Here is a 115,343-nt window from a genome sequence, read left to right as displayed (position 1 = left end):
ATAAATTATTGGGCTAAGTTGAACAGACAAAATCTACCAACTTCCATAAGATCGTAAAGATGCGATCGAGAGCGATCATTTGTACAATTATAATCGTTAAAGAGATGTTTATAGCATGACAGCTACTATAATTATACCAAACAGTGACGACCAAAACTCAGACCCAGAACTACCGCAAAAATTAGAAAATGTAGCAGAAATTCCGCCACAATCTGAGCCTAAAAAAGTCATATCTCTCGAAAAGTTTTTAGTCAAGCCTCCTGATAGAATGGAATGGGTTGACGGCAACTTAGTTGAGAAAACAGGAATGACATTCAAGCACGGTCTCGCTCAAGCTAAATTATCTACATCCTGGAGAAATTACAAACATTCCAGCGGACAGGGAGGAGAAGTTCTTACAGAAGTCCTTTGCCGCACTAGCAAACAGGGTCGCCGTCCCGATGTTGCTTACATTACTCCTGAACTGCTGCCACAATCAGGCAATTTTACAGCCTTTTCCCAAAGTTTTCCTTTGATAGCGGAAGTTGCTTCCCCGGAAGATAGCGGCGAAGAGTTATTTGCCAAAGCTCAAGAATATTTGGAATCGGGATGTTTAGAAGTTTGGTTGCTGTTTCCTGAAGCTAGATTAATATTTGTCAATGCAGGGCAACGCTGGCGGTTGTTTAATGCGGATGAAGTTGTTAACACTCAAAGTGTGCTTGCAGGTTTTAGCGTAGCTGTGAGTGAATTGTTGGCTTGAGGAATTTGTTCAAACAAAATTATCAAAGATTCCGCAGTATTGATATAGTAGTACGCGGTGCAAAAAACGGTAAACCATGACAGCCAGAAATCTCATCAATAAATTTGAGTACAAACCCCTATACAAACCAAATCAATTAATTTGCGGAACGGGGCAAACAGCCATTGTCAGCGGCTGGACAGTAAAAAGTGCGATCGGCAAACATTTACAAGCTCAAGAATATGCTGCGATCGGACAGCTATACTCTCCTACTCGCGGTATAAATTTCTTAATTAGAAACTTGCTATGCAATCCCCACGTCCGCTTTTTAGTAATTCTCAACGCTACGAAAGAAGACCGCAATTCGGGTGCGGCAGCGTGTTTGATCGACTTTTTTCGCAACGGTTTTGAAGCCGGCAAAAGCGATACTGGTAGAGATTGCTGGTTAATTAAATCTTCAATATTTGGCTACATTGATATTGAAATAGAACCAGAAGCGTTAGAACTATTGCGTCATTCTATCGAATGGAAAGAAGCCAATAATATAGCAGAAACAGTGACTATTGTCAAGTCTTTTGCTCAAAAAGAATCTGTTGAACCTTGGGGAGAATCCGTAACTTTTCCCTTAGTCGAAATCGTCCCGACTGTACTCCCGGGTGAGAAATACGGACACAGAATCGAAGGCAAAACTATCGCCGAAACTTGGGTAAAAATCATCCACCGAATTAAGACCACCGGCACGCTGCGGCCGACTGGTTACGACGGACAGTGGCAAGAATTAATCGACTTAATGGCAGTGATTACAGATGAACCTGCGGAGTTCTATTTCCCAGAACCGAATTACTTACCAATCGACCGTGATTTCCTCGAACAGTACAAACCGCAAATGCTGGAAGATGCCCCGTATAACGAAGGCATTAAATATACCTACGCACAGCGGATGCGGTCGTGGTTTGGACGCGATCAAATTGAAGAAGTTATTGCAAAACTAATTAAGGAAATTGACGCGGCAAGTGCTGTAATTAGTTTGTGGGATGCGGGCGGAAATATTAACAGAAGACCTGACGGTTCCTCCGACCACCAGCACAGCGGCAGTCCTTGTTTAAATCACATTTGGGTGCGAGTTGTAGACGAAGAAATATCCCTAACTGCAACTCTCCGCAGTAACGATATGTTTGCGGCGTGGCCGGCTAATGCAATGGGTTTGCGGGCTTTGCAGCAGCACATTCGCGATGAAATTGCGAGGCGTTCCGATTATAATTTGACGATGGGCCCGTTGGTAACGCTGAGTCAATCGGCTCACTTGTATGACGATACCTTTGAAAATGCCGATCGACTAATTCAAACCCAATATGCTAAAATCTGCGAAGAGCGAGACTTTTTCGATGCAGCGGGCAATTTTTTAGTTGAAGTAGCCGACAATCAGATAGTAGTCACGCAAACCACCCCGGGCAGCGGCGAAGTTGTCACCTGTTATTCTGGAAAAAACCCTCTCAAGTTAGTGCGAGAAATTTGTGCTGCTTCCCCGGCTATCAAAGGCGAGCATATTGGTTATTTGGGAATAGAATTGCAGAAGGCGGCCGAGTGTCTGAAAACGAGCAAGCAATACATCCAGGATAGACGATGAATTTAGAAGAAGAAAGACCGACTTGGGACGAATACTTCTTAATGTTAGCAAAATTGGCCGCTACTCGATCGACTTGTCTGGCTTTTCCTGTAGGCGCGGTGATAGCTAAAAACAGGCAAGTTTTAGCAACTGGTTACAACGGTTCGCCGTCAGGTTCGGCACACTGTACTACTCAAGGCTTCTGCTATCCTGGTTTGAGTAGTTGCGACGCCAGCAAAACTTTGCCCTCAAGGGCCGTTCACGCGGAAGCAAATGCGATCGCCAAAGCTGCTAAACACGGTATATCTACTGCTGGGGCTAGTATTTACGTCACTTTAGAACCCTGCATCTATTGTTTGAAATTAGTCATTGCCGCTGGAATTAGAGAAGTGTTTTACGAAACGACTTTTAACAGTGGAGAAAAAGCAGCTTTGAGAGATACTTTTATCAGTGAAGGTATTGTTGAGTTAAAACAAATTCAGCTATCTGAAGATACAGCCAAAAAGGCGGCTTTGTTTTTGTTGAATCCTACATCTGTGACCAAAAATTAGTGTAAGATCGATCCTCCCCGCAGTTGTCGCAGCCACAGGAAACAACTGTGCTGTGTTCCTATAAATGATATTTATTTGCTGGCAATTTGTAGGGATACGGCAGTGCCGTATCCTGAATCCCGCGCGATACAAAGGATATTTATTGTACGTCTTGCAAAGACACAGCACTGCCGTGTCTTTACAACAAATAGAGATGGCAATTAACCAAAAAACCCTGACAAATTGTGAATACCGTGTAGTTCCCTCAATCAAACTCATTCACAGCTTGCAAATAGTCGATCGCCGCATCTATCCTCGAAGAATACTTAAAAGCAAACTGATCGAACCAATATCCCTCATCGGAATTTTTATCCAACTTTTTCAGCCAAACCTGAGCTTGCCTAACTTTCTGTCTGTGCGTTTGTACGTCCAACTGTGGCGCCCCGACTTTTTCTGCTTGCTGTGGTGCCAGTGAAGCTACTTCCTGAGCTTTATTTTGTGCTTCGTGCTCAGCCTTAAGCGGTTCAACTGAAGCCACTTCCTGAGCTTTATTTTGCGCTTCGTACTCAGCCTTAATTTGAGCTAAATCCTTATCCAAAGGACTAGCATACAAATTTATATCTGATGTTTTAAATGTTGGATTTGACGGCGCTTGTGCTTGCACCGACGCCTGACTTTTCAACTCAGCAATTTTTTGAGATGCTTGATACTCTGCCTTAAGTTCACCTAACAGGCGCTCGATCGATTCCATAACTTAAACCCCCTAAAAAATGCTGCTGGGCTAACTGGCCCCAATATAATCACGGAAACTTCGCCCGCCTCCTCAATCAGTTATTGCATTCAGCAATACCTCTGTCAGGGTCATTCCTTCAATATCCTCCATCGTGACAGTATCAACGATATCGAATTTAGCCCCGGCGCTTTGCAGTTCGTCATCCAATATCTTGAGAAACTTAGTAGCTTCCGGCGCATTCCCTACTTGAATGAAAGAAATCGCCAACTCTTCATCTCGATCGAGCTTCCGCGAAGCCTCTATAATCGTTTTCATCACTTCTTTGCGATCGTCCGGTTCTCCGTCCGTCACCACTAATATTGTTTCCCCATTTTGCTTGGTCTTACCGGATGCTTTGCGCTGAAAATAACTGTTCAGAGCGTCTTGCAGAACAGCAGCTAAATTCGTAGTTCCCGAAGGTTCGTTTTCTTGGAAAATTTGCACGACTTTAGCCGATGTTACGTTGTCATAGCGCTTGAAGCGACCGGAAAACAAATAAACTGTTATGCCATCCGGATCGAGTTCTTCGCATTTATTCGCTAATGCGATCGTCGATTCTTGCATGAGCGCCCACCGACTTTTACCGCCCATCTGGTCTTTCGTGTACATACTGCCGCTTTTGTCAATGATGAGTGTATAATCGCGGTTCTGAAGCATAAGATTTTTCCTGTTAATTAAGTCTTTTTCCAAAAATATCAAAACCAGCGAGCAGAAACTGTTGAGCGTTATTTGCTCGCTGCGTTTTTTTAGTTGATTTGCGATCGCAAAGACCCGAATTTAAGCTGCAACTAAAGCATCTTTAAGCGGCTTCCAGCTAAAAGCTCGATCGCCCCCCATCTCAACTGCTATTTTAACTCGCGGTTCTAACGTCGGCAAAACAGTCAAATACTCAATCTCCTGACTCGACAAAATTTGCCCTTCAATAATCCACAGCACCAGTCCTTTTGCTTTCGGCGGCAAATTATCTAATTGAGTTTTCAACATCGGCGGCACGTAGTATGTATAACCCACAGCCGATTCATTGCCAGTAGTTTTCTTGCCCAAATGCGGCGGCCGCACGCCGTGAACCCCCGTCAAATACATCGCCAAATCACCCAAACCCCGCGCCGTAACTGTGTACGCACCGTAGCCCGCAGCCCTCAGCCTGCGGAGGTAGCGCCCCTCAAATCCTCCCTCTAAAGGAACGTACAGGGCCAGCGACCCCGACTTTTCCAAATCCCGAATCAGATCAGATCCCGTCGTAATCAGTCCCATAAATTTGTGTTTCCTGCTGTATCAAAATTTGGTCGATCGCTGCTTGCGAGCTGGAAATATTATAAATCCTAAAGTTGAGGCGAAAAATTCTCATCGCGGCCTTGACAAACGGCAAACACTTCATGTACTATTGTGAATTGTCGTCGCCGTAAAGGATACTGAGTATATTAATGCTCAAGTCCTGGCGCAAACAAGCAAGACCGAAAAAAAACTCGGAGATTTAGCAGGTAAAAAACCGCAGGTCTAAACTCTTGCAAGACTTCCACAAGCTCGCTCCCAAATTTAAAACTCCAATTTTAAACACCGAGGAAGGCTGTTGGTTGATAACAGTTAATTGCAGGAACACTGAAATAAATGTTTCTGCACAAGAGCAAGCGGATTGACGTAAACATCGCAATCCGAAACCTCTTGCGTACATAAAAGGAAAAAAATCCGTGTCTGTAGGCATTCTTGGCACTAAACTAGGCATGACTCAAGTGTTTGACGACCAAGGGAGAGCAATCCCTGTCACCGTCATACAAGCAGGGCCTTGTACAGTAACGCAAATTAAAACGAAACAAACTGACGGCTACAGTGCCGTTCAAGTTGGATACAACGAAGTCAAACCAAAGGCTCTCAACAAGCCAGAATTGGGACACCTTGCCAAGTCTGGGGCAAATCCATTGCGCCACTTGCAGGAATACCGCTTGCCAGATACCAGTTCATTTGAATTAGGTCAACAACTAAAAGCAGATACCTTTACACCGGGACAAATAGTAGATGTCATCGGTACAAGCATCGGTAAAGGTTTTGCAGGATTCCAAAAGCGCCACAACTTTAAACGAGGCCCGATGTCTCACGGTTCCAAGAACCACCGCGAGCCTGGATCGATCGGACCTGGAACTACTCCCGGTCGCGTTTATCCTGGGAAAAGAATGGCAGGACGTATGGGCAACGTTCAAGTCACCGTCCGCAAACTAACAATTATCCGGGTGGATGCAGAGCAGAATTTGCTGCTAATTAAGGGAGCAGTTCCCGGCAAAGCTGGCGCCTTAGTCAATGTTGTGCCTGAGAAAAAAGTAGGACGTTAGTCAGTAGTAAGTAGTCAGTAGTCAGCAGTCAGTAGATAGTGGTTGGCCGTTAGTAGCAAGCAATAACTAAGAACTAAAAGCTGAAAACTAAGACCTGAAAACTAAGACCTGAGAACAGACAACAGACGACAGACAACAGACAACAGACAACTAACAACAGACAACTAACAACAGACAAAGGACAAAAGATATGGTTAACTGTGTAGTCCGAAATTGGCAAGGCGAAGAAGTTGGGGAAACAACTTTAGAACTGCGCGTAGCCAAAGAAGAAAATGCGTCTCACATCGTTCACAGAGCATTGACGCGGCAACTGAATAACGCTCGTCAAGGAAATGCTTGCACCAAAACTCGATCGGAAGTCAGAGGCGGCGGTCGCAAACCCTGGCGTCAAAAAGGCACAGGTCGAGCCAGAGCAGGTTCGATCCGTTCTCCGCTGTGGCGGGGCGGCGGTGTCATCTTCGGGCCAAAACCGAGAGACTTTGAAGTCAAAATGAACAAAAAGGAACGCCGTCTCGCTTTGCGGACAGCATTCCAAAGTCGCACCGAAGACATCATTGTGGTTGAAGAATTTGCAGAGCAATTTCCGAGACCCAAAAGCAAAGAATTGCTGAGTGCGATCTCCCGCTGGGGCATCGAACCCGATACAAAAGTTCTGTTAATCTTGCCAGAACCGCAACCAAACGTCTACTTATCAGGACGCAACATCGAATTAGTAAACGTCATCTTGGCAACTTCCCTGAATGTTTACGACGTTCTCGCGGCTGACAAAATTATCGTCACATCTACAGCCATAGCTAAAATTCAGGAGATTTACGGTGAGTAAAATCGACCCCCGCGACTACGCAGATTTGATCCAGCGTCCGATTCTCACCGAGAAAGCTACCCGAATGATGGAATTAAATCAATTCACATTCGACGTAGCCCCCAAAGCGACCAAGCCTCAAATCAAAGCTGCAATCGAAGAACTATTTAAGGTCAAAGTCATCGGCGTCAACACCCAAAACCCGCCGCGTAAAAAGCGTAGAGTTGGCAAATTCGTCGGCTTTAAACCTTGTTACAAGCGAGCAACCGTAACTCTGACCGACGGAGACTCGATCCGCAAACTCCTATTCCCAGAAGTCTAGACGATTTTGGATTTTAGATTTTAGATTTTAGATTTTAAATTCCGGTTAACTGGTGGGAATTCTCGAACCAGAAAACTCGTAAGTTAACCAAAGATCGCCAATCTTCAACCTAAAATCTAAAATCGATAAACGTCAAATCCAAAATCCAAAATCCAAAATCTAAAATAGATCGATTATGGGCATCCGTTCTTACCGACCTTATACCTCCAGCACCCGAGAACAAACCGTCTCGGACTTTGCTGAAATTACCAAATCAGAGCCAGAAAAGTCTCTAACCAGCAATAAACACACCAAACAAGGCCGCAACAACCGAGGCGTCATCACCTGTCGCCACCGGGGAGGCGGTCACAAACGGCTTTATAGAGACATCGACTTCCGCCGCGACAAACATAGCATTCCCGCTACCGTCAAGGCGATCGAATATGACCCCAATCGCAACGCCCGCATCGCCCTCCTGTTCTACAAAGACGGCGAAAAACGGTACATCCTGCACCCGCTTAACTTAAACGTCGGTACAGTAATTGTCTCAGGCCCAGACGCGCCGATCGAGATCGGTAACGCCCTCCCCCTGAAGAACATTCCCCTCGGTACCAGCATCCACAACGTCGAGCTAGTACCTGGAAAAGGCGGACAAATCGTTCGCTCCGCCGGCTCCAGCGCTCAGCTAATGGCAAAAGAAGGTAGCTACGTTACCCTCAAACTGCCATCCGGCGAACAGCGCAAAGTCCGCGCCGACTGCTACGCCACCATCGGTCAAGTCGGCAACACAGACGCCAGAAACATCAGCCTCGGCAAAGCAGGTCGCACCCGCTGGAAAGGTCGCAGACCCACCGTTCGCGGTAGCGTCATGAACCCGGTAGACCACCCGCACGGCGGTGGCGAAGGCAGAGCTCCCATCGGACGTCCGGGGCCTGTCACTCCTTGGGGTAAACCAGCATTGGGTGCAAAAACTCGACGCAAAAACAAGCGCAGCGACGCTTTAATCGTCCGCCGCCGCCGCAAAGCTTCCAAGCGCGGCAAGGGCGGCAGACAAAGTTAAGGAAGAAGGAAGAAGGAAGAAGGAAGAAGGAAGAAGGAACAACAAAAAAGTTTTCCGCGCTCTTTTATTCCTGCGACTTTCTTCCCAATTCAATTCCAACTGCTAATTACTAATTACCAAAATCATGTCTCGATCGCTAAAAAAAGGGCCTTTTGTCGCAGATGCTCTGATGACAAAAATCGAAAAACTCAACGCCGCAGGCCAAAAACAAGTAATTAAAACTTGGTCGCGCTCTTCCACAATCCTGCCTCAAATGGTAGGTCACACGATCGCCGTTCACAACGGCAGACAGCACGTACCAGTCTACCTCACAGACCAAATGGTAGGCCACAAACTCGGAGAATTTTCCCCCACTCGCACCTTTAGAGGTCACGCGAAAAGTGGTGATAAAAAGGCAAAAAGATAGCCGAATTAGGTGACAGGTAATAGGTAATCGGACAAACTTTTTCCCAATTACCAATTACCTTTTTCCCAATTACCAATTACCAATTACCCAAATCGAAATGGTTATAGATACCACATCCGAAATTAAGGCGATCGCCCGTTACATCCGGACATCCCCCTTCAAAGTGCGCCGAGTCCTCGACCAAATTCGCGGCAAAAGCTACCAAGAAGCGCTGATTCTACTCGAATTCATGCCCTACCGCGCCTGCGAACCAATTGTCAAAGTTTTGCGATCGGCAGTAGCCAACGCCGAACACAACGCAGGATTGGATAAATCCAAGCTGGTAGTTTCTCAAGCTTACGCAGACCAAGGCCCAGTCCTCAAACGCTTTAGACCCCGCGCTCAAGGTCGCGCCTACCAAATCCGCAAGCCAACTTGTCACATTACCGTAGTAGTAGCTCCGCTCCTAGAAAACTAAACCAGGGAAAAACGTAATAGGTAATAAACAGCTTAAAGTTGAAAAAAATGGGTAATCACCAATTACCAATTACCAATTACCAATTACCAATTACCAATTAACTCATCAACTATTATGGGCCAAAAAATACATCCAATTGGTTTTCGCCTCGGCATTACCCAAGAGCACCGCTCTCGCTGGTTTGCCGATCCCAAAAACTATCCAGAACTCTTGCAAGAAGACTATAAAATTCGCAAGTACGTTAGTAAAACCCTCAGCAATGCTGGCATTTCATCGGTCAAAATTGAGCGGAAAGCCGATCAAATCGACCTAGAAGTGTTCACCGCCAGACCGGGCGTTGTGGTAGGCCGCGGCGGAGCAGGCATCGAAACCTTGCGCGTCGGTTTGCAGCAGCAACTCGGTAGCAACCGCCAAATCCGCATCAACGTCGTCGAAGTCCAGCGAGTAGACGCCGATGCCACACTGATCGCGGAATACATCGCTCAGCAACTAGAACGGCGCGTATCCTTCCGCCGAGTCGTCCGCCAAGCAATCACCCGCGCCCAAAAAGTCGGCATCCAAGGCATCAAAATTCAAGTCAGCGGACGCCTCAACGGTGCAGAAATTGCCCGTACCGAATGGACGCGGGAAGGAAGAGTCCCCTTGCACACGCTGCGGGCCGACATCGACTACTCCTACTGCACCGCTCAAACCATCTACGGTATTCTCGGCATTAAAGTTTGGGTTTTCAAAGGTGAAATTATTCCCGGACAGGAACAGGAGGCTGCACCAAATGCAGCAGTGCCCCGTACCAAACAAAAGCGCCGCCGCCAGAACTTTGAAGATCGATCGAACGAAGGCTAGCTAATTGTTAACTGTTAGTTGTCACTTGTTAAGTGTGAGTTGTTCCAAACCAATTAGCAATTAGCAATTAGCAATTAGCAATCACCAATTACCAATTACCCAACTCCCTTTCGCCATGTTAAGCCCTAAAAGAACAAAATTCCGCAAACAACAGCGCGGGCGAATGAGCGGTCAATCCACCCGCGGCAACACAGTTAGCTTTGGTGACTTCGCGCTCCAAGCCGTCGAACCCGCCTGGATAACTTCCCGCCAAATAGAAGCCGGACGCCGCGCCATGACCCGTTATATCCGCCGGGGTGGCAAAATTTGGATTCGCATTTTTCCCGACAAACCAGTCACCCAGCGCGCAGCAGAAACCCGGATGGGTTCTGGTAAAGGCTCGCCAGAGTTTTGGGTTGCCGTGGTCAAACCGGGCCGGGTAATGTTTGAAATTGGCGGCGTAAATGAAGAAACTGCCCGCGAAGCAATGCGTTTGGCATCTTTCAAATTACCAATTAAAACCAAGTTCATCACTCGCGAAGAAGGCCAGTCATAGCGAAGAGCGAAGGTAGAATTAGGTCTGTATTAATCAGCATTTTAAACGGCTACAGCAATTTAAAATCTGGCATTCATAACTTTTCTTTCCTTCGACCTTTAGCCAAGCGAGACAATTCTGTCTTCTGTCATACCGATCGCTAACGAGAAAGCACACAATTATGTCTTTGCCCAAGATTAAAGAAGCTAGAGAATTAAGCGATGCAGCACTAGCAGAGCAAATTTTAGCCGTCAAGCGCCAACTAATGGAATTGCGGCTGCAGCAAGCTACCGGCCGCATGGAAAAGCCTCACCTTTTCAAGCACGCCAAACACCGAGTCGCTCAATTGATGACAGTTGAACGCGAGCGCCAAATCGCTGCTGATGCAGAAGCTGCTGAAAAATTAGCCGCATCTAAAGAGACCGCAAATTCCGCTCCAAGCGCAGAAGTCAGCCAAGAGTGAGCAGCAGCCTAGCCTCGGCTCGCACATTAGCTAAAAAAACTCAATTGCACAACAACAATAGGTAGGTATGGCAATTAAAGAACGAGTTGGCGTAGTAGTCAGCGACAAGATGGATAAAACCGTCGTGGTAGCAATCGAAAACCGCTCCTCCCACACCAAATACGGCAAAATCGTAGTCCGCACCAAGCGGTATAAAGCTCACGACGAAGAAAATCAGTGCAAATCGGGCGATCGCGTCCGCATCACTGAAACTCGCCCGCTGAGCAAAACCAAACGCTGGACGGTTGCTGAGATTTTTGGGACAAAAAACGGCTAACAGTTAATTGTGACATCGCGATCTCCCGATCGAAAAATAACAATCAACTAACAGTCAAAAGTCAACAGTCAACAGTTAACACTCAATAGTTAACACTCAACAACCACCATGATTCAACCCCAGACATACCTCAATGTCGCCGACAATAGCGGAGCCCGCAAACTGATGTGCATCCGCGTATTGGGAGGCGGCAACCGCCGCTACGGCGGAGTCGGCGATGTCATCATTGCCGTCGTCAAAGACGCCATCCCCAATATGGCCGTCAAAAAATCAGATGTCGTTCGGGCTGTCATTGTCAGAACCCGCAAAGGCCTGCGCCGCGACAGCGGCATGAGCATTCGTTTTGACGATAACGCCGCCGTTATTATCAACGTAGACGGCAACCCCAAAGGCACTCGCGTCTTCGGCCCCGTCGCCCGCGAACTGCGCGACAAAAACTTTACTAAAATCGTTTCCTTAGCCCCGGAGGTACTTTAAAATGTACGGAAAAAAGGGTAAACCAACTAGCGAACCGCAGCGCTACAGAATGCACGTCAAAGCAGGCGACACCGTGCAAATAATTACTGGCAAAGAGAAAGGAAAAGTCGGAGAAATCTTAAAGACATATCCTAAAGTCAGCAAAGTAATTGTTAAAGGTGTAAATATCAGAACCAAGCACGTCAAGCCCCAGCAAGAGGGAGAATCAGGGAAAATAGTCACGTTTGAGGCTCCCATTCACAGCTCAAATGTCATGCACTATTCCGAAAAAGAGAAAATAGCCAGCCGCGTTTGCTATACATTTAGCGAAGATGGTCGGAAACTGCGACAGCTCAAAAAAACCGGAGAAATCATCGATCAATAGTCATTGGTGAGCCCGTCATCAGTCATGAGTCCGTCTTCTGATAACTGACTGCTCAACTAATAACTAACAGCGGTGGGACTGACAAGCGCAAAATTCCCTGACCAAGCCCAGGGACAGTTAACGAAACACAAAAACTATGCCGGACAAACTCAAGGTTCTTTATCAAGGAAAAATCGTTCCCACACTGATGGATCAGTTTAAATATACTAATATCCATCAGGTTCCCAAACTCGTGAAAGTCACAGTGAACCGCGGTTTGGGAGAAGCATCTCAAAACGCTAAGGCACTGGAGTCGTCGATCAACGAAATTGGCATCATCACCGGGCAAAAACCAGTGGTGACGCGGGCGAAAAAAGCGATCGCAGGCTTCAAAATCCGCAAAGGAGTACCCGTCGGCGTTATGGTGACGCTGCGCGCCGATCGGATGTACGATTTTCTCGATCGGCTGATCAACCTCGCACTCCCCCGAATCCGCGACTTCCGCGGCATCAGCCCCAAAAGCTTCGACGGGCGCGGCAACTACAGCTTGGGTCTGAGAGAACAGCTCATTTTTCCAGAAATAGAATATGACCGCATCGATCAAATTCGAGGCATGGACATTTCAATTATCACCACAGCAAACACCGACGAAGAAGGACGCGCCTTGCTTAAAGAAATGGGAATGCCGTTCCGGGACAACTAAGCACTAGAGTAAGAAGCAAAAGATGGCAGCTAACGATACCATAGCAGATATGTTGACGCGCATTCGCAATTCTTGCATGGCGCGCCACCAAACAACGCAAATTCCAGCTACAAAAATGACCCGCAGCATCGCCCAAGTCCTCAAAAGTGAAGGCTTCATCGGCGAATTTGAAGAAGCAGAAGAAGGGGTCAAGCGACATTTAGTGCTTTCTCTAAAGTACAAAGGTAAAACTCGCAAGCCCATTATCACGGCACTGAAGCGAGTCAGCAAACCAGGACTGCGCGTTTACTCGAACCGTAAAGAATTGCCCAGAGTATTAGGCGGAATTGGCATTGCCATTATTTCCACCTCCAGCGGCATTATGACCGATCGAGAAGCCCGACGCCAAGGTTTGGGCGGTGAAGTGCTTTGTTATGTTTGGTAGTCATTAGTCATTAGTCATTAGTCACTGGTCGTTGGCAACAGACTCAAAAATCAATCACTAAGGACTAATAACTAAACACTAATAATCAAGGACTAATAACTAAAAACAAAGGACAAAAAACTATGTCGCGAATTGGCAAGCGTCCGATTAGCATTCCTAATAAAGTCACCATCACCCTAGACGGTCAAAAAGTAGCCGTCAAAGGCCCTAAAGGTGAACTTTCCCGAGTAATTCCAGCCGAAATCCTCATGGGAATTGAAGGCGAGACTTTACTCGTTACCCGCCGAGACGAATCTCGCGTCGCCAGACAACTGCACGGCTTGTGCCGCACCCTAGTCGCAAACATGGTCGAAGGTGTATCCCAAGGTTTTCAGCGGCGTCTCGAAATTATCGGCACAGGTTATCGGGCACAGGTTCAAGGACGGAACCTGATTTTAAACGTCGGTTACAGCAAACCCGTTGAAATGCCCCCTCCAGAAGGCATCACAATGGCAGTTGAAGGCAACACCAACGTCATTGTCTCCGGCATTGACAAAGAACTCGTAGGCAATACAGCAGCCCGCATCCGCGCAGTGCGTCCGCCCGAAGTCTACAAAGGCAAAGGCATTCGCTACAGTGGCGAAGTCGTCCGGCGCAAAGCTGGTAAAACAGGCAAAACAGGTAAGAAGTAACAATGAAGCTTACTCGCAAAGAATCAGTCCAGCGCAGACACCGCCGTGTTCGGCGCAAGGTGTTCGGCACCGCCGAACGTCCCAGACTAGCGGTATTTCGTTCAGAGCAGCACATCTACGCTCAAGTAATCGACGACACCGCCCAGCACACTTTGGCCGCCGCGTCAACCCTCGATCCCGAATTGAAGTCAAGTCTCAGTTCTGGTGCCAACTGCTCCGCGAGCGTGCAAGTCGGTCAGTTGATTGCCAAACGCTGTTCCAGCGCTGGCATAGTCAAAGTCGTATTCGATCGGGGGGGCAACCTCTATCACGGTCGTGTCAAAGCCCTCGCAGAAGCAGCTCGCGAAGCGGGGTTAGACTTCTAGAGGGGGTAATGGGTAGCGGGTAATGAGTAATTAAAAAGTAAAAAGTCAAAAGTTGAAAGTGAAAAGGCAAAATCCAGATTTCTTCTATTTTTACTTTTTACTCAAACAATTACCACTTGCCGATCGCCTTTGACCAATTACTAATTCCCACAGGACAAAACTATGGCAGAACAAAAAGAACAGCGCACCAAGAAAAAAAGCAGCAGCAACAAAACGCGCGAAAAAGAATCCGAATGGCAAGAGCGGGTCGTTCAGATCCGGCGCGTTACTAAAGTAGTCAAAGGCGGTAAAAAACTCAGCTTCCGCGCCATAGTCATTATCGGCAACGAACGCGGTCAAGTTGGAGTAGGAGTCGGCAAAGCTAGCGACGTAATCGGTGCCGTTAAAAAAGGCGTCGCTGACGGCAAAAAGCACCTAATTGAAGTCCCCCTCACCAAATCTAACTCCATCCCTCACCCCATCAACGGTGACGGTGGCGGAGCTAAAGTCATGATGCGGCCGGCAGCTCCGGGAACCGGGGTAATTGCAGGGGGAGCAGTGCGAACAGTTCTCGAACTAGCAGGAGTCCGCAACATCTTAGCCAAACAGCTAGGTTCCGGAAATCCCTTAAACAACGCCCGAGCCGCAGTCAATGCCCTCTCCACCCTCCGCACCTTGTCCGAAGTTGCTCAAGAACGCGGAATTCCAGTAGAAAACCTCTACGGTTAGGGCACGCGAGAATGGGAAACTGTAAGTTTTGAGTGTTAAGTGCTTGCGTGGAAAATAAAAAAATCCGCAACTCAAAACTCACGCACTCAAAACTACTGCGTACCCCCTCTCGAAATACCAATTACCAACTACCAATTACTAAAACTATGAGATTGCAAGACGCCCGACCCAAAGCAGGCTCCCAAAAGCGCCCCCGACGCTTGGGCAGAGGTATTTCTGCCGGTCAAGGCGCGAGCTCCGGCAAAGGGATGCGCGGTCAAAAATCTAGAGCCGGTAGCGGCACTAGACCGGGTTTTGAAGGAGGTCAAAATCCTCTCTACCGCCGTCTCCCCAAGTTAAAAAGCTTCCCTCTAGTGAACCGGAAAGAGTACACTACCATTAATGTAAGTAAATTAGCATCGCTGCCAGCAAACACAGAAGTTACTCTCACCTCTTTGATCCAAGCAAAAATTGTCACCACAGACGACGGGCCGCTGAAAATCTTAGGAGATGGCGAACTGAATGTACCTTTGCAAGTGCGCGCCTCGGCTTTTACCGCAGGTGCTCGCACCAAAATTGAAGCGGCAGGCGGAAGTTGCGAATTAGTTGCGTGAAGATTTGAGGTTTGAGAGTATGTCCAAATCTCAAATCCTCAAGCTTGCTATCAGAAAATGATTTAGTCGAAAATCCCAAATCTAAAATCCAAAATCGTAACTATGGACGTTAGTAGAGAGAAAGCGCCAACTGCACAAGAGACGTTCATGCAGATGGCTCAAGCTGCTGGTTTGCGAGGCCGCATCCTCGTAACTATTGGCTTGCTGATTTTAGTACGCCTGGGTGTCCACTTGCCAGTCCCCGGTATCGATCGAGTCGCCTTTGCCCAAAACGTCGAAAATAGCCCTTTAATTGGCTTTCTGGATTTGTTCTCAGGAGGCGGGTTGTCAGCTTTGGGGATTTTCGCGCTGGGGATTTTGCCCTACATTAATGCTTCAATTATTGTGCAACTTCTAACTGCGGCTCTGCCAAGTTTAGAAGACTTGCAGAAAAATGAAGGGGAAGCAGGGCGGCGCAAGATTTCTCAAATTACTCGCTACGTTTCTTTGGGCTGGGCAATTCTGCAAAGCGTTGGCATTGCGATTTGGGTCAGCCCTTTTGCTCAAGCTCCCGCGCCTTTATTCATAGCACAAACTGCTTTGGCCCTGACGGCAGGGTCGATGTTTGTTATGTGGGTGTCGGAATTGGTGACGGAGCGCGGCATCGGAAACGGAGCGTCGCTGCTGATATTTATCAACATTGTGTCGGTTTTGCCGCGCTCTTTGGGACAAACTTTTGAATTGGCTCAAAGTGGGGACACGCAAGTAGTCGGCCGCGTAGTCGTTCTGCTGCTGGTGTTTTTGGTGACGATTGTCGGGATTGTGTTTGTTCAGGAAGGTACTCGCCGCATTCCGATTATTTCTGCCCGCCGCCAAGTCGGCCGCAAAGTTTATCGGGAGAGTCGCAGCTATCTACCGCTACGGTTGAATCAAGGCGGGGTGATGCCGATTATTTTTGCATCTTCGGTGCTGATCGTACCTTCTTTCCTCGCTCAATCTCTCAATAACCCGTTTTTGGTTCAAGTGGCTAATGTTTTGAGTCCGAACGGGCCGACGCCTTGGGCTTACGCGCTATTCTATCTGACTTTGATTCTGTTCTTTAGCTATTTCTACGCTTCGTTGATTGTCAACCCCGTAGATATGTCTCAGAACTTGAAGAAAATGGGTGCCAGCATTCCTGGGATTCGTCCGGGTCAGAAAACCAGCGATTATGTGGAGAAGGTTTTGAACCGTTTGACTTTCTTGGGAGCAATTTTTCTCGGTCTGGTGGCAATTGTACCAACTGCAGTAGAAAGCGCGATCGGAGTGCAAACTTTTAGAGGTTTTGGCGCAACTTCCCTACTGATTCTAGTAGGTGTCGCGATCGAAACTGCTAAGCAAATTCAAACTTACGTCATCTCCCAGCGATATGAAGGAATGGTGAAGTAATCGCAATGCAATTTATTTTCATGGGACCTCCAGGGGCGGGAAAGGGAACTCAGGCTCAGATATTAGCCGCTCTCTGGAAAATACCCCACATTTCTACAGGTGATATCCTGCGCGCCTGCGTAGTTGCCAAAACTGACTTGGGTCAAAAGGCACAATCCTACATGGATCGGGGAGAGTTGGTTCCTGACGAGTTATTGATGGATATCGTGAAAGAACGCATGAATCAGCCAGATGCCAGTGCTGGCTGGATTCTCGACGGCTTTCCCCGCACAGTCCCCCAGGCAGCTTTTTTTGACAAACTGCTCTCCGATGTTGGCGGTGGGGCAAGTTCGTCTGGAAAGGGCTGCCAGATCAAAGCTGTCAATTTGGACGTACCTGACAATGTTTTGGTGGCTCGCCTGCTGTCGCGGGGGCGTGAGGATGACAACGAACAGACGATTCGCCGCCGTTTGCAAGTTTACCGCGAGCAAACTGAACCTTTGATTGAGTTTTACAGAAACCGCGAACAGTTAGTTGCGGTTGATGGCGATCGCCAGATGCAGGAAGTTACCGCAGAACTTCAAAAGGCTCTCTCAGGAGACTCTTGAGCCTTCTCAATCGAGCCTGTCACCCCCAACAACTTTTGCTAAGATGTGTTAACTAGGAGCTTTTTGTGCTATTTGGTTTTCTGAGGGTTGCTAGTTCCCAGATTGAGGTCAATCAATTCTAATTGCCCTAACTTTATTTGAGTCTCATTAAAGTTAGCAGTTGGTTGAGTCTTTAGGTCGATCGAGTCTCCCTTTCCCCGGTGCTAGTTTGACACCTACCAATCAATAGGTTGTCAAGGCGAACCCGGACACTCCTAGTTAATCAAATGTAGAGTTGAGGTAAATACCAAATTGTCTAAGCAAGATTTAATTGAAATGGAAGGGACAGTGACGGAATCCCTGCCCAATGCGATGTTTCGCGTTGACCTAGATAATGGGTTTAACGTCTTAGCTCACATTTCCGGCAAGATCCGCCGCAACTACATCAAAATTCTGCCTGGCGATCGCGTCAAAGTCGAATTGACTCCCTACGACTTGACCAAAGGCAGGATTACTTATCGCCTTCGGAAAAAATAGGCTTAGATAAAACTTTCTAAAAACTAATTCTAAGTTTAATTTAGAGAGAATTTGGTAAAAAGCTTCAAATTTATGCTATAATGCTACGTTTGTAGTGTTGCCGAGAAGGACCTCAACAACCCACCGGTGTACCGGGTTAAGTCATTGTTACACCGTAAAAGTATCGCGGGCCTACACTCTGGCGCAGGCGAACTTTACCCAGCAATGGGAGTGGGTGCAAGCGGGCTCCTTCATGAAACAACCCGCACTTTATACAATTTAATCGAGGAGAGGCCTACACCTTGCCCAGCCTCTCCTCCCACCGCTCTACGGGCAGTCCCAGCGTGCCTGCTCTCCGGTAGAGCGGGGTTCTCCAGGCAGGAAGAAAGATGAAAGTTCGAGCATCTGTCAAAAAAATTTGTGAGAAATGTCGCGTCATCCGCCGTCGCGGTCGAGTGATGGTGATATGCACTAACCCGAAACACAAACAGCGCCAAGGTTAGAAAAAAGGAAGATTGGGCAATGCACGCAGGTGCATCCTAATTGAACATTGTAGCCAAACAGGAAAACTAGGGAGACAAAAAGTGTGGCACGGATTGCCGGGGTAGACCTTCCACGCGATAAGCGCGTCGAAATAGGTCTGACATACATTTACGGAATAGGCTTGTCGAGAGCCCAACAAATTATCGCTGCAACAGGCGTAAATCCTGACACTCGCGTCAAGGATTTAACAGAGGCCGACGTGACAGCTCTGCGGACTCATGTAGAAACTACCTACCAAATCGAAGGAGACCTCCGGCGCTGGGAGTCAATGAACATCAAGCGCCTGATGGACATCGGAACTTATCGCGGTCGGCGTCACCGTTTGGGTCTGCCGGTGCGGGGCCAGCGAACCCGTACCAACGCCAGAACCCGTCGCGGCGTCCGCCGAACAGTTGCGGGCAAGAAAAAGGCACCTTCCAAGAAGTAACATCTTTTTGGGAAAAATACGCTGGGGGCTGCTGGCTCCTAGCGCTTCGGGACATTAGTTGAGAGAAACGTTAAAGAGACTAATATGGCGCGACAACAAACAGGCAAGAAATCTGGTGCAAAAAAGCAGAAACGGAATGTACCCAATGGGGTAGGCTACATCCAGTCTACCTTTAACAACACAATTGTGACTATTACCGACCTCAACGGGGAAGTAATATCCTGGGCATCAGCGGGTTCCAGCGGTTTTAAAGGAGCTAAGAAGGGCACTCCCTTTGCAGCTCAAACAGCAGCAGAAAGTGCTGCCCGCAGAGCCAACGACCAAGGAATGCGCCAAATAGAAGTAATGGTGAGCGGGCCAGGAGCAGGTCGAGAAACTGCAATTCGGGCGCTGCAAGGGGCGGGACTGGAAATCACCCTGATTAGAGATGTTACCCCAATTCCTCACAACGGCTGTCGCCCTCCCAAGCGGCGTAGAGTCTAAAACGATTTGAGATTTTAGATTTTAGATTTTGGATAATGGCTAACTGCTTAAAGTCAAAAACTAATGGTTCTAACTGTTGCCCCGTCCATCCAAAATCCGAAATCCGTTCAGGGGTATGCTCTGCAATCTAAAATCCAAAATCAAAAATCCAAAGTGGAAAAGGGAGGTCACTCCGTGGCGCAGTTTCAAATTGAATGTATAGAGTCTAACACTGACAAAGACCGCAGTCAGTACGGAAAATTTGTCCTGGAACCGCTCGATCGCGGTCAGGGAACAACTGTTGGGAATGCGCTCAGGCGAGTTCTGCTGTCAAATTTGGAAGGAACGGCAGTAACTTCAGTCCGAATCGCGGGCGTCAATCACGAATTTGCCACGATCGAAGGGGTACGTGAGGATGTTCTAGAAATTCTCCTGAACATGAAAGAGGTCGTCCTCAAAACTCATTCTCAGCAGCCGCAAATCGGCAGGTTGCGGATTGAGGGGCCTGTCACCGTTACGGCCGATCGATTCGATTTACCCTCAGAAGTGGAATTGATCGATAAATCTCAATACATTGCAACTCTCTCCCCGGGCTCAGTTCTGGAAATGGAATTCAGAATTGAAAAAGGCATCGGATACCGAGCAGTAGACCGCAGTCGCGATGATGGCTCGGCTTTGGATTTCCTCCAAATAGACGCCATCTTTATGCCGATTCGCAGAGTCAACTACAGCGTTGAAGATGCTAGGGTAGGCGGCACGGTCGAGAAAGACCGGCTGATTATGGAAATCTGGACTGATGGCAGCGTGACTCCTCAAGAAGCTTTGAGTCAATCTGCCCACATCCTGGTAGATTTATTTGCACCTCTCAAAGACATCACCCAAGATTCTCTCAAACCAGAGTATCCAGGTGAGGCCGATCCTACTAGCCAAATTCCGATCGAAGAATTGCAGTTGTCTGTCCGGGCTTACAACTGTCTCAAGCGGGCTCAGATCAACTCAGTCGCAGACTTATTGGATTATACCCAAGAAGACTTGCTCGAGATCAAAAATTTCGGGCAGAAGTCTGCTGAAGAAGTGATTGAAGCTTTACAAAAACGCTTGGGCATTACCTTGCCACAGGAAAAATCAGCTAAAAGTTAATCAACGGGTAACGGGTAAAAAAGTTCTGAATTTTAAGTAGGTGAGTTTTTAAGTTAAAGAAATCACCGCTCAAAACTCGCGGACTATCCCGGCACCCAATTACCAATTACCAATTACCAACTGCTATGCGTCACCGCTGTCGCGTTCCCCAACTCAGCAAACCGGCTGACCAGCGCCGCGCCCTACTGCGCTCGCTGACCACCGAACTAATCCGCCACGGTAAAATCACGACCACTCTAGCCCGCGCCAAAGCCCTGCGCTCAGAGGCGGACCGGATGATTACCCTGGCAAAAGATGGCTCCTTGGCCTCTCGCCGCCAAGCTATGGGCTATATCTACGATAAACAGTTAGTACACGCCTTGTTTGAGGCGGCACAAGAACGGTACGGCTCGCGCAACGGGGGCTACACCCGCGTAGTACGAACTGTCCCCCGTCAAGGAGACAATTCCGAAATGGCGATCGTTGAACTGGTTTAATTCAATTTTGGGTTGGAGATTTGTGATTTATGACTGACAATCGAAAATCCCCAATCGAAAATCCCCAATCGATACAGCGCGTTGCTCTGGTGATCCAATACCTCGGCACTAACTTTCACGGTTGGCAGCGACAGCCGAACCAGCGTACAGTACAAGAAGAAATTGAAACAGCAATATCGACTGTTCTGGAAAGCCCGGTAACGCTGCACGCTGCTGGTAGAACCGATGCGGGAGTTCACGCCGCTGCTCAAGTAGCGCATTTTGATGCCCGCGGCCCAATTCCGGCTCACCGCTGGGCAAGCGTTCTCAACTCTCGACTGGCAAAAGATATTTTAATTCGAGCTTCGGCAAAGGTGGAACCTACCTGGCACGCTCGGTTCTCAGCCAGTTGGCGGCGCTATCGCTACACCCTTTATACAGATCCGACTCCTAATTTGTTTGTGCGTCCTTTTGCTTGGCACTGCTACCACGCCCCTGTGGATGAATCTTTGATTCAGACAGCATTGACACCGCTCATCGGGCGGCATCACCTGGCTGCTTTCCACCGAGCGGGATCTGCCCGCCCCCATTCCTGGGTGGACGTGCAAGCGGCAGAGTGTCACCGTTCTGGGCCTCTTATCTATATTGAGGTTCAGGCGAGCGGGTTTCTATACGGGATGATGCGGCTGCTGGTGGGGTTGCTGGTGCAGGTGGGTCGCGGGGAAAGACCGATCGACAATTTTACAGATATCTGGGTCAACGAACGCCGAGAACTGGTAAAATATGCCGCCCCCCCTCAAGGTTTGTGCCTGCTGCGAGTTGGCTATCAAGACTTTCCCTTTTCTCCAAATGTCTGGTACGACACTCAGCCAAAATTAGTCATTAGTCAGCAGTCATTAGTCATTAGGTAACTACTAATAAAAAACTAAGGACAACTAACAATAAAAAACTGACAACTGACCACCGACAACTAACAACAGTTAACAGTTAACAGACAACTAACAACAAACAATGAACAAAACTTACGTCCCTACTCAAGACTCCCTAGAGCACAAGTGGTACGTGGTCGATGCAGCCGACCAGCGGCTGGGCCGTCTGGCAACAGAAGTTGCCATGTACCTCCGGGGAAAACACAAACCGACTTACACTCCTTCTATGGATACCGGCGATTTCGTAATTGTCATCAATGCCGAAAAAATCGCTGTGACTGGCAAAAAACGAACCCAGAAAATCTACCGCCGCCACTCTGGAAGACCGGGCGGCATGAAAACAGAAACTTTTGCCAAATTGCAAGCACGTTTGCCCGAAAGAATTGTCGAAGAAGCTATTCGGGGAATGCTGCCTCACACTTCTCTAGGCAGACAATTGTTTACTAAGCTGAAGGTGTACGCTGGCCCAAACCACCCGCACCAAGCTCAAAAACCAGAAGAGTTAATTGTTCACACGATTCCGGGAGGAAATGACTAATGCAAGCAACAGATACCGGCCGCGCTGTGTACTGGGGTACCGGTCGCCGCAAATGTTCAGTAGCGCGGGTGCGCTTGGTTCCCGGCACTGGCATACTGACTGTCAATGGTAAAGAGGGGGATTTGTACCTGCAATTCAACCCTACTTATTTGGCCCTCGCTAAGGCTCCTCTGGAAACTTTGGGTCTGGAAAATGAGTACGATATTTTGGTTAAAGTTGAAGGCGGCGGGTTGACAGGCCAAGCTGACTCGATTCGCTTGGGTGTCGCTAGAGCACTTTGTCAATTAGACCCGGACAACCGCAAGCCTTTGAAGACAGAGGGCTATTTGACTCGCGACCCGCGGGCAAAAGAACGGAAAAAGTACGGTTTGCGGAAAGCTCGCAAGGCTCCTCAATACTCGAAGCGGTAATCCAAAGAAGTTCGGCAACGGATTTTTTAACGGATGTAACGGATGTAACGGAAGTTCGGCAACGGATTTTTTAACGGATGTAACGGATGTAACGGAAGTTCGGATTGACCGATTGACGGAAGAAGGAAGAAGGAAGAAGGAAGAAAGAAAAGGCAAGAATCATTCAGATTTTATCTGCCTTTTTTTGAAGTTTATTTCCGATTCCTGATTCCTGGTTCCAACAGATATAAGGCAAAATTCCTGCTGTTGTTGGTGTACAAGTCACGCGGCAGCTAAAATGGTTGTAAAGTCAAAGATTAGAGAGTAAAAAACAATGGCGAAAGCTGGCATTCACCCTGAGTGGTATCCCGAATCTCAGGTTTATTGCAACGGAGAACTGGTAATGACTGTTGGTTCCACTAGACCAAAGCTTCAAGTTGATGTCTGGTCTGGAAATCATCCTTTTTATACTGGCACTCAGAAGATTATTGATACTGAAGGTCGTGTGGAACGCTTTATGCGGAAATACGGCATGACCGAGGTAGACATGCCGAAGGCAGATGCTTCGTCTGGGCCGCTGAAAATGGAAGATCCGAAAGCAGATGCTTCTAAAGCTGCTGGTAAAGGCAAAAAGAAGAAGTAGCCGGATTGTCATTTGTCCGCAGTTTGTTGAGAGTAGTTCTTTCTACTGGCAACTTACCGCCCTCGGATTTTAGATTTTAGATTGAAGACTTCGCTATGCAGGCAGTTGAGTTCGATCGAGATTCGATCCTAACTGCTCTTGAGTTCTAAAATCTAAAATCTAAAATCTAAAATCTAAAATCGATCCGCCCTCGGATTGGAGAGTTGAGATTGAAGAATTGCTACGGCTGGCAGTTGAGTCCGATCGAGTAGAGTTCGATCGAGATTATATCCCAACTGTTCTTCAAATCTAAAATCTAAAATCTAAAATCTAAAATCGATTGACAAAGGACAACTGACAATGGCTGAATCTTATTTGCTGGATAAATTGAAGTCGGTAGAGCAAACTTTTAATGAGTTGACTCGCCGCATGGCTGACCCGGATGTGGCTAGGGACAATCAAGAGTTTCAACGGGTAGCAAAAGCTCGATCGTCCTTGGAGGAAGTGGTCGATACTTTTGCTCTGTGGAAAACCACTCAGGACGATTTGGTGGGCGCGCGACAGGTTCTCAAGGAAGCCGCGGGCGATCGAGATATGCAAGAAATGGCTGCGCTGGAAGTTCAGGAACTTGAGGCGAAGCTGGAGAATTTGGAAAGTCGTTTGAAGGTTTTGCTGCTCCCCCGCGACCCGAACGATGACAAGAATATTATGCTGGAAATTCGGGCGGGTACTGGCGGAGATGAGGCCAGTATTTGGGCGGGAGATTTGCTGCGGCTGTATTCCCGTTACGCTCAAACTCAAGGGTGGCAAGTGAAGTTGGTGAGCGAGTCGCTGGCGGAAATGGGCGGGTTTAAAGAAGTGATTCTGGAAATTACAGGCGACAGCGTTTACAGCAAGCTGAAGTTTGAGGCTGGGGTACACCGGGTGCAGCGAGTGCCTGTGACTGAGGCTGGCGGCCGGGTGCATACTTCGACGGCGACGGTGGCTGTGATGCCGGAGGTTGACGATGTGGAGATTCACATCGATCCGAAGGATATTGAGATGAGTACAGCTCGATCGGGCGGCGCTGGCGGTCAAAACGTGAACAAGGTGGAAACTGCTGCGGATTTGTTTCACAAGCCGACGGGAATTCGGATTTTCTGTACTGAGGAGCGCAGTCAGTTGCAGAATAAGGAGCGGGCGATGCAGATTTTGCGGGCTAAGCTCTATGAGATGAAGTTGCGGGAACAGCAGGATGAGGTGAAGTCGCGGCGTTTGGCTCAGGTTGGTACTGGTTCGCGATCGGAGAAGATTCGCACTTACAACTATAAGGACAATCGGGCTACCGACCACCGTTTGGGGGAAAATTTCTCGCTCAATACTGTTTTGGAAGGGGATATTGAGGGGATTATTCAAACTTGCATTTCTCAGGATCAGCAGGAACGTTTGGCTGAGTTGGCTGCTTCTACTAATTGATCGAGTGATGGGGGGCTAGGCGCATTGTTTGCTCAGCCTCTGTTCCCTTGTTACGCGCGAGATCTGGTTGAGTAGGGCTTCCCAAATTGCATCGGCGATCGCCACTGGATACTTGAAATGTTCCAGGTCGTACTGTACGATAATTTCTAGGGGTGCTAGGATTTGCTGGTTTCTACAACGGGCAATTGCTGCGATCGCCTCTTGTTCCCATCTGGCAAATAGTCTGTAGCTGAAAAAGGAACTGCATTTTTGTCCTTTCTTGTTCAGGTAAACAACTATTACTTGATGTTGTTTGGGGTAGACTTTGACGATGCGGTTGACGGGCATTCTCAGGGCTTCGGCGGCTTCTTTTTTGGAGATTTGCCAGCGCTGGGGTTTTAGCCAACCGGAGGCTGTAAGGCTTTGACGTGTATTGCGTGTCTTGCGAGTCATTTTTACTGCCCCTGATTGGCTACAAATACAATTATGATTTCAAAAGTATTTACACTCTAACTGGTAAACTTTTTGCTGTCAAGCAAGAAAGACAGATTTTTTGGTAGATAAGTAAACTAGGAGTTGTGTTGATCTGGTGACTAATACTGTGGACACAGAAGCTAGGAAGAAACTGAGCGAAGTTGTGAAGCTAGCCCGTGGCGACCTGAGTTTTAGCGCTTTTGGTAGGCTATTGGGAGTTTCTGGGTCTGCGGTTCAGTATTGGGAAAAGGGCCAGGTACTCCCGGATACGAAAAATTTGACTCAGATTGCGGCAAGAGCGGGCTTTACGATGGAAGAGTTAATGGCTCATCTCGAAGGCAAACCAATGCCGGAACCTGTCAATACCAACGAGCTCCTTAAAAAAATCCAATGTATGCCACTGAGTGACTTAGCAGTGATTGTTCGAGCTGGTATGGAGCGACTGGCTGCTGCTGCTGTAGCTTCTGGGAAGTATGGTTGATGTTTTGTAAACTGGGAATTGTGGTTATCTGGTGGCTGATACCGTGAACGCAGAAGCTAAGAAAAAATTGATCGAGATTGTCAAACTAGCTCGCGGTTCGATGAGTCAGCCGGCATTCGGCAAGCTTCTGGGCGTCTCTGCGACTGCGGTTCAGTTGTGGGAAAAAGGTCAGAGCATCCCAGATACAGAAAATTTGGCTCAGATTGCTGTGAGGGCCGGGTTTACACTTGAAGAGCTGCTCGCTCATCTGGAAGGCAAACCCATGCGTGAACCGGTAGATACTAACGATCTGCTGAAAAAAATTCAATGTATACCAATTAGTGAGTTAGCCGTGGTTGGTAGAGCCGTGATGGATAGACTCGCGGCGGCGGCTGAGTCGTCTGGGAAATATAGTTGATGTATCACTTCGTAAGTAGACTGGTAGATACGGTTGAGTAACGTTCGAGTCGTGAACATCCAAAATAGACAAAAACTTAGTGAAATTATCAAAACAGCGCGCGGAACAATGAGTCAGCGAGCGTTTGGTAGGCTTTTGGGCGTTTCCGCTACCGCTGTTCAGCTTTGGGAAAGGGGGGATACGGTTCCTGATACTGAAAACTTGGCTAAGCTCGCTGCGAGAGCTGGTTATTCGCTGGAAGAACTTCTGAGATTTTTGGATGGAAAGCCCGTTTCAGATCCGTTAGATATTCAAGATATTGTCAATAAAATTAGGTTCTTGCCTCTGAGTCAGGTGGCGCTAATTGGCAAAGCTGTAGCGGAGAGATTCGCTGCCTCGGCTGAGGCTGCTGGGGAATGAGTTAGGATCGATCGCGATCGCCCGTTTTGCAGAAGTAGATCCCGATCGCCCTTAAAAATTTCCACCACTCGTGCCTATCACAAATTGAGTAATTTGTCAAGGAAAAATCTACTTTGTTACGGAGTGCGATCGCCCTTATGCACTTAGGCACTCCAAGCAAAGAAACCGGGTTTTTTACTGAATCTGCGGGATACAACGAAGTATTATCTTAAAAAACCCGGTTTCTGGGTCCCTATGCGATCGCCCTTATGAAAAAACCACTCGCCCTATCTCTGACTCAATATGTCTAAAAACTCTTGGACAATGCGATCGGGTTCTTCTGTGCATCTGTTAGCATCGCAATAGTGGATGATGCTGATACCGTGAGATGCAAACAGTCGATCGCGCGTTTCATCTTTTTCTGTATCGGGATGCGATATTTCCAGGATACCCCATTTGCCTTGGTGGAATATGAGGAAATCTGGTTCTTGGTTTTGTCTACCTGCGGGTGTTGTGAGGCGGGCTTTGGAGTTGGGGAAAAAGAGGGTGTTTGTGCGATCGAGCGCTTCGGCTATTTTTACTTGTTCTTGGCTGTGAAAGCGCAAATCATTCCACTGATAAATCCGTTGTCTTATGCTCGACAAAATTCCCTGGTTATCTGCGTCTTCAGCCTTGATAATTTCATCTGATACTGTATGATAATCAGATAGAATTGCACCGTGTAAATCTGCTGATGAATCTGATTCACTTAAGTTTGCGAATGATAGTTTAGCTCCGCTTAAGTCAGCACCGCTGAGATTAACTCCTATAACTTGAGTTCGATGTAAAATCACTTGATGTCGCCGCAAGTATCGTTTGATAACTGCTTTAATATTACTTTTTTTTACTTTTTCGTCAAAAGCGTCTGAGAGTAACTTCCAGAGTTTATAGCCAGCGGCTTTAATATATTCATCATCATATTTAGAAAATTTAGCAATTTCCTCATAAGACTGCCTGCCTTCCCAGCACTGTTTGAAGATTAGCTCTTGCACGTCGTTTAACTGTTCGTCATCCTCTAGGACTGTTTCGACAATGGCGAGAGCTTCATCCACAGTCATGGGTTAAATCCTCTTAAAGGTAGTGTCGGAGTTGAGGTTGCGATCGCGCATCTATGGCATTTTGCCCGTGCGTCCACCTTACTCTGGGTAGATTTTAGCACAAATTTTCAGAGGTTGCTACTTTTTATCACTATTTACCACTTTTTGTCACTGGTAAAGCTGAGGATGAAGTTTTACTATAAATTATGTTTACACATTTCAAGTAGAAGTAGTAACTAGAAGAATTGTCATGGCATATAGGGATTGGGATGGGCCAAAATATCACAGACAAAACCGTCGATATTATAAATGTGCAACCATGAGGGGAGAAAAACACATCTTAGACTCTGATGACAAACGAGGTCTTGAGTCCAATAATCCTGAAATTCTCCACGATCACTTTTATACAAAAAATGGTCAATGGTACGTTCAAACTAAGATTGACAACGAGCATCTTTTCGAGGAAATAGCTCCTGGTATACGGGGAGTGGAACAGGCAGATTCTAGTGAATACTTGGATGCCTTGTTCGATGAATTGCAGTCTTTACCTGACTGTTAATCGTCTTGGCGATGTTTAAGTACCAGCAGATGACTAACATTCATTTGTACAAATTCCCAACGCATAAGAGTTGAAAAAAGTGAGTTTACCATACAACCTAGCCGAGACAATTCGGAATATTATGGCTACTTTGGCTTTGGCTCAAGGAATTTTATCCCCCTCACAGGTTTCTGATCTTCCAAACTCGACAATAATAGCTCAATTTTAAGAGCAAATCGGAATAGCAGACCAGGCAGAAAGAGAGAGAGTAGAAATGGAACTAAAAAAAGTAAAATCAAATCAATCGACCATGCTAGAGATAGCCAAAGAAACAGGCTATGGTAGCGGTAATTATGGCGGATAAAGCAATTTTGATTAATTTTTACCAGTAGACACAACCATCAGGGGATTGAGTGCCAATCCCCCTGATTACCTAATCAAGGAAAGTATCAATGTGGATTTTTATTTTAATTGTGCTGGCTGTAGTTGTCTACTTCGTGGTGTCACAAGCATCAAGCAGCAATCAAGCTAGTAAGGCATCAAGTAGGACTCAAGCTAGTAAAGCATCAAGCCAGAATTACACTAATCAAGTAGATTATTCAAATCTTGAAGTAATATCACTTGACAGCAGCGTGTCTATTCACTATAACTACACACACCTTCGTGACCTACTAGCAGAGGGCAAATGGAAAGAAGCTGACAAAGAAACAGGACGGCTGATGCTCGCCGTAGGATATCTAACAGCAGAGAAAAAAGTCCGGGATGGAGAATGGACGCACATGGACCCGAGGACGGACTGTTTAGATTTCCTACATTTGATGTACTTCCCTTGCCCTGATCTTTGTACTATCGATCGACTTTGGCTTAAATATAGCAATGGTCGCTTTGGATTTAGTATACAAAATCGAATTATGTCAGAAATAGGAGAGGATGCAATATCGTTTATATGTAAATTCAACTCCTCCTATCAGGAAGGTCAGAAAAAGAATGACTTAAAAAAGAGCTTTGAGCGACGGATAGGATGGTACACTCCTGACTGTAAGGACAGTGCTGGTAGAATGACTCTTGGTTTAAAAACCTATAACGATCTTACTTTTTCAATGCAGGCTCCACATGGACATCTTCCCACGGCGAATTATTGGCAGGAAGGAGCTAGGGGCGATGTTGGGTCATTTGAAACTCAACCGCTGTTTGGTTGTTACGACTTAGTACATCTCTTGAATAGGCTTTCAAGTTGCGGTATTGCTCTGTAGTCAAAACCCTGGTGACATAAACTTATTGACACACTTGTAGAAAACATGAAATTTAGTGACGATCGCCCTTTCACTCCTAAAAGCGATCGCACTTTCTCACCCTCACTTTTCTACAACCTTCTCCGATCGCCTGCTTTAAAGTTTTTTGAAGTGCGATCGCCCTTTCGTCAATTCCAACAAACACAAAACTCGATCGCCCTTTCCTCCCTATTAAAAAAGCAGATAGAAAGAGGCGATCGCATCAGCCAGCATTTTCAATAAACCTCATCATGGCTGCCAATCTCAAGCAAGAGAATTTCCTCCTCTCCTGACTCTGGATTTTCAACAAAATTAAATACAATCCGACAGTCATACTCCACAGAACAAGGCCAAGAGTCAGCTAACTGACCTTTGAGTTTGTGTTTTTGCAGTGATGGCTCGAAAGAGTTTTCTGCCAACAGTCTTAAAATACAGCATATTTCATGTAAGTAAGTCGGTGGGAAAAAACATAATTATGTAACCAAACATTAAGTACGGCGATCCGAAATCAATTGAATGCGTTTTGTACGGTAGTTTCATTTTTTTACTCTAGCTTATACCCATTAATTACGGCATAGGCTAACTCTAATTTATCCTCAAACAAATGTCGCAGCTAGCTCGTATTTTTTGATATGTTTCCCTTCCAATTCTATCGGATTCATGGATGAACAATATTTGGGGGGAAATAAGATATATAGACCATGGCTTGCCCACTTCGACCATAATTGTTGAACTTCATGACATTGATGTATCGGGCCATTATCCTGTACTATTACTCTGATTCGTTTACTCTGAGCGGCTGACTGGACTTCTAACTCCATCATTCTGATATAGGCTTTTCACTCGACACCCCCTATTACTAAACCGTAAACAAAGCTTTATTTATGTTTAATAAGTCCTACAATACTTAATCTACGACCACGCCTATTGGTTTGTTCTAGCTGTTGTTCCTCTCCTCGTTTGTAATAAGTGTAACTATGTTCGCTTGGGAACTCAAAATCTTGATTCATCTAAATATTTTAAGTCGATATCTCCCGCAGCAGCAGCCCATTCCAGCATATTTAAGTCTGAATAGTTTGACTTAGCGTGCTACAATTTCTTGTTTTCCTTTTTGGCTCTTCCTCGCTCGTTTCCAAATAAACCCTTTTTTTTAGTATTCGTCTTAATCTGTCTGGACGCGCGTTTAATATAACGCTCTTTTTCTAATTTCTGAGCTAATTGGACTGGCGTTGTAGGTGCGTGGTTCATTTTTGAGGCATTCTGTTAAAAACTCTATGTCTTCTTCTTTCCACATCGGTTTTCACGGCTGAGACATGGTAATTCCCTGCATCCCTTCCATACCTACATGCGGCTATTTATGTAAAACCTCTCTCACTGTTTGTGGAGTCCAATTAAAATGAACAGCTATTTTCTCAACGTACCAGCCATGTGCATTTAGCCTGAGGGAGCGAGGCTCTGTCTTTGACTTTCTGTAGTACATCCTCAGTTCTAAGTTTTTATAGGGTTTGATTCTGTTAGGGAGTCAAAAATATTTTTAAACGAGCGCCCATATCTGAGTTACCTTGGTAGATACACCTTCATGTTTAGATATTTTTACATAGTTTTGTTTTTTTGTACCTACCTACTTATTTAGTCAATACTAAGCACTTCAAAAACTGGTTGACAAGCTGCTGCTACTGTACTTTATAAACCTGGAGTATGCTGTATTTCGGTTAAATTCATGAACTTATGAATCCGTAATTGTGGTAGTATAAATAAAAATTCATAATATGGCGGATATGAAGCATCGTTTTGAGTAGTTAAATAACCGAAAATACGTTAAAAAATATGAGAGAATTTTACTTCAAAAATCTGTTGTGTTTTGATAGCAACACTGTCAAAGCCTTATGTAACCGTTGGTTTCTGACTGCCGGCCATTTGAGGGGAACGCAGTCAGAAACCAATATGATAAAGATTTTGAGAGTTCTTGGAGAGGTCTAATGGGTGTGTTGGAAACGTGGTGTGTACTTTGATAAAGTCAATAAAGATTACACTTCGCAATTATGCCTGCAGTGTGACACCCACACCGACAAAAAAGAACTGAAAGAACGAGTTCATCATTTCCCTGAGTGTTGATACACTACCCATAAAGATGTAGCAGCAGCTCAAGTGATCCGTAATCGCGGATTGTCTGGGGAGGGACGCTTCCTGGACAATAAAGAAAATGTCTGTGGAGATGGTCTGACGGGGAGTGGTAACAGTCTAGTTAAGAATCGAAGAGACAAGAAGAACGGTGGAAACGCGCCCTCTGACGCCCGCCTTGTAACATCCTTTGAGAATCCCCCGTCTTTTAAACGGGGGAGTACGTCAATAACATAGTTTCCTTAAATAGACCTAACCTTTATGCTGAACTGGCTATAAAATTATTCTACCCACAACAGACGTTCACTAAGGAGAAAACATTGGTTTCCACAACCTTGAAAACCACCAAATCAGAAGAAATTTTCGCCGCTGCCCAGAAGTTGATGCCAGGTGGCGTCAGTTCCCCGGTCCGCGCCTTCAAATCCGTAGGCGGACAGCCCATCGTCTTTGACAGGGTAAAAGGAGCCTACATTTGGGATGTTGACGAAAACCAATACATTGACTATGTAGGCACTTGGGGCCCGGCCATCTGCGGCCACGCCCACCCGGAAGTCATCAAAGCCCTTCACGAATCTTTAGAAAAAGGTACGAGTTTCGGCGCACCATCGGTGTTGGAAAACGTGCTCGCCGAAATGGTCATCGATGCGGTTCCCAGCATTGAAATGGTGCGATTCGTCAATTCCGGCACCGAAGCCTGTATGGCCGTTTTGCGGCTGATGCGAGCCTTCACCGGACGCGATAAACTGATTAAATTTGAAGGCTGCTATCACGGTCACGCCGATATGTTCTTGGTAAAAGCCGGTTCCGGCGTGGCAACTCTGGGCCTTCCCGACTCCCCGGGCGTGCCGAAATCAGTTACCGCCAACACCCTCAACGCTCCCTACAATGACTTAGAAGCAGTCAAAGCTTTATTTGCCGAAAATCCCGGCGAGATAGCAGGCGTAATTCTCGAACCAGTGGTGGGGAATGCGGGTTTTATTACCCCGGATGCTGGTTTTCTCGAAGGTTTACGGGAAATTACTAAAGATAACGGTGCTTTGTTAGTTTTTGATGAAGTAATGACCGGTTTCCGCATCGCCTACGGCGGAGCTCAGGAAAGATTCGGCGTTACCCCAGATTTGACAACTTTAGGTAAAGTTATCGGTGGCGGTTTGCCGGTGGGAGCTTACGGGGGAAGGCGGGATATTATGGGGATGGTGGCTCCGGCAGGCCCGATGTATCAAGCGGGTACGCTTTCGGGAAATCCTTTGGCTATGACTGCTGGGATTAAGACTTTGGAATTGCTGCAAAAACCCGGCACTTACGAACAGTTGGATAAGATTACCAAAAAACTGTCTGACGGATTGCTAAAAATTGCTAAGGAAACCGGACACGCAGCTTGTGGCGGGCAAATTAGCGGGATGTTTGGCTTGTTTTTTGCGGCGGGCCCGATTCACAATTACGAGGATGCGAAGAAGTCGGATTTGACGAAGTTCAGCCGCTTTCACCGGGGAATGTTGGAGCACGGTATTTATCTGGCTCCTTCGCAGTTTGAGGCGGGATTTACTTCTTTGGCTCATACTGAGGAAGATGTCGATCGAACTTTGGCCGCCGCTGGCGAAGTGATGGCAAGTATTTAAGGTTTGTAGTAAGGACTTTAGTTCTTAAAACTCAGGAATGAATGATTGAAGTCCTTGCTGTTTTTTGCAGTAAGGACTTTAATTTTTAAATGATATTAAATCCGCGTTAAAAACGCCTTTATAGAAATCCTTGCAGGATTCGTAAATTTTTTACCCAACCCCAACCCTCCCCGAAGCAGCTTGCTAGGGAGTAAGAAATTCACATAATGATGCGAGGATTGCTATATAAGACAATACCCTTGGGATAAGAACACTCTGATATCCTTTCATAGGTCTGTATTTCCTATAAATTTGTGAGAGGAAATTTGTCTGATATCGCTAACCCAAGCTTATTGTATCAGCAATTAAAACGATTTAAAAATTAATTTAAAACTTGGGTCAAGGAGAGCCGGACAACCGCTAAATGCCTATGTTGGGATTGAAACGTGCCAACTACAAAATTATTGGCTCAAAAATAGATTTGTCCATCCTCTCGCTATTTCGATCTCCCACCATAACCTCAAGCAATCGATCAACTGCGTGTCTCCAAGTAAAATTTTCAGCTACAAAACCCGGGCCCGCAACTCTAGCTTTCGCAGCCCATCGGGCCTGTTCGATCGCCCCCTGCATCAAATAACTCAAATGTTCCCACTCAGGAGCTAAGATAAATAATGTTTCTCCGCCGATCGCCACAGCCGTCAATTTACTTTGGATCCGCTGTGCAAAGTCCGATCTCGTAAAATCATCAGTCGGGCCGCCCTCCGTGCAAATAACCGGCAAACCGCAAGCTGCAGCTTCCAACACCGGCAGATTAAAACCTTCTGCTAAATACGGAGAAACATAAGCATCTGCTGCCTGGTAAAACTCAGCTATTCGAGCAAAAGATAGCTGGCTACCAGTATAAATTAATCTCGCTAAAACTCTCGCTCTTTCCGCATCGTCGAGCACAACTCGGCAGGCTTCCGCAATCTCGTCTCTTGACGGATAAAGCAGTTCTGAACCTTTTAAAACTAATCGGGCATGAGGATATTTGTCAACTACCGCAGCGAAGGCTTTTAATAAAGGGCGAATGCCTTTGCGATCCGTTTGTCCTCCGATGTTTAAAAATATAAAATAGTTTGACCAGCCCAAGCTTTGGCGCAGCGATTGACGCCGATCGCCCGAGAGAGGACAATAAATCTCAGGATCGACTCCCAAAGGTACGACGGCAATGCGATCGGCCTCAACACCGCTGCGAATTAAGCCGGCTTTTGACCAGGCTGAAGGTGTAATAATTTTCGTTTCTGAGTTAACGGGGGTTTGGGCGATCGATTTAACACCCATCGCCTGTAATACTGAACTGGTAACAATCCCCCATTCTGTGGCTGCAAATACCCAAGTTTGAGCGCTGCTGGAGGCCGAGAAGTCCCAAGGGCAGTAAATTCGCAGGGTAACATCGGCTGACTGATTTACCGCAGGGCCCTTAATGCTGCGGAGTAATGTTTCATTTTGGCGGTCGAACAAACTAATTTTCGTCTCCCAAGCTGCGTCTATGTAGGGCATATCGCGGTGGAAAAGCTCAATTTGTTCTCGGGGGCGAGCGAGCATTTCCAGTAGTTGAAATTGATTGGCTACGCAGTAGGAATGATAAATAAAACGCCAGCCTTCAACAATAATCTGCAATTCACAACTCCCGCTTTTGGGATTAAAATTTTAACTAATAATCAGACATTGGTAATTAGCAACTAGCAAGCAGAAATTACAAATTACCAATTACCAATTACCAATGCCTTATTTGATCACTTGCCAATCCATAATCCGCCACTGTCCATCTTGGCGGATCAATTCGTAGCGCACGCGCAGGTTTTCGTTGCGGGAAGAAACTAGCTGATCGCGATCGAAAACTTCGGCTTTTTCCGCTACTTGGGCTTCTACTTCGGCGCGATCGGGATTAGTCGGATTCGTCTTAACTCCATTAACTTGCAGCTTGTGTACGTAACGCTGATGCGCGTTGTTTCGCTGTTGAGCGTCTGCCATTAATTGCCAGCGAGACAAAGCCGGTTCTGTCAGAACTTGCTTTAATTCTTCCACACTGTGGTTGGGGCCCAAAGCGGCTGCTTTCGCCGACAGCCAGCTTTGAACTATTTGTTCGGCTGATTCCTCAGTGATTGCTCCCGACACGGGGGCTGGGGCACCAGGGTCTGGGGGCACGGAAACAGCGGGGATTTCTACGGGCGGTGCTTCCAGACCGACGAGGGCTTGATCTCCTTGGAGGGATGGGCCCGAGAGGGCTTGCAGGGCGCTCGCCAACAGACTGAGTATTAACCACAGGAGTAACAAGCTCAGGACACCTGCGACTAGAAACAAAGCCAGCCTATTTGGAGGCATGGACTTGACTTGGGCGGTAATTTCTGTTGCTTTGGTGCGCGCCCGATCGACCAAATCCCCTGTTAGCGCCTTGCCGGTTGCTCCGCTGCGCCCTGAATGTTGGCGTCTGCGTTTGGAGGTGGAGTCTGAGGGCCCGCCCGCCGTAGCTGTTGGGAGAGAGACGGCGGCAGCAAGGCTCGGCGCGGTCGCCGCAGCCTGGGATTTCGGGCTGGAGGCGGCGGTGGAGGCGTCTGCCGGTACGGGGGTCAAGGTGACGGTACTGGCTCCCTGCTTGGCTGTGGGTGGCTGTGGGGGTGCGGGCGGGCGATCGCCGAGGGGTTGCAGTCGCCCCTGGGGCTTGCCCGAGCGGGGCTGCACGACGACCCATTCGTTGGCGGTTTCTGCGTCAAGCGGCAAAGCTTCTAGGTAAGCTTGTACTTTCTGGTCGGCAAAGTAATCTTTCAAGGAGACTGACTCGTTGGCCAAGTCGCGGAAGTGGGGAAACACTTCCTCTTGCAGCCAGTGTTCGGCGTACAAGCACAGTCCGGGCAACAAATCGGGAGAATCTTGGGAATGCTCGCGAATGAACGCGAGGGGTTCTTTTTCCGAACTCAGTTCGAGGGCTCTGCTGGCTTCTTCTGTCTGGCCCAGCAGCAAGGAGCACACGGCTTTTTCCAGGTGAACGTCTTGGCGGCGGCCGAGCTGCATCAGCATCAGCTTGGCGCGGCGGATCATCGATGGCTGTCTGGCGGCAAATCCTTGGGCTAACAGGGTGTAGACCGAGAGGTAAGTGGCGACTGCGGAGGGGCGGCCGGCTTCGGCTTCAAATAGCGCCTGCTGCTCGCTGCTGGTTAGGTGTCTGCGCATTTGCTGCACGAACCGGAGGAAGTCTTCTATTCCTAAACCCGATCGATCGTCTCCCGAACCGTCGATACCGCCTCGTTCTTGAAGCATTTCTCGCAGGATTTGCAGTCCCCGGCGACGCTCGGCGACTTTTTCTTCGGGGAGTGATAATAGCTCTAAAATGTTGTACGGACGGAGTTTGTATATGTCGGCTTGCATTTCACCCCTCACGCTTGCAAATAGGCCCTCAAGCAGCAGCAATTCTTGACCTGCTTCTAACGATCTTGCGGCATTTTCGTACTGACCTTGCTGCCACTGTTCGCGGCCGAGTTCTAGACAGGCAAGGCTGACGGTTAAAACTATATCTGGCCGCACGAGCTGGGGGTCGCCGAAACGACCTTCGGCGATCGCGATGCTGCCATTGTTAAGATACGGGCGACCCAGCTTCTGTACGAGTTCGTATTCCCCCAGTTCTTGCAGTACGAGCAGGGCTCCTACGAATTGGTTGTCATCGATTTCAATACTTGGAGTGTGGGGATCGGGAGCAGCCTCTAAAGTTTTGGACTCTGGCGGAGCGGTTTCTCCTGCCTCTTGCAGGAAGGTGGCCGTGCCTGCTGAGGTTTTCGACCTCTGGTGCTTGGCTTCGAGTGCGGCTTCCGACTCTCGATCGTAAGTTTTGGCTAAAAAACTGGCATCGTAAGCTTTGCGCCCCTCTGAGTCTGACAGAACGGCGCAGGCTTCATCGAGCAGTTGTTTGCGGGCGACGATCGCAACTTCGGAATACTCCCTGCGCGGAAGCTGTAAAGTTCGATCGCGGTGAGCCTGCTGCAACTGTTCGGCAGTAGCTTGAATCGGTAGACCCAAAATCCGGTAGTAATCTAGTGGAATTAACACTCGTCCACTTCCCCAAAGCGCTAGCAACTGAATTAGCCTATCTTAAGTGAGATACTCCCGCAAACCAAATCAAAAATTCTGGTGTTGGCTTCCAACCGCCCAATTCACGGTATGTTGGACTTGCCGTAGAGATACTCTGATTTTTTTCCCCCTACAGCGTTTTACAGTGAGGAAAATGCCTTGCCCCACTGCCCGTCAGCTAAATGAGTTGTTTGACTCTTGAGCATTTTCGGGTTTGAGAGTAATGGAATTATATCATTCGTTGGCATCGGGTTTAGATGAGAGTTGGTTCTCCGACTCGGCCCAATCCGCCCCGCCTGCCCTACTCATTTTAACAATTGGTGAACTGCTGCACAGAAAAGGTGCGATCGTTTTCTGCTGCGGTTGTGTCCCATCTCGGTTTAAATTTAGATGTCTAGGAAGCCGATCGTCGGGTATTAATTATTTATGGTTCAGGAACGGACTTTACCAGTTTTTGACGCGCAAAGCGTAAACCTTTCTCGGGATGAGGGCTTGATGCTCTACGAGGATATGGTCTTGGGGCGCTACTTTGAGGACAAGTGTGCTGAGATGTACTACCGGGGCAAAATGTTTGGTTTTGTCCACTTGTACAACGGTCAGGAAGCTGTCTCTACTGGCGTCATTCGATCGATGCGCCGGGATGACACCGATTACGTCAGCAGCACCTACCGCGATCACGTTCACGCTTTGAGCGCGGGCGTCCCGGCGCGAGAGGTAATGGCGGAGTTGTTCGGGAAGGAAACTGGTTGCTCGAAGGGCCGCGGCGGTTCGATGCACATGTTTTCGGCCGAACACCGATTGTTGGGAGGTTATGCTTTTGTGGCTGAGGGGATTCCTGTAGCTACGGGGGCGGCTTTTCAATCGAAGTACCGCCGCGAAGCTTTGGGGGATGAGAGTTCCGATGGCGTAACTGCTTGTTTTTTTGGCGATGGTGCTGCAAATAACGGGCAGTTTTTTGAATGTTTGAATATGGCGGCTTTGTGGAAGTTGCCGATTATTTATGTTGTGGAAAACAACAAATGGGCGATCGGGATGGCCCACGAACGAGCTACTTCTGACCCCATGATTTACAAGAAAGCTCATGCTTTTGGCATGGCTGGCGTCGAGGTTGACGGGATGGATGTTTTGGCGGTGCGGGAAGTGGCGAAGGAAGCCATAGCGCGGGCGCGCGCCGGCGAAGGGCCGACTTTGATCGAGGCTTTGACTTATCGCTTTCGCGGGCATTCTTTGGCAGATCCCGACGAATTGCGTTCTAAGGAAGAGAAGGAATATTGGTTCCCTCGCGATCCGATTAAGAAGTTGGCTGGTGATTTGATCGATCAAACTTTGGCAAGTGCTGAAGAATTAAAAGAGATCGAAAATAAGATTCAAGCAGTAATTGATGATGCGGTAGATTTTGCAGAGAAAAGCCCCGAGCCCGATCCCAGTGAATTGTATCGATTTATCTATGCTGAAGATGAGTAAGCTGTTGTGCATTTAACCTGTATGTTTAGGGCGGGCAGGATGCCCACCCCACAAGAGTGATAAATCCCCGTAGGGACACGGCGAAAGCTTTTGTCCCTACTGCACTTCATAAACCTGCGATCCGCTGTAAGACTTACGCACAGACTCTACTTGTAGGGCGATGCACACCGCACCTTACTACCATAAATTAAAGCTAGAATCAAAGGTAAACTTTCTAGACGAAAAGAGAGGCGATATGATAAATCTCGATCGCGATCTAACTCAAGCCAGCAAAAATATGGGTGCAGTCCGAGTCAAAGTCAAGCTAACGAATGCCATTGATGAAGCCTTAGTGAGTCGAGGAGTGCTCAATCCAAATCTGTTGCGCGTGTACGAAGCAGAAGCACTCATAGATACTGGTGCAGTACGCACAGCTATTCCTGTAGAAGTCTGCGAACACCTGGGTTTAAGAATTCGGAGTCAGGAAATAGCAAAATATGCTGATGGCAGACAAGAAACAGTGGGATTGACTGAACCTGTTATCATTGAAATAGAAGGGCGCGAGACGATTGAGGCGGCAATGGTTTTAGGCGATCTGGTGCTAATCGGTCAAACTGTGTTAGAAACTTTAGATTTGCTAGTAGATTGCAAAAATCAGCGTCTAATTCCCAATCCCGAAAATCCCGACAGACCTGTATTGAGAGTTTAATACTAAATCCAGCTTAAATACCTCCTTTATTTGTTATGTTCGAGTGCCGATCGCGGCATGATGCGAGCATTGTTAATCAGTACAAATTCAACTGTTTACGCAGGCTTGTAGCTGTAAAGCCATTCTTGAAACTCATCTTGTATTATAGACGTGTTTGCTATTTTTTAAGCTGAGCTACATCAACTTTTGAACTTGATTGAGTTGATAATTAGAGAGTCCAGCTATCAGATTAAATCTTAATCCTAACCGACAGTGGCGATTTCTATATCGACTCGATAAAATCCTAAAAACTTTTAGTTTCCCTTGATTATTACGATCGCTTAGGGTAACACTATCCTACTACATTGACAGCAATTTGACCCCGGGCGATCGTTGAAGCTATAGTTGCTATGGACGCTGGTTACAGGTTGCGATCGCGCCCGCCTACTTTTGCAAGAGGTCTCTTTTATAAATTAGTGCGTGAGTGTATTATTATCAAGCAGAACCTACATCATCTCACACGAAGCGCGATTAGCTTCGCTAGTGTTCAAGGCGATCGCTTTTGTCGCTGCTGTTTTTAGCTGTATTTAAAAATGAGTGAAACCCGAACTTTCGATATCGCCATTATTGGTGCAGGACCGGGCGCACTATGTGCAGCCCACGGGCTAGCCAATTTAGGTTTTTCGGTAGGTGTGTTTGAACGAGCTAGAGCTTTACGTCCCATCGGCGCTGCCCTAGGGTTGGCAGAAGCCGGGTATAAGGCATTGGCTCTCATCAATGCCGATCTCGCTACCCAAGTTCGTGCCTTAGGTGTCAACCCACAGCGACAACTGCTGATGAGACCCAATGGCGAGGTTCTGTTTTCTGATGAATCGCCCTTGGCGGGTACTCCCTTCACTTGGCTAGCGTGGTATAACCTACAAAGCTCACTGCACAACACGCTCCCACCTACCGTATCCCTTCACCTCAACCATAAGTTTGTCAACTTCACTAAGGTCGCCGATCCGTCCAAGCCTCCCTTACGTTTGCACTTTGAGAATCAGCCCGATGTTGGCGCACGACTGTTAATTGGTGCCGACGGGTATTACTCTGCGGTTCGCGGTCTTACCGTGGGAGATGGTGCGCCTCTGTACACTGGAACCATGACTTGGCGAGGAATCTTGCCCCGTCAAATCCTAACCCCCCTCGCTGAACCCTTTGCAGAAGGGGCTGGTTTTCAACTGGTGGTCGGAGACCAGAAAAATTTTTGGATTATGGATGCAGGACCCGAGGAACTGGCTTGGACAGGGACAGCACTCCATCCGACTACAGAGAAGAGTACCGATGTTTTAGCTATGGTTCTCCAAGTTTTTGACCGATGGACTCCCTTTGTTGAAAGGGTTATTCGAGCAACTGACCCTACCACCATTGTGGAAACTGGCGTGTTCGATCGGGAACCAGTATCCCAATGGGGGGATAGAGAGAGAATCACCTTATTAGGGGATGCCGCTCACCCGATGCGACCGTCCTTAGGATTAGGGACTACTATGGCCTTTGAGGATGCTGTTGCTTTAACAAAAAAACTCAAGGGGCTGAACTTGCAGGATACTGCTTCTGTTGCTCAAGCTCTTACGGACTATGAAGAGGAACGGATTGCGATCGCCACACCGTTACAACTCAAAGCAAGGCAAGGAGGAGAAGCATCCCATGCCCCGGACGTAGCGGACCAACTCAAGGCAGGCTTTGAATTAGCCTTAGCTGCTCGCAGACAAAAGGAGATGACCGTATCGGATTAATTCAGTTGCTCCCACATTTTGAGGAATTGGATTTTTTGCATTAGTGCTAGATGGAGTATAAAATCCTCAACCAGCCAATTACTAAAAGGAAGATTAAGTTGGCTGACCAAAACAACAGCAGTATCCACAGTAAGCCCTGTGCGAGTCGATCGCCAACCTTACCGCTTGGAGCGCCGATCCTTAAAAAGTGTTGACTTTGCCACAGTTGCCAAACTCGAAATGTGGTGTAAATGGTGCCGATGATGACTAATAGACTAGAAGAAAAAACGCGACTGAAAATTTGCTCGCTGACAATTTGAATTGCCAGAACTAACAAATAGAATCCAAAAATAGTCCGCAGGTTGGGGTGACGTATCCACACCAAAAATGCAACTCCCGGCAAAAGCAAGCCAATCACGATCGCTACCTGGAGCCAAATCTGCACAAAACTCCGCTCCGCCTCGCTGTAGTCGATCGCGGCTTGAATCGGCAGGAGATTTGCGACCATCAGCCAACCGCTCAGTAGAGTCAGGAGTGTGGCACTGACAATAAATGAAAGTATCGTTTTCCAGGTCATGATGGCTCGATCGCGCCTGAGATGAAAATAGAGCGATAAGTTAAATGGACAATGGTCGATCGTCCCATATTTCCAGCGGTACAGGCCGCAATCTTCCCGCTACTTCTACACTCGGCCAATTCGGATCGAATGTCAAATTTTCCAACGTTCCATCGCTGTGAATTACAAACGTATCCTCAATTTTTGCTCCCGACAAACTCGGATTCCAAGCCACAGCCGTATTTTCTGCCAAAATATCTGAAGTAGCCGGATTCGCCACAATTTCCCGCGCCAAATATCCGGTAGTTCCGCCTTGATGGTGTTCCCGAATTGCTTGAGGATATCCGTGCTCTTCGTAGGCAGTTTTCAGCGTATCATAAACCGCATTCAGCGATACTCCCGGCCGGCACGAATTCAGCGCGGCGGCTTCAATTTCTCTGACTTGTCGGTGCAACTCTGAATGCTTTTCCCCCAGAAAGTCAAAACTGACAAATCTGGTTAAATTTGCATACAAACCCCATCCCCTCGCGCAAAATACTAACATTGCTTGTCGCCCGATTTGTTCGCCCGTTGCTGTGGCGTGGCGGTACAGCGGCAAACGCCTTTCTCCAGCAACTAATGTCAGGGCTGGATGCAAACCTCTGGCCCACAATGCCTCTGCACCGGCTCCCGCTAGCTGATATTCTGTCCATGTTGGTTTTGCTGCGGAAAGTACCTCTGTCATCGCTTCGCTGGCTAAACGTCCGACTCGCCGGTATCGCTCTAATTCGCTTGACATCATTGTCTGTTTGCGGGATTGTAAAGATGCGATTATTGGCATTTCTTGGGAATTTGGCCGATCGCTCATCACGTTACCGCCACCAGTAATTTCTTTGACAAAAGCTTCGCGCTGTGAAACATCTGCCCAAGGATAGATGTGCATTTGAAAGTTGGCTGGCAATTCTTCATCTTGCAAGCGCTGGGCTTCGATTTCATCGGTGAGAACCCAAGCGTTTTCGGCGGTAATTAATATTTCTGCAACTCCGGTTTCTGCGGTTAGCAATACTGTATGGGAACCGCCGGCTGTGGCCCAGGCAAACCAGTCTGTACCGCGCAAGCGAAGGGCAACAGCTTTTGTTTCAGTTAAAGTTTTGCGGATGAATTCGAGTTTGCAGTCAACTTCTGGGTTTAATGAGTTTATCATCTGCTTTCTTGCATCTAAATTATATTTTTAGGGCGGGCGGGACACCCCACGAAGAAGGAAGAAGGAAGAAGGAAGAAAATCACAGATTTTAGTTAACATTTCCTAAATCTAAAATCTACAAAATCTAAAATCTAAAATCTAAAATCTAAAATCGATAGGTACTGCTTGCAATTCTTTAGCTTTTTCTTCGGGTAAAGCGTCGTTGGCAAACATTCCGGCAGCTAGTTCGGTTCCTGCTAGATATTTTAACCGATCGCTCGATCGATAGGGCGGATAAAATTGGGCGTGCAAATGCGCTTCTGGATGCGGTTTCCCGTCTGTGGGCGCTTGAAACCAAGCCATCAAATAAGGGAACGGGCGGTGCCACAAACCGTCGTATTTGAGGGTGACTGTTTTTAAGGCTTTAGCGAGCGATCGACGCTGTTTTTCGGTAAGATCGATAAATGTAGCAGCGGGGGCGATCGGGGCAATCCACACTTCGTAAGGGTAGCGGGCACAAGCGGGGACAAAGGCGATCGCCTCTTCGTCTAAATAAATAATTCGCTGTTTGTCAGCAATCTCTTTTTGAATCAAATCTTGCAGCAAACCGGAACTATTTTTTTGATAGTAAACCGACTGACATTCTAACATCCGCGCCGGCACCGGAGGCACGAACGGATAAGCGTAAATTTGACCGTGGGGATGGTGCAAAGTTACTCCTACTTCGACGCCGCGATTTTCAAAAGGCAAGACGTATTCAATTTCGGGATTGCTGCCAATCACTGAAGTGCGATCGGCCCAGACTTCTAACAACAATTCTAAGTGACTTAACTCCAAAGCGCCGAGGGAAGCCTCCGGATCTTGAGTGAAAACAACGACTTCGCAAATGCCCTTAGCGGGAAGAGTTTCCACAATACTTGCAGGTGCGTTTTTGGCCTGCAAAGTCAGCGAGGGAAAGCGGTTGTCAAAAACAGCTACATCGTAATCACCCGGCGGCAATTCTGTCGGGAATTTGGGATTAATTGTAGCAGCCAGCGGGTTGTATTCCGGCGGCGGCATGAAAGTTCTTCCCTGACGGTGGCTGGCGTATGCTACCCATTCCCCCCGCAAAGGATGCCAGCGAAAGTGCGGGTTTGCCTGTACCGGTTCATTGCTGGGACTTACGGCCGCGATTCCTTCTGGGATTGGGTAGCGGCTGTAGAGTGTGAGTGGGCGGCCGTCTGGTTTTAGCAATGTTTGGACGTACATTTTGGTTGGGGCGGGCGATCTGTTTTGATAAATTTCTTGAGAGATTGTAAAAGTATAACTTTCTGTGTGGAAAACCCGCCCCTATCTAAAGTCATACGATTTTAGATTTTAGATTTTAGATTTTAGATGAAAAATTACTCATGCCATAATGGTTTGGATCTTTCCTAAAAAAGCAGCTTTCGGATAACCCAAGGTTTGAATACAGTAGTCATAGACCTGGCTTGGGGGGGTAACAATCCTCATGAAACCCTTAGAGGTTATAATCTAGAAGGGTATGAGAAGGACTTGAAAGATTTCTTCGGGAGGGTGACTGGATAAAAACCAACGCCTGCTCTGGTTGCTCAGTTCATTCAATTGGATAGGTAGGCTGCGCTCTACGGAGCTTGATGGGCTTCCGCGCCTATGGCCCTCGTCCTCCAGTAAAAACTCGATAGCTACTAAAATCTAATACCTTAGTAGGGAACTATGTCTATAAGTAGCTACATAACGACACACCTCGCTTGCGTGTCCCACCCTTACAACTCATCATTGGGTATTACACTTGCAGACTTACCCGCAGTTTGTCGTGTCTTTGAGCGATTTCTTGCACTACCAAATAACCAACAACTTGCTAACGATATAGCTGTAGCTATTGAAGATTACGAAAACCTCCCTTTTGGAGATATTGGGCGACGTATTGCAACCCTCTGCCATCTCACCCTTACTATAGAACCTTCTTTGAAAGCGATTGGTCGCCTTCGGTATGCAGGAGATGCAACTCAGCTAAATCAACTAGAAGGGCAGAAGCTGAGGTTTCTTTTAGAACATGGCTTAGTGCTTCCGAAAATGCACTGGGATGAAAACTATACTAATAAGAAACATTGTTCAGTTTATTGGTCACAACAAAACTGTCTTGCAGCAGTAGCCTATAAAGTATATTTGTTTCGGAATGAAGTTTCTCACGAGACTCCAAGTTACTCTTTAGAGCAAATCTCAGCACAGTTCAATACAACTATTGCCCTTCTAATCTTAGCAATACATCATCCGCCCAATCGTGCCGTACTTGAACTGGCTACATCGCCTTACCGATCATATCTAGAGTTTGTAGCCCAGTCTATAGAACCAGATTACGACCGATATGTATGTTTGCAAGCTGACTTAAGGTGGCAACCTAGCTCTATAGATGTTCAACCCATTTCACTAATGCAAGCAGAGTCTTTCTCTCCAGTTCCTTTACCTACAGGACCAGAGGAAGTGTCTGTACTTATAAAACAAGTAGACAAAATGGTATTAACAGGTGAGGGCGGGGCTGGTAAGTCGCGTACTTTTAAGCACGTTACAGCACTACTAGCTAGAGAAATTCTTTCTTTGCAAGCTGCCCCAGAACCAATACCTATTTACTTACCTGCCGATATAATTGGGTATGGAAACAAGTTATCACAAAACCTATCCACATTGTTAGCCGGTGTTCAGCCTGATGAAATCGAAAAAAGCTTATTTAATGGACAATACTGGATCTTAATTGATGGATTAAATGAAGTCGCTCCCAAATATTACCGGGAAGTTATCCAGGAGCTAAAAGCATTTTTAATAAATTTTCCTAAGTGTCGAGTTGTCATTTCTACACGACATGAAGTTTATTATAATGAGCTTCCCCTGCCTGTATATGAATTAAAATCTCTAACTCCTTATGGCGTTTCTCAAATTTTACGTTTAAACGCTAAAACAGAGGAACAAGGCAGTCAGTTATTCTCGAACCTTAAAAACGACAAAAGACTTCTGGCTTTATTTAAAACGCCTCTAATGAGTAGGCTTCTCTGTGAACTTCCTCCAGAGATCCGTATCCCTCGAAGTATGGGAGAAATGATGAGCGTACTGTTCAATCAGATATTTGAACGTGAAGAACGCAAAGGAGACCAGGTACCTAGGCTCATAAAAAGTATGGCACTGGTTGAGTTAGCTAAAACAATTCGTGATGAGTCAGGAACCATATTATCTGAAGAAAAAATAGTGCGTATATTTGAAAATAGAATTCAAAGGTTTGCTCATGAGGTATCACCTACTTTTTTGCTGACAAGGCTAATCGAAAGCGGTATTTTAGAGAGACGCGGGGATGGCTTTGTTGCGTTTTTCCATGAAACAGCACTCGATTATTTTACAGCGTCAGGCTTGAAAGACGCTTGCGAAAGAAATTTCGACCAAAATGTAGAAGCTCAAGTCCTGTCTGCAACTCCCAGTAGTATTGAAATATTGTCAGGTTTACTCAGTTCTGCGGACACGCTTACTCGATTTATTTCACAGCAGGATTTGAAGTTGGCAGCCCGATGCTACTCAGCCCGTTCTCAACGTTCTAAACAACTATTTCGAGAATTATTTAATGCAGCTAATTCCCGATTAATGGCAAATTCTATTGCTGAAATAGGTATAGCTGTACAGGTAATGGCAGCGCTTGATGAAATTGAAGCTACTCAGGCGGTGTTTAAGGTACTTCCCAAACTTCCAGAAGAGGCGCGAACAGTGGCTAGCAATGCTTTAGTGCAATATGCTCCTAATGGCATTACTGAGGAGGTTCGGCAAGCTTTAGAATCAGGAGAATTTGCACAACAATTAGTAGCTATCCAGTTTACCAGCGCACACCAGCTTGTGGAATTTACGCCACTTCTAATTAAGCTAGTAGAGTCACAACAATCGAACCTAGCGCATCATATAGCGAAGGCTTTGGGGTACTTGGAGTCAGCAGAGGCACTAAATTATCTGGAGCAACAATGTAATACGCCTAGAGAATCTAGATCTATTCCTTTGGCTGTTGCTATTAATGTTCTTAGCTCGGAAGGGGCGGTATCTGTACTAAAAATAGCACTAAAAGACCCAGATACGGAAGTACGTAGAGCCGCTATCAGCCGAATTGAAACTATTAATATTGGTGAAATTGATACTGAAGTTTCGGGAGTGATTGTTAGCGACCTAGATTTCTTAGTAAGGTTAATAGGAGTGCAAATACTACTACGCCGCACCGAAAATTCTGATCGTGAACAGATCCTTAAAATTTTATTTTCTACAGACCCTCTTCCAGAAGAATCACTGCCTGCAGCTAGGATTATGAAGGTAGTTTCATTACTACATCAAAATGAATTAGAAGATGTAGCTTTACGAGCGCTTTGTACCTCTCATCCAGCCATACAGTCTTTAATAATTAATAAAATATTATCTAAAAATTTGAACTTAGCTTTCAAGATTTTTCCTCTAGTTGAATTTGACGACCTTGCAATTGCTCCGGGAGTCAAAGCAGCTTTAATAAAAGCTCTTATTTCCCTTGGCTATCACCAGTTGGAGATGCTTCAGAGAGCTATGTCCTCATCCTCACCTCATGGGGTTCGATTGGCTGTAGTCGAAATGTTAGCTAATCTACCTTCTGATATTGCGACCGTAGTCTTAGAACAAGCACTGGCTGACCCATCAGAACAGATTAAGGTCAAAGCATTAAAGTCCCTTGCTTCTTACCCTAATTTATGTTCTGAGCAACTTGTCGAACCACTTCTTTTTTCTTCAAATAAGGCAATAGAGCGACAAGCATGGAATTTAGTCAATACATATTCTCTTTTTGAAAATGAGAAACTATTTAATTGGACAAAGAAAAAACAACCTACGTATTTACGAAAGAGAGCCATAGAAGAGTTAGGCAAGCGTCGCTTTAGCTGGCAATTACATACAGCCTGTGTCCTTGCGAGGGACAACGATTCTGGGATAAGTTTCCAAGGAGAGCGAATTTTAGAAGCTATTTTTCATAGTAGCCAAGAAAACATTGGACAGATAAATAACTGGGTGGTTAAAGGAGGCTATGGGTTTCTGGTTCGACTTGACACAAAAGAAAAACTATTTTTTCATGCCAGCGATTTAATTGACAAACAGTACACCCCTCTTCGTGGTGACTTCGTTACATTTCAAGTTGGGGAACCGAATGCGGGTCAGATAAAACCACCTGCAGTACAAGTACGTTTCTTAGGTTGATTTAAAGCAGAACAGGGAGAAACTGTAAATTTTAACCACATAGTATTTGCAACATCCTATAGCGAGCCTAAATGATTTGTACAAAAAATGTAGGGGTCAGCACGGGGGCTGACCCTCAACATCGGGGGCAACCACGGAGGGATTGCCCCTAAAAGAATTACACAATTCATTAAGACGCACTATAGAAGTTGGCGATTGCCAATAAACCTGGTTTATTAGTAATAACCTGTTAAAAAAGGAGATTTAACGATCGCCCGCTAGCAGATTTCAAAGGTTTGAGAGTCTTCTTCACCACCTTGACAGGCTGGGTGCGCAGCGCGCACCCTAAAGTTATTCCCTAGTTTTGAATTGCGCGGTCTTTGCTTGTTTGGTTTGCGGTTTCAACCACTCAATCCAATTTTGAGCAACGGTTCAATCTGCTGCCTTTGAAACTGCAATTCATCCGCCAAAGGCTGATAAATTTCCCGATCGCCCGATTCATTGCAATAATCCCACAAACCATTGTAACAGTGCCTGTCGTCATCCCAACCCGGATGGTTAACAATCGGATACAAGCAGATTCCGTCTATTGGAACTCCTGCTTTCATCGCCGCCGCGACCTCAGTGCACACATAATTAAACCAGACAGGTCTCAAATCGTCTTCAGTACCTGTTTCTGCTACGAATAAGGGGCGGCGGTAGCGATCGAACACTTCTCGCAGCATTTCGCGAAACGGGCGGTACAGCGGATCGGTGTATTTCATCGGTTCTTCATTGTGAATCCACTGATTGCGATCGTAATAATTCACCCCAATAATATCGAGATATTTTTCCTTGCCGCCGAGTTCCGGGCGAAAGCGTCCCGCCAACATATCCCAAGCTTGATATTGAGATAAACGATAACCTTCCGCCGCGTCCCGATCCTCCGGTTTGTCAGGATCGGCAATAATGTTAATTGTCGGATCGATTTGAACGATGCGGGTGCGGGGATTGACTTCCCAAACTGATTCTATCGCTGCGATCGCAGCTTTGATTAACTGGATTTTGAGCTCGTCTCCTCTTCCTTTGGCAAACGGATTGATGTAGGCAACATCGCCGCCTGCCCAAGCAATAAATGAAATTTCATTGACAGGTGTCACGAAAGGTGTTTGGTCTGTTTCCTCAGTTAGCACTTCCATAAAAGCGCGCACCATCTGGGCAAACCTGGACACGAATTCGGGACTAAAAATATCAATATCGTCTGGCCAGCCGTAGTGAAACAAATCCCAAATTACCTGCATTTTCATGTCGCGGGCAGCGCGGATGATTGGCAGGGAACTGGAAAAATCGTATTTTCCGGGCGACTGTTCAATTAAGTGCCAGCGGAGGCCTTCGCGGACTGTGTAAATGCCTTGCTGCTGCAAGCGTTGGTAGTCCGCGACTGCAAATTTATCGTGGCCTGTGGCGGCTGTGACATCGAGACGCTTTCCCGATCGCAATTTGTGGGTGGAACATTCAAATCCGCCCAGGAAAAAACTTTGAAACATCAATCGAATGGGTAATGGGTAATGGGTAATGGGGCATTGGGCATGGGCATCGGCCAAACAGGGTATTGGGCATCGGCTATTAGGAATTTAGAAATTGGTAATTGTTAGCAATTAACTAATAACTAATAACTAATAACTAATAACTAATAACCGATGCCCTGTTTGGCCGATGCCCCATTTCCAATTAGCACTGAGTAATAGCTTGCGGCTGTGAACTTTCTTCGGGAATATCCCAGCCGAGAGTTGCCGCCGCGATTACGTCTATGGGAAATTTGGGAGTGCGATCGGCATACAGCAAACCGTTAGCTTCTTGGAAAGTATCGGTCAACTGGGTATAACAAAATCCGCTGAACATTTCCACTCGGTTTACCACCTTCAACAGCGCGGTGTAGCGCCTTTGCAGTTCGATCGTGTCCGACGCGCGCACGTAGCCCCAAACCCTGTAAAAATCGGGGTTTTCGCGACCGGCGCAGGCGATGCCGCCGAATTCTGTCAGCATCATCGGCTGTCCTTGGTGCGGGTGGCCGTCGAGGGTGAGGACTCGCCCGCCGGGACGCCCGCGATCGAACAAATCGGCTAGCTGGACTTCTGGCCCGTAGCGCTTGGCTAGGGTTTGCGGGTTGTTGTCGTAGTCGTGAATCGCCAGGATGTCGGTATCGATGCTTTCCCAGCCGTCGTTACCGATGACGGGGCGAGTCGGATCTAGGGTTTTTGTCAAGAAATACAGCGCTTGCACGTAGTTGCGGTGGGCTGCGGCTTCAACTAAATTGGGAACTCCCCAAGATTCGTTGAACGGTACCCAGACTACGATACAGGGGTGGCTGGCGTCGCGGTCGATGACTTCCGTCCACTCCCGCGTCAGCCGTTGTACGGCTTTGGGAGTGAAGCGGTAGGCGCTGGGCATTTCTTCCCAAACTAGGAGCCCGAGCACGTCAGCCCAGTACAAAAATCGCGGGTCTTCGATTTTTTGGTGCTTGCGGACGCCGTTGAAACCCATTGCTTTGACTAATTCGACATCGTGGCGCAAAGCTTCATCGGAGGGGGCAGTCATCAGGGTGTCTGGCCAGTAACCTTGGTCGAGCACCAGCCTCAGGTAGTAGGGGCGGCCGTTTAGCATGAAGCGATCGCGCTGGATGCTGACCGTCCGCATGGCGGTATAAGATTTAACCTCGTCGAGCAGTTTGCCGTCGGCCCACAACTGCACTTGAGCGTTAATTAGCGTCGGCTTTTCGGGGCTCCACAGCAATTCGTTGCGGTAGTCGTCGATACCCGGGTCTGAGAGGGCGATGCGGCGGTGGATTTCGCCGTTGATAACTTCGTAGGTGTCGTTGACCAGCAGCATACAGCCGATCGACAGTTTAACTTTAATCTGGATTCCCGACTGGCGATCGCCCGCGACAAACGCTTCAAAACCGATTTCCCAGCGTTCAAACTGGGGAGTCCAGCGGATGTGTTCGATATAAGTGTGAGGCACCAATTCTACCCACACCGTCTGCCAAATGCCGGTCGTGCGCGGATACCAAATACTGTGCGGCTCTATTTGCCAGTCTTGCTTGCCGCGCGGTTGCTCCAAACCTTGCGGGTCGTCCTGGGCCCAGACTGTAACCCGCTGCGGCCCGCTGAGGTTCAAAACTGCTGTAATGTCTGCGGTGAAAGGAGTGTGTCCGCCTTCGTGTTCGATGACAAACTGACCGTTCACCCAGACGCGGGCGCGGTAGTCTACGGCCCCAAAGTGGAGGAGAACTCTGCTTTCTGTGTGGGGTACGTCAAATTCGCGTTCGTACCAGCAGTTAGCGTGAAAATTCGTGTCCCCGATCCCGCTTTTTGGCGATTCTGGAGCAAACGGCACTTCTATAGTGTGACTCCACTCAGAAATATCGATCGGCTGCACGCAGCGTCCCGCGTCGTCGTAAGCAAACCTCCACTGACCGTTGAGACAAATCCAGTTGCTCCGGCGCAATTGGGGGCGCGGATAGCCTGTTTTGCGTCCTTGAACTGTCACCTTACTGTCTAGAGTTGCAGACTCTTCAATATCGCAATTTTCTAGTTCTCTACCTAACCAACTCATCGGCACATCTACCCTAAGTTATATTTATACGTTAGCGACTATTGCTCCGACTTGGACAAGTTTTTTGCTGATTAATTTGTAAAAGTTCTGTACATTAAAACAGCCTCATCTAAAGGAGTTCTTATACAGAAGTCATTAGTGATTAGTGATTAGTGATTAGTCATTCGCCACAAGCAATCTTCCGGAAAGCTTTTAGGCTTTAGTCTCAAACCCTTCATTTTCCGTTGGCAGCTCAGCTCGATTACCCAATAGCCCTGAAACCATTATTCGACGGTTGGCTATCAAAAATTGTCCGAAGTTTTGAGAATCAAGAAGAAAGATTTTCCCCTGGCACACTCAAACACTCGGACACTATCGCCCACTCCCAACTCTAGTTTAGCCGGCAACACTTTGCAAATCTCCTAACGGTTCAGTTAGGTCACTTTTGAGGGAATTTTCTTCCGCAGGGGGCAAACACTGAAATATTTGTTCTAGTCCTGTGAGTTCAAATAGGATTCTCACTTGTTGGCTCATGGCAGATATCAAAAGTATACATTCACTGTCTCTAACTAATTTCACGATCGCCACTACAGCCATTAACTCCGAATTTTTCAGGAAATTTATCTTTGAGAAATCGAGCATCAGAATTTTGCCCCCGCTTTCTATGAGGCGCTCTATTTCTTTCTGAAAATGAGGAAATTGAGATTTTTCCAAAACCTCGTGAGACAAAACAATTTTAACTATAACTCTCATTTCCACCTCAACGCTTCTTTGAATTCTTACAGAACTTTTCATTAAAACTGAGTAAGGTGCTGATAGCGCACCTTACATTTCATTTTTACCCGTAACTGGCAATTTGCAGCTACTTGCTAGCAGATTTTCCGTTGCCGTTGCCGTTGACAGCAGCCGCTTCTAGAGGTGCTGTGACTGGGTTCTCGGCAACTCCATGCGACGAGCTTAAATTAGAAGCCGAACCGTTAACATTTTCCACCAATTCAATCACCGGCTTGGTAGTAATTTGAGTATAAGTTGTCAGAGCTTGAGCGACAACTTGGTCCATGTTGTAATATCTGTAAGTCGCCAGCCTTCCCACAAAAGAAACTCCCGGAGTGGCATCAGCCAAAGCCTTATATTTCTTGTAAATTTCGGCATTTTCAGGACGCGGAACCGGGTAGTAAGGGTCTCCCTCAGCTTGGGGATATTCGTAGACAATGCTAGTTTTTTGGTGTTCTTGTCCGGTGAGGTATTTAAACTCCGTGCAGCGAGTATATAAATGCTCGTTGGGGTAATTTACCACCGGTGCTGCTTGGTGTACGGGTACGTTTAGCGTTTCGTGCTTGAATTCCAAGGAACGGTAAGGAAGTTTGCCGTAGCAATAATTGAAATAAGAATCAACAGGCCCGGTGTAAATCATTTCCCCGTAAGGAATAAAACCCTCAATCTCCCGGTAGTCGGTATTCAGCATCACCTTGATGTTTGGGTGAGAAAGCATCTTTTCAAACATCCGAGTGTAGCCGTGCAGCGGCATTGCTTGATAGGTATCGGTGAAATAGCGATCGTCCCGGTTAATGCGAGTGGGAACGCGCGCAATCACTGAGTTGTCGAGTTCCGACGGGTCCATTCCCCACTGTTTGCGGGTGTAGTTGCGGAAGAATTTCTCGTAAAGTTCGCGACCCACTTTGCTGACAACGACATCTTCGGAAGTGCGAATGTAATCCTTTGGTTCTGCTACTTTAGCGAAGAAATCTTCTACTTCAAATGAGGTGAGATTCAGTCCGTAAAGTTGGTTTACGGTGTTGAGATTGATCGGAATTGGCAGCAGTTGACCGTCAACGCTGGCGAGGACGCGGTGTTCGTAGGGCCGCCACTCGGTGAACCGCGAAAGGTACTCGAAAACTGGGCGCGAATTGGTATGAAAAATGTGGGGGCCGTATTTGTGTACGAGGATGCCGTGGTTGTCGTAGTGATCGTATGCGTTGCCGCCGATGTGGTTGCGGGTATCAATTATCAGGACTGTTTTTCCGGCCTCATTGGCTAGTCTTTCCGCAATGACGCTACCTGCAAATCCGGCTCCGACGATTAAATAGTCAAACATTAAAACACCTCTGATTTTGGGTAAGGGTAATTGGTAATTGCTAATCAACAAGCGAGCCTGGTTGAGTGTTAAGTTGTGAATTCATAAATTGATAACTCTTTAACTTAAACCTCAACATTTCTAACTTAAAACTTTCATCCTAGATTCTGCTTTCTGCCTTTTACCTTCGATCGCACTTTCGATCAACCCCAGCATTTCGCTCCAGGTTTTGTCCCAAGAATTATCTGCTAAAAAGGCGTCTACTTCACTCAGCCACATTGTGCGAACGTCCGAACTTTCGTTGAGGATTGCTTCGGCACAAGCAACGAATTCTGAAACGTTGCTCGCAATCCGAACCAAGCCGTTTTCTCCGTAGGGCCGCACCACGTCGCGGATAGGAGTAGAAATCACAGGTTTGCCGGCAGCGAGGTATTCTGGAGTTTTCGTGGGACTAATAAACTTAGTCGATTCGTTAATCGCAAAAGGCAGCATTGCGATATCCCACCCGCCAAGATACCCTGGCAGTTCTTGATAAGATTTGCTGCCGAGATAGTGGATATTTGAGTGAGTTGGCAGAGTTGCCGGATCGATTTTCGCCACCGGGCCAATGATGACTAAATGCCAGTCCGGCTTTGCTTCCGCAATGCCCGCCAGCAGTTCTATATCCATGCGTTCGTCTATGACGCCATAAAATCCCAAACGCGGGTGAGGAATGTCTTTTTGATCCGCCGATTCTTCTGAAATATTCCTGGCTGTCGCAAAGTGTTCTTTTTCGATGCTGCTGGGGAAGGCGTGAATGTTTGGGTGCTGGTGCTGTTTGGCTTCGTAAAGGTTGTGTCCCCCGGTAAATACTACGCTGGCGCGCTTTAAGAGTTGATTTTCATTGGCTTTTAAATCCGGGTGCGCGCCTTGGAAGGCTGACAGTTCATCCATGCAGTCGTAGACTACAGCTAGCGGCTTTAAGTGGCTTGTGAAACTGACAGCCATTGGTGTGTAATACCAGAGGATGTACTGGCTAATTTCTGCTGCTTTAAACAAATCATCTAGCATGGCTTGCTGAGCAGTTTGTGCTGTTTCTTCGCTGATTCCTTCGCTCAGGTGCGGTACTATTACCCAGACTCCGCTTTCGTGGATGCTGACATCAAGCCACCAATCTGTAGTCGCGCTAAAAACTGGTTCTTCTAGAAAGAATACGCGACGATTTTTGGCACAGCGACCCAAGAGATGTTGCGGACGCTGATAGACAAAATTCCACCGCAAATGAGACAGGCAAACTAAATCCGGTGCATCTAAAGAATCAGCTTTTAATAAGTTAGCGCGCCAGGTCGGCGAGGGAGCGAATTGAGAGGGCGATTTTGCAGGATCTATAGAGGTAAATCGGATCTCCCATGCTCGACCTTTATTGCTGCTATAATTATTGTTTACTGAGTTTTCGGGGGGCGACATAATTAGCCTCTAGAATTTGTCAATGAAAATTGTCAATAGGATGTGTTTCTCAAGAGTTTCTTACTAAAAGTCGCAAGAAGCATCAATCTGAGAACTTTTATTGACGAGCAAGCGCCGCATTATTGAACCAAACAAAGAAACTGTTTAGCTGCGGAAAAACACGCTTATCTGCTTTTTTCAGAATTGAAACTGGGAGATAAGTTAATATTGTTAGACTTGCTATTGTTGTTAACTGTAACCCAGTTTTTCTGCTATAACTTCTATCTGAAGGATGACTTTTATCTCAGGATGCGCTTAGCTTAAACGCTGGGTTCAAAAGCGGTTAAAATGCCGATCGACCTTGTAAAATGACTCTTAACTGGCAGGTACGGGGTGAAAAAAGAACGAGTTTTATTGCTTTATTTGGAGAAGATAGAAAATTTGCCATCAAGTTTATGTTGCTTTTTAATTTGACAAACCTAGCCTTTTTTAAACTCATCCGATCGCTCCTAGGGAAAATTTGTATCTTAATATACAAAGCTGCACCAGAGATTTCTGACTTCCGATAGATTAACAATTGACAGTTTATGCAGTGGGGTGAAACTCACCGAAGAGTACCTGTCTCAACAATACCAAAGAAACCAGGCAACGGCAATGATAAACCTAAGATTTTGCGCGAGTCTGTGGCAAGAAACTAAGGTGATGACATTTGCGCTGAGGGCGTCAATTTAACCTCGCGCCCACAGCACAAATATCAATCATCCCTCTAAGGGCGGGTTCGCCGATATCTGCGATCGAACGCCAAATATCCACGTAAACCCGCGACTAGAAAATAGCAGCAACTTTACAGTCGGCTGCTGTCAATTTTGGCGATTCCTCCTCCAAAGGCAAAATCTTGCACCGTCGAACTATTTAAGAAATCGTGAGGGAAACCCAATTCAATTGCGCTTACTTTATCTAACTGCTGCATTTGTTCCGGGGTTAATTCAAACTCCAAACAAGCCAGATTTTCCTGAAGTTGCGAGAGTTTGCGCGAACCCACAATCGGAATAACTTCGACTTGCTGTTGCCGCAGCCAATTTAGGGCTACTTGAGAAGCGGGTTTGCCAATTTCGGCTGCTATTTTGCTAACTTCGTCAGCAATTTTGAGGTCTCGTTCGTTAATTTTTCCCGATTCAGGTGAATTTAGCCGTTTAGCTTCGCTGGCTGTTTCTGAAGTGTTGTATTTTCCTGTCAGCAAACCGGCGGCTAGGGGGCTCCAAGCTGTGACTCCAATATCAAAGGCTTTTGCCATAGGGATCAAGTCCCGTTCGGGAGTTCGTTCTTTTAAAGAATACTCGATTTGCAAGCCGATAAATGGTGTCCAACCGCGCAGGTTGGCGATCGTATTTGCTTGAGAAATAATCCAAGCCGGCGTATCGGAAATGCCGATATAAAGAACTTTGCCGGCGCGCACCAAATCATCAAAAGCGCGCATCACTTCTTCGACGGGTGTGGTAAAATCCCAAGCGTGCAGCCACAGCAAATCTATGTATTCAACTTGCAATCGCTTCAAACTTGCTTCTACTGCTTGTACCATATTTTTGCGGTGGTTGCCGAAACCGTTGATTTCGCCATTCTTCATGTTGAGGCTATACTTAGTGGCAACTACCCATTTTTCGCGATCGGCTGCGATGAACTCGCCGACATATTTTTCGCTAGTACCGTTGGTGTAGAGATTCGCGGTATCAATGAAATTGCCGCCGGCTTCTGCAAAGGCGTCGAACATTTTCCGGCTTTCGTCGTAGGAGCTCCCCCAACCCCATTCTTCCCCAAAAGTCATGGTTCCGAGGCAGATTTCCGAAACGCGAAGTCCGCTGTGACCTAGTAGTTTGTATCTCATGTCACCCTTCCCCTAGTTAGTGGTTGTTAACAGTTTAGATCGCGATTTCCCAAACTGTTGCCATAAGTCGGGGTGGCTGGCTTTTGTAATGTGTTAGCGCTGCGCTGAAGGTTGAATGTTTTGCCAAGTTAATCAAAATTTCGTAGTAGGGGCGAGGGTTCCGGGCCATTGCCCCTGCGTTTAGTTTAAACAGCGCAGGGGCGATCGATACAGCACTTTTCAGCAGCCCTTGTAGGGACACGGCAATGCCGTGTCCCTACAAGTCGGATCGATCGGTGTACTTCATAAACTTGCAATCTGCTATCTCTGGTGCGATCGTCTTACTAATGTATTTAGGATTACATCGGTAAATTAAAATACAGTAAAATTGACAAACAAATATCTACCTTTAGATAGGTATTTTATGAAACGAGTTAAATAAAAAAATTGCGATCTTAAATATCAGAAAACCAGACAGAACTAGAGAAAAAATTAATGTAGCTAAATTAACTTTTTAGCGTTATAGTGATTTATAGATTACAAAAACTAGGTGACTCACTTGGCTGATATCGTTGATACCGCCGTTGCGGCTGGCTCTTTTACAACCCTAGTTGCTGCCGTCCAAGCTGCTGGTTTAGTAGATACTCTCAAAGGCGCTGGCCCCTTCACAGTTTTCGCGCCTACGGACGAAGCTTTTGCTAAGCTTCCCGCAGGTACTGTTGAAGCACTGCTTAATGACATTCCTAAGCTGACAAAAATCTTGACTTATCATGTCGTTTCCGGCAAAGTTATGGCTGCTGATGTAGTCAACCTGAAATCTGCCAAGACAGTTGAAGGTTCAGAAGTTAAAATTGATGCTTCCAATGGCGTCAAAATCAATGATTCTACCGTTACAGCAGCCGATGTTGCTGCTGATAATGGCGTCATCCACGTTATTGATGCAGTCTTGCTTCCGGCGTAAGCACAGACTTAGATAGCGCAATACTATCTTGAGGGCGGTGGCTGTTGTTAGCCACCGCCCTGTTTTAGTTTATAGTTGAAATTTAAATATTTTACGCAGCTCGATAATTAAAATTATTATGGTGAATTTACAGTTTAATATTTTTGCACGCATAGGAATGCTCCCGGCATTCGCCCCTTAGGATCGCGAATTAAATAATTTACACTCTTGAAAGTGGGGTGGGCTCTCGTACCCCGCCCTTTCTGGACGGGCTACGAGAGCCCATCCCACAAGAACATCACGCATTGTAAGTTATTTAATTCTCATTCCTTATTAAAATCTTTCGCTGCGATAGTTGACAAATATCCCCATGTCAGATTAGCTTTAAAAAGCTCAGAACTACTCTATCCCTCCAGAGACGAGATTGCCGAAGCCAGCCGAGTTGTCCTCAACGCTACCGAAAGAGCCAAAATTTCGCCCCGATTAATTTATACTGGTAGCCAGCTATCATTTGTTCAAATAGCTCAACTCTACCAAGCAGCAGACGCTTAGGTTTCTCCCTATCTTGCAGAATGCTTTAAGCTGCCTGTTTTAGAAGCCACCGCTTGCGGTTTGCCTGTCATCTGTACAGCCGGTGGCCCTACAGACGATTTCACTTACCCAGACTTTGCACTGCCCGTAGAAAGTAAATTTATGGCTGTTGAAATAGCAAAAGAACAACTATTTATTTTAGCTCCTGAATGAAAACATTTGACTCAGTGGATGCAGACCGTTATCGCACAACCTTGACTTACAGCCAAAGCTCAACTTACAGACCCCCGTTTTGTAGCTAAAAAATTTACTTGGAAACACGCATTAGATCAGTTGCTAGATGCCATATTACCAGGGAAAACGAGCTATAAAATTGACAATAAACTTTTAATCCCAGAAAGTTTTAACCAAATAATTATTAATATAAATGGGTAACGGGTAATTGTAATAGGGCATTGGTAAGGGTGATGATGAACCGTAAAAACTAACAACTAACAACTAACAACTAAATGCGTATAATTGTTGAAGGATGGCGTTTTTTGCCGCACTCCTACGCGATCGCCAATCAATTTCAGCTACTAGAAATGCTGAAATATCCCAACTTAGAAATTTTCCACAAAGATATCCCATACCTAGACGAAAATTGGCAGCCAGCAACCGGTTTGTTAGACGCAACTGCTGAAGCAGCAATAAAAAATATTCCTCACCCTTCCGCGTCTCTCAAAGCAGACGCTACGTTACGGATCTCAGTACCTTACAATTTTGCACCCTCAAATACAAAACGGACGTGCTTGTTTGCCACAACAGAATGGGGAATTCTGCACAACGAAAACTTTAGAATAACGGGCGCAGCTTCCCTCCGCGAAGGACACAGCAACTCCGATATAATTATTATTACGCCTTCCCATTGGTCGAAAACCGGATTTATCCGCAGCGGTGCGAATCCCGATCGCACAATGGTCATACCCTGCGGCATCGATCCGAATATTTACAAACCTTTAACAAAATCGGAACGCGAAGCTTTGCGGAAACAGCTAGGATGGGACGGATTTGTATTTTTGAATATCGGTGCAGGATCTCCAAATAAAGGCATCGATTTATTGTTAAAAGCTTTCGCAGTTGTAGTTGAAAGTTATCCCGAAGCCAGATTAGTATTGAAAGGAGAAGAATCAATATATGAGTCGGATTCTCTAATCGCTCAAAATATAGACGAACTGACATTTGACGAAGCAGAAAAAGTTTTGCCGCGCATGGCTTACATAGGAGAAACACTGCCTTTTGCAAAAATGGCTCAACTTTATCAAGCTGCCGATGCCTACGTATCTCTTTATTTAGCAGAAGGCTTCAATTTGCCAGCACTAGAAGCAATTGCTTGTGGCTTGCCGCTTATCTGCACTAAAGGCGGCCCGACGGATGATTTTACAACTCCAGATTTTGCTTGGCACGTCGAAAGTACGTTTCAAGAAGGTACTTCTAACGATCGGCAGATATTTCGCCTGATGCCAGATTTAGAACATTCGATCGCCTTAATGAAAAATATTATAGAACAGCCGGAGTTGTGCGATCGCTCTCGCGAAGCAGGCCCCAAATTTGTAGCGGCTGGGTTTACCTGGAAACACGTTGCAGACCAACTCCTAGAGGTACTTTTGCCAACTATTCGATCGCCAAATTAAACAGGGTGCGATCGCATAGTTGATAACTTCCGATAATTAGCGCTGGTAACGCGCTGTTCGGAATTAATATAAGATACAATAAAAACAACAAGTTGAAGCTTCAGACCTTATTTGACATTCAAGCTATGCAATCTACAACTCAGTCCGCAACAGAACTGGCGATGCACGCTCCCAAACACGGATTGCCCGTTACAATCATTACAGGATTTCTCGGCAGCGGCAAAACAACCCTGCTCAACCACATCCTGACCAACCAGCAGGGTTTGAAAACAGCAGTTTTGGTAAATGAATTTGGCGAAATCGGCATCGACAACGAACTGATTGTCACCACCGACGACAACATGGTTGAGCTGAACAACGGCTGCATCTGCTGCACAATTAATGAAGATTTAGTTAATGCAGTTTACAAAGTTCTGGAACGTCAAGAAAATCTCGATTATCTAGTAGTCGAAACAACCGGACTCGCCGACCCGCTGCCAGTAGCAATGACTTTTTTAGGCACAGAACTGCGCGACCTGACTCGTCTCGATTCGATAGTGACAGTAGTAGACGCAGCCAACTACAGCTTAGATTTGTTCAACTCTCAAGCAGCTTACAGTCAAATAGCTTACGGCGATATAATTATCCTCAACAAAACTGATTTGGTGGAAGAAGCAGATTTAGATTTGTTGGAAGTTAAGATTCGCGATGTCAAAGAAGGTGCTCGAATTCTGCGAACGGTAAAATCGCAAGTTCCCCTACCGCTAGTCCTCAGCGTCGGATTGTTTGAATCTGACAAATATTTCCAATCTGAAGAAACTCCTAGCAGTCACGAACATCACGACCACGACCACCACGAACATCACAAACATCACGACCACGAACATCACGGCCATCACGAACATCACGACCACGGCCATCACGACCATCACGACCATCACGGTCACGACCACTCCCACCATTTAGAAAATGACGGATTTACCTCAATTTCTTTCCAGAGCGACAAGCCGTTTTCTCTGAGGAAATTTCAATATTTCTTAGACAACCAACTGCCAACAAACGTGTTTCGCGCGAAAGGGATTATGTGGTTTGAAGAAAGCCCCAAACGCCATATTTTCCACTTGAGCGGCAAGCGATTTACGATGGATGACGACGAGTGGAAAGGCGATCGCAAAAACCAGCTTGTTCTCATCGGTCAGGGTTTGGATACCGAGACTTTGCGATCGCAAATCGAAAACTGTCTTTGTATGCCTTCAACCAATCGCGGCAAAGGTTTTGGCAAGAACTAACAGTAAAATATTCTTTTCACCTAAACCAAAGAGCGTCGCGGTGTAATTGTTTTCGCGATCGCGAACTGGAGATGGATGGGGACAATGAAGGCCGATCGCCCTCCAAGAAAAAGAGTGCCCTCGAATAAAAAGAGCGCCCTCGAATAAAAAGAGCGATCGACCTATTTTATTGTTGCTAACAAAAACAGAGCCGCACACTTCTACTGTCCGCCGATCTCAAAAGCACGATCGCCATTGCTTTCAAAGGTGCAGAGTTGCGTTGGTTTTACGTAATCTCTGCACCTTTATGCTGTTCCCACCACCTCTCACCACTCCTACTTCCCACAACCAGCGCAATAGTTGGCAAACTCAACGAGGTCTGGGAGTTTCCCTTGACCGTCTCACGTTCCTTGTTTTCGGCTAAGCTATTACAACAAGCTTGCAAGGAGACGGGCTATGAGCAATCGGCGGCTAAAAAGAATTCGTCATTATATTTCGCTATTTTTATCACGACTCCAAAGGAATTTTTGGTGTTTTTGGGTAAAAATTCAAGATGACATTTTTCTTTTTTTTGCTAATTGTTTATTAGCCCTTCTCAAATTGATGGGTTACGCTGCCTTGTTTTTGGGTTTGATTTTAATGCTGGGTCATTTCTGTGTAGTTGACATACACATTAGCCGTGCGCGCATAACCCTCCAATCTCAGTGTCCTGCACCTGCGATTAAGCCTGAGCCTGCCGTGTCATTTAAGACTCAGGCGGGTCAACTATAAACTTGCCTTTGAAGCCCCCACACTTAATCTAAGATTTAGTGGTGAATGGCTGACAATCTCATTTTCATCGCGACACGGCGGTTGCGCTGCTGTTCAAATAATCCTAAGACGCTACCAAAAAGCAGGTCAATGCGAGTCATCATCCAGCGAGTAAAATCATCTCAAGTCGAAATTGAAGGTCAAATTGTCGGCAAAATTGGTCGCGGACTTAACTTGCTTGTAGGTATGGCGGACACCGACACCGAAGCAGAACTCGATTGGATGGCTCGCAAATGCCTAGAATTGCGTTTGTTTCCCGACTCTGCCGGGGATACCGGCCGCTGGGACAAGTCCGTACAGGACATCGGCGGCGAGTTGCTGGTTGTCAGTCAATTTACGCTCTACGGCGACTGCCGCAAAGGTCGGCGGCCTTCCTTTGACCGAGCAGCAGCTCCTGAACGAGCCGAAATTCTTTATGAGAAATTTGTCGAAAAGTTGCGCCAGAGCGGCTTAAAAGTTGCAACAGGCGTGTTTGGAGCGATGATGCAAGTCTCGATCGAGAATGACGGGCCGGTGACTTTGGTATTAGAGAAAGAATCAGCGTGAATTGTTTGCAAACAAAGCTCTCTGTGCTTCTTTCTCATTCCTTCTTCCTTGTTGGATCGGATCGAATTTTCAGATTAACCGGGTTTCCGAATTACTGTGCCGTAGCTTCAGAATATATTGCAGTTAGCTACACTCTGCCGAGTCTCGATTCCACAATCTCTAACGGCCAAAACCACCTCAAATAGCCAGTTAGTAAATCGTCCACTCAGCGGCCTTCGAGCACCCCCATCTCAAAGAGCGATCGCCCCACCTTCCCAATAGCTCAGAATGCTTGTACAGTCAGGCTTTAATGGCAATAAAACCAATCTTCCACAGCCAGCGCTTAGAATCAGATTCAGCAGCCAAAAACTGTTGCATGAGAGAGTGGAACACTCCCATCACTACGGTTATCTCTACTTCCCTAACATTCAATGTATAGAGAGTTGAATCAGCACAGCAAGCAAAACCGCCAGCAACTGCCACCTCACTCTCTGAGAAATGTCCTCGCACGCTGTGCGCTACTACCCGATAAACGCCATGACTCTCAAAACTGCCACCAACACCGTCAACTGCAACACCGTTTCTAGCTTTAACTGCATTCCGGCTACCGTTGGCGAACCAAACGCCGAAATCAATACTGTTCCCAGCATCGATATCCTCGCTTTGGCTGACTTCGCCCTCAAAGAATTGCAAGGGGAAATGAAAACTCCCAGCCGCAGCGCTCAAGCAGTGGCGATGCGGATTGCTAAGGAAGTCGAACGGATTTGCCAAAAAAGCGATCGCATCCAAATTTCCGGCGAAGTGGAAGCTTGGCAAATCACCTTGGCCGAGCACCGGTTGCAAAAAACCCTGCAATACTACCGCCTCGGTTCCAAACAAGGCCGCGTCGAACTGCACTCTCACCTCGCGGCCATGATTTACCGCCATGTTGCTTCTTTCCGATCGAACTTGAACTTCCAAGCTCGCTACAACATGATTGAAGACTTTTTGCAAGGCTTTTACATCGAATCTCTGCGAGCTTTCCGCCGGGAACACCAACTCGATGCCACCTACCAGCCCCGCACGCAGCTAGAATTGGCTGAGTACATGGCTTTTACCGAACACTACGCCAAGCGCCAAATTGGCTTGCCCGGCCGCAACCGCCAGCGCCTGATCGTGTTGCGCGCTCAAGGATTTGCCAAGGGTCAGCCTCCGGAAACTGCGATCGACATTGAAATGGCTGTAGAATCCGGCAAGGGAGAAGAGGCGGAAATGTACAGCCGCTCTCCGGCGCTGCAACAAGTGCGCGAGCAAATGGTATTGGAAACTGTCGATCCGGCTGATGCTGTGCTGCGCGATCGAGTAGTCTCGGAATTGATTGCCTATCTGGAATCTCAAAATCAACCAGAATGCGTGGACTACCTCACTTTAAAATTGCAAGACCTTTCGGCTTCGGAAATCGATCGAGTTCTCGGTTTGTCTTCCCGGCAGCGGGACTACTTGCAACAACGGTTTAAGTACCACGTCGAAAAATTTGCCCGCACTCAAAATTGGCAACTCGTGCACGAATGGCTGGGTGCTGATGTCGATCAAAAGCTGGGAATGACTTCTGACAAATGGGAAGCATTTCGCGCTCAACTCTCGCCGGAAATGCAGCAACTGTTAGAAATGAAGCGGAATCAAGAAAGCGACAAGGCGATCGCCACCGCGCTCAAATGCACTCCCAAACAAGTCCAAAAACGCTGGGCGCAACTGTTGGAGCTGGCTAGCCAGAGTCGCAACAGCAACCAAGCTTAACTGGTACTCAAATATGAATGCAACTGTTTTCTTGAGACTGGAAAATGCGATCGGGTGCGGCACCTGCACAGGAATGCCCGCCCCGGCGTCCGCTCTCAAATTAACAAGGGCTGCTACTAATTTATCGCCGCTTTTTGGCAAATTCAATTTATTAAAACAACATTACTTTTTTTAATATTTTTCCTTCCCCGGTTATCCCGGGGAATTTGTTTTTATTAGTTATTAGTTATTAGTTATTAGTCATTAGTCATTACTCATTACTCATTAGTTATCAGTCATTGGAAATTGCTTGGTAAAGAGGCAGTACCTCGCTCGGTTGAGAAATGCTGTATCCGCTGTCAGTTTGCAATGAAAACTATATAATTTTCGAGCGGGCATAAAAAAATTTTCCTCTGAGGTGCGACTGATGTTTCCAGTGTGGTTGCAGGCAGGATTTTGGGGTTTAGTGGGGGGTTCGGCCTTGCTACTGGGAGCGGCGGTGGGTTACTTTGCGAGCATTCCCCAGCGCGCGATCGCGACAATTATGGCTTTTGGCGCCGGTGTGCTGATTTCAGCGCTATCCTTTGAACTGATGGATGAAGCTTACAAGCGCGGTGGTTTCGACTCGACGGCGATCGGCTTTTTGGGGGGTGCTGCTGTCTACACAGCCGCCAATTGGTTTTTGAGCCAACAGGGAGCCAAACACCGCAAGCGATCGGGCGCTTTGCACCCAGCTAAAACAGAGTCAGGCGGTGGCGGATTAGCCATCGCCCTCGGCGCGCTGTTAGACGGGATACCGGAGTCGATCGTCGTTGGCGTCAGCATGATTTCTGGAGGCGCTGTCAGTTGGGTGACAGTAGCGGCAATTTTTCTTTCCAACATTCCCGAAGGACTTTCCAGCGCCGCCGGCATGAAAAAAGCAGGGAGATCGATCGGTTACGTTTTTGGAGTTTGGGGCGCGATCGCAGTTATTTCCGGTATCGCAGCATTGTTAGGATATGCGGTTTTCAGCCACTTTTCTGGGGAAGTAATAGCCGCAACTACCGCCGTAGCAGCAGGGGGTATTTTAGCAATGATCTCAGATACTATGATTCCCGAAGCATTCGAGGAAACTCACGATTTTGCTGGACTAATTACTGTCTGCGGATTTTTAGCTGCTTTTGTACTCAGCAAGTTAGCAGAAAGATAATTGATAATTAATTATCAGTCATCACTAATGTAGAATTGCTAATTGCTGATAGTTATAGTGTTTTTGATATAGACACAGAGGACTTTAATATGTTGCCAAGCTGTATCTGGACATAAAAAAGTTTATAATTAACATTAAAGACCGCAGCCTGTCAAGAGGTGTTGGAAAATTTATGTGTGTCAACTTAGGGGATATCCTGCACGAAAGCTACAAAATTATCGCTTTGTTGGGACAGGGAGGGTTTGCTAGAACCTACACGGCTGCACAAATAAACAATCCCAATAATCCTCTGTGCGTTGTTAAGGAAATTCCTTTTCCCCTATCGAACGATCCGCGAGTTTTGGAGAAGGGAAGGAAGCGATTTGAAAGGGAGGCTAGCGCTTTGCGCCGTCTAGGCCAAAACTCGCGCATTCCGGAATTATTCGATCGCTTTGAAGAAAACGATCGCTTTTACTTAGTTCAAGAATACGTTCAAGGACATCCGCTCAGTCAAGAACTCACTGCAGGCAAGCGGTGGAATGAGAAAAAAACCGTTGCCTTTTTGCGGGAAGTTTTGGAAATATTAAAATCTGTCCACCAAGAAAATATTATTCACCGCGATATTACACCTTCTAACTTAATTCGGCGCGAAACCGATCAAAAAATTGTTTTAATAGATTTTGGGGCGGTCAAAGAAATCAGCACTTTTACCTCTAACTCTACAGGTGAAATATTCACGTCGCAGGCGATCGGCACCAGCGGTTATATGCCTGCCGAACAATATAATCCGCGGTCTCTCCCGCAACCCTACAACGACATTTACGCCCTCGGAATCATCGCTATCCAAGCTCTCACCGGGCAACGTCCCACCAATCTGCCGCAAGACCCCGAAACTGGTGAAATTGTCTGGGATTACTCGACGCCCGATCGCCCTGCGGTACAAGTTAGCGACAAGCTCAAAAATATTGTCACCAAGATGGTGCGTTTCCACTTTCAAGACCGCTACCAATCCGTTGATGAAGTTTTGCAAGACTTGGATTTGCCGATCGTCGCAGGGTCCGAGTTACCCAAAACTTCGCGGAAGTTGCGATCGCGCTTTCGCTGGCTGCTGTTAGCTGTTGCGGGAATTGCGGCTTTTGGGGCGATCGTACTTTTAATCCCCAGAATTTCTCCGCTAATCCCCACAATTTCCCCGCGACAAAAGCTTCCTACACTCTCTGCAGATGGTGTAAGTTCTGGCGAAAAACTCCTAGTGCAAACCTCCGCCCTGTGGTCAAAACAAAGGGGAATTAATGAGTTTGCCGACTCAAATTATCCCGAAGCTTTAAAATTGCTCAAACAGTCCTGGCGGGAAGACCGCAGAGATCCGGAAACTTTAATTTACATCAACAATGCTCTGCTGAAGGCAATAAATGCAGAATATTACACGATCGCAATTGTTGTTCCCATCCGCAGAAATCAGGACGGCAGCATCCTCAACGCAAATTTAGCCGAAGAACTGCTGCGCGGCATTGCTCAAGCTCAAACTGAAGTTAATTTAGGCCTGATCGCTGGAAATGAGAACAATAAAGATTTTCCCGGTCAAGGCTTTCTCGAACCAAAAGCTCTTAGAAAAAAAGGTCTCAAAGTCATCATTGCTGATGATGGCAATATCAAATCCTACGCCGTTCAAAGGGCTAATCATCTGGTCGCTCAGCCCGATATTCTAGCAGTTATCGGACACTACACCAGCGACATGACTGTGGAAACAGTAGATATTTACAATCAAAATAAACTCGTCGCCATTTCTCCGGGAAGCACAACAGAAGAACTGACGCGCAAACCTCGAAAATTTTTCTTTCGGACTGCTCCGACAACTAGCATAGAAGCTGAAGCTTTAGTAAATCAACTGATAGGGGTCGGCGAGAAAAAAGCCGCAGTATTTTACAATCCCAACAGTCCGTTCAGCGCTTCTTTGTGGGAAGAATTCAAAAAGCAATTTGAAGCAAAAGGAGGCTCGACTTTTAGAATCAGTAATTATTACGACTTATCTAAAAATAATTTTAACGCCGAAGCAGCAATCAAAGAAGTTGAGAAAGCCGGAAAAACAGCCTTACTTGTCATTCCCGACGGTCAAGTCACTAATTCGCTGGAAAATGCGATCGAAATGATTAAAGCTAACGGCGATCGCAATTGGATTGTCGGGCCCTGGACGCTGTACGAGCCGAGAACGTTAGAAGTAGCAAAAGAGCTAAAGTCTGTTGAAAAACTGGGCATATCCGTGTTTTGGCATCCGTTAATAAGTTTTGACAAAAAATTTCCTAAAAACGCTGAAAAATTGTGGGGAGGCCCGGTCAATACTCGATCGGCTTTAACCTACGATGCAGCCCGGACGCTGATTAAAGCCCTAGAAATGCAGCCGGAACCAAGCCGCGAAGGAATGCAAAAAACCTTAGCCGATCCAAACTTTAAAGCCGAGGGAGCCACGGGTATAATTGAGTTTGACTCCAAGACTGGAAATCGGAAAAACCCTCCTAAACGAGTGACGCATATTGTTCCGTGTTCGAGAGAACAATTTGGCGTTACATTTGTGCCGATCGAATTTCCCACAGCCGCCGCCGCAGGTTTAAAATGCGACTAAATTGATATCTTTCACCATTCTCAAAACACCCTTCAAGGGCAGGCAGAATGCCCACCCCACCAGAAAATTTACTATTTGTGGAACAGGCATCTTGCCTGTTCCTGAGCATCCCGACAGGTGCAACATATCAATTTATTGGATATATTAAACAAGGCTAGTTTTTTTTATAGAAACCGTTATGACTGTCAATCTCGCTCCCTGCCCCGATTCTAGTCTCAAACCTGAAGCCCAAAATATCTCAGCACTCAAACAAGTCTTGCAGACAATTGATGCCGATAGCTGTCCGGGTTCCTACAACTTCCATATGCACACAGTGTACTCCGATGGGCGATTGCAGCCAGAGAAATTGATGGAACAAGCCATAGCCGGGGGTCTCAAAGGCTTAGCTATTACAGACCACCATTGCACCAAAGGCTACGCTCAAGCTCAAATTTGGTTGGATAATTGGAAATCAAACAATCCCGACAGTAATGTCACAGCACCAACTCTCTGGACAGGGGCTGAAATTAATGCTGAATTGCTAAACAATGACGTACACATTCTCGGTTATGCCTTCGATCCGCAACATCCCAGTATCAAACCATACTTGCGGCGTGATATCGGCATTGAAAGTAGCGATAATTATCCAGCACCAAAGGTAATTAAAGGTATTCAGGAAGCAGGAGGTTTAGCAGTTCTCGCCCATCCTTGCCGCTATCGTTCTACCGCCGATAAATTAATCCCAGAAGCAGCCCGTTTCGGCATTGACGGTGTAGAAATTTACTATGCTTACGGTAATCCAAATCCTTGGAAACCGAGTCCCAAACAAACTGCTTTAGTCAAAGATTTAGCAGAAACTTACGGTTTGCTGGGAACTTGCGGAACCGACTCTCACGGCCTGAGTCTTCTAGTCAGAATGTAAATAGTTCGGAAATAACAAGTGCTTTATCCTGCGATTGCAAGCCTAAGCGCTAGCGGAGCGATCTCTTATGAAAGCAATCGCAATGACCCGAAAACAAACAGTTTACCCTGTCATAGTATATCCGCTAAAACGACCACTATAAAATTGGTTCGTAGTGAGGACTGAAGTCCTCATTAAAATGCGAGGACAGAAGTTTTCACTACTTGCCTGATAACGGCTATTTTACTAGACGTGGTATCATTGCGATCGCCAGGATGAGCTTTCGGTATCCAAAATAAAGCAATTGCCAAAGCCGATAATATTGTTGCAACTTCTAGAGACATTGCGCCCTAAAAACCAGTCGCCCTTCTACCGTTCTGGGAACAACTGACAGGCCCTGTTAGTTGGCTGATTTGCCCAATCCAAGCGAGAATTCCCAAATCGATCCATCCAACCTTCCAAATAAGCCCGATTAGCCTTTTTTTCCTCATAATCCGATGTATTCATGGGATGAGGTGCTAAACCCAAAATAGTCGCCGTCGTCACGCAAAACATCGACTTTTGAAAACTCTGACAAATTTGCACCCGCAGATCGTCTTCACCCCGACAGCTAGTGCGATAAACTTCGTGCAAATACTCCGGCAAATAATGCCGCATATCTTGCATCAATTGAGTTGGCGGAATCCCTGCACCTCCAATCGGTAAAGGGTCAGCAAACAAAGCCCCGTAGGCAAATTCTCTTTGTTCTTCCGGGATTTGATGAGCTTGAGCATTGTATGAAACTGTGCCAAAAAACGCAGTGCCCCGAAAGAAAACAGCCTCTACATAAGGCACGGCTACATCTGGTAAAAATGTCAAATTAGCCGTCGCTGGCAGTATATCGTAAACTTGAGAGCCAATCTTGACGCTGTAGGTAATCGGTAGGCTGGCTGCGGCGACTAAACCGGCTTTGACAAAATCAACTACATCAGAAATAGACTTAGTTTCCCCTCGATCGTAGGAATCAGATAAGTCGATAAACAAATCGCTCATTACCCGCCAAAACTGACCTAGACCGCTGTAGTAAGCCAGCATCCGCACTTGTTCCGGCAAAAAATCAGGAAATGCTTTGTGTAGTCCTTGCATGAAAAAATTGCCTTTCAATTTAGCCGCGATCGCCTTTTCGACCAAACTGCTAAATTCCGGGGAATCCAAATAACTGTCCAAACCGCCACCGCCGTGCCAAAGCATTGTTCTCATGCAATACTCCGCATACTCAAAATTAATGCGATCGTGCCACAAATAGCGCATTAACTTCGGCAGAGTGACTTCCCCATTGAAATATTTAAAAAACGGGAAAAGCACTAAAAACTGTTCTTCAGCAATATAATTGAGATTGCGAGAATAGGCATCAAGAACCACACCGTAACTTTTGAGAATGCCGACAACTTCTACTACATTTTCCGTCGATTCAGGCAGCAAAGCTTTGCCTGATTCCAAGATGTCAATGTATGCGGATAGGGGATGAGAAGATGGTTTTAATACGGTACTTGTCATCTGGATTCAGCCTTAATTTAATAACTATTTTCTTACTGCTTATAGCTCTGGTATTATATCATTTTTGGCAAGGTTTGCCACCTAAAAACACAAATATTTACTTTGTTTTGATATAAAAATACCTACTCTCCCAGACGCACTCTGTATCGACGAAAAAGTGGGTTTTTTAGGTTTCTGCGGGGTGCGTTTGTTTGTAGTGAGGAATGCAAGTCATCATACAATTCTGAGGACTGTCATACTCACTACAAACGAATTGGAGTGCGGTCGATCGACCGGACATCCTATCAGTCTAAGTTTTGAGAAACTTTAACTTGCGCGGGCCCAGGAGCTGCCATCGCGATCGCAGTTTTCTCGCTCAAAGCAACTAAAACTCCCGGCTGCACTCCCATGATTGCAATAATTATTGCTAAAACCAGTGAAGGAATGCGATCGTCCCAGCGGACTTGCGGCAAATTTACCACCAAATCCGAAAGGCGGCCGAAAAAGGCGCGGTTGACCATAATTAAAAAGTAAACTGAAGTTAAACCAGTGCCGATCATGCAGAGCAAAGTTTGCACGGGAAACACTGGCAAACTGCCCCGAAACATCAAAAATTCAGCAATAAATCCAGCCAAGCCCGGAATGCCAGCACTAGCCATCACCCCGAGGATCATTAAACTGCCAATCATCGGCAAACCGCGATCTGGATTGAACAAACCTTTGAGCACATCGATGTTGCGGGTGCCGGATTTTTTGTAAACAACGCCGACACTCAAAAATAGCAGCCCCGAAATTAAACCGTGGCTAACCATTTGCAAAACAGTTCCCAGCATACTAATCGGAGTAGCTGCGGCGCTAGCTAACAGAATGTAGCCCATGTGAGCGATCGAACTGTAAGCTACAATTTTTTTCATATCTTTTTGGGCGATCGCGCAACTCGCCCCGTAAAGCACACTCACCACCGCCCAACTCGCCAAAGTCGGGGCCGCCACCGCCCACGCATCTGGAAACAAACCCAAACCAAAGCGCAGCATCCCATAAGTTCCCAGCTTCAAAAGCACCCCCGCCAGCAGCACCGAAACCGGCGTCGAAGCTTCTACGTGAGCATCCGGCAGCCAAGTATGAAAAGGCACCAAAGGCATCTTAATTCCAAAAGCCAGCAACACCCCTGCCAGCAAAACAATTTGCCTTACCAAAGGCAATGGCAATCCTCCTTGCAAATGCGATGCGCCCGCTGCACCCACCATATCGAAACTAGAAGCACCGCTAAGCCAACCAGTGCCCAAGAAAGCAGCCAGCAGCACAATTCCCGAAAAAGCAGTATAGATTAAAAACTTAGTAGCAGCATAACCCCGGCGCTCGCCTCCCCAAATCGCAATTAACAGGTAAAGCGGAATCAATTCTACCTCAAAAAACAGGAAAAACAGCAGCAAATTTTGAGATAAAAAAGCCCCTGTTACGCCGCCGGTAATTAACAGAATCAAAGAATAATAAAGTCGAGGTCTGCGGATCGACTCATCCGTAGCGTAAATAGCTACCCCTGTCAGCAGAGTATTTAAAATTACCAAAGGCAGAGCCAAACCATCAACGCCGAGATTGTAATTCAATCCCAAAGCATCTATCCAAGGAATAAATTCCGAAAACTGCAACTGACTCGTACTGGCATCAAACTGAACTGCCAAAGTCACCGAGACAATAAAAGTTAGACCCGCAATGGCGATCGCGACATTCCGAACTATCTTAGAACTAATCGCACCGGGCCAGAGTCCAATCAGAGCCGCCGCCAAAATAGGTATCCAGATTAAAGCACTGAGCATCAATTAAAACTTTCCTTTGTTACACAGTATTTAGAACTATATTTAACATTAACGCAAAGCAACTACATATAAAAGCCATCGGCCCATTTTCTTGTTAACATAGATTCAAATGTCTCTGGAATCCTCCTATGACCACAAGTCTTACAGATCGAGAAGATTTGCAAATTAAATCCGGTTCTCCTTCCACCCGCCTAACAGTTGCCGACTTAGAACAACTGCAAGGTATACTCTGCGAAGCACATCTAGACTACCAATTAGAACTGGTAGACGGGAAGATTATCATTATGGGCCCATCAGACATTATATCGAGCGAAATTGGGGCAGAGTTTGGCAGACTTTTGGGGAACTGGGTCAAACCTCGCAAACTCGGACGAGTTTTTGAGTCCAGCGGCGGGTTTATCCTCCCCAATTCCGATCTGAGAGCTCCCGATGTTTCCTTTGTGACAGCCTCGCGCCTCAAACAAAGTAAAAGGTATTTTGCCGAACTCGTTCCCGACTTAGTTGTAGAAATCAAATCTCAGTCCGATCGCCTCACACCCCTGCGAGAAAAAATTCAATCATTTATCAAAAGCGGAGCCAAAGTAGGAATATTAATCGACCCGGACAAGCGCACAGTAACAGTTTACAATCCGACAGCCGAGCCAGTTGTATTAAGAGACGGCGACATGATTTCAATTCCCGAACTTTTGCCCGGTTGGGAAGTTGCGGTGACAGAATTGTGGCCCATCGATTTTGAGTAAAATGAGATAAAAAAGCAGACAAACCCAGAATAAAATCATCTGCGTTCATCTGCGTTCATCCGCCCTCATCTGCGGTTTAAAATTAAATAACATCAGACAAAAAGCAGACAAACCCCAAAAAATTCATCTGCCAACCTCTACAGTTTAAAACTGCCAAATAATCAACGCCAGCAACACAGCAACCCCCCCCGCAATAGTCAACACATAAAACTGCGACTGACCGGTGCCGCTGTACTTCAACCCTTCGCCACTGAAAATTGTCGCCAAACCGAACAAATTAACCGCCCCGTCCACCAAATACCTGTCAGTCCAAGCGCTGATTTTAGAAATAGAAGCCACAGCCCAAACGACAGTCAAGCGGTAAACTCGATCGATATAAAAATCGTAAGCAAACAAATCCTGCAAAACCGGAACAGGTAGCCGTACCGGTCGAGGTAAAACGCCGTACCAATAAATCGCCACCCCAACCGCACAGCCAATCAATCCAGATAACAACAACAGCGGCGTATCCAGCGTCTTCAAAAGCAAATTTAAAGCATCAAAATCTCCCGTTTCCGCCCAAGGCCCAGTCCAACTAATTAACAGTTGCCACCGCTGCAACATCCAAGGCACTAATAGCCCCATCACCGTCAAAATTACCATCGGCAAAGCCATCGGCCAACCAACTTCTGGAGCTCTGCGAGTTTTCGGCTGCGGTTTTCCCACAAACACTAAACCGAATATGCGAGTTAAATTTAGCGCTGTCAAACCGTTAACTAAAAGCAGCACTATTACCAGCCACAAAGGCACCGTCCAAAAACCGTTGAGCCAGCGTCGCATCGCCCAAAAGTTGCCCAGAGGCAACAGCGCTACCATCCCCGCAGCGCCTACTAAATAAGCGGTAGTCGTGGCAGGCATCTTCGACCACAACCCACCCATTTCTGTTAAATCTTGAGTGTTAGTTGTGGTAATAATTGACCCTACGCTCATGAATAATAGGCCCTTGGCGATCGAGTGCGCGAACAGCAACAGCAAAGCAATGTCAACTTGATTTAGCCCCACGGCGATAAACACCAAACCCAAAGAAGCGCTGGTAGAATGCGATAGTGCTCTTTTGATGTCGATTTGGGCGATCGCCACCAAGGAAGCGCCAACAGCCGTCACCGCACCCAAAACCACCAGCACCGCATCCGTCACGGGCGACAGCGCTAAAACAGGCTGAAGTTTAATCAAAACATAAGCCCCAGCGCCCACAACTACCGTATTCCGCATAATCGAAGCCGGGTTGGGCCCTTCCATTGCCTCGTCGAGCCATAAATGGAAGGGAAATTGAGCGCACTTGGCCGTAGGTGCGGAGATTAAAGCCAAACCTAAAAGAGTCGCCACTACGGGAGATAAAGTTGCAGTTTCCGCCCATTTTTCCAAATCGGAAAAATTCAAACTTCCCGCTAAAGTTGAAAGCGTGACTACTCCCATCAGCAGCGGCACGTCTCCTACACGCTTTGTTAAAAACGCATCTCTAGCGGCTGTTACTACCAGCGGTTGAGCGTACCAAAACCCGACTAGCAAGTAAGTTGAAAGCGTCAGCACTTCCAACAAAGCGTAAGTTATAAGCAGCGAGTCGCTAATGGCAATGCCGCTAATTGCCGCTTCAAAAAAACCCATCAGCCCAAAAAATCGAGCTAGCGCCCAGTCTTTTTCCATGTAGCCGAGAGCGTAAATTTGGGCTAGCAAACTCAGAAGTGTAACTAACTCCATTGCTCCCACGCTGACCGTGGATATTTCTATTGCAAAAGACAAATCTAAATCTGCTGCTTGCACCCAGTGTACGAGCAACTGTTGGGGCGGTCGATCCCAAGTCGCTGTAAAAATAACCGATCCGTGTATGAAAGCCAACACAGTCATCAGCAAATTGAAGTAGGCCGCCGGTCTGGGCCCTGTTCTGCGAACGGTTCCCGTAGACCACGGCAAAGTTAAAATTGCGCCTATTAAGCCATATAAAGGTACCCACCAACAGGCTTGGAGGAGAAATTGAGTCATTTAATCTATCCCTTAAACTTCAAATTACGGGCTGCCTTTATACAAAAACAGTCGCGGGCGATCGCCCGATACCATAAAACTTTCACTAAACTCGTCGATCGTATAGTTTTGGCAAAATAATTTGCACTCAAGATTCACTATACATTAAAGCATCAAAACTGAAAATTATCTCAATACAAAATTAAAGAATTTTTAGGCTCGGCACTCAAAGAAAAAAACGCCCGCAGATCGGCCAAGACTGCCTTTTTTGCCAGTTTCCCGGCGATCCCCCTTTTGAAATCCCCAATTTTCCCGAAACCCAGAAGCGCCTCCTTCACCTACCGAACTCTACTTTAAAGGTATTTTTACTTACTCGACTCCCCGATCGCCGCCGACATCTACTCCTCTCAATATTAAGATTATTAAATAAATCTTAAATTATTTGAAGTAACATAAAAAATTTTAATTTTTGTTATTAAACATTATGATGTTAGTTTATATTGTCAAGGTGGACAGCTTCCCCTATTCTTAAAGGATAGGAAGCTTTACACAGCATTACTAAAGAATGTGGGCCTCCCCGTCCAAATTTTTAGATTTCTCAAAGATTTGTAACGGTAATTCCGCTAATCCTCAAAGGAGATTCAAAAATGTCAATTGCCGTGGGAATGATTGAGACAAAAGGTTTTCCCGCTGTTGTGGAAGCTGCCGATGCTATGGTCAAAGCTGCCCGCGTTACCCTCGTGGGCTATGAAAAAATCGGCAGCGCCCGCGTCACAGTAATTGTGCGCGGCAACGTGTCGGAAGTCCAAGCCTCTGTGGCAGCCGGAGTGGAATCCGTCAAGCGGGTGAACGGCGGAGAAGTCGTCTCTACCCACATCATCGCTCGCCCCCACGAAAACCTAGAATACGTTCTGCCGATTCGATATACAGAAGCAGTAGAACAGTTCCGAGGCTACTAAGTTCTTAGCGCACAAAAAATTCGTTTAACGAAAATTTGTGCGAAGTTCAAAAATTAACTGTTTAGTTCCCCAAATATTCAATCAGGAGTAAAACCAATGGCAATTGCAGTTGGCATGATCGAAACCTTAGGCTTCCCCGCAGTTGTAGAAGCCGCTGACGCGATGGTCAAAGCAGCCCGCGTCACCTTGGTAGGCTACGAAAAAATCGGTAGCGCTCGCGTTACGGTCATTGTAAGAGGAGATGTCTCGGAAGTGCAAGCTTCCGTCGCCGCCGGAGTAGAGTCAGTGAAGCGCGTTAACGGCGGACAAGTGATGTCCACCCACATTATCGCCCGCCCTCACGAAAACTTAGAGTACGTGCTGCCCATTCGCTACACCGAAGCTGTAGAACAGTTCCGTGAAGGCGTGAGCGGCATTCGCCCCCTCAACAGATCGTAAGATAGGCGATTCCCTACGGGATGGCTTCGCTTCACGGCTGTTAGGGGCGTTTGGTAATTAAAAATTAAAAATCGCGATGTTTTTGATTTAGCATTTTTAATTTTTAATTGAGGTGGGCATGGGATATTGGTTATTAGTCATGAGTCATGAGTCCGTCGATTTTAGATTTTAGATTTTAGATTTTAGATTGACTCTCGCATTGAATCTGGGAGCTTGAAATCTTAGTCTAAAATTTCGGGATCATCCACTTAAATGGGGGATTTTACCCGTTTCTGGCGAGTCATTAGTTACTAGACGAAGAACTCTAAAAGGCGCCGAGCAGACAGAAGAAAGCTAATTTAAAAACGACAAGTAACTCAGTGAAAAAATGACAATTACCAATTACCTATTACCTATTACCTAAAATGCAAATGGCCAAAGTTCTCGGCACAGTTGTCAGTACCCAAAAAGAGCCGACGCTGAGAGGATCGAAATTTCTCCTGCTCCAATTCATCGATGAGGAAGGTTCACCAGTTCCCGGCTATGAGGTAGCCGCTGACTGTGTGGGCGCTGGTATAGATGAATGGGTTTTAGTAACCCGAGGCAGCGCAGCCCGGATCGCGCCCGGGAGCGAAAACCGTCCGATCGATGCTCTGGTAGTAGGCATTATAGATACTGTCAATGTAGAAAACCGCCTCATTTACAGTAAAAAAGACGACCCGTACCGCTAGTTGCAACCGTTAGCAGTTAGCAGTTAGTGGAAGAATAACTAACAACTAACAACTAACAACTAACAACTAACAAAAAAATTTTTCAGCTTAGGAGAACTTAATTTATGGCAGTCCGCAACGTTGCGGCTCCCCCGACGCCTTGGTCGAAAAACTTGGCTGAGCCCAAAATTCACGATACCGCCTTCGTACATTCCTTTTCTAACATTATTGGGGATGTGCATATCGGTTCTAATGTGATGATTGCCCCCGGGACATCTATCCGCGCCGATGAAGGCACTCCTTTTCATATCGGAGAAGGAAGCAACATTCAAGACGGAGTAGTGATTCACGGCCTAGAAAAAGGCCGAGTCACAGGAGACGACGACAAATCCTATTCTGTGTGGGTGGGGAAAAATACTTCCCTCACCCACATGAGTTTAATTCACGGCCCTGCCTACGTGGGCGACGACTGCTTTATCGGCTTTCGCTCTACGGTGTTCAATGCCAGAGTGGGCAACGGCTGCATTGTCATGATGCACGTACTAATTAAAGATGTGGAGATTCCCGAAGGTAAGTACGTACCTTCGGGAGCCATTATCACTAATCAGAAGCAAGCCGATCGCTTGCCTGACGTTCTAGATTCAGACGTTCAATTTGCGACCCATGTCATCGGCATCAATGACGCTCTGAGAACGGGTTATCGCTGCGCTGAGAACATCGCCTGTCTAGCACCAATTCGCAACGAGCAAACTAAAAACCCAAATATGACTCAAACCAAATATTCTACCCATGCCGGCACCCAATTGAGTTCAACTCTTGCCGATAGCATCCGCAATTTATTAGCTCAAGGATACAGCGTGGGAGCCGAACACGCCGACGCACGCCGCTTCCGTACCGGTTCTTGGCGTACTTGCGGCCCGATTTCCTCAACCCGCGACTCTGAAGTAATCGCGGCTTTGTTAGCCTGCATGGCTGACCACCAAGGAGAATACGTCCGCTTGATCGGGATTGACACCAAAGCCAAGCGCCGCGTATTAGAAGAAATCGTCCAAAGACCGGGAGACAACGGCTCTAACGGTTCTAACGGTGCGAAAACTCACCAATCTAACGGTAAAGTTGCACAAGCTTCTTACCACAATAGCGGTTCCGTGTCAAGCGGCAAATTGAGTGCCGAAACAGTAGCTCAGGTTCGCAGCTTGCTAGCTCAAGGCTACAAGGTGGGGACGGAACACGCCGACGCGCGCCGCTTCCGCACCAGTTCTTGGCAAAGCGGGGCTTCGCTGCAAGTGAGAAACGAATCTGAGGCGATCGCCGCTTTGGAAGATGTGATGAACCAGTACCCGGGCGAGTACGTGCGCTTGATCGGGATTGACCCGAAAGCTAAGCGGCGCGTGGTAGAAGAACTTATTCAGCGTCCAGACGGCCCGGTTGCTCAATCGGCTAAGCCGGCAGCAACATCGGGATACAAAGCACCTTCGACTGGTTCGGCGAGCAGCGGAAGTTTGACCGGCAAGACGATCGACCAAATACGCAACCTGCTTTCCCAAGGCTACAAAATTGGCACGGAACACGCCGACGCGCGCCGTTTCCGCACCGGTTCTTGGAGCAGTTGCGCGCCGATCTCTTCCAACCGCGAATCCGAAGTGATTTCGGCCCTCGAAAGCTGTCTCAAAGAACACAGCGGCGAGTACGTCCGCTTGCTGGGTATCGACTCGAAAGCCAAGCGCCGGGTGCTAGAAGAGATTATCCAACGACCTTAATTTGCTAGGTAATTAGCTGGTTTCTCCCGTTGAGTCCTCGCGCTGGGGCCCACGGGAGAAACCCAAGGAGATTGAAGTTGGATTTGAGATAGTTAAAAAGCTCGATTGAGAACTCTTGGTCAAAATCTAGAATCTTCTGAAACTTTCTAGACAACCGCGTTAAAGCATCAAGCTTCTCAACATAGTAAATTCTCGTTTCTTAGATTGACCTGGTTAAATTTATAGCAACCGCGCCTGACAGTGAGGATGTTCTTAATTGCACTTTTCCCCTGCGGTCGATTGCTTCTGACTTCTCTCGCGACGATAACTAAAGCCTTCTTCTTTCTTGCTTTTGCTATGGCAGTCGAGAAAACCCATAATTTAAAGTCTTTGTATCTAAAATCATAGCTCCTTTCATGGTGAAGTTGAATGTATGTATCGCCACTGCAATTAAGTAGCAACTCTCAGATTTTGATGAGTGGCGATGTAGTTGTGAATGAGGGTGCGGCGATCGCCCCTGGAGCAATCCTGCAAGCAGATCCGGGCAGCCGGATTTCGATCGCCGCAGGTGCCTGTATCGGCATGGGAGTTATCCTTCACGCCCGTGAAGGTAATCTGGACATCGCGGCGGGCGTTATTCTGGGTGCAGGGGTGCTGGTGGTAGGTGCGGGAACGATCGGGGCAAATGCCTGTATAGGCGCCGGGACGACCCTAATCAATCCTTGTATCGACAAAATGCAAATTATGCCAGCAGGTTCTCTAATCGGAGATACCAGCCGCCAAGCCCCCGCAGAAGAAGCAACCGCAACAGCGCCAACAGCAGCGCCAACATCACCAGAAACCCCCGAAGCCACTACGCCACCAGTCGATCGACCGATCGAGCCGATCGACGAGCCGCCACAACCAGTCCAAACACCGCCTCAAACTGCGCCGGAGACAGCCCCAGAACCGCCGGAATCGACCGCCGCAGAGCCGCCTCAACCAGGGGAAACGCCAACTATTCTGTACGGTCAAGCTCACATCAATCGGCTGTTGGGGACGCTGTTTCCGCACAGGCAAGCTTTTAATCGATCGGAGGAAAACGGCCAAACTCTATCGGGCGGTTCCGGGTAGCCATCATTTCGGCAAAAGGCAGCTATGCTGAAGGCAGAAAGATCAAATATAAATAGGTACTCTCATATTATTGGTAGCTCAGCAATTTGTAAGGCCTTGCAGCAGAAATCTGTGTCTTACAGCTTGTGCAGTCTGTCTTCTCATCTGACAAACTAAAACTATCAACAAATTTTTATTTTGGGAAGTTTCTAAGGGTAATAGAAGATGGACGGACAAACAGATCGTAACAGTCACCAAGAGCGATCGCAGCGCCAGGAATACTTCAAAGACACTGCTTTGGGTTTGGTATCCACCAAGAGTTTTCCGGCAATTGTGGGGACTGCTGACATGATGCTGAAGTCGGCAGGAGTGATTTTAGTAGGATACGAAAAAATTGGTTCCGGTCACTGTACGGCGATCGTCCGCGGCAGAATTTCGGATGTGCGTTTGGCTGTGGAAGCTGGAGCTCAAACTGCCGAACAGTTCGGGCAGTTTGTTTCTAAGTTGGTGATTGCTAGGCCTTTGGCTAATTTGGAAGTCGTTTTGCCGATCGGCTTTCGCCTGACTCAACTGTCGGAAAGCGGCAGTTATTCTCGGCTGAGCAATCAGGCGATCGGTTTGCTCGAAACGCGGGGATTTCCGGCAATGGTCGGTGCTTGCGATGCTATGCTCAAATCAGCAGACGTACACTTGGCAGCTTACGAGAAAATTGGAGCTGGTTTGTGTACGGCAATTATTCGCGGTGCAGTTGCAGATGTAGCAGTAGCCGTAGAAGCCGGGATGTACGAAGCTGAGCGAATTGGCGAGTTGAACGCGGTGATGGTAATTCCGAGGCCTTTGGAAGATTTGGAACAAACTTTACCGCTGGCGAGTTGCTGGATTGAGCAGCGTCAACCAGTGATGATACCGGTGTCGGTTAAGGAAAAGCAACAAGAATTGATCGAACTTCCAGATTTGGAGAAATTGACTGTTTATGTGGAAGAGGAAATCAATCGGTAATTAAGCAACAAAAGTTTGTAGAGACGTGCTGCGGCAAATACTGAGATGAAGTTTATTAAAAAGATATAAATTTTACTCAGTGGTACTGCTGACAATAATTTATACTGAGTAGCTGTCTCAAACTTAATTTGGCGGTCGAGCCGATCGCAGCCGCATCGAGAGATACAGAGCACCAAAGAAAGCTAGACTTTTAAGCGAAAGTCGATCGGGTAAACAATCGAACTGACGAAGTAAATCCAGCCGAGGTGCAAGCTGTTTCAACAGGATTTAACTGCTGTTAAAATAAACATAAAATCCTGTTTCCGGTAGATTGCCTAGAATCTCTCAAGAGTGACTCTGGTTGCGAGTGGATGCTCTTTCAACAGATTAAAGCCTCTCGAACTCAAAACTGAGTGGACGAGAATCAACCCCAGAATCAAGCAATCCTGAAAGTTGACCTATGAACCTCAAACAATTTTACAAACGCGGTTTGCACAGGGCCAAGAGAGGAAACTACGAAGCGGCACTTGAGGACTTCGATCGGATATTGCAAGTCAATCCCGCCGATGCCAAAGCCTATAACAATCGCGGCTTGGTTTACTATTACATGAAAGACTACCAAAAAGCGATCGCAGACCTCAGCCAAGCACTAGATATCAATCCTAATTTGTTCGAGGCTTACTTGAATCGAGGCAATGCTTGGCGCCATCTGGGAGAACACGACAAAGCCATTGACGATCTCAACTGCGCTTTAGCAAGTAAGCCTAACAGCCACGCTATCTACAACAACCGGGGACTGGTACTTGCTAATTTAGGACATTACGAAGAAGCAATTGAAGACTACAATCGAGCTCTCTCTATCAATTCCCACAATTATAAAACTTATTATAACCGGGGGCGCGCTTACTACCTTTTGGGAGAAAAAGAGGCAGCAACGGAGAACTTTAACGAAACGCTGCGGTTAAATCCTAGATATATCAAAGCTTACATAAATCGCGGTCTCTCTTATCACCAATTAGGAAACAATACGCAGGCGATCGCCGATTACAACACTGCACTCGGCATCGATCCCAAAAATGTTTATGCGTATTATAACAGAGGTTGCGTTCGCTATAAATTAAAACAAATGCAGCTTGCAATTGAAGACTTTAACAAAGCAGTGGAACTCGATCCGAACTATGTTAAAGCTTATCTCAACCGGGGTTTAGCGCTGTATAAACTTGGAGATGTGGAGGCAGCAAATAAGGATTTTTACCACGTAATGTGCATTAATGCTGAATCTTATTTATACTACCAGGCCCAGCGGTGCACACCTGATATTAATTCGTACTTCAAGGAAGCGCCGCAGGTGGAACTTAATAATGCTGTCGAATACTACAACACAACCTTAAATACCATGTCAACTTCCTTAAGTTCGGCAGCATTAAACGCGGTCTGGAATCAAGAAGATTTGGAGAACAGAGACTCGATTATCTGTGAAGGTGAGTTTCTCAATGATTGAATGAGTCGGCAGTCATATTTTGTCTGAGTGGGACTGGGACGATCGCACTGCACTTGTGAGCGCTCTTTTCCCCAGCCGGATGCTCGCACTGCACGAGCAAGCTACTGTGTGTGATGATTGAAGCGTTCTACACAAGCCCAAATCTATTGACAGTCACGCACCCTACATCTTATACTCCAAGATGTAGGTCACAGAAGTTTCAATCCCTGATAGGGATTTAGGTTAATTGCGGCTAAATTGGTAATTGCTCAAAACCTAGGGCAGGAAAAGTTTCAATCCCTGATAGGGATTTAGGTTAATTGCGGCTCGTCAAAGTCCTGCACCACGGACTGCCGCTCGAATTCCTCGTTTCAATCCCTGATAGGGATTTAGGTTAATTGCGGCGCTGTACTTGGAGGGAAAAATGATAAGATTGAATGTTTCAATCCCTGATAGGGATTTAGGTTAATTGCGGCTACTGAGCGAGCAAAGTTCTGGGTTCCGGCGTCCGTGCCCCCAGTTTCAATCCCTGATAGGGATTTAGGTTAATTGCGGCTTGCTTTCAGGTTAGAAGTTAAAATCCCCGACGTTTTAGTTTCAATCCCTGATAGGGATTTAGGTTAATTGCGGCCCTGCACGAAAGCAGTTAAAAAGCTATTTAGAAAGTTTCAATCCCTGATAGGGATTTAGGTTAATTGCGGCTTGAGTCGCAGCGAATCCGTTGCGAATATCCATGTTTGTAGTTTCAATCCCTGATAGGGATTTAGGTTAATTGCGGCTAAAGCACTCACGGCTCCCCTAACTTGGGCGTCGCTGTTTCAATCCCTGATAGGGATTTAGGTTAATTGCGGCATCGCTCAAGAGCTTTTAAAATTACCTAACAAAATGTTTCAATCCCTGATAGGGATTTAGGTTAATTGCGGCCCAGGTTTAGATTTACTGGTAGGGCGTTCGCAATGTTTCAATCCCTGATAGGGATTTAGGTTAATTGCGGCAACTAAAATGGCTGTCTCTTCGTGATAATCATTTGTTTCAATCCCTGATAGGGATTTAGGTTAATTGCGGCTGGAGTAAAACTTCAATTGTCTAATCGAACAGTAGTTTCAATCCCTGATAGGGATTTAGGTTAATTGCGGCAAGTGTTCTCCAGGTGCGATCGTGCAAATCTGTACAGAAGTTTCAATCCCTGATAGGGATTTAGGTTAATTGCGGCGCAGTATTAATCGCCGTTTCGGTGTCAATTTTTGCCCGTTTCAATCCCTGATAGGGATTTAGGTTAATTGCGGCTAGCGCGTTGATACTGTAGTCGGCGGGGAATGTGTAAGTGTTTCAATCCCTGATAGGGATTTAGGTTAATTGCGGCGTGAGCCGGGTGAGACTGAGACTGAGCAGCCTAAGTTTCGTTTCAATCCCTGATAGGGATTTAGGTTAATTGCGGCTCGAGGTTGAATTGATGCGATAAATCCCAGCGCTGGGTTTCAATCCCTGATAGGGATTTAGGTTAATTGCGGCTTTTGATTCATCTTTGAAAAAGTATCAATCTGTCACCGTTTCAATCCCTGATAGGGATTTAGGTTAATTGCGGCATCGTTGAAATTTGCAACTTGGTGCAGGTTTCTGTGCGTTTCAATCCCTGATAGGGATTTAGGTTAATTGCGGCAGAAATAAGGATTGCCTACTAATTCATCTTTAAGAGTTTCAATCCCTGATAGGGATTTAGGTTAATTGCGGCAGAAAGTAGTTGGACTATTAGAAGTAGAAGCTCCTATGTTTCAATCCCTGATAGGGATTTAGGTTAATTGCGGCCTTCCCATCCACCACCTCTACACCAAAATACCTCATCTTGGTTTCAATCCCTGATAGGGATTTAGGTTAATTGCGGCTTGAGGCTAACAGTGTTTCTGATGTATTTGCTCAAGTTTCAATCCCTGATAGGGATTTAGGTTAATTGCGGCTTATCACAAAATAAATAAATCTACTATAGTATAAAAATGTTTCAATCCCTGATAGGGATTTAGGTTAATTGCGGCTAGCTTAATTCACTTACAAAATAAACACATGAACTCGTTTCAATCCCTGATAGGGATTTAGGTTAATTGCGGCTAGCCACCAGTTTTGCGGATGGTCGGTAACACTTCCGTTTCAATCCCTGATAGGGATTTAGGTTAATTGCGGCAGGAGTAGGAGCTATTTCTGCTCTAGGGATTGGTACTGGTTTCAATCCCTGATAGGGATTTAGGTTAATTGCGGCAATCAGATAATCAAAAAGATAGATTGGAATCTTCTCTGGTTTCAATCCCTGATAGGGATTTAGGTTAATTGCGGCTTAGTTGAATGGTCAGTTAGGGACTACTTAGATGAGGTTTCAATCCCTGATAGGGATTTAGGTTAATTGCGGCAGTAGTAATAGGTTTATCAAATAATCTAAGAAGATATTGTTTCAATCCCTGATAGGGATTTAGGTTAATTGCGGCTTATCGAGATTGTTTAACATGACCTCGGAGTCGTGGATAAGTTTCAATCCCTGATAGGGATTTAGGTTAATTGCGGCTCTGGTTCAGCTTCTATTTGAGTCTCTACTTCCCAGGTTTCAATCCCTGATAGGGATTTAGGTTAATTGCGGCTTACTGCACCTAGCACGATCAGCTTCGCGGGCAAGTTTTTTCGTTTCAATCCCTGATAGGGATTTAGGTTAATTGCGGCCAGGAAAAACAACTTTTGCAGAAGAGGAAGTGCAAAGTTTCAATCCCTGATAGGGATTTAGGTTAATTGCGGCTATAGAATCACAGCCAGAGCCGGACGAGGTGCTCTTGGTTTCAATCCCTGATAGGGATTTAGGTTAATTGCGGCGCAATTGGGCTATAGAAGCAAAATTAATCAAAGTTTCAATCCCTGATAGGGATTTAGGTTAATTGCGGCTTAATTAAATGGACTACTGTTTTGATTACATCTTTCTGTTTCAATCCCTGATAGGGATTTAGGTTAATTGCGGCCTAAAGATAGAGCAATTAGTGGACTTAAGAAGTTTAGTTTCAATCCCTGATAGGGATTTAGGTTAATTGCGGCGCTGCCTCGTTTGTGTCGGTTTGGGGGAAAAGTTGGTTTCAATCCCTGATAGGGATTTAGGTTAATTGCGGCCAGAAGGTTGTTTGCCAACTATAATATAATCATCGGTTTCAATCCCTGATAGGGATTTAGGTTAATTGCGGCTCAAGGCTGCGTTTTTCAAATTCGGAGAATTTCGCCGTTTCAATCCCTGATAGGGATTTAGGTTAATTGCGGCTCGCAATCTCAGCATAAACAGCTTCAAGGTCTAGTTTCAATCCCTGATAGGGATTTAGGTTAATTGCGGCTGGGCTGTTAGGAGGGAAACGATGACTAATCAGCAAAGTTTCAATCCCTGATAGGGATTTAGGTTAATTGCGGCCAAAGTCAATCAGTGACTTATTCAGTTGCTTTAGTTTCAATCCCTGATAGGGATTTAGGTTAATTGCGGCCCTGCTCGAACTGATTCTGCTTTCTGGTCGCTGTGAGTTTCAATCCCTGATAGGGATTTAGGTTAATTGCGGCGCTCAGACACAAGGACAATATAATTGTGATAGCAAGTTTCAATCCCTGATAGGGATTTAGGTTAATTGCGGCAAAGGTATTGGCGAAGCTGGAATTGCGATTGCCAAGTTTCAATCCCTGATAGGGATTTAGGTTAATTGCGGCGACGGTTATTTTTCTAAGATCTTCGTGCTCCTTGGGTTTCAATCCCTGATAGGGATTTAGGTTAATTGCGGCAGAGGGAAAGCCCACAGGCTACTGGGATAGTTGGCTTGTTTCAATCCCTGATAGGGATTTAGGTTAATTGCGGCCAGTGTCAAATAGCGAAAGTTGAGCAGCGTTGTTTCAATCCCTGATAGGGATTTAGGTTAATTGCGGCTCAAGATTTGCTCTGCTTTTATTCGGCGCTGTTGCTCGGAGTTTCAATCCCTGATAGGGATTTAGGTTAATTGCGGCGCTGCTTCCCAAAGGTTGTGGAGGCGTTGGAAATGTAAGTTTCAATCCCTGATAGGGATTTAGGTTAATTGCGGCAATCTGGTTTTGGCTGGAAGTGCTGGTGGCGATGTTTCAATCCCTGATAGGGATTTAGGTTAATTGCGGCATTAGGGGCAGACAGTACCTGGGTAAATGCGGTTGTTTCAATCCCTGATAGGGATTTAGGTTAATTGCGGCCGCCCGTTCCAGAAGCCTTGCTGTATTTGGTTTTCAAGGTTCAATTCCGTGAATCTAAAACAAAAGTACCATTCCAGCCTGGGTCTTGTCAATAGCAAATTCTTCTTCCTCACTCCAAAACCTTATCCTGTAAAGCTTTCACAATTTCCGTGAAGCGTTTTTTCAGACTGGGGGCATCAAACTCTTGCTGGACATGAGTTTGAGCCGAAAAATTTGATACCCCGATTTTAACACCTACCGGTTCACGGAAACTAGGCAAAAAATATTGTACGATCGACTGGCACTACCCCACCAATACGTTCGATCTTACCCTGACAGCACGCGCACAGCGGGAAAAACAAAATACTGTCTTCGTTGGGTTTGATGACTTTGTTCAGGCGCGATCGCAACTTAGCATACTGAGTCTCGCTCAAATCAGCACACTCGAACACACTGTACTGCATCCACTGCCCGTAAGACTTGAGCATTTTGTGAATCTTTGTGCGGCGCTTATCTTCCGAAATATCGTAAGAAATCAGAATGTGCATATCTAGTACAAAACTAAAGGTGGATATTTGTCAATTTCGCCCATCAAATATTTCGCCAACAGCCGCCCTTGAATTTCAAATGCTTCTTGATAGGTGCACTTGCGTTTCAAAACAGGATGCTTAAACTCAGATTGCTTTTTCTTTTCATACAACTTCAGAAACTCTTTCCGTCCCGTTTCCGACAGTCGCACCACATTACTCAGCGGTTCCACTGTAAAATCATTCGGCGTCAGAATCCGGCGGTTAATGGCATTCAAAATTATACTGTCTGCTACCAAAGGGCGGAACTCTTCCATCAAATCAAATGCTAAACCCACGCGGCCGTAGCGCTGCATATGAAGGTATCCTAAATAAGGGTCAAATCCCACAATATTAATCGCGCTTTGCACGTCGTGACGCAGCAGCGTGTAAGCAAAATTCATCAAAGAATTCACCGGGTCGGTAGCAGGGCGGTGTCGCGGTTGAAACACAAAGCCTTCCGCGCGAATTAATTGGTTGAAAACCCTGAAATATGCCGCACTTCCAGCACCTTCCTGTGCGCGCAAAGAGTCAATATTGTCAGTTTTGTCAAGTTTGGCGATCGCATTAGAAATCTGCATAATTGCCGCAGCTAAATTGATTTCCGAATGTTCCCGCTGAGTTTGAGATAAACTGGTGCGATAATTCTTCAATTTTCCGCGAATAAAACCCCGGACAACATGAATAGCTTGGGGAGTTTCCCCCGCCGCTTTCCACTGTGCATTGCGAACGAAAATGTTTTTACTTAATTCCGGTTCCAGCTTACCCAAATAGTGACCCGTATCGGTGATAAAAGTCAGAGGAATTTTCCGTTGTAGCAATTCTGCGATCGCTGCCGGAGAAATAGTCGCCCGTCCCAAAATCACCACTCCATCTAAATGAATCAAAGGCACATCTTGTAACATTTGATTCTTTGCCTTGACATTTAGCCGTTCATCTGTTTTGCCAATAAACACATCATCTTGATTGATATACAGTGTTCCCACGATCGACTCCTAAATTTGTAGTTTGGATTAATTAGCTTCTTGATAGCGCAGGACTTTCTCAGCAGCTTGCGGCAAACATTGCTGATAAAGGCTGCAACCTTGACAGCGTTTGGTATAATTAGGTCGAGGCATTGTGCCTGTTTGCAGCAAAAATTGGATAGCGGTGATAGTGGCGATCGCTTCTTGTCTCAATTGCTCAGAAATCTCCACTAATTGCCGCTGATGCGACTGCGCGTAGTACACATATCCAGTCGCAATAGTTTTCCCCGTCATCTCCTCCAAACAAAGCGCTTGGGCGCAAACTTGCAACTCGTCGTTATCCCATTCCCCCTTCCGTCCCCGCTTGTATTCCACGGGATAAATCTCACCCTCCGCCGACTCAATCAAATCCGATTTGCCAATGAGTTTATACTTTTCAGACTTCAGCCAAATCGCCCGCACCTGCCAAGTTTCATCGCGGTTAATCTCGCCCATCGTGTGAACGCGATCGTGCAAACTTGTCCCTTCAATGGTATACTGATTATCAGTGAATTCTCCCGCACAAGACATTCGCCAACAGCGGTGAGGACAGTAAGAATACTGGTTGAGAGATGCGATCGAAATGTAATCAGAATCGTTCATAATTTTAAGGGTTGAAACATTTAATTTCCCCGTGGGGCGAAAGAATTTGATGAATTAGCGATCCGCCAGTGTTCTGCCAGCGATCCGCCAGTCCGCCAGGGGTTAAAACCCCTGTCTCATAGCTAAAGTCGGTTGAAACCGACTGAAGTAGTAATTTAATCATTGATGAGATTTTGAGCTTATCGGTAACAGTAAGCACTAAGGTTGAAACCGACTGAAGTAATAATTTAATCATTGATACTTGCAGTCCTATGCAAGAGGACTTTAGCTTTGAGGCAGGGGTTGAAACCCCTGGCGGACTAAGGGTTTTACGTTCAGCGGCCCTAACCGGCTGTATTTTGATGAATGAAGAATTAATCAATGTTTCAACCCTTGCCGGACTATGGGTTTTACCTTCAGTTATCAAGAACTCCTATTAACAACAATCCGCCGAGTCATTCCCATTCCCATCGGAGTTTTCCTCCCGACTCCGCAGTAAACAGCAAAATCAGCCAAAGCATTAATTTGCTTAATCACTAAAGGCTCGACATCTCCCAAAATCCGATAACTAACCTCCCCAACCATGCCGACAAAATCAATTTGATAGTTAGTCAATCTTTCACTTCTGATATTGACAAATGTAGAAAAAAGTGCATCGAAGGACTGCTCGGGAATTGCGATCGGGCTGTACTTATTCCACCGACTGAGGAGACTGTTAAAAACGCAGTCTCTAGTAGGAATCACCGAATCAAATTTTCCCTGTCGAAAAGTAGTAGGAGTCGCAAAACTGAAGGCAATTAAGCGATTAGTTTCCGAAGCGCGATCGTACAATTGAGAGTAATCGCAAGCATTAGCCCAAGGCTGATCTACTTGGGGCGTTCCGAGAATCTTAGTAATCATCAAATCGGCGGGCCCCAGATGCCACGGCTTCGAGGGATTGAGATTCAGCCAAAGGTTAGTTAACTTGCCAAATAAAGAGTCATCAAGGAGAGTAATTCGCCACCAACAGAGGGTGTGTTCTGGAATCGATTCTGTGTGTTCCCATTGCAGGAAATGGTGTTTTTTGAAAGGGCATTTTTTAGTTTGCAAAGGGCTGAGAGTGAAGGATTTTTGGGCGGCGGCATCGTGGAGGCGATCGCCGAGTTTTTTGTCAACGGAGCTCACGAGGGTGAGGAAGAGGGCGTGTAGGTGTCTTCCGGTGAGGTATCCGGGGGGAATTGGGGCCAGGGGAAGGATGTTGAGGACTAGGCTGTGTGGCATAATTTAAACTACCCAGAATTCTTGATTGTCAGGACATCTTAAGGCAATGCCAGCGGAGGCGATCGCCAAAATGCCGGATAAACTCGGAAAGAATGTATATTCTTGTTCGTTAGCAAAGCTATCTTTGACCATAATCGGATAGCATTCGATTCCTTGTTTTCTGAGTTTGAGAATTGCCCAGCGATTTTTGCGATGTTCTCGGACAATCACACCGGGCATTAAGGGCGGTGTAAGCTGGGAAATTAGCGCTGTTGGACGCACGCAGTTGTCGATCGTCCGTTCGATCGTACAATTTTTAAAAGCATACAGTTTGCAAAGATAGTTGTTTGCAAAATCTTCTAAATCTGCAACTTGCAATGCAAATTTTAGTCCGTAAGTTTCGGTGGCGCGATGGGTAAGTACAATCCCATTTTCATCTGAGGCAAATTCAAAAAATCTCAGCAGGTGAATGGGGTCGAGATTGGTTTCGCCGACTTCATCGAGTAAAAAATTATGGGGGTCGTAAATTTTGACATTTTCAAATAAACTTTGTCGAAATTGGAAAAGGGGAGACCAAACCGTTTTCCAGAAAATCGCAAACTCTTTAAGTTTGGCGGCTGAATTCTCATATTGACGAAAGTCTTTCTCTATCTCATCCATCGTAAGTTCTTTACGATTGAGAATATCTGGATGTTGACACTCCAGAAACTTTTCTATAAACTGCTTTCTCAAAAAAGGAGGCTGTTTAAACAGAACTTTAACAAAAGACCACTCATTTTTGCGTCGAGGTTTCAGTGGGGCTAAGGCAAGTTTCTCTGCCGTCCGAATTAAAGTCATTCGGTATTTATAGTCGTCCCAACGGCGAGAACCACCTAGCAATTTTTGAAGCGTATAATAGAGTTCGTGAACACAACTTTCTTGCTCTAAATTGTGTAGGCTATCTTCAAGTTCTAGTAGAGGTCGAGCAATTTCTAGAAAGGCTTCGGAACGCCAGTAAATATCGAGAAAGGGACGCTTCATGCACTCTAGACTTTCTAACATTTCTGTCAGGGTTTTGCGTCCACCGCTACAGTCAAGTTGTTCGATGCCTTGTTCCCAAGCGCGATCGGGCAAATAGGCGATCGCCTCTGAAGGAATTTCGGTTTGCGTTTTCCCTAAAACCCTTCCGACACGCCCGATGCGCTGCCAAAAAGAAAAGCGATCGCGCGTAGAAAAAATTAACCAATCGAGATTTTGCCGGGGTGGCGGATTATCCCGATCGAAGTTGAAGCCCACATCAACGGTACTCGTAGCTAGAATCACTTGTTTTTGGGCGGCCAGCGGGCGTTCTTCCTTCGGTGTATCCCCCGTAATCCGCCCGCAGATATCGGCAAATCCGCGATCGCGCAATTGGTCAGAAATGCGGCCTAGGGTATCTTTGGCATCAAGAATTACTGCCCCATTTTGGTCGGGATTTTCTCTGAGTCGCCGCCGAACTTCTTGGACAATTTCTGCGATCGTAGTTTCTTTATCAACCTGCTTGCGAATTTCTAGATTGACTTCAGTTTGAGAAGGACGTAGATAACTAATTTGACTTTTGCCATCGATTCGAGCAATTTTTACCCCATTTTTTGCTAAAACATTTAAGGCTTCTTCGCAAGCAGGTTCTGGCGTTGCCGTCAAGAGAACAATTTTTCGCTTGTACTGAAAGTAGCCAAACTCTTTAGATAAAGCGAGATAGAAAAACAAGCTAACTAATTGTTTGGCATCGTAGAGGTGAAATTCATCGAAAATTACAGTCGAGAAACTGCTGTAAAATTCACTGGCAATATTTCCGCGATCCAGTGGATTGTATTGAAAAAATGCAGCGTAGTAGAAAATATCCGGGTTGGTCACCAGCAAAATAGGTCTACCGCCACCGCATTCGGGAAAAATAGTTGCAGGTTCGCGCAAAACATTATAGATTTTCTCGCCAGAACGTTTCCCAACGCGATCGTCTGGCCAGGAATGGACTTGTCTAGCAGAAGCAGCTTTTACGATATGAGGTAAATCCGCATCCCGAACAAATTTTTCGGCGGCTTCCGTTTGCTGGTCAATTAAGGCATTTGTCGGTGCGATATAGATAGCATTGCGCTGAGAATTGTGCAGCAAAACACTCAATCCGGCTTTGGTTTTCCCCGTTCCCGTCGGTGCGAGATCGAGAATGATATCATTATTTTCGGACGCTTCATAAACATCGACTTGATGCTGCAAGGCTTGTCCCATAAATTTCAGTTGTTGAGGCAACTTATCACAAGCAGAAATACTGGCAGGTTCAAGTTTAATTTTCAGATAATCCATTGTTGTTTCCACCACAAAATTCAAGGTTAGCTGGGAGAATAAAATCGCCGGCTTGCAGCGCTTCACCGCGAAACGAAAGATTTTTCAATAACGATGCGGGCGGCATCGAAATTAAGTCGAAAGCGAGGAGTTCAATATTTGCAGGTAAGTCGGCGGCGCTGAGATAAGTATTGCAGCGATAATCGCCCCTCGGAAGTTGCACAACATCGAGTTTTTTCACGATTTCAACGCGGACTTTGCTGGTAAATTTGCCGACTCGAATGTATTCGGGCAATTCGCGATCGCCAAATACTAATGTCTGAAACCGATTTCCCCGTTCAATTACTCGCAATCGCCCGGTTTGGGGGAAGTTGCTAGGGCGATAAGTATTGGGTTTTTTCCCGGTTCTACTGAGGGGTAAATCTTCCCGCGCTGTTGCCACTCGGTTGTTGGTCATGGCATACCAATAGGAGTCAGAAAGGGCGTTAAACCGCTCAAATCGGAAAGATAAAGTGCCGCCAGCCGGCCATGCGGGGAGGATGTAGCTATTACCAGAAAGGGGCGTTAAATCTTCTATATACCGAGGTCTGCTGGTGTCTTGTCCGGTGAGTCGATAGGGCGATCGCGCCCAACCTAAAGCATAGGCTAGTGCATAATTGCCGATCGCCCCTTCGGTATAGTAAGTATCGGACAATTCCCGCGAGGCAAAGAACACGGGTTCGGCGCACCAGAGTTCGATTAACCGTGCGGTTTGATAGGCAATTACAGAAGTGGAAGCAGTCCGAAAAAGTTCTAATTGCGGCATGGTTGAGATTAATTAAAACGATTAAATAAACGCAAATCCTGTGGGGGCGAGTTTACCCCTATTTTTTAAATCGAGGATATTTGTCAACCCGCCCGGAAACAGCGACTACATTTATGACTCCTCCGACTTTTTACCTCGCCCTTTGGTCTTATTTTCAGTTTTAACCTTCCGCCAAGGTGCATAGGATTCATCGAGGCGTTTGAGGAAGGTTTCTTGTTCTGGTAACGACCAATGGCGATCGACATCGGCAATCAGCGCGTCACATTCTGCTGGGGAAAGCTGCATCGAAATGCCTCGTTTATTTGTCCAAGTGCCGATTATTTCCTGAGTTGCATCTACTAAAGATGCGGTTTTTAACGGATGTTCTAGGGCGGTATTTTGGGTTTTCAGCTTGTCATAAATTCCTTGTACCAATTCTAGGGAACTCGGCAGTTCGGCAATACCGCCAAATACACCGAGAATTTGATTGTCCATGCGTCCGACGCGGCTGGAAACTGCACCGTAACGAGTGGTTAATAAAATGTTGCCGAGGGTGTAGCGCAATTCGTCAGCGGTGACATCTTTGAGGGTGACAATATCCAGGAAATGAACCCCAGGCTTGATGTATTCGCTGGTGTTGAGGGCCGTCGAAGCGTTACCTTTTTCATCGCGCATCGTTCCGGTTTCAAAGATAGCATTGATGGTGCGATCGGCAATTAGTTCCGTCGAATGCAACACGCTAAACGCATCCTCTGTCCACACCCTGCTTTTTTGCGCCCCTTCTCCACCCGCTGCGAAGCCGTAGAGGAAGCAATCAACGCACATTTCACAAGGCGCATTGGTATTGAGAGCACAAATTGCATCAGTTTTTGGTGCCGTGTAGAGAAGATTGTGCGATCGCAAAAACTCTCGTCCTTTCCGTCGTTCCGGTGCAACTTGTTTGCGTTTTGTCATCACCAACCGAGGAATTGATTCGGTATCTTCAATGCCAGCTTGCACGTATTCATTACACATCGGTTCCCCCGTTCCCTCTGTCCGAAAAATGGTTTCCGATTGCGTGGTACGAAGGACAACAATCCCGATGGTGCGGCCTTTGGGAAAGTTTTCGTAGCTGGGTGCGAGGAATGGTTGCAATTTTGCGATCGACATTTTGTATTCTCCTAGTTGTTTGCAGATGTGGATTCAGATTCGGCTTCAAATTCGGTTTCAGATTCAGTTTTAGACTTAACTTCTTGACGCGCTTCTTTAAAAAAGAATAAGTAGGCAGCTTCAAGGGTCTTACTATCAGTTAGCAGTCGTTCGGAACGCGAGTGATAAACCCCCTCAAATAGTTGTTGCAAAACTTGATAAAACTGCTTGATTTGTTCATGTTTCGGTTTACCAACGCCGTGTTCTCGAATGCGATCGAGACGGTTGTGGTATTGCTGCACTAAGGCGGCAAATACCGTGTCCCAATCCATATGAGATTTTCGAGATCGCACAGCTTTGATAAATGCTGAAAACGGTTCAGTTTGGGCAGTGCGGCGGGGGGAACGGCCACACAAATTGGCAACTTGGGCAATGTGTGCAGCTTGCTTGAGATAGCTAGAAACGCGATCGTGTTCTTCTGACATTAGACTCCTCAGTAAAGTATTCAAAGGTTCTTTTATCCGAGACCAAACTGCCTCCAAATTGGGGTCATCTTGTTCCCGCAGCAGCCAGCGCAGCAGGACGTAATAGAAACTCAACGGACGAGTTGCCGCCCGCGCTAAGTCGTACAAACAGTCATCTTTTTTCTGAATACTTGCCACCGAAATAGCTAGCTTTCCGATACAGCGTAGCCGTTCTAAAACTTGCTCTGCCGTGACTGCCGTGCGCCGTTCTTCCTTGGATAAATGACCGTTTCGCCGATACTGGCCGCTGCCTAATAGTGGCTGCAAAGATGACGGAATTCCCTCAACTTTTCCGAAAAAATCCCAAGTTGGTTCGACTTCCAGATTGGCACCCAAAACAAAGGGAAAACCAAAGTCAAATGCCAAACTCATTTCCAACGCCAATCTGAGCGATTTTAGCAACGCCACGGAGTTATTAACTTCTCCCCACAGCACGGGAATTGTCACCGTTGAGTTGATAAATTCAGGACGTTTTGGCAGTGCAAACCCAACCATTTTGTTGGATTGAAAAACCATCTCGTTTTCGCGGTAAAGTTGAATTTCGTCAACTGTTACTGTCCCATCTTCATTGTGGGCTGCGGTATTTTTCAGAAAATTTTGCCAAATTGTTCTGAGTTCAATACTCGATCCTTTTGGCAGGGCAAAGTGAAGATATAGCGGGTCTTGTTTGACAGAATTAGGGAAATTTGCACCAACTGCCATCAACTGATAACCCAATGCCGATAAGTTATCTGCCCGCCGTTTGGGTTCAGCAATCATGCCGCCGGGAAGACGATTGGAAAAAGCTTGGACTTTGGTTCCCGGTGGCATTTTTGGGGAACTCAATTCGCCGATTTGTAGCGATGTCGTCCCCAAGGAACAGCGCTGGCGCGGGTTAGCTTCAATGTAGGCTGTGAGTTCATTAAAGCCTTGCCAATTGGCTGGTGTGGAAAAGTTGAGCAGTTGCCGAACGGCATTTACCAATTCTTCAGATACGTCTATCTCTTCGGCTTTGCCACGCAGTTGAAATGAATCTTCTAAGGCGGCAAATACCTTTTCTAGCTTCTGTTCGCGATCGCCCTCGATGGATTTGGCCGCAAACAAACAGCGTCCGTACTGCGCGTTAAACGGTTCCAATGCCGCCCGCTGTTCTGGGGATAATCCGACTTGCGTGGTAATTCTATCCCAAACCTCCTTGGGGCTGAGTTCGGCCGCCCGATAGCTGAGGTAAGCGGTTTTTAGTCCTTCAGAAATGGCAAATTCATCGGCATTGGAAACTGGATGCAAGCCGACAGCAGCGGCTGCGGTAACGGCATTTTCTCCAGCATCTCCGCCATATTTGTCAATATCATTGGCGACTTTTTCGACTTTGTAACCGCTGGCTTTTTTGACCAGTAACTTATCTACTTCGTCTAAAGTTGCTTCGGGATTTTGTTGGATGGCTTGCGGGTCGATTTTGATGCCGTCTTTGGTGGCGTTCACGAGTTGTTCGACGTTGCTGCTAAAGACGCGATCGATCTTTTTTTGCCATTTTTTAGCAATGATTGGGATTAAATCGCCGTCGGGAAAGGCCGATCCGACAAAAATTTGACCGTTGGGGTCAATGGCGAGAGTATGCAAATTGCGATCGTGCAAAACCTCTTCACAAGCTGACAGCAACAGCGAAGTTAAATAACCTCGGTCTTCGGAAAGAGTGACATTAAACAACTTACTGTCACGCTGCAATGCAACGGTTAACTCGGTTTCAACTTTGCGAATGCGCTTATTTTCCTCAATTCCTAAGTCAAATAAGTCGCCCCCAATCAACATCGCGGCCCAACGTTTGATATTGGGGTCTTCTGGAAAAAAACGCATTGGATCGCTGGCGCTGTGGCCGGAATGGCGTTCTATCAGGCGGCGGACGAGTTCGAGTTCGGACTCGGTTTGGGCGAATTGGGCAACGCAGGCGCGATCGAGTTGTTGTAACAAAAAAGGGCGATCGCGTGCTAATGCTTTAACGTTCCGTTTATCATTTTTATCTGTCAGCTTATTCAAATCGTGAACGGCAGTCGCGGCCAGAATACAAGCGCGTTTGTCATCGGGAACTCCGGCAATTTTGCTAACCGTTAAAACGAACTGACAAGCCGAATCGAGGTGTTCGGCAAGGGTGCGTCCTTGGCGAGTGCCATACTGTCCGTGATTGGTATGCAGTTGGTAAAGTTGAGGACGAACTTCGCTAAAATAGCGGTGGTCTAAAGTTTGAGGTTCTTCGTCAAAAAGCAGGCTTTTTCTTGACATAATTTTGCCCTAATAAATTCATTTAAGGAGTGAAATTTAAATTTTCATGCTTTGCATTATTCTGTTTCCTCTGGTTCAAGGGGTTGATATTCCTGAATAGTACCCTGTCGAATAATCCACAATTTGCCAAGAATTTCTGCTTGCTGCAATCCGAGAATTAATGTTTCTATTGCTTCTCTCCACTCTGTAAAATTGGCACTAGGCGTTAGCCGAATTACAACAATCCCCGCATATTCAGATGGATTAAACCGCATCCGATTGCCAAAACCGCGATCGGCAGTAACTAAACATCTTTCCTCTTGATGGCAAACATTAATAAGCTCCACATCGGGTGCTGAAGTCAAACCTTCACTTACGACTGTTTCTACGTCATGCCCTGCCAAACGTAAAAAGGTGATAACGCGAACATCGACATTTTCATCTAGTTTTAGCTTCACGTTGCTGCTTCCTCCTTTTTTCCTAATGGAATTTCGGCATAATAATCTCGCGTTACTTCAGCAGCATAAGCAATACAAGCGAATACATCTTCTCTTTCTATGCTGGGATATGCTTCTAGGATTTCCTCAACAGCCATTCCTCCAGCTAGGTAGTCAAGGATTAGGGAAACCCAAATCCGATGGCCGCGAATGCAAGGTTTTCCAAAACAGATATTTGGATCGATCGAAATTCGGGAAAGTAAATTATCTCTAGTCATTGGTCTTCCTCCAGATTTCACGTAATTCCTTTAAACAAATCCACTGGTCATTAACCTGCTGGATATATCGCGGGCAATATATTAAAGCAGTCATACTAGACCCCATTCTTCAAGAAAATTATCAATCTTCTGGCGAAGTTGACGTTCTATTTCTTTCAACTCTGCCTCACTCAGGAAATGAGCTTCTATAAACTTCTCGAACTCACCTGGCTCTTGTTCGTAAAGAAGTATTCCATCACGAGCAATGAAATGAGCAATGAGAGGTGAACATCGATTTAACTCAACAACATCAATTTCATCACTATTGATTCTAAAAACTTCACCCAAAATTCCGGGAACTTCAAACCAAGCAAATCCTCTATCTTTGCAAGACGCTTGTCTAAGTTCCTCATCGTAAAGTGCGGCAAAATCCCAGTCACTTTTGGCATGAGTATCACCTCTGGCACGAGAACCAAAGAGAATTAGCATTTTGAGGTAAGGAATTTGTTCGGGAAGTTGTAAAGCACTTTCCTGAAGTTCAGTTAGTGTTGGGAAAATTTGGAGCATGGTTAACTTTTGTAGGGTAAACAAATTCGAGGGCGAGGACAGCCAATTTTCTGTTGTCAGAATAATTTGTCTCTAGCACTCTATCTTTAGAGGGGTAGAAAGAGAAAAATTCCTTCAAACCCCCTGACAAAATAGCATTACATCCTATTATTAACGTTCAGCAATAGTCGGTATTCGTGCTGTTGTCCGCTCAGGCGACGTTTCTCAAACTGATAGCCTTGCTTTCGCAGAATGTGCATGGTTGCTGAAAACCGATGGCTAACACTCTCGATTAGCTCATTGGCGCTATGCCATTGCCCATCGGACATCAGCCGAAGCATTTGATTCGGAAGATTATCTGTCATGGTTGTATTTGCGTAGGTTTACAACCAGACCAGCCATGCTCTATTCTAAGAGTTAAGTAATTTAAACACGGGCGAGCTGGCTTTATGTCTGGCTTGCTTTTTACTCTACCATATATTTTGGGTTAGTACAGCGATAAAGTAATTTTTTTGAACCAATCGATCGCTTTCACGCTAAGATAGATACACAAATGCCTTTCAGGAATTGAAAGAGTACCGCGATCGAGACAATAACCTTGTCTTTCACACAAATACCTATTAGGGCTTGAAAGCCGGAGCTAGCCTCTGGCTTTTTTTGTTGGCTCTAGAATTTGCACAGCAACATTTGTGATCTATGAGATTTGTAATTGCACTAAACTTATATTTACATTAAAAACCAAATCTGTCAACTATGTATTTACACTTTTGTTGAATGCCCCGCAAAAAAGAGACAATTACACTTTCAATTCCGGCCGGAACCAAGGAACAGCTAGAGGCGATCGCCCTTCGCCTCGGTATCAAATGGGGCAAAAGTCCCAGTGTATCTGGGTTACTGGTCGCGATCGCCCAACAAAAAATCGAAGTGGGCGAACCCTTCACCCTCAATTCAGTGCAGGTACAATCATTGAACAAAGCCGTCAAATTCCTCAACGACTCTGGCGAAGTCGAAGCCGCCCAGATCGTCATGGCATTACTTTTGGACAAAGCCAATCTGGAAACCCCTTTCCGGCAAAAGTTGCTCGAACAAGTCAACCAAACTGCCGAAGCGTGGCGGCTTCGACTCAATCAACTGATTGACGACCGCCAACCGTTCAGACTGTTTTACCAGTCAGGCAAAGACAAAGTGAGCGAATTTACTGCCCGCAGTGCCAAAATTCGCCTCTATGACAAGCGCCTGTACCTAGAAATCTGGTGCGACGATGCTGACTCCAGAGAAATCCCGGAATTAGCTCACAATCGGTGTTTGCGCTTAGACAAGATTGTTAACTTGTTACCTGCAAGTGAAAAATGGCGCGAAACCATAGACTATCTAGAAGTACACTTACACTTTTGGAGGGGATTGGCTGGGAACTATGAATTCAAAGCGGATGAAGATGTGGCAAATGAAATGGTGGGAGACGTGCGCCATGTAGTGAAGCGGGTATCCAGCCGATTCTGGCTGTTCCGAGATGTGTTTCGGTACGGCAAAGACTGCGTAATAGTCTCGCCCCAGAATGTGCGCGATCGCTTCCAACAAGAACTGATCGACCTCTGCCGCCAGTACAACCTGGAAATCCGCGATTAGAACACGAGATCGAGGAAACGGCAATGCCGTTTCCCTACGGAAATAACAGATTAGCCGTCCAAAAAAAAAGCAGCCGGTAAAGGCTGCTTTGACAAATAAACCGTTGTTGAGTTAGAGGAGAAAACTTTTAAATCGAATTCAAATTACCGCTGTTTCCACTCCTGCCTGAGTTTCCACTATTTTCATCTACCGCTGACTCACCCTGCCTTCAGAACAAAACTTCAAATCCCGATTAGAATGCTGCTGAAAGTTCGTTGACTACTTTCACTCGGCCTCTGAGCACCGCCCGCAGCAAGCGGTTGACACAGCCTCTGTCTTCGTCATTCAGAGAGTCGTCGAAGGTGGCGGCCATCAAACCGTAGCGATCCGCCAGAGTCAAAACGCCTGTATCGGTTACAGAAGCGAGGATTTCAGAGATAGCGCCGGGGAGGAGTTGTACGGGGTGCATGGCAGTGCGGTTGAATTCGATGTTTTAATCATCTCCTTGTTTCCCGAAAAGATCGGTGACATTGATGAGGTGAGGAAGGTGATTATTTTGGGTGAAAGCCAGTGATCTGAGTAGAGTAAAGTTGTGACTTGGGTCACAGGGCCGCAGGTTGCCGCAGGCAATTCCATCCCGCGCCGATTTTTGGGTAGGACGTGGGGCTGACGGCATTTCGCTAAAATGATCGTTAATCCCCCAACCAGTTTAATTTTTACCCCAGTACCGAAAATGCTTGATTTTCTCAATCCTCTCTTGGGCCGCAAGCCCGATCGCATCAAAGCCAATGTGGAAATCTATACTTGGCAAACCTGTCCCTACTGCATCCGCGCCAAAACTTTGCTGTGGTGGAAAGGCGTAAATTTCACGGAATACAAAATTGACGGCGACGAAGCCGCTAGAAAGGCAATGGCCGATCGCGCTAACGGACGCCGCAGCGTGCCCCAAATTTTCATTAATAAGCAACACGTAGGCGGCTGCGATGACATTCACAAACTCGATGCAGATGGACAGTTAGATGCGCTGCTAGCTCAACCAGCAGTTTAAATTAGTGTAGGTTGGGTTTCGTTCCACCTGCTCAACCTACCAATTTACAAATCTTTGGCAAATTTACTTAGATTATCTTGCCGCCATTTAGCATCGGCGCGCCTGTCTGTTTGCAATTCTAAGACGCGAATCCCGCTATTTGGCAAAAAACTTAATTTTTGTTTGAACTGTTCCCAATCGTCTATTATCTCGTGTTCCACGCCATAAGTTGCACACAACTGAGCAAAGTTAATCTGCTGCGGCGTGGCAAAAAACTCTTCAAAGGGCGGGTCAAATTTCGCAACGGGTAACATTTCAAAAATTCCGCCACCGTTATTATTAATTAATATGATTGTCAGATGACCGACAAATTTATTTTTAATTAAAAAACCGTTCGTATCGTGCAAAAGTGTTAAATCGCCTGTTAGCATGATGCTGCTTTGATTGCGGTGAGCAACTCCCAAAGCTGTTGATAATGTGCCGTCTATGCCGTTAGCGCCGCGATTGAAAAATGGTTTTATTTCTAAGATGTTCGGCTTCCAGAAAAACTCTACATCTCGGACGGGCATACTGTTAGCAATAAATATCAGTGTTGCGGGTGGCAAAATTTGGGAAAGCAGCCAGCAAACTTTGGGCTCGATTATGTTGTTAATTGCTGATATTTTTTGGTCTATTGTTTGTCTGACTTGGATTTCGGTGTTGCGCCAAAGTTGGAGGTATTCGTTTGAGGGTGAGGTTGGAACCCCCCCTAACCCCCCCTTAATAAGGGGGGAGACTTGAGTTGATTCGCCCTTGTTTAGGGGGGGGATTTGAGTTGATTCATCCTTGTTTAGGGGGGGGACTTGAGTTGACTCGCTCTTATTAAGGGGGGGGACTTGAGTTAATATAGTTGCGAGATTAGTTGCGAGATTTTCAGGGGAGGTTCGCAGGTGAATTGTTTTGCCGTGTAGCGGATCGAAGTTGTGGTCGCTGGGGTCGATTATGTAGCGTTTTGGTTGGGTTTTATCTAACCAGTTTCGCAGTTCTTTGCTTGTGGGTAAGTCTCCGATTTGAATGGCGATTTCTGGGGTTAATTTATCTGCTAGTTCGCGGTTTCGCAGGATTAAATCGTAGGTGGAAATTAGATGGGGGTTTAGTTGGGCGTAGTTTCTGACTGGGGATAGTCCTTCTGCTAAAACTGGCCACTTTAATAATTGGGAAATTTGGGCGATCGCACTACAGTATTTTTCGGCAAATTGAGGCTGGGAAACGCCTGCAATAATTATCCCTTTGCTGCATTGCTGCCATTTTTCGATTGTACTTTCTACTCCCCCCCTTAACAAGGGGGGGCTGGGGGGGGTAGAGCTTTCTCCTGCGAAAATGGGTTCTAATCCTGCAAAGAAATCTTCGGGATTAAATTCTGTTTCTAAAGCTTCTACGGCTATGTCTGGAACGGGTACAAGCGGGTCGCGAAAGGGGATGTTGAGGTGGACGGGGCCGGGTGTTGGAAATTGCGATCGCTCCCAAGCATACACGATCGTCTGGCGCAGATAGTCTAGCATTCCTGTGGACGCAGAAGGGATGGCTAATTCGGCTTGCCAGTTCGGATAATTGCCGTATATTTTAACTTGGTCGATCGCTTGTCCGGCGTGACAGTCCCGCAGTTCGGGAGGTCGATCTGCGGTGAATATTAGCAGCGGAATTCGACTTTCTCTGGCTTCTATGATAGCAGGATAAAAGTTAGCTGCGGCTGTTCCCGATGTGCAAATTAGTGCGGTTGGCAAATAGGATTTTTTGGCAATTCCTAATGCAAAAAAACTGCCTGAACGTTCGTCGAGTATGGGAATAGTTTCTATTTTTTTGTTTTGAGCAAAGGCTATTGTTAGCGGTGCCGATCGCGAACCGGGACAAATGACGGCGGTAGTTAATCCCAACCGCTGCAAAGTTTCTGCTAATACGGAAGCCCAGACGGTATTTGTGTTGCGAAAATCTATTGGCATTGCTAAACCTGAGTAGCTCAACTCTGTATTGTGCTAGGATATTATACTCAAATAATTGTCAGGATACATTTTTATGATTCTTGAGGCGGTTGTGCTTAATGTCAAATCTGGCTGTGAGGGTGATTTTGAGATAGCTTTTAGAGAAGCCTCCAGTCTGATATCGTCTATAGATGGATATTTATCTCACGAACTTCATCGCTGCACAGAAGTTCAAGGAAAATATCTATTATTGGTGAGATGGGAAAATTTAGAAGCTCATACAATTAGATTTAGGAATTCCGCTGAATATCAAGAGTGGAAAAGAATGCTTCACCATTTTTACGATCCTTTTCCCATAGTAGAACATTTTGAGGAGGTGGAAATTAAACATTAACACCGACTCAATCAATTAACTTGACAACTCTAGATCCTGCAAATTAGCTGAATTATTAGACTAAAGCATTTAAAAGTGGTTGTAATTTGAGCTGAATTTCTGCTAGTTCTTTCTCTGGTTCCGAACCCGCCACAATACCAGCACCAGCATAAAGTATAGCCCGATCGCCATCGATTAAAGCCGATCGAATTCCCACGGCAAATTCGCCGTTGCCGGTGCGATCGATCCAGCCGAGGGGTGCTGCGTACAAAGAGCGATCGCAGCTTTCGCAGCGGCGAATTTGTTCGAGGGCAATATCTCTCGGCACGCCCGCTACCGCTGGGGTTGGATGCAGTTGAGCTAAAATCTTTAATAAATGAATATCAGGGGGAATTTGAGCTGTTATAGGTGTCCACAAATGCTGAATGTTTGATAGTTGCAGCAGTCTGGGCACTGGGGAAAAATTGGGAGTTATGCCGAGTTTAGACAGGCGATCGACAATAAAGTCAATCACAACTTGATGTTCTCGAATATCTTTCTCGCTTTCTAGCAATCCTTGGGCTAATTTCGCATCTCCCGCCTCAGTTTTTCCCCTCGGTGCAGAACCTGCTAAAGCATCTGTTAATAACTGATTGTTGTGAATGCTAATTAAGCGTTCTGGACTAGCACCGATAAAATTTTGTCCTTTGCCGTTACTGGTTGAAAATACATAGCAATCTGGATAACTGAGGCGCAAGTTGTTTAATGAATCTATTAAACTGAAAGGGGTTTGAGAAATCACATTGATTGCTTGGGATAAAACAATTTTACTAAAATATTTAGAGGCGATCAGTTCTAAAGCAGACTTTACTGATGTTTTAAATTGACTGGCATCATTGACGGGGATTTGTTTCAAAGATATCGAACTGTCGATCGCAGTTGTTAGTTTATGGTATTTGCGAGATTCAATTTTATCAAAAGTTTGCCAAATATTTTCAGCAATATTTTTAACGTTTCGATCTTTTTCTATGATGGCATTTGCGACGAGGATGCAGCTATCTTTCTGTCTGGTAATCTGCCATTTGGGTAAAAATATGGTGGCGGGCGGAAAGTAAGAATTAGCAGCAATGTTCTCATCAAAAAAAGCAAAGCTACAAAAAAAGTGTGGCCCGCTAAATGGCAAGCGTTCCGCACCAATGGTAATTGTATTGGCAACTGTTGAACGAATAAAGTTTTGAGCTGCCACAAATCGATCGGTTCCTGCTACGGTGAGATGGATTGCCGAATCAAGGGCGGCAATTGCAAAACTTTTGCCGGCAATGGGGTCTCTTTTTTCAAAGTAAAAGTGCCGCTGACAAGGTTCGGAAATCTCTTGCAGTACAGCTAGCGGATCGAGGGGATAAATTTCCTGAGAAATACTAACTATTTTTGTGCGATCTTTTTCGGTTAAAGACTGCTGGCAATTTAACAGAAACTGATGCAGTTGATTGCGGTCTTGCAAGAGATTAGCGCGGTGCGGTATTACTGTCATGAAAGCGAGAATAGCAGATTTGTCAGATAGAGTGTGGGTTTGTCCGGCTAAAACCCCTATTTCGATCTAAGCACGGGAGGGCGATCGCAAAACACGACCTTTTGAGTTTCCCTCCCTGTTTGGGCTCTGTTGGGGAAAAAAACCCCCGTCGGGCGATCGAGCGAAACATTTAGACACAAAACTTTAAGATCGATCGGCTAAATTTCGCAAAAGTCGATCGACCCCTGCAGAGGTTTACAGACGGGCTACTTGCGCTGTTTGAGTACCGCCACAGCCTCTGTGTGGATGCCCCCCGCACACTCAACCCGATCGAGAGTAGACTTTGTTCACCAATAAAATTGTAAAATTACTACGCTGCTATCAATTGAATCAAGTTTGTGTAATGACAACAAAGTTAATTGAACGTCCAAATAGTAAATTGTGGCTGGCGGCAATCAAGCCGCCCATGTACAGCGTTGCGGTGATACCTATTTCAGTGGGAACGGCAATTGCTTTTGCCGAAACTCAAACGATTAATTGGTCAATTTTTTCGACATTTTTAATTTCAGCCATTTTGATTATAGCATGGCTGAATCTCAGCAATGATGTATTTGACTCGGAAACAGGCATCGATAAAAACAAAGCACATTCCCTAGTGAATTTAACCGGAAATAAAGCTTTAATTTTCTGGCTTGCTAACCTGTTTTTAGCAGTCGGAGTGTCTGGAATCTGCGCCATAAGCTGGTGGCAAAAAGACCCAACAGTAATTTTGCTAGTAGTTTTATGCTGTGCTCTCGGCTACACTTATCAAGGGCCTCCGTTTCGTCTTGGCTATCAAGGTTTGGGAGAAATCATCTGCTTTTTCACCTTTGGGCCGCTAGCTTTCGCCGCTGCTTATTACAGTCAAACTCAAACTTGGTCTGCCACTAATTTTGCAGCGTCGGCAATCGTGGGAATTACTACGAGTATCATCTTATTTTGTTCTCACTTTCACCAAGTTGAGGACGATTTGGCGGCGGGTAAAAAATCCCCAATTGTTCGACTCGGTACGAAAAAAGGTGCTCAGTTGTTGCAGTGGTTGTGCGGCAGCGTTTATGCTTTGACTGTGCTATTTGTAGCTTTGGGAATGTTCCCAATTTGGACGCTGTTGATTTTTGGGAGTTTGCCATTTGCGATCGACCTTTGCCGCCATGTCACAGACTATCACGACCAACCGGCAAAGGTCAGCAACTCTAAGTTTATCGCAGTCAGGCTGCATTTTTCTAGCGGATTGCTGCTGGCGTTGGGGTTTGTTTTGTAGATCGGGCGATCGAGAATTCCGGTAAAATGGAGGTATGGTTTGCTAAGTTGAGGGAGTTGGTGGAGTTGGGTGACTTCTCAAAATCTTGTTTAATTTAGCAATCCGTACCTCACATTGAATCGTAAAACAGGAGAATTAAACCATGAGTACGCCAGTAGAAATTAGCCAAATTCTGAGCCTAGAAGAAATTATGCACTTATATCCTAGCGAGTGGGTGCTAATTGCTTACACTGAACTGGATGAGGATTTGAATGTAATTAGAGGTGAAGTTTTAGCACACTCACCGGAGCGCGATTTGCTTTACAATAATGCTTTGTCAAGGAAAGGAAAAGCGGTGGCAATAGAATACACTGGCCCTATCCCTGAAGACTTAGCAGCTATGTTGTAACAAAAATGCCAGATTATCAAAAAGCTTATCGCTTGTTGCGTCACGGACGAAATTTGCTCGCGGTGCAAGCAACCATTGGTGGAAATAATGGTGACGCTACTGAGTATCGGGTGCGTTTATTGGTGGATACGGGAGCCAGCTATACAATATTGCCAGTTAAAACATTAGAGGATTTGGGTTACGATACGCGCAATCCTTTACGCAGGCAAGAATTAGTTACAGGTCAAGGAAGAATCTATGTTCCTGTAATTAATGTATCTTGGTTTAATTGCGTGGGTCAACTAATAGAAAATTTTGACGTATTTGCCCACGATATACCGCCAAATCTTCGTATAGATGGTCTTCTTGGTATGGACTTTCTCACCCGTTTTCAGGCAGTCATCTCTGTTAGCGATGCGGAAATTAGATTTCAGTAAATACGGAAATTATATTAAGAATTGTATATGGAGAAATTTAAAAATTATCAATTTCACTATTCCTTAACTGGCAACACAAATCAGCCAATAATTTTCTTACTCCACGGCTTTACCTGCGATTGTCAAGACTTTAGTCCCATCATTTCCTTACTATCTAAAAATTATTGCTGTCTAGCAGTTGACCTTCCCGGTCACGGAGAAACAAGAGTAATCGGCGACGAAATTTGCTACAATATGTCAAATACAGCCGAAGCATTGATCGAGTTATTAGATGATTTACAAATAGACAAATGTTTGTTGTTGGGCTATTCAATGGGCGGGCGATTGGCACTGTACATGACATTACATTTTCCTGAAAGATTCGAGAAAGTAGTGTTAGAGTCAGCCTCTCCGGGATTGAAAACAGAAAAAGAGCGATCGCACCGCCTGCAAGCCGATTCACAGATAGCACAAAAGCTGGAAAATAGCAACATTAAAGATTTTTTATTAAACTGGTACGATCGCCCTTTATTCAAATCTTTAAAAAACTCTCCCCACTTCGACAAACTCATAGAAACCCGCTTAGCAAACAATCCCTTAGAATTAGCCAAATCCCTCCGCAATATGGGAACCGGCAACCAGCCCTCTCTCTGGGAAAAACTCCCACAAAATCAAATCCCCATCCTCTTGCTAGCGGGAGAATATGATGATAAATTTACAACAATAAATACCGAAATTGCTAAATTGTGTCCGGCCGCTACTCTGGAAATTGTACCAAAAGCTGGCCACAATATCCATTTTGAAAATAGTGAGAATTTTGGATCAGTTGTGAGAGAATTTTATGATTAACTAAAAAACTAATGCTTTATCAATTCGAGTTTCGCACTTATCAGCGAAAATTTAAGCGTCCCTTGCAAACAAGTCACGGCATCTGGGATATTCGCGAAGGAATTATCCTGCGACTTACTGACGAAAATAATCAAATTGGTTGGGGAGAAATTGCTCCTTTGAGTTGGTTTGGTTCCGAAAGTTTTGAGCAAGCTTTAGATTTTTGTAAATCGTTGCCAGGTAATATTTCATCAGAGATGATTTTTGCTATTTCCGGTGAATTGCCGGCTTGTCAATTTGGCTTTGAGTCAGCACTAAACGAGCAAAATTTACCCCCCCCAGCCCCCCCTTGCCAAGGGGGGGAGACAGCGGAATTGTCGGCTTGTCAATTTGGCTTTGAGTCAGCACTATCAAACGAGCAAAATTTACCCCCCCCAGCCCCCCCTTGGCAAGGGGGGGAGAAAAGCGAAAAATTAACTTACCTTTCCCAAAAGGGGGAGAAAATGCAAAATCGGTTCAGCGGTTTATTGCCCGCAGGTGAAACAGCTTTGCAGGCTTTGCAAGTGCTTTGGTTAGAGGGATATCGGACGTTTAAATGGAAAATTGGGGTGGCTGCAATTGAGGAAGAATTAAAGATTTTTCAGCAGCTAATCCAAGCAATGCACAATTTGTGCGATCGAGAATCGGCATTTTTGCGGTTAGATGCCAACGGCGGACTCAGTTACTCGCAGGCTAAAACATGGCTGGAAGCTTGCGACAAGGTAAAAGCAACTCCCGACTTTTCTGCAGACATTGAATTTTTGGAACAGCCGCTGCCAGTAAAAGAGTTTCAGGAAATGGTAGAATTGAATGCTATTTATGCAACTCCGATCGCCCTTGATGAATCTGCCGCCAACCTCGATCGCATCCAAGAGTGCTACAGCCAAGGCTGGCGGGGAATTTTCGTCATTAAACCTGCGATCTGCGGTTCTCCATCCCAACTGCGAAAATTTTGTCAAACTCACAATACAGACGCAGTTTTTTCATCAGTATTTGAAACCCAAATCGGCAGACAAGCAGCATTAAATTTAGCAACAGAATTATCTTTAAATAAAAGAGCACTCGGCTTCGGCACCGATTCCTGGTTCGATGACAATCATTCGATTTTAGATTTTAGATTTTAGATTTTAGATTTTAGATTACTCCTGGGGGTTCAGAAACCGGGTTTTTTTACGAAAAGACGGGTTGGGGCCGGCAAATTCGGTAAAAAACCCGGTTTCTTTGTCGGAGTGCGTAACTCCTGTAATTGTTTTGAATCGAGAAACTTGGTGAAAGCATCTATGGCAATAAATCTAACAGTAAATATTCTGGAACTCGCGGATCGCTTGCCCGATAATTGGCTTATTGGTTGTGACAGTCGCGAATTTGCCCGAATTGTCGATCGGCTATTTCAAGAAATCACCCAAAATCACGCACAAACAACACCCCCAAAAATTTGCCTCGCCGAACCAGAACCCGTGCAATTTCTTGCCAGTTTCACCGCCGCCCGCGCTGCCAAATGTCCCATTTTTCTCTGCAATCCCAACTGGGTAAAACCAGAATGGGAACAAGTCTTTGATTTAGTCAAACCCGACTTAATTTGGGGACAATACCCGCTTCCCACCACTCCCCATATCCCAGTCCGCGAAGGCGGACTTCGTTTGTATAGCCGCGAATTCCATTCGCCAGAATTCCATTCGCCGACTAAAAGCGGTTTTGATACAATCATGATTCCCACCGGCGGTTCTTCAGGAAAAATCCGTTTTGCCATCCACAATTGGGAAACACTAACGGCATCAGTACAAGGTTTTCAACAATATTTTCAAGTTGAAAAAATCAACTCGTTCTGCGTTTTGCCATTATACCACGTCAGCGGTTTAATGCAATTTATGCGTTCTTTTACTAGCGGCGGAAAACTGGCAATTCAGCCATTTAAAGAATTAGAAAATGGTAAAATATGCGACATCGAACCAGAAGAATTTTTCATTTCTTTAGTTCCAACTCAATTGCAACGGCTGCTGCAAAACCCAGATACAGCTAATTGGCTGGGACGGTTTCGGGCCGTACTTTTGGGCGGTGCTCCCGCTTGGCCGGAACTTTTAGAAACAGCTAGAAACTATCAAATCAAATTAGCGCCCAGTTATGGCATGACCGAAACCGCCTCGCAAATTGCTACACTAAAACCCCAAGATTTTCTCGCAGGCAATAACAGTTCCGGTAAAATTTTACCCCATGCTCACATAACTATTCGCAGTGCCAATGGCGATATTTTGTGCGACAATCAAATCGGAAATATTGCGGTAAATGCTAAATCTTTGGCGTTGGGTTATTATCCTGATATTTTTGACTTTTCCGAATATTTCCAATTAGACGATTTGGGATTTTTTGATAAAAATAACTGCTTAAATATCGTCGGACGCAGCAGCGACAAAATTATCACAGGCGGAGAAAATGTATTTCCAGCGGAAGTCGAAGCCGCTGTGCGATCGACTAATTTAGTTGCGGATATTGCTGTAATTGGCGTGCCAGACAAAGATTGGGGCCAAGTCGTTACGGCTATCTACGTTCCCGCTAATTCCGAAGTTACTGTCAAAAATCTGCAAGTGGCAATAGAAGATAAGTTGAGCAAGTTTAAGCGACCGAAATATTGGGTAATCGTCGAACAATTGCCGCGCAATTCTCAAGGCAAAGTCAATCGAGAACAATTGCAAGAAATTGCGATGTGTCATCGTCGGTGAATCGATAGTATTAACCGGCTTTGACAGTAATTCCTGTAGGGGCGGGTTCACCAATATCTACAACACCAGTGAGAAATCTCACAAACCCGCCCCGACCCCGCCCAATTCCCAATTCCCAATTCCCAATTCCCAATTCCCAATTAGTGTAAACCTAACAGCCTTCTCGTCCTCTCTGCTTCTTGTCTTTGAACGTCCACAAATTTCAACATTCGGTAAAGTACCTCTATTTGGGGCAACTTAATACCTGCTTGCTGCGCCACCTGTATCGGATTACCAAAAATCGCCTCAACTTCTAGGGGTCGCGATTCATCATAATCGATTTTCATGCTCGTGCGGTAAGGCTTCATTTTCTGAGTGTATTCGAGCATCTGTGGGATAAAGTCATCGGGAATAATGCGATCGCAACTTTTGGCTCCCGCTACCACTTCCCCCATCATTTCCTTAACTAAAATCAGAGTATCGGGATTAGCCATCAGTTCGTCAGTTCTCGCATCCAACACTACAGACAGCCCGTTATAAGGAATATTCCAAACCAGCTTTTTCCACCTTGATAACAGCAAATCTTCGCTCATTTTAATAGAAATATTAGCACGTTTAAAATCACCAGCAATTTGGTGCATTCTATTAGTAATACCGATTGCTTTGTAGTCTTGGGCATATTCTCCCAGCGTGATAGTGCCGTAATCTAGGTGGCAGATGTGACCGGGGCCAACTTTATAAGAACAAAGAAAACACAGCCCGCCAACCACTCGTTCTGCACCGACAATTTTAGCTACTTCCGGTTCCGTATTCAATCCGTTTTGCAATACTAAAACCGCGCCGTTATCCTTTAATAAAGGAGGCAAAATTTGGGGCAACAAGTGATTTTGAGTTGTTTTCAGCGCTACAATTACTACGTCGCACTGAGGCATTTTGTGCGCGTCGTGGTAGGCGCGGACGTGGGGGAGGATGAAGTCGCCTTCGGGAGACTCGACAATCAAACCGTGTTCTTTGACGTAATCGTAATCACTACGAAGCAAAAAATTGACTTCTAAACCTGCTTGTTGCAGTCTAGCACCGTAGAATCCGCCTAAAGCTCCCGTGCCCACAATGGCATAATTGCGATTTGACATACTATCAAAAACTCCGAAAAAATTCTCAACCTAAAAGAAATTAGAGCCCGCTCAAAAACGGATACCGTGCCACGTACTTAAGTCGCGATCGGTCCAAAATTTTAGACCAAAGTTGAAACTCCCAGATTCAATGCTGCAAGTAAATCTAAAATCTAAAATCTAAAATCTAAAATCGACTGACTGTCATACCCGGCTATTATTTTAAAGATAGAACTAATCTGAAATATCAATCTCAAATTTCCTCATCCACTGCATCAAGTCTTCAGATAGCTGTTTTCGAGTTCGGCTAACTGCATTGATGCAGACGTGCTTAGTAAGAGCTTTTGCTGCGCTTCTTCCTGCAACTTCGCCAGAAAATACTTGATAGGCAATTTCAAATTCATCGCCAGTAACTTGTTTGGGCGTCAATTGAATTATCAGCCGATCGCCCGCAAACATTGGGCGATAAAAATCTACACTAGCATGAATTATGGGAAAGGCAACCTCGGGATTGCTGAAAAATGTTTTGAGATTGATTCCAGATGCTGCTAGAGATGCCTCGTAAGCTTCGTGGCACATCGCCAAAACGTTAGCAAAGTAAACGACTCCAGCAGCATCGGTATCTTGAAAGCGGACAGTGCGGGTGTAAGTGAAAGGCATTTGAGGTAGTAACGGGCGATCGCAAATTCGATCGCAATTTTACCAACCATCATATCGGTAAACCCGCACTTTCGGAGAAGTTATCAGCTAAGTAAGTAGGCGCTAATTTTTTATATTGTAAAATTTGCCCTCCTCACTCCTCCCCCTTCTTTCTTAACCTTTGTTCTTAATCAACATCACGTCTATAATCTTGAGGGCAATATCTTCGGAAAGCCCCAATGCACTGTAAAGATCGTTCAAAAGTTGTTCTTCTTCTTCTGAAACCTCGCCATCGGCTAAAGCGATATCAGTTGTGACAGCAAAAACAGTTTCTTTAAGTTCGTCGGGAAGCGTTGCCAAAGCCGCATTAAACAGTACCTCAACTCCTTGCCGTTGCAGAATCATCAGCAGGCGATCGAGCATTTTTCTCATCACGTCATCGGGATAGCTGCGGAACAGTTGCATCCGAGATAGCGTCATGCTAATCGCTTTACTTTCGCTGTCATTGATGTAACCGTCGGCTGCTACAGCAATTAGCGCGATCGCCGCAAATGATTCGGCAGGCCCTAACGTTACTTCCGTTTCTTGGCGAGTCTGCGATACTTTATCAAATAAACCCATGATATTTTCCTCATTATTTAGTGGTCGATTTAGGGAGTCAGGATGAGTTCTGGCTCTGGAGGTTTCTTTGGGGATTTTGATAATTATATCAAATTTTGTTAGTTAGTTGTTATCAATAAAATTATGAAAAAATTAAGAATTTTTATTTCGCCCTTGGGTGCTGTAAGGGCGGGTTGATTCCTATCCATAATTGCCTTCCCATATATCGGCTAAAACACGCATCTGGCACCCTTGTAAGCAACAGGCAAGATGCCTGTTCCACAAAGAAAAGAGTGAATTTTCTCGCTTCACAGGCATCTTGCCCGTTCATAAAAAACTTATTGAGAAGGATGTAACATCTCAGTTAAAACCCGCCTTCCCAGCGCAGACCATCTACTTGTCAAAAATGGCTAAATCTGCTTTCAGGAAATCAACAAACTGCCGCGCAGTCCTGCCCGATCGCCCGTTGCGGCGAGTTGCCCATTCTTTAGCGCGGTGTTCCAAATCCTCAACAGCGAGTTTAATTCCAGCAAGTTCTGCCAGATGTCGGACAATTGTTAAATAAGTGTTTTGATCGGCCGGTTCAAAAGTTAAAGTCAAGCCAAATCGATCGCTAAATGAAAGTTTTTCCTGCACAGTATCCCAAGCGTGAACTTCGTCTCCATCGCGGGGGCGAGGCCTGTCGTCAAAAAACTCTCGAATTAAATGCCTGCGGTTAGATGTGGCGTAAACTACTACATTTTGAGAGCGGGCAGTGACATTTCCTTCCAAGACAACTTTCAGAGCTTTAAAAGCATCGTCATCTTCCTCAAAAGACAGGTCATCCACAAAAATAATAAACTTTTGAGGAACTCCCCGCAACTGCTCGACAATTAGCGGCAAATCTTGCAAATCCGATTTAGATACTTCAATCAAGCGCAGATTGCGAGATCCAAACTCATTTAACAGCGACTTCACCAAAGAAGACTTGCCGGAACCGCGGCTGCCGTACAGCAATACGTGCAAAGCCGGATAACCTGCCAGCAAAAACTCCGTATTTTTCACCAGAGCATCCCGCTGCCAATCGCAGCAAACCAACTCTTTTAAAGTTATGCCATCGGGATGCGAAATATTCGCCAACTTCCCTCCCCGCCACGCAAAAGCGCGATATTCGGCAAACAAACCCGTGCCAAACTGTCGGTAATAAACTGCCAAAGATTCCGCCGCGCTCGACCATTTTTCCAGTTTCCCGTGCAGCGGCAAATCTCCCTGTTCTGCTACAGTTTCTGAATGCCAAATCGGAGGCACTGCGTCAAGTTGACCCGCTACCCGCACCCACTTGCTCAACTGTTCGCTGCTGCATTCGTAAATATTTTGCAGCACTTCTAAATCATGTCGGGCGGCCTCCACCAAAGCGGGGGGCAAACTTGCAAAATCTGTTTGCTGTGCTCGGCGAGAAAAGGGGTTTTCGTCTTTGAGAATTTCCCAAATCAGAGAATCTTTCCAGCTTAAATTTTTAGCAGCCTGAAGTTTGAACCAGTTCCCGTAAGCTACCTGACATTCCAAACCGCTGACTTCGCTGTGGTGGAGGGCTTGCAGCAAGTCGAGAAAGGCTTGACCGGCGGGGCTTTTGAGAACTGATTGATACAGCAGCAGGGATGCTGCTTGGCGCTGGAGGTAACGGATTTGGGCGATCGCACCAGAAGTTAGGGCTGACATAATGGCAATTGTATAACAGTTACATATCCTGACTGGCTTTAATAAATTTTCTAACAATTTGTGACCGCAATTGCAGGTCTCGCTGTATAAATTTAGATGCAAAGAGTGAAATCGGGAGGATTAAAAATGAATTTAGGGACATCAGCGGCGATCGGCTACGGCATTTTAACACTGGTTGGCGGCATCATGGGTTATATAAAGGCCAAAAGCCAAGCCTCGCTCATTTCAGGCTTGATTAGCGGTTCGCTGCTAATTTTTGCCGGCACCGCGCAGCTTATGGGACAAAGTTGGGGTTTAGCATTAGCAGCAGCCATCTCCGCTGTTTTAGTAATAGTCTTTATTGTGCGCCTTGTTAAAACTCAAAAATTCATGCCCGCCGGAATGCTAATTTTAGCTAGCTTAGCGTCTTTGGGCGCGATCGTTTACGAAATCAGCGGTCAATATCAATAGTCATTCGATTTTAGATTTTAGATTTTAGATTTTAGATTAACTCCCCAGCCTTGAGTGGGAGGTTGAACTAAAGTCTAATTTTTTTATTTCCCTGACTTCTACTAATTCTGAAAAGTCCGCGAGTAGGGACGCGGCAATGCCGTGTCCGGTGCGGGGATATGCGACTTTTAATAACTGGTATAATTATCAGATTCTGGGGTTGAGACCGCCACTAAAACTTCTAAAATCTAACGAGATGTGATTGACTCAATCACTTTACAAAGACTAGACCTCTTGCAAAAATAGCTGGGACGGGCTCTCCGGCCCGTCCCACAAAAAGTTTTTTCTCTTGTGGGATGGG

General features: G+C 46.1%; 115 protein-coding genes and 1 CRISPR repeat array. Of the genes, 72 read left to right on the top strand and 43 right to left on the bottom strand.

The annotated features are described in order from the left end of the window. The first annotated feature begins 115 nt into the window (after positions 1-115). From QUA99_RS03555 to QUA99_RS03545, 3 genes are all read left to right on the top strand, one after another. Entirely contained in the window at positions 116-739 is a 624-nt protein-coding gene (locus QUA99_RS03555) for a Uma2 family endonuclease (RefSeq protein ID WP_333234762.1), read from the top strand. Between the two features lie 76 nt (positions 740-815). Beyond that, positions 816-2,345 (top strand): thymidylate synthase, encoded by a 1,530-nt coding sequence (locus QUA99_RS03550; protein WP_333234761.1) that lies wholly within the window; start codon positions 816-818, stop codon positions 2,343-2,345. Beyond that, entirely contained in the window at positions 2,342-2,875 is a 534-nt protein-coding gene (locus tag QUA99_RS03545) for a dCMP deaminase family protein (RefSeq protein WP_333234760.1), read from the top strand. The genes QUA99_RS03550 and QUA99_RS03545 overlap by 4 nt, the downstream gene beginning before the upstream one ends. 244 nt (positions 2,876-3,119) lie before the next feature. On the opposite strand, the gene QUA99_RS03540 is transcribed toward QUA99_RS03545, so the two are convergent. The 3 genes from QUA99_RS03540 to QUA99_RS03530 all read right to left on the bottom strand — a co-directional run bounded on the left by QUA99_RS03540 (position 3,120) and on the right by QUA99_RS03530 (position 4,880). Beyond that, the gene (locus tag QUA99_RS03540) at positions 3,120-3,605 is read right to left on the bottom strand and encodes a salt stress protein, Slr1339 family (RefSeq protein ID WP_333234759.1); all 486 of its coding nucleotides are present in this window, start codon (positions 3,603-3,605) and stop codon (positions 3,120-3,122) included. A gap of 72 nt (positions 3,606-3,677) precedes the next feature. Further along, positions 3,678-4,283 (bottom strand): VWA domain-containing protein, encoded by a 606-nt coding sequence (locus QUA99_RS03535; RefSeq protein WP_333234758.1) that lies wholly within the window; start codon positions 4,281-4,283, stop codon positions 3,678-3,680. 120 nt (positions 4,284-4,403) lie between these two features. Continuing rightward, positions 4,404-4,880: an NAD(P)H-quinone oxidoreductase subunit N gene (locus QUA99_RS03530; protein WP_333234757.1), complete on the bottom strand. Its 477-nt coding sequence runs from the start codon at positions 4,878-4,880 to the stop codon at positions 4,404-4,406. Between the two features lie 434 nt (positions 4,881-5,314). Between QUA99_RS03530 and rplC the strand changes: the two genes are divergently transcribed. The 31 genes from rplC (at position 5,315) to prfA (ending at position 24,845) form a co-directional block, all read left to right on the top strand. Continuing rightward, the gene (gene rplC / locus QUA99_RS03525; RefSeq protein ID WP_333234756.1) at positions 5,315-5,950 is read left to right on the top strand and encodes a 50S ribosomal protein L3; all 636 of its coding nucleotides are present in this window, start codon (positions 5,315-5,317) and stop codon (positions 5,948-5,950) included. A gap of 190 nt (positions 5,951-6,140) precedes the next feature. Further along, positions 6,141-6,773: a 50S ribosomal protein L4 gene (rplD, locus tag QUA99_RS03520; protein ID WP_006635000.1), complete on the top strand. Its 633-nt coding sequence runs from the start codon at positions 6,141-6,143 to the stop codon at positions 6,771-6,773. Further along, on the top strand, positions 6,766-7,074 hold the full coding sequence (locus QUA99_RS03515; RefSeq protein WP_006634999.1) for a 50S ribosomal protein L23: 309 nt from the start codon (positions 6,766-6,768) through the stop codon (positions 7,072-7,074). Before rplD ends, QUA99_RS03515 begins: the two co-directional genes overlap by 8 nt. 175 nt (positions 7,075-7,249) lie before the next feature. Next, positions 7,250-8,113: a 50S ribosomal protein L2 gene (gene rplB, locus QUA99_RS03510; protein ID WP_015178705.1), complete on the top strand. Its 864-nt coding sequence runs from the start codon at positions 7,250-7,252 to the stop codon at positions 8,111-8,113. A gap of 124 nt (positions 8,114-8,237) precedes the next feature. After that, entirely contained in the window at positions 8,238-8,519 is a 282-nt protein-coding gene (gene rpsS, locus QUA99_RS03505) for a 30S ribosomal protein S19 (RefSeq protein ID WP_006634997.1), read from the top strand. Between the two features lie 97 nt (positions 8,520-8,616). Continuing rightward, entirely contained in the window at positions 8,617-8,976 is a 360-nt protein-coding gene (gene rplV, locus QUA99_RS03500) for a 50S ribosomal protein L22 (protein ID WP_333160378.1), read from the top strand. Positions 8,977-9,090: 114 nt separating this feature from the next. Further along, entirely contained in the window at positions 9,091-9,819 is a 729-nt protein-coding gene (rpsC, locus tag QUA99_RS03495; protein WP_333234755.1) for a 30S ribosomal protein S3, read from the top strand. 115 nt (positions 9,820-9,934) lie between these two features. After that, complete coding sequence (gene rplP / locus QUA99_RS03490) at positions 9,935-10,354, top strand: 50S ribosomal protein L16 (protein WP_333234754.1); 420 nt, start codon at positions 9,935-9,937, stop codon at positions 10,352-10,354. A gap of 160 nt (positions 10,355-10,514) precedes the next feature. Next, complete coding sequence (gene rpmC / locus QUA99_RS03485; RefSeq protein WP_333234753.1) at positions 10,515-10,796, top strand: 50S ribosomal protein L29; 282 nt, start codon at positions 10,515-10,517, stop codon at positions 10,794-10,796. Between the two features lie 67 nt (positions 10,797-10,863). Continuing rightward, the gene (rpsQ, locus tag QUA99_RS03480; protein WP_006634992.1) at positions 10,864-11,112 is read left to right on the top strand and encodes a 30S ribosomal protein S17; all 249 of its coding nucleotides are present in this window, start codon (positions 10,864-10,866) and stop codon (positions 11,110-11,112) included. A gap of 108 nt (positions 11,113-11,220) precedes the next feature. Continuing rightward, positions 11,221-11,589, top strand: coding sequence for a 50S ribosomal protein L14 (rplN, locus tag QUA99_RS03475; protein WP_006634991.1), 369 nt, complete (start codon positions 11,221-11,223; stop codon positions 11,587-11,589). Position 11,590: 1 nt separating this feature from the next. Continuing rightward, complete coding sequence (gene rplX / locus QUA99_RS03470; protein WP_333234752.1) at positions 11,591-11,953, top strand: 50S ribosomal protein L24; 363 nt, start codon at positions 11,591-11,593, stop codon at positions 11,951-11,953. A 136-nt stretch (positions 11,954-12,089) separates the two neighbouring features. Next, positions 12,090-12,635, top strand: coding sequence for a 50S ribosomal protein L5 (rplE, locus tag QUA99_RS03465; RefSeq protein ID WP_333234751.1), 546 nt, complete (start codon positions 12,090-12,092; stop codon positions 12,633-12,635). 22 nt (positions 12,636-12,657) lie between these two features. Next, the gene (gene rpsH, locus QUA99_RS03460; protein ID WP_190737227.1) at positions 12,658-13,059 is read left to right on the top strand and encodes a 30S ribosomal protein S8; all 402 of its coding nucleotides are present in this window, start codon (positions 12,658-12,660) and stop codon (positions 13,057-13,059) included. Positions 13,060-13,181: 122 nt separating this feature from the next. Further along, positions 13,182-13,730: a 50S ribosomal protein L6 gene (gene rplF / locus QUA99_RS03455; RefSeq protein ID WP_190737229.1), complete on the top strand. Its 549-nt coding sequence runs from the start codon at positions 13,182-13,184 to the stop codon at positions 13,728-13,730. A 2-nt stretch (positions 13,731-13,732) separates the two neighbouring features. Beyond that, complete coding sequence (gene rplR / locus QUA99_RS03450; protein WP_333234750.1) at positions 13,733-14,095, top strand: 50S ribosomal protein L18; 363 nt, start codon at positions 13,733-13,735, stop codon at positions 14,093-14,095. A 162-nt stretch (positions 14,096-14,257) separates the two neighbouring features. Then, complete coding sequence (gene rpsE, locus QUA99_RS03445; protein WP_015178718.1) at positions 14,258-14,803, top strand: 30S ribosomal protein S5; 546 nt, start codon at positions 14,258-14,260, stop codon at positions 14,801-14,803. 146 nt (positions 14,804-14,949) lie between these two features. Continuing rightward, on the top strand, positions 14,950-15,396 hold the full coding sequence (gene rplO / locus QUA99_RS03440) for a 50S ribosomal protein L15 (protein ID WP_006634984.1): 447 nt from the start codon (positions 14,950-14,952) through the stop codon (positions 15,394-15,396). Between the two features lie 102 nt (positions 15,397-15,498). Next, positions 15,499-16,803, top strand: coding sequence for a preprotein translocase subunit SecY (secY, locus tag QUA99_RS03435; protein ID WP_333234749.1), 1,305 nt, complete (start codon positions 15,499-15,501; stop codon positions 16,801-16,803). 5 nt (positions 16,804-16,808) lie between these two features. After that, on the top strand, positions 16,809-17,390 hold the full coding sequence (locus QUA99_RS03430) for an adenylate kinase (protein WP_333234748.1): 582 nt from the start codon (positions 16,809-16,811) through the stop codon (positions 17,388-17,390). A gap of 291 nt (positions 17,391-17,681) precedes the next feature. Further along, complete coding sequence (infA, locus tag QUA99_RS03425) at positions 17,682-17,906, top strand: translation initiation factor IF-1 (RefSeq protein ID WP_006276978.1); 225 nt, start codon at positions 17,682-17,684, stop codon at positions 17,904-17,906. Between the two features lie 368 nt (positions 17,907-18,274). Beyond that, a complete protein-coding gene (gene rpmJ, locus QUA99_RS03420; RefSeq protein WP_015178722.1) occupies positions 18,275-18,388 on the top strand; it encodes a 50S ribosomal protein L36 in 114 nt (37 codons plus the stop codon). Between the two features lie 83 nt (positions 18,389-18,471). Beyond that, positions 18,472-18,855, top strand: a complete 384-nt coding sequence (gene rpsM, locus QUA99_RS03415; RefSeq protein ID WP_333234747.1) for a 30S ribosomal protein S13 — start codon at positions 18,472-18,474, stop codon at positions 18,853-18,855. An 84-nt stretch (positions 18,856-18,939) separates the two neighbouring features. Next, positions 18,940-19,338, top strand: a complete 399-nt coding sequence (gene rpsK, locus QUA99_RS03410) for a 30S ribosomal protein S11 (protein WP_006634980.1) — start codon at positions 18,940-18,942, stop codon at positions 19,336-19,338. A gap of 174 nt (positions 19,339-19,512) precedes the next feature. Further along, a complete protein-coding gene (locus QUA99_RS03405; RefSeq protein ID WP_332978179.1) occupies positions 19,513-20,457 on the top strand; it encodes a DNA-directed RNA polymerase subunit alpha in 945 nt (314 codons plus the stop codon). 125 nt (positions 20,458-20,582) lie between these two features. Continuing rightward, complete coding sequence (rplQ, locus tag QUA99_RS03400) at positions 20,583-20,933, top strand: 50S ribosomal protein L17 (RefSeq protein ID WP_006634978.1); 351 nt, start codon at positions 20,583-20,585, stop codon at positions 20,931-20,933. 29 nt (positions 20,934-20,962) lie between these two features. After that, positions 20,963-21,823, top strand: a complete 861-nt coding sequence (gene truA, locus QUA99_RS03395; protein WP_333234746.1) for a tRNA pseudouridine(38-40) synthase TruA — start codon at positions 20,963-20,965, stop codon at positions 21,821-21,823. Positions 21,824-21,923: 100 nt separating this feature from the next. Then, positions 21,924-22,379, top strand: coding sequence for a 50S ribosomal protein L13 (gene rplM, locus QUA99_RS03390; protein ID WP_333234745.1), 456 nt, complete (start codon positions 21,924-21,926; stop codon positions 22,377-22,379). After that, entirely contained in the window at positions 22,379-22,789 is a 411-nt protein-coding gene (gene rpsI / locus QUA99_RS03385) for a 30S ribosomal protein S9 (RefSeq protein ID WP_106147490.1), read from the top strand. The genes rplM and rpsI overlap by 1 nt, the downstream gene beginning before the upstream one ends. A gap of 313 nt (positions 22,790-23,102) precedes the next feature. Continuing rightward, entirely contained in the window at positions 23,103-23,411 is a 309-nt protein-coding gene (rpmE, locus tag QUA99_RS03380) for a 50S ribosomal protein L31 (protein ID WP_333234744.1), read from the top strand. A 339-nt stretch (positions 23,412-23,750) separates the two neighbouring features. After that, positions 23,751-24,845, top strand: a complete 1,095-nt coding sequence (gene prfA, locus QUA99_RS03375; RefSeq protein ID WP_333234743.1) for a peptide chain release factor 1 — start codon at positions 23,751-23,753, stop codon at positions 24,843-24,845. Between the two features lie 15 nt (positions 24,846-24,860). Here the strand turns inward: prfA and QUA99_RS03370 are convergent, their stop codons facing one another. After that, a complete protein-coding gene (locus QUA99_RS03370) occupies positions 24,861-25,277 on the bottom strand; it encodes a hypothetical protein (RefSeq protein WP_333234742.1) in 417 nt (138 codons plus the stop codon). Between the two features lie 136 nt (positions 25,278-25,413). On the opposite strand from QUA99_RS03370, the gene QUA99_RS03365 reads away from it, so the two are divergent. The 3 genes from QUA99_RS03365 to QUA99_RS03355 all read left to right on the top strand — a co-directional run bounded on the left by QUA99_RS03365 (position 25,414) and on the right by QUA99_RS03355 (position 26,575). After that, on the top strand, positions 25,414-25,779 hold the full coding sequence (locus QUA99_RS03365) for a helix-turn-helix transcriptional regulator (RefSeq protein ID WP_333057801.1): 366 nt from the start codon (positions 25,414-25,416) through the stop codon (positions 25,777-25,779). Between the two features lie 31 nt (positions 25,780-25,810). Then, positions 25,811-26,176: a helix-turn-helix domain-containing protein gene (locus tag QUA99_RS03360; RefSeq protein WP_333234741.1), complete on the top strand. Its 366-nt coding sequence runs from the start codon at positions 25,811-25,813 to the stop codon at positions 26,174-26,176. A gap of 108 nt (positions 26,177-26,284) precedes the next feature. Beyond that, positions 26,285-26,575, top strand: a complete 291-nt coding sequence (locus QUA99_RS03355; protein ID WP_333234740.1) for a helix-turn-helix transcriptional regulator — start codon at positions 26,285-26,287, stop codon at positions 26,573-26,575. 266 nt (positions 26,576-26,841) lie between these two features. Here the strand turns inward: QUA99_RS03355 and QUA99_RS03350 are convergent, their stop codons facing one another. After that, positions 26,842-27,651 (bottom strand): pentapeptide repeat-containing protein, encoded by an 810-nt coding sequence (locus QUA99_RS03350; RefSeq protein ID WP_333234739.1) that lies wholly within the window; start codon positions 27,649-27,651, stop codon positions 26,842-26,844. Between the two features lie 229 nt (positions 27,652-27,880). Here QUA99_RS03350 and QUA99_RS03345 point away from each other — a divergent pair, with 229 nt between their 5' ends. From QUA99_RS03345 to QUA99_RS03335, 3 genes are all read left to right on the top strand, one after another. Beyond that, positions 27,881-28,189 carry a hypothetical protein gene (locus QUA99_RS03345; RefSeq protein WP_333234738.1) on the top strand — a complete coding sequence of 103 codons (309 nt, stop codon included), beginning with the start codon at positions 27,881-27,883 and terminating at the stop codon, positions 28,187-28,189. 431 nt (positions 28,190-28,620) lie between these two features. Continuing rightward, positions 28,621-29,421 (top strand): GUN4 domain-containing protein, encoded by an 801-nt coding sequence (locus QUA99_RS03340; RefSeq protein ID WP_333234737.1) that lies wholly within the window; start codon positions 28,621-28,623, stop codon positions 29,419-29,421. A gap of 45 nt (positions 29,422-29,466) precedes the next feature. Next, positions 29,467-29,682: a hypothetical protein gene (locus QUA99_RS03335; RefSeq protein ID WP_333234736.1), complete on the top strand. Its 216-nt coding sequence runs from the start codon at positions 29,467-29,469 to the stop codon at positions 29,680-29,682. On the opposite strand, the gene QUA99_RS03330 is transcribed toward QUA99_RS03335, so the two are convergent. Then, the gene (locus tag QUA99_RS03330; protein WP_333234735.1) at positions 29,676-29,858 is read right to left on the bottom strand and encodes a plasmid stabilization protein; all 183 of its coding nucleotides are present in this window, start codon (positions 29,856-29,858) and stop codon (positions 29,676-29,678) included. The two genes, QUA99_RS03335 and QUA99_RS03330, sit on opposite strands and share 7 nt — an antisense overlap. Positions 29,859-30,035: 177 nt before the next feature. Beyond that, a complete protein-coding gene (locus QUA99_RS03325) occupies positions 30,036-30,260 on the bottom strand; it encodes a transposase (protein ID WP_333234794.1) in 225 nt (74 codons plus the stop codon). Positions 30,261-31,422: 1,162 nt separating this feature from the next. Here QUA99_RS03325 and QUA99_RS33005 point away from each other — a divergent pair. Next, positions 31,423-31,554, top strand: a complete 132-nt coding sequence (locus QUA99_RS33005; protein ID WP_445250973.1) for a zinc ribbon domain-containing protein — start codon at positions 31,423-31,425, stop codon at positions 31,552-31,554. Between the two features lie 326 nt (positions 31,555-31,880). Further along, the gene (hemL, locus tag QUA99_RS03320) at positions 31,881-33,179 is read left to right on the top strand and encodes a glutamate-1-semialdehyde 2,1-aminomutase (protein WP_333234734.1); all 1,299 of its coding nucleotides are present in this window, start codon (positions 31,881-31,883) and stop codon (positions 33,177-33,179) included. A gap of 432 nt (positions 33,180-33,611) precedes the next feature. Here hemL and QUA99_RS03315 read toward each other — a convergent pair whose 3' ends face one another. Both QUA99_RS03315 and QUA99_RS03310 read right to left on the bottom strand, forming a co-directional pair. After that, the gene (locus tag QUA99_RS03315) at positions 33,612-34,820 is read right to left on the bottom strand and encodes a glycosyltransferase family 4 protein (RefSeq protein WP_333234733.1); all 1,209 of its coding nucleotides are present in this window, start codon (positions 34,818-34,820) and stop codon (positions 33,612-33,614) included. A gap of 108 nt (positions 34,821-34,928) precedes the next feature. After that, positions 34,929-37,241 carry an IMS domain-containing protein gene (locus QUA99_RS03310; RefSeq protein WP_333234732.1) on the bottom strand — a complete coding sequence of 771 codons (2,313 nt, stop codon included), beginning with the start codon at positions 37,239-37,241 and terminating at the stop codon, positions 34,929-34,931. Between the two features lie 447 nt (positions 37,242-37,688). Between QUA99_RS03310 and pdhA the strand changes: the two genes are divergently transcribed. The 3 genes from pdhA to QUA99_RS03295 all read left to right on the top strand — a co-directional run bounded on the left by pdhA (position 37,689) and on the right by QUA99_RS03295 (position 41,168). Beyond that, on the top strand, positions 37,689-38,726 hold the full coding sequence (pdhA, locus tag QUA99_RS03305) for a pyruvate dehydrogenase (acetyl-transferring) E1 component subunit alpha (RefSeq protein ID WP_333234731.1): 1,038 nt from the start codon (positions 37,689-37,691) through the stop codon (positions 38,724-38,726). A 235-nt stretch (positions 38,727-38,961) separates the two neighbouring features. Then, positions 38,962-39,414, top strand: coding sequence for a clan AA aspartic protease (locus tag QUA99_RS03300; RefSeq protein WP_333234730.1), 453 nt, complete (start codon positions 38,962-38,964; stop codon positions 39,412-39,414). Positions 39,415-39,986: 572 nt separating this feature from the next. Further along, a complete protein-coding gene (locus tag QUA99_RS03295) occupies positions 39,987-41,168 on the top strand; it encodes an NAD(P)/FAD-dependent oxidoreductase (protein WP_333234729.1) in 1,182 nt (393 codons plus the stop codon). 46 nt (positions 41,169-41,214) lie between these two features. Here QUA99_RS03295 and QUA99_RS03290 read toward each other — a convergent pair whose 3' ends face one another. The 3 genes from QUA99_RS03290 to galT all read right to left on the bottom strand — a co-directional run bounded on the left by QUA99_RS03290 (position 41,215) and on the right by galT (position 44,113). Then, positions 41,215-41,724, bottom strand: coding sequence for a hypothetical protein (locus QUA99_RS03290; protein WP_333234728.1), 510 nt, complete (start codon positions 41,722-41,724; stop codon positions 41,215-41,217). Positions 41,725-41,764: 40 nt separating this feature from the next. Next, the gene (locus QUA99_RS03285) at positions 41,765-42,886 is read right to left on the bottom strand and encodes a M24 family metallopeptidase (RefSeq protein WP_333234727.1); all 1,122 of its coding nucleotides are present in this window, start codon (positions 42,884-42,886) and stop codon (positions 41,765-41,767) included. 138 nt (positions 42,887-43,024) lie between these two features. Then, complete coding sequence (galT, locus tag QUA99_RS03280; protein WP_333234726.1) at positions 43,025-44,113, bottom strand: galactose-1-phosphate uridylyltransferase; 1,089 nt, start codon at positions 44,111-44,113, stop codon at positions 43,025-43,027. 528 nt (positions 44,114-44,641) lie between these two features. On the opposite strand from galT, the gene QUA99_RS03275 reads away from it, so the two are divergent. After that, positions 44,642-48,100 (top strand): hypothetical protein, encoded by a 3,459-nt coding sequence (locus QUA99_RS03275; protein WP_333234725.1) that lies wholly within the window; start codon positions 44,642-44,644, stop codon positions 48,098-48,100. A gap of 380 nt (positions 48,101-48,480) precedes the next feature. Here QUA99_RS03275 and QUA99_RS03270 read toward each other — a convergent pair whose 3' ends face one another. The 6 genes from QUA99_RS03270 to QUA99_RS03245 form a co-directional block, all read right to left on the bottom strand. Next, positions 48,481-49,605: a beta-glucosidase gene (locus tag QUA99_RS03270; RefSeq protein WP_333234724.1), complete on the bottom strand. Its 1,125-nt coding sequence runs from the start codon at positions 49,603-49,605 to the stop codon at positions 48,481-48,483. 184 nt (positions 49,606-49,789) lie between these two features. Then, the gene (locus QUA99_RS03265; protein WP_333234723.1) at positions 49,790-51,673 is read right to left on the bottom strand and encodes a glycoside hydrolase family 2 TIM barrel-domain containing protein; all 1,884 of its coding nucleotides are present in this window, start codon (positions 51,671-51,673) and stop codon (positions 49,790-49,792) included. Positions 51,674-52,048: 375 nt separating this feature from the next. Then, positions 52,049-52,447, bottom strand: a complete 399-nt coding sequence (locus QUA99_RS03260; protein WP_333234722.1) for an STAS domain-containing protein — start codon at positions 52,445-52,447, stop codon at positions 52,049-52,051. A gap of 67 nt (positions 52,448-52,514) precedes the next feature. Then, complete coding sequence (gene glf, locus QUA99_RS03255) at positions 52,515-53,747, bottom strand: UDP-galactopyranose mutase (RefSeq protein ID WP_333234721.1); 1,233 nt, start codon at positions 53,745-53,747, stop codon at positions 52,515-52,517. Positions 53,748-53,867: 120 nt separating this feature from the next. Further along, positions 53,868-55,172, bottom strand: coding sequence for a glycosyltransferase family 1 protein (locus tag QUA99_RS03250; protein ID WP_333234720.1), 1,305 nt, complete (start codon positions 55,170-55,172; stop codon positions 53,868-53,870). An 823-nt stretch (positions 55,173-55,995) separates the two neighbouring features. Then, the gene (locus QUA99_RS03245) at positions 55,996-57,033 is read right to left on the bottom strand and encodes an aldo/keto reductase (RefSeq protein WP_333234719.1); all 1,038 of its coding nucleotides are present in this window, start codon (positions 57,031-57,033) and stop codon (positions 55,996-55,998) included. A 538-nt stretch (positions 57,034-57,571) separates the two neighbouring features. Here QUA99_RS03245 and QUA99_RS03240 point away from each other — a divergent pair. The 4 genes from QUA99_RS03240 to dtd all read left to right on the top strand — a co-directional run bounded on the left by QUA99_RS03240 (position 57,572) and on the right by dtd (position 62,759). Next, entirely contained in the window at positions 57,572-57,973 is a 402-nt protein-coding gene (locus QUA99_RS03240) for a fasciclin domain-containing protein (protein ID WP_333234793.1), read from the top strand. Positions 57,974-58,992: 1,019 nt separating this feature from the next. Further along, a complete protein-coding gene (locus QUA99_RS03235; protein ID WP_333234718.1) occupies positions 58,993-60,156 on the top strand; it encodes a glycosyltransferase in 1,164 nt (387 codons plus the stop codon). A gap of 125 nt (positions 60,157-60,281) precedes the next feature. Beyond that, on the top strand, positions 60,282-61,424 hold the full coding sequence (locus tag QUA99_RS03230; RefSeq protein WP_333234717.1) for a GTP-binding protein: 1,143 nt from the start codon (positions 60,282-60,284) through the stop codon (positions 61,422-61,424). A gap of 879 nt (positions 61,425-62,303) precedes the next feature. Continuing rightward, the gene (dtd, locus tag QUA99_RS03225) at positions 62,304-62,759 is read left to right on the top strand and encodes a D-aminoacyl-tRNA deacylase (RefSeq protein WP_333234716.1); all 456 of its coding nucleotides are present in this window, start codon (positions 62,304-62,306) and stop codon (positions 62,757-62,759) included. A 279-nt stretch (positions 62,760-63,038) separates the two neighbouring features. Here dtd and QUA99_RS03220 read toward each other — a convergent pair whose 3' ends face one another. Further along, the gene (locus QUA99_RS03220) at positions 63,039-63,221 is read right to left on the bottom strand and encodes a hypothetical protein (RefSeq protein ID WP_333234715.1); all 183 of its coding nucleotides are present in this window, start codon (positions 63,219-63,221) and stop codon (positions 63,039-63,041) included. Between the two features lie 54 nt (positions 63,222-63,275). Here QUA99_RS03220 and QUA99_RS03215 point away from each other — a divergent pair, with 54 nt between their 5' ends. From QUA99_RS03215 to QUA99_RS03200, 4 genes are all read left to right on the top strand, one after another. Beyond that, entirely contained in the window at positions 63,276-64,514 is a 1,239-nt protein-coding gene (locus QUA99_RS03215; RefSeq protein ID WP_333234792.1) for a HetZ-related protein, read from the top strand. A 406-nt stretch (positions 64,515-64,920) separates the two neighbouring features. Further along, positions 64,921-65,682: a ZIP family zinc transporter gene (locus QUA99_RS03210; RefSeq protein ID WP_333234714.1), complete on the top strand. Its 762-nt coding sequence runs from the start codon at positions 64,921-64,923 to the stop codon at positions 65,680-65,682. A 172-nt stretch (positions 65,683-65,854) separates the two neighbouring features. After that, positions 65,855-68,281, top strand: coding sequence for a bifunctional serine/threonine-protein kinase/ABC transporter substrate-binding protein (locus QUA99_RS03205; protein WP_333234713.1), 2,427 nt, complete (start codon positions 65,855-65,857; stop codon positions 68,279-68,281). 178 nt (positions 68,282-68,459) lie between these two features. Next, on the top strand, positions 68,460-69,182 hold the full coding sequence (locus QUA99_RS03200) for a PHP domain-containing protein (RefSeq protein WP_333234712.1): 723 nt from the start codon (positions 68,460-68,462) through the stop codon (positions 69,180-69,182). A gap of 173 nt (positions 69,183-69,355) precedes the next feature. Here the strand turns inward: QUA99_RS03200 and QUA99_RS03195 are convergent, their stop codons facing one another. The 3 genes from QUA99_RS03195 to QUA99_RS03185 form a co-directional block, all read right to left on the bottom strand. Then, positions 69,356-69,505, bottom strand: a complete 150-nt coding sequence (locus QUA99_RS03195; RefSeq protein WP_333234711.1) for a hypothetical protein — start codon at positions 69,503-69,505, stop codon at positions 69,356-69,358. 25 nt (positions 69,506-69,530) lie between these two features. Further along, complete coding sequence (locus tag QUA99_RS03190; RefSeq protein ID WP_333234710.1) at positions 69,531-70,697, bottom strand: CO2 hydration protein; 1,167 nt, start codon at positions 70,695-70,697, stop codon at positions 69,531-69,533. A 284-nt stretch (positions 70,698-70,981) separates the two neighbouring features. Continuing rightward, the gene (locus tag QUA99_RS03185; protein ID WP_333234709.1) at positions 70,982-72,493 is read right to left on the bottom strand and encodes an NADH-quinone oxidoreductase subunit M; all 1,512 of its coding nucleotides are present in this window, start codon (positions 72,491-72,493) and stop codon (positions 70,982-70,984) included. Between the two features lie 128 nt (positions 72,494-72,621). Between QUA99_RS03185 and QUA99_RS03180 the strand changes: the two genes are divergently transcribed. After that, the gene (locus QUA99_RS03180) at positions 72,622-73,233 is read left to right on the top strand and encodes a Uma2 family endonuclease (RefSeq protein ID WP_333234708.1); all 612 of its coding nucleotides are present in this window, start codon (positions 72,622-72,624) and stop codon (positions 73,231-73,233) included. A 144-nt stretch (positions 73,234-73,377) separates the two neighbouring features. Here QUA99_RS03180 and QUA99_RS03175 read toward each other — a convergent pair whose 3' ends face one another. Then, on the bottom strand, positions 73,378-75,252 hold the full coding sequence (locus QUA99_RS03175) for an NAD(P)H-quinone oxidoreductase subunit F (protein WP_333234707.1): 1,875 nt from the start codon (positions 75,250-75,252) through the stop codon (positions 73,378-73,380). 626 nt (positions 75,253-75,878) lie between these two features. On the opposite strand from QUA99_RS03175, the gene QUA99_RS03170 reads away from it, so the two are divergent. From QUA99_RS03170 to QUA99_RS03140, 7 genes are all read left to right on the top strand, one after another. Next, the gene (locus QUA99_RS03170) at positions 75,879-76,190 is read left to right on the top strand and encodes a carbon dioxide-concentrating mechanism protein CcmK (RefSeq protein WP_006635059.1); all 312 of its coding nucleotides are present in this window, start codon (positions 75,879-75,881) and stop codon (positions 76,188-76,190) included. Positions 76,191-76,286: 96 nt separating this feature from the next. Then, positions 76,287-76,628, top strand: coding sequence for a carbon dioxide-concentrating mechanism protein CcmK (locus QUA99_RS03165; RefSeq protein WP_006635058.1), 342 nt, complete (start codon positions 76,287-76,289; stop codon positions 76,626-76,628). Positions 76,629-77,032: 404 nt separating this feature from the next. Further along, positions 77,033-77,338: a EutN/CcmL family microcompartment protein gene (locus tag QUA99_RS03160; protein WP_172186882.1), complete on the top strand. Its 306-nt coding sequence runs from the start codon at positions 77,033-77,035 to the stop codon at positions 77,336-77,338. 104 nt (positions 77,339-77,442) lie between these two features. Then, complete coding sequence (locus QUA99_RS03155) at positions 77,443-79,077, top strand: ribulose bisphosphate carboxylase small subunit (protein ID WP_333234706.1); 1,635 nt, start codon at positions 77,443-77,445, stop codon at positions 79,075-79,077. A 408-nt stretch (positions 79,078-79,485) separates the two neighbouring features. Next, positions 79,486-80,169 carry a carbon dioxide concentrating mechanism protein gene (locus QUA99_RS03150; RefSeq protein WP_333234705.1) on the top strand — a complete coding sequence of 228 codons (684 nt, stop codon included), beginning with the start codon at positions 79,486-79,488 and terminating at the stop codon, positions 80,167-80,169. 204 nt (positions 80,170-80,373) lie between these two features. Further along, positions 80,374-81,147 (top strand): BMC domain-containing protein, encoded by a 774-nt coding sequence (locus QUA99_RS03145; protein ID WP_333234704.1) that lies wholly within the window; start codon positions 80,374-80,376, stop codon positions 81,145-81,147. 439 nt (positions 81,148-81,586) lie between these two features. Beyond that, positions 81,587-82,627 carry a tetratricopeptide repeat protein gene (locus QUA99_RS03140; protein ID WP_333234703.1) on the top strand — a complete coding sequence of 347 codons (1,041 nt, stop codon included), beginning with the start codon at positions 81,587-81,589 and terminating at the stop codon, positions 82,625-82,627. Positions 82,628-82,823: 196 nt separating this feature from the next. Next, a CRISPR array of direct repeats spans positions 82,824-86,827; the repeat unit is 37 nt; unit sequence GTTTCAATCCCTGATAGGGATTTAGGTTAATTGCGGC. A gap of 251 nt (positions 86,828-87,078) precedes the next feature. Here the strand turns inward: QUA99_RS03140 and cas2 are convergent. The 13 genes from cas2 to QUA99_RS03075 form a co-directional block, all read right to left on the bottom strand. Further along, positions 87,079-87,354 (bottom strand): CRISPR-associated endonuclease Cas2, encoded by a 276-nt coding sequence (gene cas2, locus QUA99_RS03135; RefSeq protein ID WP_333234702.1) that lies wholly within the window; start codon positions 87,352-87,354, stop codon positions 87,079-87,081. A gap of 2 nt (positions 87,355-87,356) precedes the next feature. Further along, positions 87,357-88,358 (bottom strand): type I-D CRISPR-associated endonuclease Cas1d, encoded by a 1,002-nt coding sequence (gene cas1d, locus QUA99_RS03130; RefSeq protein ID WP_333234701.1) that lies wholly within the window; start codon positions 88,356-88,358, stop codon positions 87,357-87,359. 27 nt (positions 88,359-88,385) lie between these two features. Continuing rightward, complete coding sequence (gene cas4, locus QUA99_RS03125; RefSeq protein ID WP_333234700.1) at positions 88,386-88,979, bottom strand: CRISPR-associated protein Cas4; 594 nt, start codon at positions 88,977-88,979, stop codon at positions 88,386-88,388. A 4-nt stretch (positions 88,980-88,983) separates the two neighbouring features. Continuing rightward, the gene (locus QUA99_RS03120; protein WP_333234699.1) at positions 88,984-89,214 is read right to left on the bottom strand and encodes a hypothetical protein; all 231 of its coding nucleotides are present in this window, start codon (positions 89,212-89,214) and stop codon (positions 88,984-88,986) included. Positions 89,215-89,381: 167 nt separating this feature from the next. Continuing rightward, positions 89,382-90,218, bottom strand: coding sequence for a CRISPR-associated endoribonuclease Cas6 (gene cas6 / locus QUA99_RS03115; protein ID WP_333234698.1), 837 nt, complete (start codon positions 90,216-90,218; stop codon positions 89,382-89,384). 3 nt (positions 90,219-90,221) lie between these two features. Then, positions 90,222-92,516, bottom strand: a complete 2,295-nt coding sequence (gene cas3 / locus QUA99_RS03110) for a type I-D CRISPR-associated helicase Cas3' (RefSeq protein WP_333234697.1) — start codon at positions 92,514-92,516, stop codon at positions 90,222-90,224. Continuing rightward, entirely contained in the window at positions 92,497-93,300 is an 804-nt protein-coding gene (cas5d, locus tag QUA99_RS03105; protein WP_333234696.1) for a type I-D CRISPR-associated protein Cas5/Csc1, read from the bottom strand. The genes cas3 and cas5d overlap by 20 nt, the downstream gene beginning before the upstream one ends. A 111-nt stretch (positions 93,301-93,411) precedes the next feature. Then, positions 93,412-94,428 carry a type I-D CRISPR-associated protein Cas7/Csc2 gene (gene cas7d / locus QUA99_RS03100; protein WP_333234695.1) on the bottom strand — a complete coding sequence of 339 codons (1,017 nt, stop codon included), beginning with the start codon at positions 94,426-94,428 and terminating at the stop codon, positions 93,412-93,414. 11 nt (positions 94,429-94,439) lie between these two features. Next, positions 94,440-97,187: a CRISPR-associated protein Csc3 gene (locus tag QUA99_RS03095; protein WP_333234694.1), complete on the bottom strand. Its 2,748-nt coding sequence runs from the start codon at positions 97,185-97,187 to the stop codon at positions 94,440-94,442. A gap of 56 nt (positions 97,188-97,243) precedes the next feature. Further along, the gene (locus tag QUA99_RS03090; RefSeq protein WP_333234693.1) at positions 97,244-97,624 is read right to left on the bottom strand and encodes a DUF5615 family PIN-like protein; all 381 of its coding nucleotides are present in this window, start codon (positions 97,622-97,624) and stop codon (positions 97,244-97,246) included. Then, positions 97,621-97,881, bottom strand: a complete 261-nt coding sequence (locus tag QUA99_RS03085) for a DUF433 domain-containing protein (RefSeq protein WP_333080731.1) — start codon at positions 97,879-97,881, stop codon at positions 97,621-97,623. Before QUA99_RS03085 ends, QUA99_RS03090 begins: the two co-directional genes overlap by 4 nt. Positions 97,882-97,971: 90 nt before the next feature. Further along, positions 97,972-98,427, bottom strand: a complete 456-nt coding sequence (gene mntA, locus QUA99_RS03080; protein WP_333234692.1) for a type VII toxin-antitoxin system MntA family adenylyltransferase antitoxin — start codon at positions 98,425-98,427, stop codon at positions 97,972-97,974. Positions 98,428-98,564: 137 nt separating this feature from the next. Next, the gene (locus QUA99_RS03075) at positions 98,565-98,771 is read right to left on the bottom strand and encodes a hypothetical protein (protein ID WP_333234691.1); all 207 of its coding nucleotides are present in this window, start codon (positions 98,769-98,771) and stop codon (positions 98,565-98,567) included. Positions 98,772-99,180: 409 nt separating this feature from the next. Between QUA99_RS03075 and QUA99_RS03070 the strand changes: the two genes are divergently transcribed. Then, positions 99,181-100,032: a WYL domain-containing protein gene (locus tag QUA99_RS03070; protein WP_333234690.1), complete on the top strand. Its 852-nt coding sequence runs from the start codon at positions 99,181-99,183 to the stop codon at positions 100,030-100,032. Positions 100,033-100,264: 232 nt separating this feature from the next. On the opposite strand, the gene QUA99_RS03065 is transcribed toward QUA99_RS03070, so the two are convergent. Beyond that, the gene (locus QUA99_RS03065; RefSeq protein WP_190731630.1) at positions 100,265-100,480 is read right to left on the bottom strand and encodes a hypothetical protein; all 216 of its coding nucleotides are present in this window, start codon (positions 100,478-100,480) and stop codon (positions 100,265-100,267) included. Between the two features lie 264 nt (positions 100,481-100,744). Here QUA99_RS03065 and grxC point away from each other — a divergent pair, with 264 nt between their 5' ends. Continuing rightward, positions 100,745-101,059: a glutaredoxin 3 gene (gene grxC / locus QUA99_RS03060; RefSeq protein WP_333234791.1), complete on the top strand. Its 315-nt coding sequence runs from the start codon at positions 100,745-100,747 to the stop codon at positions 101,057-101,059. 44 nt (positions 101,060-101,103) lie between these two features. On the opposite strand, the gene menD is transcribed toward grxC, so the two are convergent. Next, positions 101,104-103,017 carry a 2-succinyl-5-enolpyruvyl-6-hydroxy-3-cyclohexene-1-carboxylic-acid synthase gene (gene menD / locus QUA99_RS03055; protein WP_333234689.1) on the bottom strand — a complete coding sequence of 638 codons (1,914 nt, stop codon included), beginning with the start codon at positions 103,015-103,017 and terminating at the stop codon, positions 101,104-101,106. Between the two features lie 73 nt (positions 103,018-103,090). Between menD and QUA99_RS03050 the strand changes: the two genes are divergently transcribed. Beyond that, complete coding sequence (locus QUA99_RS03050; RefSeq protein ID WP_333234688.1) at positions 103,091-103,390, top strand: antibiotic biosynthesis monooxygenase; 300 nt, start codon at positions 103,091-103,093, stop codon at positions 103,388-103,390. Positions 103,391-103,445: 55 nt separating this feature from the next. Here the strand turns inward: QUA99_RS03050 and QUA99_RS03045 are convergent, their stop codons facing one another. Further along, positions 103,446-104,879 carry an isochorismate synthase gene (locus QUA99_RS03045; protein WP_333234687.1) on the bottom strand — a complete coding sequence of 478 codons (1,434 nt, stop codon included), beginning with the start codon at positions 104,877-104,879 and terminating at the stop codon, positions 103,446-103,448. A 382-nt stretch (positions 104,880-105,261) separates the two neighbouring features. On the opposite strand from QUA99_RS03045, the gene menA reads away from it, so the two are divergent. The 6 genes from menA to QUA99_RS03015 all read left to right on the top strand — a co-directional run bounded on the left by menA (position 105,262) and on the right by QUA99_RS03015 (position 110,525). Then, positions 105,262-106,158 carry a 2-carboxy-1,4-naphthoquinone phytyltransferase gene (gene menA, locus QUA99_RS03040; protein WP_333234686.1) on the top strand — a complete coding sequence of 299 codons (897 nt, stop codon included), beginning with the start codon at positions 105,262-105,264 and terminating at the stop codon, positions 106,156-106,158. A 142-nt stretch (positions 106,159-106,300) separates the two neighbouring features. Then, on the top strand, positions 106,301-106,546 hold the full coding sequence (locus tag QUA99_RS03035; RefSeq protein ID WP_333234685.1) for a hypothetical protein: 246 nt from the start codon (positions 106,301-106,303) through the stop codon (positions 106,544-106,546). Between the two features lie 5 nt (positions 106,547-106,551). Beyond that, positions 106,552-106,962, top strand: a complete 411-nt coding sequence (locus QUA99_RS03030) for a retropepsin-like aspartic protease (RefSeq protein WP_333234684.1) — start codon at positions 106,552-106,554, stop codon at positions 106,960-106,962. 27 nt (positions 106,963-106,989) lie between these two features. Further along, positions 106,990-107,790, top strand: coding sequence for a 2-succinyl-6-hydroxy-2,4-cyclohexadiene-1-carboxylate synthase (gene menH, locus QUA99_RS03025; RefSeq protein WP_333234683.1), 801 nt, complete (start codon positions 106,990-106,992; stop codon positions 107,788-107,790). A gap of 11 nt (positions 107,791-107,801) precedes the next feature. Continuing rightward, on the top strand, positions 107,802-108,932 hold the full coding sequence (locus tag QUA99_RS03020; protein ID WP_333234682.1) for an o-succinylbenzoate synthase: 1,131 nt from the start codon (positions 107,802-107,804) through the stop codon (positions 108,930-108,932). 156 nt (positions 108,933-109,088) lie between these two features. Then, complete coding sequence (locus QUA99_RS03015; RefSeq protein WP_333234681.1) at positions 109,089-110,525, top strand: 2-succinylbenzoate--CoA ligase; 1,437 nt, start codon at positions 109,089-109,091, stop codon at positions 110,523-110,525. Positions 110,526-110,665: 140 nt separating this feature from the next. Here the strand turns inward: QUA99_RS03015 and QUA99_RS03010 are convergent, their stop codons facing one another. The 4 genes from QUA99_RS03010 to QUA99_RS02995 form a co-directional block, all read right to left on the bottom strand. Beyond that, on the bottom strand, positions 110,666-111,637 hold the full coding sequence (locus QUA99_RS03010) for a putative 2-dehydropantoate 2-reductase (protein ID WP_333234680.1): 972 nt from the start codon (positions 111,635-111,637) through the stop codon (positions 110,666-110,668). Between the two features lie 213 nt (positions 111,638-111,850). Further along, entirely contained in the window at positions 111,851-112,276 is a 426-nt protein-coding gene (locus tag QUA99_RS03005; protein WP_333234679.1) for a thioesterase family protein, read from the bottom strand. A 153-nt stretch (positions 112,277-112,429) separates the two neighbouring features. Continuing rightward, positions 112,430-112,876: a tellurite resistance TerB family protein gene (locus QUA99_RS03000; RefSeq protein WP_333103984.1), complete on the bottom strand. Its 447-nt coding sequence runs from the start codon at positions 112,874-112,876 to the stop codon at positions 112,430-112,432. Between the two features lie 372 nt (positions 112,877-113,248). Further along, positions 113,249-114,553 carry an ATP-binding protein gene (locus tag QUA99_RS02995; RefSeq protein WP_333234678.1) on the bottom strand — a complete coding sequence of 435 codons (1,305 nt, stop codon included), beginning with the start codon at positions 114,551-114,553 and terminating at the stop codon, positions 113,249-113,251. A gap of 126 nt (positions 114,554-114,679) precedes the next feature. Here QUA99_RS02995 and QUA99_RS02990 point away from each other — a divergent pair, with 126 nt between their 5' ends. Next, complete coding sequence (locus QUA99_RS02990; RefSeq protein WP_333234677.1) at positions 114,680-115,003, top strand: TMEM14 family protein; 324 nt, start codon at positions 114,680-114,682, stop codon at positions 115,001-115,003. The last annotated feature ends 340 nt before the right edge of the window (positions 115,004-115,343 follow it).

The organism is Microcoleus sp. F10-B2 (assembly GCF_036704965.1).
Taxonomy (GTDB): domain Bacteria; phylum Cyanobacteriota; class Cyanobacteriia; order Cyanobacteriales; family Microcoleaceae; genus Microcoleus.
This window is presented reverse-complemented; position numbering and strand designations above follow the sequence as displayed.

Excerpts from the sequence above, each read along its gene's own strand:
- QUA99_RS03555 (WP_333234762.1), top strand. The coding sequence starts at position 116 with ATGACAGCTACTATAATTATACCAAACAGTGACGACCAAAACTCAGAC.
- QUA99_RS03550 (WP_333234761.1), top strand. The coding sequence starts at position 816 with ATGACAGCCAGAAATCTCATCAATAAATTTGAGTACAAACCCCTATAC.
- QUA99_RS03545 (WP_333234760.1), top strand. The coding sequence starts at position 2,342 with ATGAATTTAGAAGAAGAAAGACCGACTTGGGACGAATACTTCTTAATG.
- QUA99_RS03540 (WP_333234759.1), bottom strand. The coding sequence starts at position 3,605 with ATGGAATCGATCGAGCGCCTGTTAGGTGAACTTAAGGCAGAGTATCAA.
- QUA99_RS03535 (WP_333234758.1), bottom strand. The coding sequence starts at position 4,283 with ATGCTTCAGAACCGCGATTATACACTCATCATTGACAAAAGCGGCAGT.
- QUA99_RS03530 (WP_333234757.1), bottom strand. The coding sequence starts at position 4,880 with ATGGGACTGATTACGACGGGATCTGATCTGATTCGGGATTTGGAAAAG.
- rplD (WP_006635000.1), top strand. The coding sequence starts at position 6,141 with ATGGTTAACTGTGTAGTCCGAAATTGGCAAGGCGAAGAAGTTGGGGAA.
- rplB (WP_015178705.1), top strand. The coding sequence starts at position 7,250 with ATGGGCATCCGTTCTTACCGACCTTATACCTCCAGCACCCGAGAACAA.
- rpsS (WP_006634997.1), top strand. The coding sequence starts at position 8,238 with ATGTCTCGATCGCTAAAAAAAGGGCCTTTTGTCGCAGATGCTCTGATG.
- rplV (WP_333160378.1), top strand. The coding sequence starts at position 8,617 with ATGGTTATAGATACCACATCCGAAATTAAGGCGATCGCCCGTTACATC.
- rpsC (WP_333234755.1), top strand. The coding sequence starts at position 9,091 with ATGGGCCAAAAAATACATCCAATTGGTTTTCGCCTCGGCATTACCCAA.
- rplP (WP_333234754.1), top strand. The coding sequence starts at position 9,935 with ATGTTAAGCCCTAAAAGAACAAAATTCCGCAAACAACAGCGCGGGCGA.
- rpmC (WP_333234753.1), top strand. The coding sequence starts at position 10,515 with ATGTCTTTGCCCAAGATTAAAGAAGCTAGAGAATTAAGCGATGCAGCA.
- rpsQ (WP_006634992.1), top strand. The coding sequence starts at position 10,864 with ATGGCAATTAAAGAACGAGTTGGCGTAGTAGTCAGCGACAAGATGGAT.
- rplN (WP_006634991.1), top strand. The coding sequence starts at position 11,221 with ATGATTCAACCCCAGACATACCTCAATGTCGCCGACAATAGCGGAGCC.
- rplX (WP_333234752.1), top strand. The coding sequence starts at position 11,591 with ATGTACGGAAAAAAGGGTAAACCAACTAGCGAACCGCAGCGCTACAGA.
- rplE (WP_333234751.1), top strand. The coding sequence starts at position 12,090 with ATGCCGGACAAACTCAAGGTTCTTTATCAAGGAAAAATCGTTCCCACA.
- rpsH (WP_190737227.1), top strand. The coding sequence starts at position 12,658 with ATGGCAGCTAACGATACCATAGCAGATATGTTGACGCGCATTCGCAAT.
- rplF (WP_190737229.1), top strand. The coding sequence starts at position 13,182 with ATGTCGCGAATTGGCAAGCGTCCGATTAGCATTCCTAATAAAGTCACC.
- rplR (WP_333234750.1), top strand. The coding sequence starts at position 13,733 with ATGAAGCTTACTCGCAAAGAATCAGTCCAGCGCAGACACCGCCGTGTT.
- rpsE (WP_015178718.1), top strand. The coding sequence starts at position 14,258 with ATGGCAGAACAAAAAGAACAGCGCACCAAGAAAAAAAGCAGCAGCAAC.
- rplO (WP_006634984.1), top strand. The coding sequence starts at position 14,950 with ATGAGATTGCAAGACGCCCGACCCAAAGCAGGCTCCCAAAAGCGCCCC.
- secY (WP_333234749.1), top strand. The coding sequence starts at position 15,499 with ATGGACGTTAGTAGAGAGAAAGCGCCAACTGCACAAGAGACGTTCATG.
- QUA99_RS03430 (WP_333234748.1), top strand. The coding sequence starts at position 16,809 with ATGCAATTTATTTTCATGGGACCTCCAGGGGCGGGAAAGGGAACTCAG.
- rpmJ (WP_015178722.1), top strand. The coding sequence starts at position 18,275 with ATGAAAGTTCGAGCATCTGTCAAAAAAATTTGTGAGAAATGTCGCGTC.
- rpsK (WP_006634980.1), top strand. The coding sequence starts at position 18,940 with ATGGCGCGACAACAAACAGGCAAGAAATCTGGTGCAAAAAAGCAGAAA.
- rplQ (WP_006634978.1), top strand. The coding sequence starts at position 20,583 with ATGCGTCACCGCTGTCGCGTTCCCCAACTCAGCAAACCGGCTGACCAG.
- truA (WP_333234746.1), top strand. The coding sequence starts at position 20,963 with ATGACTGACAATCGAAAATCCCCAATCGAAAATCCCCAATCGATACAG.
- rplM (WP_333234745.1), top strand. The coding sequence starts at position 21,924 with ATGAACAAAACTTACGTCCCTACTCAAGACTCCCTAGAGCACAAGTGG.
- rpsI (WP_106147490.1), top strand. The coding sequence starts at position 22,379 with ATGCAAGCAACAGATACCGGCCGCGCTGTGTACTGGGGTACCGGTCGC.
- rpmE (WP_333234744.1), top strand. The coding sequence starts at position 23,103 with ATGGCGAAAGCTGGCATTCACCCTGAGTGGTATCCCGAATCTCAGGTT.
- prfA (WP_333234743.1), top strand. The coding sequence starts at position 23,751 with ATGGCTGAATCTTATTTGCTGGATAAATTGAAGTCGGTAGAGCAAACT.
- QUA99_RS03370 (WP_333234742.1), bottom strand. The coding sequence starts at position 25,277 with ATGACTCGCAAGACACGCAATACACGTCAAAGCCTTACAGCCTCCGGT.
- QUA99_RS03355 (WP_333234740.1), top strand. The coding sequence starts at position 26,285 with ATGAGTCAGCGAGCGTTTGGTAGGCTTTTGGGCGTTTCCGCTACCGCT.
- QUA99_RS03350 (WP_333234739.1), bottom strand. The coding sequence starts at position 27,651 with ATGACTGTGGATGAAGCTCTCGCCATTGTCGAAACAGTCCTAGAGGAT.
- QUA99_RS03345 (WP_333234738.1), top strand. The coding sequence starts at position 27,881 with ATGGCATATAGGGATTGGGATGGGCCAAAATATCACAGACAAAACCGT.
- QUA99_RS03340 (WP_333234737.1), top strand. The coding sequence starts at position 28,621 with ATGTGGATTTTTATTTTAATTGTGCTGGCTGTAGTTGTCTACTTCGTG.
- QUA99_RS03335 (WP_333234736.1), top strand. The coding sequence starts at position 29,467 with ATGAAATTTAGTGACGATCGCCCTTTCACTCCTAAAAGCGATCGCACT.
- QUA99_RS03325 (WP_333234794.1), bottom strand. The coding sequence starts at position 30,260 with ATGGAGTTAGAAGTCCAGTCAGCCGCTCAGAGTAAACGAATCAGAGTA.
- pdhA (WP_333234731.1), top strand. The coding sequence starts at position 37,689 with ATGGTTCAGGAACGGACTTTACCAGTTTTTGACGCGCAAAGCGTAAAC.
- QUA99_RS03300 (WP_333234730.1), top strand. The coding sequence starts at position 38,962 with ATGATAAATCTCGATCGCGATCTAACTCAAGCCAGCAAAAATATGGGT.
- QUA99_RS03295 (WP_333234729.1), top strand. The coding sequence starts at position 39,987 with ATGAGTGAAACCCGAACTTTCGATATCGCCATTATTGGTGCAGGACCG.
- QUA99_RS03290 (WP_333234728.1), bottom strand. The coding sequence starts at position 41,724 with ATGACCTGGAAAACGATACTTTCATTTATTGTCAGTGCCACACTCCTG.
- QUA99_RS03285 (WP_333234727.1), bottom strand. The coding sequence starts at position 42,886 with ATGATAAACTCATTAAACCCAGAAGTTGACTGCAAACTCGAATTCATC.
- galT (WP_333234726.1), bottom strand. The coding sequence starts at position 44,113 with ATGTACGTCCAAACATTGCTAAAACCAGACGGCCGCCCACTCACACTC.
- QUA99_RS03270 (WP_333234724.1), bottom strand. The coding sequence starts at position 49,605 with ATGTTTCAAAGTTTTTTCCTGGGCGGATTTGAATGTTCCACCCACAAA.
- QUA99_RS03265 (WP_333234723.1), bottom strand. The coding sequence starts at position 51,673 with ATGAGTTGGTTAGGTAGAGAACTAGAAAATTGCGATATTGAAGAGTCT.
- QUA99_RS03260 (WP_333234722.1), bottom strand. The coding sequence starts at position 52,447 with ATGAAAAGTTCTGTAAGAATTCAAAGAAGCGTTGAGGTGGAAATGAGA.
- glf (WP_333234721.1), bottom strand. The coding sequence starts at position 53,747 with ATGTTTGACTATTTAATCGTCGGAGCCGGATTTGCAGGTAGCGTCATT.
- QUA99_RS03250 (WP_333234720.1), bottom strand. The coding sequence starts at position 55,172 with ATGTCGCCCCCCGAAAACTCAGTAAACAATAATTATAGCAGCAATAAA.
- QUA99_RS03245 (WP_333234719.1), bottom strand. The coding sequence starts at position 57,033 with ATGAGATACAAACTACTAGGTCACAGCGGACTTCGCGTTTCGGAAATC.
- QUA99_RS03235 (WP_333234718.1), top strand. The coding sequence starts at position 58,993 with ATGCGTATAATTGTTGAAGGATGGCGTTTTTTGCCGCACTCCTACGCG.
- QUA99_RS03230 (WP_333234717.1), top strand. The coding sequence starts at position 60,282 with ATGCAATCTACAACTCAGTCCGCAACAGAACTGGCGATGCACGCTCCC.
- dtd (WP_333234716.1), top strand. The coding sequence starts at position 62,304 with ATGCGAGTCATCATCCAGCGAGTAAAATCATCTCAAGTCGAAATTGAA.
- QUA99_RS03215 (WP_333234792.1), top strand. The coding sequence starts at position 63,276 with ATGACTCTCAAAACTGCCACCAACACCGTCAACTGCAACACCGTTTCT.
- QUA99_RS03210 (WP_333234714.1), top strand. The coding sequence starts at position 64,921 with ATGTTTCCAGTGTGGTTGCAGGCAGGATTTTGGGGTTTAGTGGGGGGT.
- QUA99_RS03205 (WP_333234713.1), top strand. The coding sequence starts at position 65,855 with ATGTGTGTCAACTTAGGGGATATCCTGCACGAAAGCTACAAAATTATC.
- QUA99_RS03200 (WP_333234712.1), top strand. The coding sequence starts at position 68,460 with ATGACTGTCAATCTCGCTCCCTGCCCCGATTCTAGTCTCAAACCTGAA.
- QUA99_RS03195 (WP_333234711.1), bottom strand. The coding sequence starts at position 69,505 with ATGTCTCTAGAAGTTGCAACAATATTATCGGCTTTGGCAATTGCTTTA.
- QUA99_RS03190 (WP_333234710.1), bottom strand. The coding sequence starts at position 70,697 with ATGACAAGTACCGTATTAAAACCATCTTCTCATCCCCTATCCGCATAC.
- QUA99_RS03185 (WP_333234709.1), bottom strand. The coding sequence starts at position 72,493 with ATGCTCAGTGCTTTAATCTGGATACCTATTTTGGCGGCGGCTCTGATT.
- QUA99_RS03180 (WP_333234708.1), top strand. The coding sequence starts at position 72,622 with ATGACCACAAGTCTTACAGATCGAGAAGATTTGCAAATTAAATCCGGT.
- QUA99_RS03175 (WP_333234707.1), bottom strand. The coding sequence starts at position 75,252 with ATGACTCAATTTCTCCTCCAAGCCTGTTGGTGGGTACCTTTATATGGC.
- QUA99_RS03170 (WP_006635059.1), top strand. The coding sequence starts at position 75,879 with ATGTCAATTGCCGTGGGAATGATTGAGACAAAAGGTTTTCCCGCTGTT.
- QUA99_RS03165 (WP_006635058.1), top strand. The coding sequence starts at position 76,287 with ATGGCAATTGCAGTTGGCATGATCGAAACCTTAGGCTTCCCCGCAGTT.
- QUA99_RS03160 (WP_172186882.1), top strand. The coding sequence starts at position 77,033 with ATGCAAATGGCCAAAGTTCTCGGCACAGTTGTCAGTACCCAAAAAGAG.
- QUA99_RS03155 (WP_333234706.1), top strand. The coding sequence starts at position 77,443 with ATGGCAGTCCGCAACGTTGCGGCTCCCCCGACGCCTTGGTCGAAAAAC.
- QUA99_RS03150 (WP_333234705.1), top strand. The coding sequence starts at position 79,486 with ATGTATGTATCGCCACTGCAATTAAGTAGCAACTCTCAGATTTTGATG.
- QUA99_RS03145 (WP_333234704.1), top strand. The coding sequence starts at position 80,374 with ATGGACGGACAAACAGATCGTAACAGTCACCAAGAGCGATCGCAGCGC.
- QUA99_RS03140 (WP_333234703.1), top strand. The coding sequence starts at position 81,587 with ATGAACCTCAAACAATTTTACAAACGCGGTTTGCACAGGGCCAAGAGA.
- cas2 (WP_333234702.1), bottom strand. The coding sequence starts at position 87,354 with ATGCACATTCTGATTTCTTACGATATTTCGGAAGATAAGCGCCGCACA.
- cas4 (WP_333234700.1), bottom strand. The coding sequence starts at position 88,979 with ATGAACGATTCTGATTACATTTCGATCGCATCTCTCAACCAGTATTCT.
- QUA99_RS03120 (WP_333234699.1), bottom strand. The coding sequence starts at position 89,214 with ATGATTAAATTATTACTTCAGTCGGTTTCAACCTTAGTGCTTACTGTT.
- cas6 (WP_333234698.1), bottom strand. The coding sequence starts at position 90,218 with ATGCCACACAGCCTAGTCCTCAACATCCTTCCCCTGGCCCCAATTCCC.
- cas3 (WP_333234697.1), bottom strand. The coding sequence starts at position 92,516 with ATGGATTATCTGAAAATTAAACTTGAACCTGCCAGTATTTCTGCTTGT.
- cas5d (WP_333234696.1), bottom strand. The coding sequence starts at position 93,300 with ATGCCGCAATTAGAACTTTTTCGGACTGCTTCCACTTCTGTAATTGCC.
- cas7d (WP_333234695.1), bottom strand. The coding sequence starts at position 94,428 with ATGTCGATCGCAAAATTGCAACCATTCCTCGCACCCAGCTACGAAAAC.
- QUA99_RS03095 (WP_333234694.1), bottom strand. The coding sequence starts at position 97,187 with ATGTCAAGAAAAAGCCTGCTTTTTGACGAAGAACCTCAAACTTTAGAC.
- QUA99_RS03085 (WP_333080731.1), bottom strand. The coding sequence starts at position 97,881 with ATGACTAGAGATAATTTACTTTCCCGAATTTCGATCGATCCAAATATC.
- mntA (WP_333234692.1), bottom strand. The coding sequence starts at position 98,427 with ATGCTCCAAATTTTCCCAACACTAACTGAACTTCAGGAAAGTGCTTTA.
- QUA99_RS03075 (WP_333234691.1), bottom strand. The coding sequence starts at position 98,771 with ATGACAGATAATCTTCCGAATCAAATGCTTCGGCTGATGTCCGATGGG.
- QUA99_RS03070 (WP_333234690.1), top strand. The coding sequence starts at position 99,181 with ATGCCCCGCAAAAAAGAGACAATTACACTTTCAATTCCGGCCGGAACC.
- QUA99_RS03065 (WP_190731630.1), bottom strand. The coding sequence starts at position 100,480 with ATGCACCCCGTACAACTCCTCCCCGGCGCTATCTCTGAAATCCTCGCT.
- grxC (WP_333234791.1), top strand. The coding sequence starts at position 100,745 with ATGCTTGATTTTCTCAATCCTCTCTTGGGCCGCAAGCCCGATCGCATC.
- menD (WP_333234689.1), bottom strand. The coding sequence starts at position 103,017 with ATGCCAATAGATTTTCGCAACACAAATACCGTCTGGGCTTCCGTATTA.
- QUA99_RS03050 (WP_333234688.1), top strand. The coding sequence starts at position 103,091 with ATGATTCTTGAGGCGGTTGTGCTTAATGTCAAATCTGGCTGTGAGGGT.
- QUA99_RS03045 (WP_333234687.1), bottom strand. The coding sequence starts at position 104,879 with ATGACAGTAATACCGCACCGCGCTAATCTCTTGCAAGACCGCAATCAA.
- menA (WP_333234686.1), top strand. The coding sequence starts at position 105,262 with ATGACAACAAAGTTAATTGAACGTCCAAATAGTAAATTGTGGCTGGCG.
- QUA99_RS03035 (WP_333234685.1), top strand. The coding sequence starts at position 106,301 with ATGAGTACGCCAGTAGAAATTAGCCAAATTCTGAGCCTAGAAGAAATT.
- QUA99_RS03030 (WP_333234684.1), top strand. The coding sequence starts at position 106,552 with ATGCCAGATTATCAAAAAGCTTATCGCTTGTTGCGTCACGGACGAAAT.
- menH (WP_333234683.1), top strand. The coding sequence starts at position 106,990 with ATGGAGAAATTTAAAAATTATCAATTTCACTATTCCTTAACTGGCAAC.
- QUA99_RS03020 (WP_333234682.1), top strand. The coding sequence starts at position 107,802 with ATGCTTTATCAATTCGAGTTTCGCACTTATCAGCGAAAATTTAAGCGT.
- QUA99_RS03015 (WP_333234681.1), top strand. The coding sequence starts at position 109,089 with ATGGCAATAAATCTAACAGTAAATATTCTGGAACTCGCGGATCGCTTG.
- QUA99_RS03010 (WP_333234680.1), bottom strand. The coding sequence starts at position 111,637 with ATGTCAAATCGCAATTATGCCATTGTGGGCACGGGAGCTTTAGGCGGA.
- QUA99_RS03005 (WP_333234679.1), bottom strand. The coding sequence starts at position 112,276 with ATGCCTTTCACTTACACCCGCACTGTCCGCTTTCAAGATACCGATGCT.
- QUA99_RS03000 (WP_333103984.1), bottom strand. The coding sequence starts at position 112,876 with ATGGGTTTATTTGATAAAGTATCGCAGACTCGCCAAGAAACGGAAGTA.
- QUA99_RS02995 (WP_333234678.1), bottom strand. The coding sequence starts at position 114,553 with ATGTCAGCCCTAACTTCTGGTGCGATCGCCCAAATCCGTTACCTCCAG.
- QUA99_RS02990 (WP_333234677.1), top strand. The coding sequence starts at position 114,680 with ATGAATTTAGGGACATCAGCGGCGATCGGCTACGGCATTTTAACACTG.